The sequence below is a fragment of the Leeuwenhoekiella polynyae genome, assembly GCF_004104075.1.
Taxonomy (GTDB): domain Bacteria; phylum Bacteroidota; class Bacteroidia; order Flavobacteriales; family Flavobacteriaceae; genus Leeuwenhoekiella; species Leeuwenhoekiella polynyae.
Window position 1 is genome coordinate 1 of the sequence record NZ_QOVK01000007.1, and the last position, 115,343, is coordinate 115,343.

Below are 115,343 nucleotides of genomic sequence, written 5' to 3' on the forward strand. Positions count from 1 at the left end.
CTTCATCAGAGGTTCATTTGCATTCATCTCCAGTATTCATACCTGACCAGCTCACGGCATAGCCTTTTCCATAACGCTCAATACCTTGGCGCTGCCACCAAAGCACCTTATGGTGGTTTAACGCTCTCCCCTGTAGGACAACATTGGTGGGTCACTTCGACTGCGCTCAGCACAGGCGGCTCCACCATCTTATAAACAGTTGCGTAACGACTTTCAGCCGGTCGTTACTCTCGGCACACATATGGCTCGTAGCGTGCAAATTAGAAAATTATTTTCGGTTGAGCACAAGCCAGATTTTTAAATTTTACTATTTATCTTTTCTATTGGAAATCGTCAAATTTAAAAATTTGGCGACTTATCAAAAATGCCTTAATTTCGTTTAGTTAACTAATTAGCTATGATCTATATACGTTGTTAGCGGCTGTGATTTTCGTTCCAATCTATTAATGTTACTTCATTGTTTTTTATAATCATTACAGAAACTTCTCGGTCTAATGCAGTTCCATAGTGATCCATACTAATCAACGTGTATTTTCCGTAAGTTTTTGTTATTGGGTCGTGAGTGTATTTATCATTGTTGAATAACGGATTTACAATTTGTATTTCCTTGCCATCAATTTCTGCTAAAAATGTGCTCTCATTTAGATATGTTAGGAATAATGTTCGATTATTTATTTCAAAAGTTGAAAATAGTTGAATTCCAAAAAGGTCTAAGGTTTTGTTGAATTCTTCCGATATTCCTTTATAACCGAGATTTCCTCGTTCTATTTTCAGTTGACTACTATTCGCTTTATCTAATTTTCTTGGGTCAGCAATGACTTTGATTTCAGATGTTCCCATCATATGTCCTAAATGAGCCAAAATCTGGTATTGTCCATTTTTTTTGGTGACTGTGTTCGAGCAAGTTAATTCCGTATAATAAGTGTCTTTACTTTTCCTGTCATAGAAGTAAATTGTTCCGCCAAATTCGCCACTACATTTTCGGTAAACAATAAAATTATTGTCTGCAAAGAGTATTGGTATTTCCTTTAATGGTTTCTCGGCTCTTGTATTCTTCCATTTGCCAGTTGACCAAACGAACAGTCCACCGAAAATGAATGATTTGTTAGAAGCATATAATTGACCATCTATTAGCCAATGATATTTGAACTTCTTGGTGTTCAATTTTTTTTCGAGTGTTTTGTTTCTTTCGTATGTTTCTATACTATGGCAAACAAATTTCCCATTTCCAAACAAGGAAATAAGATTGCTTTCATAGATAACAGATTGAGATTTCGGATAGTTGATATAATTATCGTCCCAATCATCAAAGTCATCCGTGTAATAGGGATTTTCAAAAACGAGTGTATCTATTTTAATTTCGATAGGATTATCGCTTATAGAGACATTAAATTCTTTTGACTTGTACAATGAGCTTTCGGTTACGCTATCTTGAGGTTTCATTCCCAAACCAGAACTGTTATATCTAAAATTTTCAATCAGTTTTTCAAAATTTTGTGCCTGTGATTGCGAGCAAATTACAAGTGTTAATAATATGTACAGGTGTTTTTTCATCATTGCCGCTAACGTTTTTGTATATGGTTTGTTGCGTGGTTTAAGCAACTAATTTAGTAAACAATTACCGACCAAGAAAGTCCGCGAGGACTTTCGTAAGTAGGAAAGAACTAGCAATAAATTATATACGGCTTAGTTAATGTCCAGGAATTCCTCTATTTCTCCCGCCATTTTGACTTACTCCATATTCGTCTTTGTATTTTAAAAGTTCGTAAATAGGATTTATATCTTCCACAATAACTTCGTTCAAATCCATTAATAAAAATAGTATATCTCCGATTTCAGTTAATTTGAAATTATTTGGAACGATACCATTTCTTGTACTTGTCATTGTGTTATTATTGTCCAAGATTCCTAAATTCATTAGTTCAAAAATATCTTGTTTAAGAATTTCTGTGTCCAATGAATACGTTGCATTTTCATACCAAATATATGGTTCTTTGAGGATTAACGTTCTGTCAAAATTATCTATTCTTCCATAAAAGGCTACAATACAGATTTTTCTATATGTGAAACTTTCCGATATATTCAGTATTTGGTTTGCTGTTTCGTAAGATATATTTTGGTCAAAAATGGTTTTTTCATAGATTTTCGATAGAAAGTGAATTTTCTTTTCTTGATATTGGTCTTTACATTTCAGTATTATTCCTTCAAATAATTCTTCTGCGCTACTTCGTCCATTTTGATTATCGAAGAAATTATCTTGTCTTATTTGCTCTCCGTTTTCAAGTTTTTCTGTTACTCCACTTAATATATAAACTGTTGAAGCTGAAACACGAATTTCTTGTCGATTGGATAATTGGCGGTTTACAATTTCTTTTATTCCGTGTGTTAGTGCTACTCCAAGAGCTCCGCCTGCAATAGCTCCTAATGGACCTCCAATTAGTCCTAAAGCACCACCAATTCCACCGCCAACAATGTCGGTTCCTTTATCCAAATATTTCTTTAGTTCTTCGCGTTTCATTTAATTATGCCTAACTTGTTATATCAACACTAAATATATACATATCCCCTTAAATTTTACGGGATATCAACACTTTAACGTTGTATTTTTAAAAATAGACCTTTGTCTTGGAAGTTATTTACAGAATCCTGAATCCCCTGATTTAAACTAAAAAAAGAGGATAAATCCCCTTAAAAACATCCTTCTATTCGATTGTAATTCCAGTTTTCTTCGGGTGTTTTTCGAGAAACACCCCCTTTTACCGAAGCGCTCTCGAAGGAGACCCGAACGAGACTCGAAGCAATCTCTACTGGCTTAATGCTATTTTCCTTTTTAAATGAGACTTACACTAGTGAGCCACCAGTCACAGACTGGCGGGAGCGGGGCAAACGCGAAATTAGCTTTATTATAAAGAATTTTGAAAAATTCAAATATATTATTCTATTTAAACTTTTAAAGAAATTAACCTCTTCTGGGAAAGATTAACTGAATGAAAAGGAGAAATTGGGAATTGTGGCAAAACTTTTCGAGAAAGCTCTTTACCTGAAATGAAGCATTTTAAGGGAATGTGTTGGGTGAATATCGAAAGTTAAATTTTAATCGGTCTATGCTATGAGCAATGACGATTTATACGCATTTACTCTTCCGAATTTCTAAAGATAGCAAAAATCTAAAAACTTTCTATTTAGCACATTACCAAACCGGCTTACAGGGAGCGGATCTCTCCACATGATTAGCGTTAGCATTTTATGTTATTAAATTATGGATAATTTTCGATTACTTCTTTTATTTCAAAGAGTCCTGCATTTCTAAACTCTTCTACAAAACTACTTATTTTAGAGTTGTGGAATCAGCACCGGGAAAATAATTAATCCTCATTTATCTCATTATCAGGTTTCCAGTTATGTTTCTCAATAACCATCGGAGTAATTGGATATCCAAAAAACCTGGTTTTTGATCCTTCGACTTTACCGCCCATTTTTAAGATCATACCCACGGTAATATCTCTAGCATCAACTTTTATTCTATTTATATTCATTTGGAAAAGTTCCGTTAAAGAAGTGTTCACTAGTCTCTTACCCACCCCTAAGCCTCTTAATTCAGGATGGAGTGCCAAACGTCCCCAATGCCACTCTTCATTTTCTTTCCAAGCTGCTACCGTACCTACAACTTTGTTATTATCAATTATACACCACCATAGTTGCTCTTTGCCGTTTAAGGGAATTAGCTTTTTGGGAATGTTTTGTTCCTTATAAAAAATACTTTCCAGAAATTGTAATGCATTGAAAGATAGATCTGGAGGTAGATACTGAATTTTATAAGTTGACATCGTAAAAATAGTTAGTTGAAAACAGATTCATATATTCAAAGCTTAATATTCCTTATAAAAAGGTACCTATTAATTTCATTATGAAAAAACTTAAGTATATTACTTGCTTATGGCAAACTTATAACATCAACTTGATTATGGTAAGTAATATCGAGAGAAAGGAAAAAGAGATCAATGATAAAATTAGGGTTTAACCGTAATTATGTTTGTAGTATGGGCTTGCTCGAAAAGACGGTATTGAGCAGTAATTATTCCCTGACGGAACCGCATTTATTGTATATTATTAGCACACATACAAAAACGACTGCATTGTCGGGCAAATGAAGATGGGCAACTGTGTCCCAATTTCTGTTTTTGAATTTTACTTTTCGCATTTTCTTATTTTAAGTTTTAGAATGCAAAATTCGTGTTCCTTTAAAACTGAAATGTTTCCATATCAAGGTTGTTTGTAACCAAATCGGGGTTGGGAGGTCGGGTTAAGTGTCTGCTATAACCGTTAGCAACTATGCCTTTTAGTCAATTTGCAATATCAGTTAAAAGAATGGCGAAACTCTATAGGTGACATTTCGGTTTTCTTTTTAAAAAGTCGGTTGAATGATTGTGGTTGTTCAAAACCTAATTCATAGGCAATTTCACTAACGGACAAATTTGTCGTTAAAAGTTTTTCTTTTGCATTTTCAATGAGTTTTTCATGAATGTGTTGTTGGGCGCTTTGCCCTGTCAGGAAACGCAACATATCACTTAAATAATTTGCGGAATAATTGAGTTGATTGGCTAAGTATTCAACTGTTGGCACTCCCCTTTTAAGTGTTTCTGCGGTATCAAAATAATCTTTTAGCAATTGCTCCATCTTAGAAAGCAAATCATTGTTTAGGGTTTTTCGGGTAATGAATTGACGTTCGTAAAAACGATTGCAATAGTTCAAAAGCAAATCAATTTGCGAAAGAATAATATCTTGGGTGTGTTTGTCAATATGTTGATATTCCTTTTCTATTTTTTGATAAATCTCAATAATATTTTGCTCTTCCTGATGCGAAAGGTGCAAGGCTTCATTTAGGGAGTATGAAAAATAGCCATAATTTTTTATTGTGCTTTGTAATGGGTGTTTATTCAAAAAATCAGGATGAAAAATCAATACATATCCTGTCCCAATCGTTTCATTAAAAGCGTTCGATTCACCAACTTCGACCGATTGAACTTGTTTGGGTGCAATAAACGTCATTGTCCCTTTGTCAAAATCATAATATTGTTGCCCGTATTTTATTTTGGATTGGATATTATTTTTTAACGATATAGTATAAAAATCAGTAGTAAAATGTTGCCAGAAATCAGCGTCTACAGCATGTATCTCTGAAACCAAAACCACACTTACCAACGGATGTAAAGGCGGTGGAAGGGATAGTAAACGATGAAATTCAGATAAAGAGTTAATTGTTTGCATATCTATATAAAATTCCAAAAATGAGTAAGGCGACAATTTCTATAGTTAGCCAAAGTAATTGTTTTGAAAAGAAGCCGTGTAAAACAAATCCGAATAAACGGGCTATAACAATTCCCAAAATTAAAAAAAACAATACTGCACACGCCAATAGTTTCCAATTACTCCATTGATTGTAAAAAATTAACAATATCCCCAAACCAGTTAGAAAACCCCATTTAACCCGAATTTCAATCATCTGATAGGCATTTTCCGGCAAAGGAATTTTGCTGATTATGTTTGGTTTGTATGTTAGCACACAACCAGCCAAGATCATAACTACCCCAATTATTTTAATCGGCATATTCATTATGCCTGTAAAAGATTTTCCTGAAAGAAGGGTACTAATTTATCCAATGCTTCGGCTGTTGCTTCGGGTTTGTCGTATAAATCATAATGGCTCGCCCCTTTTACGATATGGATTTGCTTGCTTTTGGAAGCTGCTTTATTGTATAATTCAAAACCATCTCTGTAAGAGCCGAATGCACCCACTTTGTCGCCAACAATAACCAATAATGGTTGTTTCAATAAAACATCGGCAAGATGAAAAGCATCAAACTTTATTAAGTTCGCCATACTTGTAAAAAGCAATTTATTGTTCGCAGTCGGGTATTCGCCTCTTGGGGTTCTGTAATAATCAATGGCCTCCAACATATCCTTTTCCTTTATGCCTGCCTGTTTTGCTTCTTCAGCAGAATTAGGTGTCCAATTGGTAATCATTGGCTCTGCTCCTTTTGCTTCAGCAGTTCTTTGTGAAGAAACAGCTTTTAATGTTTCTATAAAGTTTATTTCTCTAAATGCTCTACCCGTATTGGTGCCTACAACTGTTCCAACTGCTTTTATTCGCTTTTCTGTCATTGCAGCATTTGCTGCGTAACCACCACCTGCACAAATGCCCAGCAAGCCGATATGCTCTTTATCTACAAAATTTAACGTGATAAGATAATCTACTGCATAGCGTATGTCCTCTACACGGGTTGCAGGGTCTTCCAAATATCTTGGTTCTCCGCCACTTTCGCCCTGGAAAGAGGCATCATAAGCCACTGCAATAAATCCTTTCGAGGCAAATTTTCCGGCATATAAACCAGCGGTTTGTTCTTTCACACTACTCCCAGGATGAACGCAGACAATAGCTGGATACTTTTGTGATTCATCAAAATTGTCGGGCAAATGAAGATGGGCAACTGTGTCCCAATTTCTGTTTTTGAATTTTACTTTTTGCATTTTCTTATTTTAAGTTTTAGAATGCAAAATTCGTGTTCCTTTAAAACGGAAATGTTTCCATATCAAGGTTGTTTGTAACCAAATCGGGGTTGGGATGTCGGGTTAAGTGTCTGCTATAACCGTTAACAACTATGCCTTTTAGTCAATTTGCAATATCAGTTAAAAGAATGGCGAAACTCTATAGGTGACCTTTCTGTTTTCCTTCTAAAAAACTTACTAAACGACTGTGAATGTTCAAAGCCCAATGTATAAGCAATTTCACTTACTGACAAATTGGTAGTTGATAACTTTTCTTTTGCTTTCTCAATCAATTTTTCGTGGATATGTTGTTGTGTGCTTTGCCCCGTTAAGGTTTTCAATAAACCACTTAAATAGTTAGGTGATACATTTAGTTCCTTAGCAATATTTTGAACTGTAGGCAATCCACTTTCTACCAAACTGTCCTGATCGAAATATTCTTTAAGTATTTCTTCCAGACGATTTAATATGGTATGGTTGTGTATTTTTCTGGTTATAAATTGACGATGATAAAATCTGTCTGAATAGTTGAGTAACACTTCTATTTGTGAAATGATGAGGGGTTGGCTAAACTTATCAATATTAGAAATATACTCCTGTTTTATACTTTGGAAAATACTGATAATTGTGGTCTCTTCTTTATCTGAAAGATGTAGCGCTTCATTGACCGAATAACTAAAGAATTCGTGTTGTTTTATAGTTTTTCTCAATGGACTTTGCCATAAAAAATCGGGATGAATGAGCAGCATCCACCCCGAAAGCTTATAATCTCCCTGTGTTTCGACTGAAAACACCTGTTTGGGAGCAATAAAAAATACAATGCCTTCATCAAAATCATAGGTTTGTTGACCATACTTGTATTTTACCGTAGAATCAATATTTCTTTTTAAAGCAATAGAATAAAAGTCAAATATCCAACTGCTTAGCCCATCAGCTGGAAGATTCCTTATTTCATCTAAATTTATAACACTCATCAATGGATGTTCTGGTTTAGGTAAACCTCGAAATTGATGGTACTCGCAAATTGTTTTGAAATGGTGAGGCATTGTGTTTTTCATAATCTATGGCTACAGTTGATTATACGCTTTAGCAAAATCTTTAGCAAAATCTTTCATCTTAACTTCGCCCATATTTTTGGGTTTATGTTGGTTATAATGTTCGTACAATAAACCACTGTTTATAGCTGCATACATTTCGGTCATAGCCGCGGCAATGGCTGGTTGCATTCCTGCAGCTTTCAGGCCCTCGGTCAGCTGATTATCTGCTAAGGTAACCCATTTTAAGTGTGGATTTCCTATAGATTCACCTAAGATTTTTGCCAATTCATAATAGGTAAGTTCATCACTTACCACATACCTTACTTTGTGGCCGGCAAGTGGCGAGGTAATCTCTTCGGCAATGACGCTAGCAATATCCGCCGGTGATACCCAAGCATTTATAACTTCACCTTCGATATTAGAAGCTATAATTCCGTTTTCCTTTGCGGAATGAACTTGCGGCAGCAAATTGTAATAAAATTCGGTAGGACGAATGTGAGTAATAGCAACATCCGAAGGCAAAACATTGAGTATGCTTTCAACATAAAAAGTACCTTGAAGTATCCCGTTACCCTCTTTCATATGAGCACCAATGCTACTTAGATTAACGGCCTTTTTCACTCCACTTTGTGCTATGGCTTGTGCGTAGTTATTCCCCAGATTTTTATAATAGGCAAGTAAATCAAGATGATGGTCAAAATAGTTTGCCGGTGGCACCATACAAAATACAGCATCAACACCTGTAAATGCTGAATTAATAAAATCAACATCTTCTAAAGAGCCAATTGCTGCTGTAGCTCCTATAGCTTCAATGTCTTTTTGCCTTTCGGCGTTACTGCTTATCACTGTTACTAAATGTCCTTTTTGAACTAACTCCTGCGTTAGCGGTCTACCTATGTGGCCTAATGAGCCTGAAAGTGTAATTTTCATCTGTTCTGTTTTTTTAAGTGCATTGCAAAATTGCTCAACAAAATTCAGCAGAAACAGAAGGATTTCTGTAGCCTAATATATGGTTCTTGTAGTCTAATGTAAGGTCTATTATTTTTATTTAATTGAAGAACTAAAAACGCTGTTTTTTAAATCCGTTGCAAGCAGTAGTAATTTTTCAATTAAATGCTGCTCTGAATTGCAAAGGCGTTTGTTGTGTGTTTTTTTTAAACATAGTACTGAACGATTGAGGGTATTCAAATCCCAAATCATAAGCAATTTCCTTTATGCTCAAATTAGTTGCGGAGAGCAGTTCTTTAGCACTTTCAACTATGGATTTTGGAATATGGGTTTGCACATTTCTTCCTGTAGTATTTTTCAATAAATCACTCAAATAATTAGGAGAGATATTGAGTTTCTCTGCAATATAGTTGACTGTTGGAACACCCGATAGTGTAGCGTCACTTTTTAAGTACGCATCCGTTAATTCTTCCATTTTTACTACCATATCATGCTTTACAGAACTTCTTGTCAAAAACTGCCTATTATGAAAACGCTTTGCATAATTGAGAAGCAGGTCAATATGCGATTCTATTAAATCCTGACTGTAATGGTCAATAACTAGCAGCATCGTCACTCAACCTAAAGTGCAGTTTTTTGTTGCAAGTCCACTATGAAGAGGTAAACCTTTGAAAACAATCTATTAAAAACTATACGATATTTTAAAACTGTATTTAATGTTAAATTTTAAGCGCTCTTATTTTTACTCACCTCCCAGGACTCAAAACCCCGGGTTTCGATCAGGTAGTTACAACTGTTTTGAACTGCATAATTCACTGCTCTTTCCATTCTTTACACTTGTCTTAATTTGTATAATTTGTTCAGCGATAAACTATACAACATAACAATTCCAAAAGTTATAAACGTCCTTACCCAATTCATATTTGCCCATTCTCTCCAAGCTGTCGTTAATGTTTGAATGTCGGCTGTACTATTTAGGTCAAACATTATGTCGTTTCGTGGAAGGAAATAAGCAAATGTGAGCAAATCTATAATGAGAATTAAAAAAAGAGCTGAAATATTATAAAGTCTTATTTGCTTATCGTTTTTCCAAAAACGTATGACGCTATTGATTCCAAGAATATGTATTACGATGCCGAATATTTTAAATAAGTTAGATGGGCTTTTTGTCGTGAAATAATTTCTTGCTGTTTCAATAGAAGATGGAATATGTGTTCCCCAATTTGGGTCGTAAACAATTGAATTGTAAATGTTTACAAATAAAACCCCAATGTTTACTATGATTGCTAAAAATAAAACGATTTTTTTTATTTGGCTTTTCATAGCGTTTATTGATTAAAATTGTTAAACATATCTACGATAAATTGCAACCCGTTTTGCTTATGAAATTTAACAGTATTCTGAATAGTAATTTCTGTAACTTCTTTTGCTCTTTTAAACATTTTGGTTTCGTAGTTTTCAAAAGCTGACCGTACATTTTCCATATGAAGTAATTCTTCGCTTAATTCCAAAGCATCAAGCATAGCCATATTTACGCCTTCGCCTGCATATGGTGGCATTCTGTGGGCTGCATCGCCAATGATGGTTAGGTTACTTTGAGTTGTCCAATGTTGGTCAGATGAAAAATGATACAGTGGTCTTGGCACAATGGTCATTTTGTTTGTTGCAAATAGTTCGTGATAAATTGTATTCCAATTTGAAAAGTTTGTTTCGAACCATTTTTTAACATCATTTAAATTATAAAAGTTGATTCCACTTTCTTTTACCCAATTTGAATCTACTTTTTCGCCTGTGTAAAATGCAATGCTTCCATCGCCTTTTGTGCTTAAAATAATTGATTGTTGATTTCCAAAGGCGAATATTTTTCCACCTTTGAGTAAACTGAAAATGTTTGGTGTGTTTTTCTCTGCATCATAAATATTCCCTTCAATAATAGTAACGCCAGAATAAATTGGCTTTATATCGCTTAAATAAGGTCTTATTTTAGAGTTTGCTCCATCCGCTCCAATTACAAAATCAGCATAAAATTGTTTTCCGTTTTTGAAAAGTAGTTTCCAACCATCATTTTCCTTTTCCATTGAATCGAATTGACTGTTCCAAATAACAGTATCGGGTTGTAACGATTCCAATAAAATTTGTCTTAAAGGTCCACGGTCAATTTCTGGTCGATGTTCTGCTATGTGTTCTTCGGTATGATCGTCCAAATAGATTTTCCCATTGTTGTCCATAAGTCGCAACTTACCTGCATCAGGCAAATAGTTGGCGTAAAAGGCATCTAATAGATTTGCTTTTTTGAGCGCCGCTAAACCCGATTCTTCGTGTAAGTCGAGGTTTGCACCCTGCACTCTTGAATCTTTATTGATGTCACGTTCATATACCGTAATGTTACAACCGTCTTGTTGTAAAAGTCTTGCCAATGTTAAGCCACCTGGACCACCACCAACTATTGCAATTTTCTTGTATTTTATATTCATTACCGTAAAATTTTAGATTACGGCACAAAATTACTTCTTGGGTAAAGTAGTAAATTGTATAAATCGGTCGTTTTGGTTTTTGGTTAATTGTTTAGGATTTACACCCGCCATTTTTTTTACTTCCTTTATAAAATGGGCTTGGTCAGAGAAGTTTTGTTCGGGAAAAAGTTTGCCCTCTTTGATATGTTGAAATGAAGCTCTGAATCGAAGAATATTGCAATAGGCTTTTAAGGGAATGCCATATTGTTGGTTGAAATAACGATTTATTTGTCGGCTACTCCAAAACACCTTTTCGGATAGTTCAGCAACAGTCATCGATCCGTTTGAATTATAGATTAATTCAAAAAGTTTTTGTTTTCTAGTGTCTATTACACTTGGTAAAAGTGACTTGATTTGTTGCGTTGCTTTTTTACAGAATAATTCAAAATCTAAAAGGTCTAAGGAGTTAAAACTCCAAAAGTTATCAGGCAAATTTTTTCCTTTGTTCAACAATTTTGAAATATTCTGTTGCAATATATACTCTGTTACAAGTGGTTTAAAACTTATTGCAAAGGTTGTTCTGTTCGCTTTGATAGTAGATTGTTCTGGATTTGTACCTATTCCTAAAAGTGTAATATGAAAAGGTTCAGTTGTTGATTGTGAAAAAAATACGTCAATTCTTCCGTCAGGTAAAATTACGACTTGCTTGTCGCTGTCATTTGGATTGTGTAACATCCAAAAACTCTCGACAAAGTCAGCTAGTAATTTGTCAGGTTTTGCGAATTTGTATTCTATGTCGTTACTGTCCAATTTTTGTCGCTATTTGTTGTCGGTTGGGTGGCGCTAAACTTGCCACTAACGTTTTAGTGTAACAGGCGTTGGGTGGTTCAGCAACTAAGATAGTTAAAAACATAACCATCACGGTTGCGGGTATTTTCCGAAAGGTAAAATAGAAACAATGTTTGTCACACGGTATGAGTAACTCGTTATATCCTGATAAATATACCCAATATCCCCCCTAATTTTTCTGCAGTAACCGGAAGTTTTGTTCCTTTTCATCAATTGATAGCACTACATTCTCTATACACAATATTACTAAATACCGTTGAATACAAAAATAAACCTATCTAACAGCAGGTTAAGTCAACCCGGCGTTCATGCCAGATTTCCCTTATGTACAGGTATAGGCTGTACTTACCAGACTAACGCTTAATTATGTACCTATTTTTCATACTTTCTCCATTTGGGAACTTATAAAAGGTATTCTGGGTGCCAGGAAATAGCCTGTTAAACTTGCAAAAAAGATCGGGATAATATGACCAAAACCAGTGAGGGTTGCTAGGAGTATTGTGGTACTCATGGGTGTGCGGGTAACGCAGGCATTTATAGCAGCCATACAACTCACTACCGCCAAAGTCAAATTTAATGCAGGAAAGAGTTGGTGCAGAATTAGTCCCAGGGTGGCTCCAACAAAAAACAGCGGAATAATAAACCCACCTCTCCAACCTGATGTTACCGTAATTGATATAGCTATAATTTTAAAAAACAATATTGCAAACAACAAAGTCAGTGGGAAATTGCCCAAGAGGAGTTCATTAATTTCGTGATGCCCAAAGTATCGGGTTATTGGAAAGTAGAATGCTATTATTCCGAGTAAAACTCCTCCAATTAGCGTTTTGAGATAAATGGGAATTTGCCTTTTCTCGAAAATTGATTTAAAAAACTTGGTACAAAAAATAAATACCCAACCAAAAGAAGCTCCAATAATTGCAAATAGAACTGCATAGCCAAAATCAAAAATTCCTGAATATTCATAAGCTGATAGATCCCAGACGGGTCCAAGTCCTAAATGAATAATTAATGCGAAAACTAAATAGCTGAAGCAACTTGCTACAAATGCAGGAATAATTGCTTTGTAATATTCAACTGCGTGTTTGTGATGCAAAATTTCTAATGAAAACAGACTACCACCTAGAGGAGCCCCAAATAGAGCTGTAAACCCTGAAGCCATTCCTGCAATACTTAGTGATCTTAACTCTTCTCCTTTTAATCGAAACAATTTACCTAGCCAAGTTCCCGTGGACCCTGTTACTTGAACCAATGGAGCTTCTGGTCCTAAACTACCTCCTGATGCAACACACAGCAAAGAAGAGAGAATCATTGAAGGATTGCTTTTAGGGTCTAGTTTACCTTTATTAAATCGGATATTGTTGACAATCAAGTGTATTTCTCCCGGATCTCCTATCCAATGAATTATCAAGCCTGCAAAAAGTCCGCAAATAGCCATTAATGGAATTACTTGCCAACCGCTAAAAAAAGACAATTGATGCGTCAAAAACTCAAGTCCAATCCAATACATTCCTGCAATTACTCCACCTATTAAGCCAAGTAGCCCCCATAATAAAAAGGGCCGACTGAAAACAAATGGGTTAAATCGGACAGGTTGATCTAAAATAGCTAAGTAGGTTACTAATTTTCTTCTTTGTTTTAATTTCATTGATTCATCTCTGTTTTAGGAGTCATAGCATGGCAATCAATTTCAAAATTATCAGTTTATTCTTTAAAAGTAGCAGAAGAATACGCTATATCTAACGAAACTCAACTATGAAGAGGTAAGCCTTTAAAAACTATACGATATTTTAAAACTGTATTTAATGTTAAATTTTAAGCGCTCTGATTTTTCCTTACATCCCACGCTTCAAAACCCCGGGTTTCGATCAGGTAGTTGCAAGAGTTTTGCAATTGGGTGATGCCCTGAGATTTCCAACTGTCAAACGTATGATTTCCCAAAAGCGCTACCTGAATTTCTTTTTCAAAGCGTTGTTGTTGATGCTTGTGCAGTATTTCCCAATATTCCAGTATATGACCGCGTTGGTGCTCTATAAGGTCTGGAGCTGGGATCTTATCGCGTTTCTGAGCATTGATCTTAGCTGTTGCAGGCAACAGGTTCCAAAGGTCGTTGTTTTTCCAGACGGAAAAAGGAATGACGTGATCTATAGCATAGTTGCTGATCTTTTTCCCGGTCCATACACAATGTACTTGACCCTGAGTGTCAAGTATATCCTGATACAACTTTTTAGACTCCGCGATATGACGCGCGGTTATGGGACTTTTTAAAACTTCGTTGAGCACCCGATTAACAGAAAGTTCTTGGCCGGAGGCATTGACCGAAAACTCAGCCCATTTAAAGAGAATGGCATCCTGCCCACCTATAAAACTGCCTAAAATTTTAAACGCCTCGTAATAGTCTAAGGGAATGGTGGATAACTCGGATCAAATTGTGCCACTGATTTCGGTCGGTTAGTGCCAGGCATTTCGGTTTGAATTGTGCCACTTTCGGGTTTTTAATTAAGCCTGTATCGGTTCGATTTGTGCCACTTTAAAAGATCAAGTAAATAATACCTTGTCGCTTAAAACTAAGCGATATGGCCAACACACTTGATCCAATGGACTTAAAACAGATAATATCCTTACACCTCGATGGGTTTAGTAACCGTAAAATTGGAGTTACCCTTGGGATCTCCCGCAATACGGTAAACACCTATATGCGTTTGTTTACGGTTAGTGACTATACTCTTAAAGAGTTGCTGACTCTTGATAATGCAACCTTAGATAAACTTTTTCCTTCTCACAGCACTATTGACAACTCCCGGTATCAAGAACTGATGCTCTATTTTAAGGAGCTTAATCAAGCCCGTAACCATCCCGGGTTTACCTTTTTATACCATTATCAGGAGTATGTCTCCCAGTCTAAAAACCCGTATGGCTATACGCAGTTTATGGAACATTACCGCCGTAAGTATGCTAAAATCAAAGGCTCGATGAAGCTTGAGCACGACCCCGGCAAAGAGCTCTTCATTGATTTTGCGGGTAAAAAGCTTCACATTATTGATAAACAAACCGGAGAATTAGTTCCTATCGAGGTGTTTGTGGCCATTTTGCCTAACAGTCATTACACCTATGTCGAAGCCTGTAAAAGTCAGAAACGCGATGAACTGATCAACTGTTGCCGTAACGCTTTAAATTTTTATGGTGGGGTACCTAAAGCTATTGTCTCTGACAACCTAAAATCTGCTGTTAACCGTGCCAGCAGGTATGAGCCCGAGATCAACCGTAGTTTTAAAGACTTTGCCCGGCATTACAACTGTGTGATCAACCCCACCCGAGGCTATGCTCCACAGGACAAGGCTTTAGTAGAGAATGCCGTAAACCTGGCCTACCAGCGTATCTATTACCCTATGCGCAAGATGAGCTTCTTCTCTATAGAAGAACTCAACAGGGAGATAAAAAAGCAGCTGGAGCATTACAATAACTTGTTGTTCTCTCGCAAGGAGTCCAGTCGCAGGGAACTGTTCCAATCGGTGGAGCAACAATACTTGAAGCCCCTTCCAGAGACAGCCTATGAGTTAAAAAGCTATCGAAGGGCAAAGGTCCAGAAAATAGGGTATGTGTACTTCTCCCCAGATAAAAGCTATTACAGCGTACCCTACCGCTACATCGGAAAGGAAACCACCTTGCATTATACCCGTTCTTTAGTTGAAGTGTATTACCACTATCAACGCATCGCCCTGCATCAGCGTACCCCCTCAAAAGGCAGTTATAACACCAACAAAGAACACCTGAGCAGCACCCACAAGTACTATAGCGACTGGAGTCCTGAATTCTTTAAAAAGAAGGCAGCCGTGCACGGGAAGCACGTGGTGGATTGTGTCGAAAAAATAATCACTGCGGTAGATTATCCTGAAATAGGGTATAAACGTGCTATGGGGCTTATTCAGCTTCATAAATCCTACGGCTCCCAGCGGCTGGACAATGCCTGTAAAAGAGCTTTACAAGCAGATGCAGCTACCTATCAGCGCATCAAGAACATTCTAAAAAACAATCTGGACAAGAGCTCGCTGTTCTATCAGGATCTGGAAGAAAATAAAACACATATCCCGGAGCATACTAACATACGCGGTGCTTCAGCTTATCAGTAATATAACCTTTAAACACAGTAACTATGAACAACAATCAGACTATTGAAAAATTAAAAGAAATGCGATTAGGGGCTATGGCTCAGCTGCACTTGCAACATCTTAAAGACAACCGCATAGCCGGGATCACTGCCGATGAATACCTGGCTTTATTGACCGATCACCAGTGGGAAGACCGGCACAACCGCAAGATAGATAGGCTTTTAAAACAGGCCGGCTTTAAACAACAGGCCAGCCTGGCTGACATAAACTACTCACAGAACCGGAATCTGGATAAAAATATGTTTGCTCGATTAGGTAGTCTGGATTTTATAACCAGAAAAGAAAACATCATTCTTACCGGTGCTTCAGGAGTAGGTAAGAGCTATTTAGCTCAGGCTTTAGGGCATCAGGGGTGTATGATGGAATACAAAACCATATACACAAACACAGCCCGGCTTTTTAAAAGATTAAAACTTAGTAAGGTCGATGGCACCTATCTTAAAGAACTGGGGAAACTCATCAAAGCAGACCTTCTAATCCTCGATGACTTTGGCCTGCAGAGTTTTGATAATCACGCAAGGGAAACCCTGATGGATATCATCGATGAGCGGTACAACAAAGCTTCCACTATTATATCCTCACAAATACCCGTATCCGCCTGGTATGATATTATTGGGGAAGGGACTATTGCAGATGCAATTCTGGACAGGATTGTAAACTCATCACACCGCATTGACCTAAAAGGAGAGTCTCTAAGAAAAGGAGCTTTAAAGAACGAGTAACATTAATTTTATATATAATTGCAGTATCTTTTAAAGTGGCACTGTTTGACCGAAACAGCTGGCACCATCACTCCGAAATAGCCAACAAAAGTACTTTTATATAAGCTTAACGCTTATCATTCCCCTTTTTGTAATCAATTCATTCATCACCCCAAAAATCACCTCTGTAGTAGAATATTTGTTAGAAGGTGTGATTGAGGAAAATCTTAATTCAAAAAAGAATACCATAGCCTTTGAATTTAACAGATATAAGCTGACAGCGTTACAAGATTATCTTACAAAATAATTTTAATTTAAGAGAAACATTACCCAGAAGTTAGGATAACAAAATTAAAAAGCCGTCCATTTTTAAACTAGACGGCTTAGGAAAAATTTATAATAAACTCTACTATAGAGCTATAAGTAAATAATCGCGAAGGTTATCTGGGTTTATAGTCGTAGAAGGTAAAGATCCTACAAAATCTCTTATACCATAAGTATCTAAAATATAATCATCATAGATAGAGTAACCCAATTTTGTATCGTTTTCATCACTTAACAGATAAGTCATCCCATTATACACAAATTTTTTAAAGTGTTCTCCAATATTATTAGTCATAATATCGGAACCTACACCGAATTGATTAGCAAACATAAATGTTGTAAGAACCCCTCTATACATTAATAAATCATACATTCGAGGCCCCATCCCTAAACTAGGCATTCCATGAACAAATTCCCCAACTATTTCCAATTTATATATATCAGAATATTTATCTATTAAGTTTTCTAGAAATATTCTTCTAGCATCTAAATTAGGTTCTCCATTTGCATAATAAAAATTATACTCACTATTAAGATCTCTTGACATTTCTAGTATTATATTATCGCCATTCCTCGTCCCTAGATGAACAACGCATGATCCTCTTGTAATATCATCCGCTACCCTTATGTATATTTTGGGTTCTTCTAAATTTTTTATTACAAAATCGCCATCATAAAAACGTTCGAATCGTTTACTAAGATTGCGTTCAAGCATAAAATCACTCAAAGGTACTAATCCATTTTCTGAAATACCTATTAGAGAATGTGTACTTTCATTAGAGAGAGAATTACTCCAGCCTGATAAATCTATGCTATAGTTATTAATATTTTGGGGTGCTGAAAAACTTGATATATTGCCTATACCCCCAATAGTTCTAACGGATAATTCTAAATTTGTTATTTTATTTGAAAATGATTGGCTATTTGCATAATCACGTCCAATTCCGAAGTCAGCACCAACTTCATCTTCTGAGTCATCTGAAAAACCAAAGGATGCATTTATAGTGGTATTCATAGCACTTTCCTTAGTTTCAGTTTCTTCCGTTTCTGTATAAATACCAGTATACATTGCTTGAGCCTTACCTCCCGTAACAAAATCAGTCAACACAACCCCCCCATAGACACTAAATATTTGACTTGGAGTTCTATTATATAGCAACTCCTTAAAAGAATCAGTGAGGTAGGTCGTAGATAATTTATTTACAAAATCTGAATCTGACAACATTTTATAACGTGCCTTTTTATATAAAATGTTCAACTCTCCAAAAACACGATTGTTTTCAGAAATTTTGGATTCGGAAAAAATCTCTTTCATTGTGCTTTTTGCTCCTATCTTAAAAAGTCCTAGGCTTAATGAAAAACCACCGTTTATTGTGTTTGTTTTTTTGGAATTGGATGTATAGCGATCAAAATTTGAGTATGCAAAAGCATCGATGTTAGTTAAGTTTAATCCGTAGCTTAATATAAAATCTGAGTAGTCAGAAGATAATTTGTTCATATCTACAACAGGAAAACCCAAATCAAGATTATTTGAATAATCGATACTTTGAAGTTTATAGCTCCTTCCCAAATAATCATCAAATGAAATTAAACCTTTAGTGGTTGAATTTGATCGTTCAATTAATGAACTATCATTATTTTCTAATTTACTTAGTACTAATGGTGAGTTTAAATCTCGTTCTTTAAGCACAATAACCCCATCACTTTCTATATTATTTTCCTGAACATCATTCAAACTATCCTCATCACTACAAGAAACAAGAAAAACAACAATTAATAGGCATAAAATCTTTATTTTATTATTCATATTTATAATGTATTTAGTTACGATTTTTTAGGAATATTTTATTTAATAATGCTATCATAACTTTCCCAATCAAATTTTCCAGTTCTTTCTAACATCTAAGAACCATATGCAAAACATTCTCCTTCATTATATTATAATCACTCAAAGTCCTACCTTCTTCTAGTTGCTTACCTGCATATATTAATCTTATACAATCAGGAGGTATACCTTCTTTATCTTGAATTTTTAATTTAATTCTCTCAATTGTATCGCTGGATTCAGCTTCAATGGTTATAGTTTTCCCTGTTAGTGTCTTTACAAAAATTTGCATTGAAAAAACATTAAGCGAAAAACCGATAAAAAAAACAAAAAATAACAGTTTAGTTTTCATAATAAATATTTATAATTTCAAACAATATATAATTTTAAATCTGGACTTGCAACAAAAAACTGGACATTAAGTTGAGTGACTATGCTGCTAGTTTTTGATTATACATTTTTATTTCAAATTCTTTAATGGTTCTGTTACCTAAATAAGAATGTCTTCTTCTGGTATTGTACCAGGTTTCTATCCACTGAAAGATAGATAACTCTGCCTGTGATCTAAGCTTGTATTTATGCCAATATACCCATTCTACTTTCAGGGATTTAAAAAAGGATTCCGCTACGGCATTGTCCCAACAGTTCCCTTTGCGACTCATAGATTGTTTTACCAGGCCATTATAGCTTTTAAGTAGATTGGTAAATTTTTGGCTGGCATATTGAATACCTTGATCTGAATGGAATATTAAAGGTTGGGTGAGTGTGGTATTTTTAATAGCCATTTGCCAAGCTTTTATAGCAGTACCCTCGGTATTTAGGGTATCACCTAAAGCCCATCCTATAACTTTTCTGTTAAATAGATCAATGATCACCGTTAGGTAACTCCAGCCTTCTTTAGTCTGAACATAGGTAATATCGCTTACCCATACTTGATTAGCCCTAGCTACATTAAAGCATTGGTTCAAAAGGTTTGGTGCTGTGGGATATTTATGGTCACTATCGGTGGTGGTTCTAAATTTACGCTTTCTCTTAGCGTATAAATAGTTTGCCTTCATTATACGGGCTACCCGTGGCTTTGACACCTTAAAACCTAGGGCTTTCAATTCAGCCTTTATTCTAGGAGCTCCATAGCTCTGGTAACTATCCTCAAATATATCTTTGATTAGTGAAGAGAGCTTCTGATTTTCTTTTCAGAGGGTGCTGGGACCAGATTTCAACCAGTGGTAATAACCGCTTTTACTCACAGCTAACATAGTGCACATCTTCTCAACAGGAAATTTCATACGATGCTGTTTTATGAACCTGTATTTTTCTTGTCGCTCGCGGAGAAGATGCCAATCGCCTTTTTTAATATATCACGTTCTAATTCGGCTTCTTTAAGCTGTTTCTTTAAACGAGCTATCTCTTTTTGTTCATCGGTCATTTTAGGATTACCACGACCCGGAAAACTATTCTTACCATAACTCTTTTGCTCTTTACGCCAGCGGTAAAGAACAGCAGGTAGGATATCTAGATCCTCACAAACCTGTGCTACACTGCCTTTGGCGTAACTTAATGCTACTGCTTTCTGCTTAAACTCTAAGGTGTAATGTTTGGCTTTACGTCTCATAATTGCTAAGTTAAAAACTTGCAATAATATTCATTCAACTCTATGTCCAGTATAATGTAGTAATTCCAAATCAAAGTCTATCTAAAAAGCATTAAGATTCTGCTCATTCTAGGTATTTATATGATATTTCGAATCTATTGTTTAGTTTCATTCAGAAGAGCCTAAACTTTTACCTAAAAGAAGAACAATTAATTGATTTATATATCCATGAGGTGACTCCCCTATTTGAGGTCTATCCAGATCTAAATATTCCGGATGAACTGCACATAGATGAAGCAGATCATAGCGTTGATGCAGGAGCCGCTTTTGGCTATGTTGAAGTGAGTATGGGACTTGTAGAACTGGAAGACCCACCCATCCAAATTTTCGTTCTTGCTCATGAGCTCTCCCATATTGCTACCCTTACCCAAGCAGCGGCATTCAATCTAGGAGGTGAAATCCCAGCCGGGTCTGAGACCAACGACTATAAAAAAGCAGAATATTTAGCCGATTTAATGGCATTTTACTTAATCTCAAAAAACGAACCCGAGACCTATGATCTGTTAAAAGAAAAATTGGATTATTTGGAAGAGTTGCTGGGGAATGGTGATTTTACCCATCCATCAGGAAGTTCCAGAATTGAATCCTTAATGAAATACCTAAAAGGAATGGATAACACTTCGAAAGAAACTGCCTTTTCTAATAGATTTAGAACGATATGGAGTATGAATTAATTTTATAAGCTTACCGAATCAGTCTAAGGTATCAATCTTTAAACTATATCATTTTTCTTCTATCCGAAATTGTTACAAGCTAATGTTAGCTGTTTGTAATAATACCTCGCTGATATACTTAGCCCAATTACTCAAGCCTCTCTAATTCTTTTTCAAGTGGTATTTCTTAATGCTATTACCTTTATAGAGATAGACGGTATCGGTACTGATTGGAGCTCCAGCTTTAAATAGTGCAAGGGTCAAAATAAAAACGAAGCTTTTCATCAGTTGATCACGTTAGAGCTAGCGGTAAGGTATTCAATTTATAGGTATTAACGGATCTTTTATAAACCCTAACTCTATCACTATTGCAGGACAAAACTTTTTTAGATCCCGCAGCAACTGAAGGTTAGAATTAATAGTTTGTAGAATAACGGTAGAGGATTTTTCACGAATTATTTAATTTAATATTGTATTTATAATTTAGCTTTTATTTCATTTTTTAATTGGTGCAAATCATCAAGATTGATCTTTTTTTGCTTTGAAAATAAGTTTTTAGCAGTCTGAGTAAAGTAGGTATGTCTTTCTAAAAAATTTATATTAAGTAGAATCCATTCCAAATCTGTTAGGTCTAAAGCGTTCAGTAATCTCCACTCTTGTCTAAGTTTTGCATTTTTTTCTTTAAAGGAAATCTGGCCTAAATGAGCCAGGTCAGCATCACATATGATCTTTTGAATTTTAGTTTGAGGCTCAAGCTTTAACGACGTAGCCAAGATCGTTAAGCACACATCGAGAATCACATCGGCGGCGATTCCCTGCAATTCTAGAAATTCTCTTGCATATTCAGCGCTAATTTCTTCGTGCATAGTAGCCCCCATCAGATGACCTACATCGTGAAAATAAGAGGCAATGCGGAGCACTGCAAATTCTCGCTCATTTAAATTTTCAGCATTTCCTATCAGATTTGAACTGGATACTACATCTAGTGTATGCTGCCAATTATGAAACGGTAAATCCTTACAAACACTTTGTTTTATAAGTGATTCACAATAACGTTTGGTAGCATTTATAATATCTGAAAAAATCATTACCCTCTAAAATTTATAACTAAATCCTATCATATGGTTACCTTCAAAACTCGAATAACTGAGTTGCATATGTTTTTGTTGATATTCTGTGGTAAAAAGCAAATTGCTTCCCAACCCAATAGCGGCTCCGGCTATAATATCTAGAATATCATGTTTTCTTGAATCGATTCTACTTGCTGCCGTAAAACCCGCTAATAGATAAGCCGGTATGCTGTACTTAAAGCCGTAGCGTCTGTGTATATATCCGGCACTATGAAAAACCGTCGAAGTATGGCCTGAAGGAAAAGAGTTATCGTTACTTTGGTCTGGCCGTGTTTTGTTTATGCTCATTTTTAATCCATAAGTAACAGCTTCAGTAACTACAAATCCTTTTGTAAATTGCCAAGCTCCTTTTTTATCTCCTTTTAGTAACGTTGTACCTAATGCGGCAACAGGTAGCGCAATAAGAATTACATCACCTATTTTTTGATTTGTTCCTATTATAGGCTGTGTTTCACTGGTGTCTTGAGCATTTAGTTTACAACACTGTAAACTGATCATAAGCACCAAAATGAAAAAAAGGACAGGTTTAAAATGGTTTAGCATATATATAGTTTATATTTTGAATGATATAACTCAGGCCCTAATCGTTGTAATACATGATCCATTTTGAACTCACTTTTTTATTCTTAAAGAGTTCTGCTAAATGAGAAATAGGTTTGCTTAAACCCCGCTTTTTTCGGGCTAATAAATACGTATTTTTCTTTTTTGCGAGTGCTGTAAGCTTTAATAGTGTTAATGAATCCTTCTCATCCCAAAGGTTTTCCTGCCACTGGCTATCGTTTTGAAATTGCACCTCACGGGCAGTAGTATTATGCTTGTTTTTTAAGGTTATAGGATATTCACCAGTGTAGAAAGGTATTGATGAGAGTAAATAATCATCTATTACAATTGTTTTATCGGCTCCATCTGATTTTAAATTGATAAAGCGAGTGAGCTCTTTAGTAGAATTTATTAAAGCACTATTGTTTTTTAATATCGAAGGAGAAATCACGAGTAACACCAAATTGAAAAGTGCTGCCAGAAATGCTGTTTTCAATACGTCGTGAATTTGTATTACATAAAAAAAAGCGCACACAATAAGAATTACACTAAAAGCAAGCAACGATGTGGTTATGGGTATTTTGATGAATACGGGTTTAAAATACCAACACCCCAGAATACTAACTAAGATTACTCCCAGCAAAATTAAATAGGTCCCATTTATATACTTTCTTGTTTTAGAAGTCGAAGTATAGAGTCGGGTGGCAATAATTAGTGCTAGCATCCAGAAAACCGGAAGGATGTATAAAATTAATTTGGTCTTAAAAAGCGAGAAGATTAATAAGAGAACTAGACTTGAGTAAAATAAAACCTGCTCTTCTTTACCCAATTTAGCTAATGCTTTTAACTTGAGTCTAAAATTGAATAAACTACCTATTAACCAAGGAAGCAAAAGGCCTATCAAAATAGGTATATAATACCAAAAAGGTTTACCCCTGTTGAAAGAATCAGAATTTATTCTGCTTAAAAGTTGTTTCTCTACAAAATAGGTCCAAAGTTTTGGGTTTTCTATCATTACCAAAATATACCAGCTGGCTCCTATTGCAATACAAATACAAATCCCGAGAACAGCATGCATGCTTAGTCTCGTTTTTGTTTTAAAAACCAACTTATAGGTCACGATATAAACCGTTATAAAAACAAGCGCAACAGGACCTTTTGTTAACAAGGCCAAGCCTATCGCAGAGTAGAAAAGATACAGAAAGGACAGTGTTCCTTTTTGTGTATAATACTGCCAGCAATAGATGCTTGCTAATATGAATGTGGTTAAGTAAGCATCTGTTGTTAGATTTCTGCTAGATATGAGTACTAAAGGCATCGAGAAGTAAATCAACCCCGATAACAAACTGATTCTCTTATTTTGAAAAAGGAGATTAGAAATTCCATAAACAAAAAGTAATTGAAGAAGAATAGCTACTTGCAAGAAGAAACGAGCTCCAAATTCGGTAATGCCAAAAAGCTTGTATCCCAAAGCCGTTAAATAATAGGTGATGGGCGGTTTGTGAAAATGGAAGATTTCTAACAATTTCGGATTTAAATAATCGCCAGATAAAAACATCTCCCTGCCTATTTCGGCATAACGGGCTTCGCTGGTTTCTGCAAGGCCATAGGAGCCTAAATCTAGAAGTAACAGGACTAATATAACTGCAAGAAAAAGTCCGTATATGTAATCTATTGAAGTCTTAAATTTCACCTTTATAATTTTTAAAGTACAAAGGTCAAACCCAATTCTTTTGAAAATCTAAAGTTGAATAGTAAGAGCTTGTAGAATAAAAAAAAGTAACTGAAACACATTGCATTTCAGTTACTTTAACTAACCAATAATCAAACAAAAACTAATCTTTTTCTTCAATAAGTTCTTCTTTAAGCTTTTTTCCGTCTAGATTAAAAGCGACTTCCAGTGTTTTTTCACCTTTTTCAAGTTCAAATTCATAAACACTTCCCGCAGCAGTTTCTGAAATTTCTGCTTCTTTAATTTTATAAGTATTGAATTCTGAATCCAGAGCAGATTTTATTTTCTGTGGAATTTCCTTTTTTGAAATCTCGTGTTCTGTTTCGAGCCATTTCCCGTCTGACGCAAAGTTTGCAGAATACTCGGTTTTATTCATTTTAAATTCTGCTTCCCACTCTGAGTCAGAACCTTTTTCCCAATCAACCTTTTTTACCGAAGGGAATTTTTTAGCAAATGCGGTTTTAACTGGTTTTGGAATTTCATTTGTTTGTGGCGTTGTAAAACTTACAATTCCTGCTGCAACAAATGCGATACTAATAGATGCAATTAATGTTTTCATAATTTTAATTTTTTAATTTAATATCAAAGCTACAAGCCAATTCTAAAGCGGGTTTTAAGGAAATCTAAAGTTTTTATTCTTTTAAAAGTTTGAGAATTGTAGGCAACACAATGAGTAAAAGTGGTAGAGCAAATATTAAACCGCCTATGACAGCAATGGCTAGAGGTTGGTGCAACTGTGCACCTGCGCCGATACCTAATGCGAGTGGGGTAAGTGCCATTATTGCCGCAAGTGCCGTCATTAATTTGGGCCGCAATCGCGCTGCAATCGCGTATTCTATTTTTTGTTTATGGGTGAAATTTGCATCAGAATCCTGATATTGACGGTATGTAAATATGGAGTTTTCACCTATTATCCCAACGATCATTATAATACCTGTATAACTCCCTACATTGAGCGCCGTACCGGTGATGTAAAGACTTAATAACGATCCTGCAACACCCAGAATGGCGATTGTAATAATAGCCAAAGCGATTTTTACTCGTTTAAATAGAAAGAGAATAACGATAAAAACTAAAATTATAGCGGTTATTAAAATAGTAAGTAACTCTTTAAAAGCTTGCTGTTGTTCTTTATACGCTCCGCCATACTCTAAAGTATAACCTGCGGGTAAACTCAACTTTTGAGTGAGTGTGGTTTTAATCTCGGCAAGGGTAGAACCCAGATCTCTATTGTCTAATCGTGCGGTAACAATCCCTAGCGATTTTTGATTTTCCCGGTTGATCTCTGCTATCCCTTTTTGAGGAGTGATCGTTGCAACTGTATTTATGGGAACAGAATTGCCATTGGGAAGTAAAATTTCGGTATTTTGAAGTGTAGAAATTTTGGTTTTATTGGCATCGGGATAGATAAGGCGAATATCGCTTAATTGTTCTTTTGTGTTGAGCGAACTCACAACCGTACCTTGTATCTGAGTTTGTAATTGTAATTGAAAGTCTGAAACGCTCAAGCCTAATTGTGTCAATTTTGCCGCATTGGGAACTATATTTAAAGAAGGACCGGGCAAAATAATTCCGTCATTTACATCGGCTGTTCCCTGTACCTGTTCTACCAGAGCTGCAATATTTTGTGATAATTCTTCAAGTTTTGCTGCATCTGTACCAAAAACTTTAATTTCTATAGGTTGTGCAGAACTCATTAAATCGCCCAGCATATCCCCTATAACTTGCCCGAAATCTACCGTAAGTTGTGGCAGCTTTGCTTCAATTTTTTGCCGAATCTCATTAGAAACTTCATCGGTGGTTTTTGTGCGGGAATCTTTCAGTTTTATTAAATAATCCCCACGGTTGGGTTCTGTAATAAAAAAGCCCATTTGAGTTCCTAACCTGGCTGAATATGCTTCTACTTCGGGCTGTTGATCTAAGATAGTGTTTACAATTTGCAGCATCCTGTCGGTTTCTTCAAGAGTAGTTCCTGGGTCGCTGTTGTAATCTAGAACAATACTTCCTTCGTCCATTTCCGGTAAAAAACCAGATGGTAATTTAGAAGGAACAAGTACTAAAATGATAGCACATAAAATAAAAAAAGTAAGTCCGATGATGGGTTTTTCAAGCACATTATGAATCCATTTTGTATTAGGCTCGTGTTTCTTTATCGTTCGTTTGGCACCTTTTTTAATGAAGAGTATGGCTAATACGGGCACAACGAGCCACGTGACCAGAAAAGAGGCGGCTAAGGCAATAATCATTGTAAAAGCCATTATTTTAAAATAAGCGCCTGCGACACCAGTCATTAAAACGAATGGAATAAAAATCACCAGTGTACTTAAGGAAGATCCTATCATAGCAGGAAACAGGTGTTTAATCGCTTCATGAGCAACCCAACCTATGGTTTCTTCAGGATGTTCTTCTTTTATTTTATGAATTTGTTCAATTATGATCACAACATCATCTATCATAAGTCCTATAGCCGCTGCAACGGCTCCCAGCGTCATAATGTTGAAGGTATAATTTACCGCATCTAGAATAATGAGCGTTAGCGATAAAGAAACCGGAATGGTAAACAGCACCACCAGACTTGCAGAAAATGATCGTAAAAAAATAATTACGACCACTAGGGCAAGTGCGAGGCCAATCCATAAAACATCTTTAATACTCGATATACTGGTATTTACAAAATCTGCCTGCTTATAATAAGGTTTTAAAACTATGCCTTTGGGCAAAATAGTGCCAAGCTCCTGTACCTTTTGCTCAATGGTATTGTTTACATCAATAAGATTTGCGGTGGGCTGTTTAATGATAGCAATCGTAGGAACGTTTTTTCCGTTAGCGCGTATTTTTACATATTCTTGCACTTCGGCGACTTCGATATTTGCAATGTCTTTTAAACGTACCTGTGAAGAAGGAGCGCTTAAAACGACAAGGTCTTCCAGATCAGATAGGTTGTTAATCGCATTATCTGTAAGCGTGAGATACATACGCTCATAATCAGTTATGTATCCATTGGCTTGTAGTAGGTTTGCATTTGCTATAGCCGTTTGTATGGTTGCAATAGAGATGCCTAAAGCCTTTAAGCGTTCAGGTTTTAAAACCACGCGGTATTCTTTGTCTTTTCCGCCAATGATCACTACATCTGCAACACCATTTGTAGCCGAGAGATAAGGTTTAACTACAGTACGCGCGATCTTCTTTAAATCTACCTGAGAATAACCATCACCTTCTATAGAATAGCCCATAACTGGCAAAATAGAAGGATTCATTTTTTCTACTGAAAATGTGGTATTGGGTAAAACACTCCCCTGCGCCTGATTGATAATAGATTCAATCTGAGATTTTGCCGTATTTATATCGGTATTCCAATCGAGAAAAACCGAAATTTCAGTACTTCCGCGCGAAGTTGTGCTGCGCAGGTATTGCAGCCCATTGGTACGTCTTAGACTATTTTCTAAAGGTTTGGTAACCGCAGTCATCATCTTATCTACCGGTTGTTGCCCGGCATCTGCAATGACTTTTATTTTAGGAAACGTGATATCTGGAAATAATCCGGTTTTTAAATTAGTATAAGAAAAGACTCCTCCTGCCAAAAGTAAAATTGCAATTGCCAGAATGGGATATTTGTAGCTGTAATGCAAATTTTTCTTTAGTTGGTGATTTTTATAAATGTTGAATCTTGCATTTGGTAAGCACCTTGGGTTATGACTTGATCGTTAGGTTTTAAACCTTCAGCAATGATCCCGGTAATGGTATCGTTTTTTAGTGTAGGTATAACTGCAGTTTTAACCGCGAGCGTATCGTGTTCTACCTTTAGAACCCAGTAATCGGTTAAAAGTTCATTGGTTTGTAAAGCCGATTTTGGGATGGTGAGCACATCTTTACTTTCCTTGTCTAGAAGTTTAACCTGTACAGAAAGCCCTTCAGGTAAGTCTGTATTAGGTAGTTCTATAAGGTAAGTCTGGGATTGTGAAAACGCATCAACAGTTGCTAATTTTTTTGTAATGGTTGCCGCTATATGCGATCCGTCAGGTATGAGTATCTCACACGGCAAACCTATTTCTATTTTATTCCTGTTTTCAAAAGGTACATTAAGTTGTATAGCTAGTGACTGGGGTTGTACTACACTTGCAAGAATATCCCCTTCGGCGATATAATCATTTTTAGTAACGGAAAGGGTTTTAATGATACCCGAAGCATTACTTTTTAATGCCATTGAACCTATAAATCGAGCTAGCGAACTGTCTATTTTTACAGCATCGCGTAGCGCATCTTGTTCTTTGGTGCGCACGGTAGCAAAAACCTGCCCGTTATAAATAGCATCACCAACTTTATAACGCATTTGTGTAACATAACCCGTCACATTTGACCGAATGTCCTCTTTACGTTGATAAATGGTCACACCATTAAAGGTTAAATATTCTTGCAAATCACCGCGTCTTACCAGTGCAGTTGTAACATCTATAGCTGCCTTTTTTGTATTAACCGTTGGTTCACTCTTTTTACAGCTTAAAAAGCATGTACAAAGAGCCAGATTAAGCAGAAGGATAGTTTTTAAGTTCATATTACCAGTTGATAAAATTGTATTGATTTTGAAGCAACCATATATTGGTTTGCATTTGTATTTGGGTATACTTATTTAGTTTGTAACTCTGTATAACATTGAGATAATCTACAATAGAGATTTGCCCTTGTACGAGTTTGCCTTTATAGATTTCCAGAATACTTTGTTGCTTTTTTAATTGGTTATCCAGCAGCAATTTGTTTTCGCTCAAAGCATCCAATTGATTGGTTATGCTTTGTAAATTATTAGTCAATTGTACTGCGGCATTGGTCTTATAAAACTCAAGATTCTGTTCTTTCAAGAGATTTTGTTGGTGCGTAAACTTGCGTTGTTTGCCGTCGTAGATAGGAATGCTTATTTGTAATCCCGCGCTCATCCCTATTTTATGAGTGATGTTGGGTATTTCGACAGCATTAAGACCGGTGTTGCCGTAAGCGGTGATTTGCGGCTTATAAGCATTGTCAAAAACCGCTTCATCTGCTTTGATCTGCAAACTGTCATTTTTAAATTTCCGTAGATAAAAATTCTCTTTTTTTGCAGAAGAAGCTGTATTAAAGTGGGGTTCAGAAATGATGATATTAGCTTGTGATGTAATTCCACTTAAAGTGAAAACCTGATTTAGGGCAACTCTCAAATTGCTTTGAATTTGCTTTAACTCCAGCTTTTTACTATCTATATCAAGTTGTAGAAATAAGTAATCACTTTCTTGTAGAATTGCGTGTTTTACGAGCACTTCAATAACCTGAAGTCGATTTTGAAGATCTTTTAAGATTTCTTGAGTAAACTGTTCTTGCAATTGCAATTGGTAAGCCGTTACATAAGCGTCTGAAATAGTCTTTTTAAGGTTATGCTCCACCTCTTGCGCCGATAAGGAGAGGGTATTATTTTTAATTTTATTTTGAAACAGTAAATTAGCTGTCGCTGCCTTATTAAACAGCTGTTTGGTAACATTTAGTTGTGCAGAATAAAGTCCGCCATTGGTAATCCCTACATCATAGCCATAAGCCGAAGAACTCGGTGCAATACTTGTGCTAATCACCCGGCCATTGTTATTAAAATAGGGGGCAAATAACACGTCTGATGTTGCATTGACTTGAAAAGAATTTTGCTGGGCTTTAATTATAGATTCTTGCAAAGCACCTATTTTTTGCAAATTTTCATTTTCTGATAATGCAGGAGCATTTGCCAGAGCTTGAGCGATAAAAAAATCAAGATTCGCTGTGCGTTGTGCATTTATAAATTGAAAAAGGAAGAATGCTAAAATGAGGATACGTGATCTCCAAAACATGGGTTGAGTTTAAAAATTTACTCAAATGTATCTTGTAATTCTAAAGGATTTTTAAAGAAGAATAGTCTAACTGAATGAGTTGACTTCTATTATAAAAAATAAATACCCCGAGCCATGCTCAGGGTATTGTTACTGAAATCAATAAATTTTTAAATTAAAGAAACCTTACGCTCAGGCCATTGATTAAAACTTATAATTAAAACCTAAACGCACGATCTGAGTTTCATAGTAATTTTCGTAAACTGCAGTAAAACCCTCACCGGTTAGCCGTTGTCTTAAGCCAAAACGGTTAAATATATCTGTTGCAGAAAGTGTGAGTTCCCCGCGCTTTTCCCAAATGGACTTTTTAAATCCAAAGTCTACTGAATACCGCGCCAGTTGCTCACCTTGCGGAATATTCTTTTTTGAATAATATAAACCGGTAAGTTGCGCTTCCATCTGTAACGGAAGCTGAACAGTATTGGTAATCTTAAAATCTCCAGCAATATCACGGGATTGTTCAACAAAAAAAGGGCGCTCGTATGGAAATAGCAAAGTTCCCTGAAAGGCATCAATTGCATTTTGATACACATTAAAACTGGAAGTTAGTTTCCAGTAATCTGCTAAATCCTGACTGAATAAAACTTCGATTCCTGTATTTGTGCTCTGCCCCGTGTTCTGATAAATACGATTTACAATATCATATTGTGGGTTACTATCATCTATACTAAAAATTCGCTGATACGCTCCATCAATATTGCGATGATAAATTGCAGAAAATAATGAGCCATTATCCCAGGAATACCGATGTGCCAATTCTACCGTATTGGTAAATTGTGGTCTTAAATACGGGTTACCCACCTTCAGCAATTCGGGGTCATCATATTTCGGAAATATTCGTAATTCGGGTTCTCCCGGACGATCGATTCTTCGGTTGTAAAAAACTGAAAGTTTATTTTCTGAATTCAACTTATACGTAAATCGAACGCTGGGAAACAACTCAAAATAATCATACGCATCGTTAGTGTTATAATAGGTATTTTGCGGATCTAAAGTGTACGCGACTTCGGTTTGCTCGGCACGCAGGCCGGCTTCGATATCATAATTTTCCTTTTCCATTAAGTAATTAACGTAAGCGCCGTAAAGGTTTTCGCTCCACTTCGAATAATCACCCAGATTGGGATAAATAATAGACTGGTTGCCGCGCATAATCGTATAATCTACGGGCAATCTTCTAAACCTACCTTTTGCTCCCAGCTCAATCTTACCACTGCTTAGAGCACGTGTATAATCTACTGAGCCACTTGTAGTATACTCTATAGCCCTAATATTCGTTTTATCACGACCAATTCGTACAGCAGAGCTGTCATTCAAGAAATAACTTTCATCTTCTAAACCACGAGTATATTGAAGGTTTGCAGATAAAGAATGGCCGGCCTGTTCAAAATTATGTCCATAATTAACTGCTGTGTTTATGAAACTGGTAATCTCTTCTTCCTGCCAGGTGTAGAGCCTTTTTCTGGTATTTTGATTGAGGTTGATAAATGCCACCTGCGAGGTGTCTATATGCTTTTCCCGGTCAAACATCCCTGAAAAGGTAAGCATATCGTTGTCGCTCAATTGATAATCTACTCCGCCAGAAATTATAGAACGAAACTGCTTTCGGTTTTCGGGAACCTGCGAAATAATATTACGACCGTCGTCGTAAAAGCGTGTTGTAAATTCATTATTAGGTAAAGCTTCCTGAATAATAAACTGACTTTGTAAAAAGTAATTCAATTTACCCGTCCTGTAATTTAGATTAAGACTCGGAATCAATTTAGGATTAACAGAATAGCTTCCAAAATCTGTAGGTGTGTCGGGTTTACGCTTGCCTAAAGCCCCCAGGCCAAAAGATAAACCTGCATCACCATTAAAGCCGGTCTGCTTTTCTTTTTTATAAATGATATTTACAATCCCGGCAAAACCGTTAGCATCATATTTAGCCGAAGGATTATTTATGATCTCTATACGCTCAATATTTGCTGCCGGGATATTTGAAAGGCCTTTTTGATTACCAAAACCCGTAAGACTTGATTGTTTTCCATCTATAAGAATAACCACTTTATCACTCCCTCGCAAAACCACTTTGCCATCCTGATCAAAAGCAACGCCGGGCATCGTTTTCATAGCATCCATAACCGAACCGCCGGCTTGCGCCAGATTCTCATCTAGGCTGAATGATTTCTTAGCTAGATCTGCACTTACCGCAGCTTGTTTTGCAAGGATTTGAACTTCAGTTAATGCTTCTGCCGAAGGCATCATCTGGATTTTTCCTAAGTCAAAAATGGGATTGAGACCGCCAGCAGTAATTTTTTTCTGAATGGTCTCATAGCCTATAAATGAAATTTCGAGAATATAATTTCCTTTTGGGATTCCGCTTAAGTTAAAAGCTCCAAGCTCGTCCGTTATGGTTCCGCTGATGATGCTTTCGCCTTGCGGCTTTTTTAAAACAACATTGACAAAGGGTAAAGGTTGTGCTGATTCTTCGGTCACACTTCCTTCTATCAATACGGTTTCTTGGGCTTCTGCAGTAAATGGAGCTAAGAGTATTAAGAAAAATAATTTGAGACGTGCTAGTACTTTCATAGTTAGAAATTTGTACCAAAATAGTATTGATTTCTAAAGAGAATTTAAAGTTGGCCTTAAATCAATGGGTAAATCGAATTTTAAATGTATGAAAGCCAGTAGTCGTTTCTGGCGATTTAGTAAAGCTATATGATGGGGTGAAACCATAATAATCGCAGATTTTCTTAACGATTGAAAGGCCCAGACCACTTGAATCTCTCTTGGTACTTTCTTTATAAAACCGGTCAAAAACCTGCTCAGGATGTGCGAGTTCGCTGTTTCCACTATTTACGATCTGCACGCTGTTTTTAAAGAAATTAACTTTGATAGGATGATTTTCTAAATTGTGTTTTACCGCATTTGAAATTAAATTATTGGCCAATACTTGCGCCAAAGAGCGGTCCATTTTTACAGTAAGTTCTTCGTTATGCTCAATTTTAAAATCAATAGAAGCCAGTTCTTTGAAATTAAGAAGCACCTCCTGAAACAACTCATTTATTGAAACGAATTGAGGGTCTGCAAACTGGTTGTTATCTATTTTTGCCAGAATAATCAGGCGTTTATTCAAGTTTTTTAACCTGCGTATATCGTTTTGTAAAGAGTCAAGTTGCTCATACTGAAAATCATTAATTTTGACCCCATTAAAAAGGGTCTCGATCTTAGCCTGCATAATGGCAAGCGGAGTTTGCATCTCGTGCGATACATCTTCAGTAAACTGCTTTAAGTTTTGATAATCTGCATGTACTTTGGTGGTTAATAATATTACCTCCCGGTTGAGATCGTCAAACTCTATAATGTCAGATTCAGTTAAGGTGAGAGGTGTTTCAGATTTTATAGAGAACGCCTTAATCTTAGCCAGGTTCTTGAAAAAGGGATTCCATAGTGCGGCATTACGGCTTTTATTGAGGTAAAAGAGGAACACAAAAGCAACGAGAATAATAGCAAGAAAGGTGAAAACAATGGCGAAAAGGATATTTTCAGATTCAATTACCATGGCTCTCACTGTAATTTTATATTCCTGACCATTTATTTCCTTGGTTCCGGATAATTCCCTGAATAATTCAATTTCATCTTGTAACGGATCATAAATTAAGGTATCGTTTAGAACTGCAGGTTGAGGGTCCTTTACTTTTTCAACAACCATTATAGGAGGAATTCCTTGTAAGTCGGGTTTTGAAATAAGTAGATGTTCCACTCGGTCTTTATTAGAAAATAGCTCTTCTTCAATCTCATTTTCAAGTAGGGATTTCAATGACAAGTAAAGGGCTACCCCAGAAAATATCATAATGATACTACTTGTTATTAAAAAGGTTTTAGATGCCTTTTGCAGTAAATGAATTTTTTTTTGATCAGCCATTTATTCAGCGGTAAATATGTAACCCGAACCATAAGCGGTTTGTAGGTATTTAGCTCCTTCGGTAGTTAGTTTTTTTCGGAGATTATTTATATGAACATAAATAAAATCAAAACTATCTAGCATGTCGCTGTCGTCGCCCCAAAGATGTTCTGCGATAATAGATTTGCTTAAAACCCGCCCCTGATTTGTAATAAAGAAAAGCAACAAATCATATTCTTTGCGGGTAAGAACAATGGGTTCTTCATTTACATAAGCAGCACGTGCAATCGTATCCAGACGGATCTCTTGAAAAACCAACTCAGCGTCACCTCCAAATTTTCCACGGCGTAAAACAGCTTTAATACGCGAATTGAGTTCTGCCAGATGAAATGGTTTTGTGATGTAATCATCTGCACCGATATCGAGCCCTTCTAATTTATTTTCTAAAGAATTGTTTGCAGATATAATAATTACTGCACACTTTTTATGCTGTTTTTTGAGCGCTTTAAGTAAATCAAGTCCACTGCCTGTTACGAGATTGATGTCTAAAATTATAAGATCATACTCGTACATCTCTAACTTTTCTGAAGCCTCCAAATAGTCTGACGCTACCTCACATAAATTGGATTCCTTACTGAGGTATTTTGCAATAGACTCCTGTAGTTCAATCTCGTCTTCAGCGATAAGAAATTTCATAAATCTAAACTTTAATATCAAAGTTAATGCTTCTTTCTAAAGAGATTCTTAAGTGTATTTTTTGTAAGAGATAACTAGTTTGACAAAATCCTCATATAAATGTAATTATCCTTAACATCTTGAAATTATTCAATCTGTAGATCCTCGTATATTATAAGCTGACTTTCTGGACTTACTTATTTTGAAGTTTAAAAGTATGATATTCAATAATAAGTATGAATATCGTTTTACACATACAAAAAGATACGATCAAACCCGATGTAAAAAAAGCAATCACAGTTCTAAAAGTTGAAAAAAGAAGACGGTAAAGCAGAACCCCATGCGTATACCTTGTTTGTAGATTTTACCAGTCAAAAAAACTTAGAGTTATCTCAATTCCACTTTCCTTCTCTTGTAGAGCATGGAAAAGTGAAGAAAGCAAGAGCTTGCTTTTCAGAATATTGGACTTGTTAAATAGCTTTCATATAAAGTAGACAAGGATTTTATTTTCAAGAAAAATACCGTTTCTTATCTCTGTACAGGAGACGTAGACATTGACGCTGGGTATCGTCTTATAGATACAACGACTCCATTTATGATATTAGTTACACTCACTTCTGGATGCAGGTCTTATTCTTATGGGCTGCAAGCTTGCGATGCAACAAGTAAAATTTTTATCGAATTTTGGCTCTCAACAGCTTTGGAAAATTTTAAAAACCCCATTAAAATTGATGAAGTGACAAAATTATGATGAAGCAAATATCTAAAAATGAATTCAAGAAGATACCTATCCACAAAACAAATCAAAAGATTTTAAAATTCGCTGTGAAATATTAAATTTTCGATTTGTGTGCGTAAACAATGTGTTTTTAGATATTTCGGAGTTTTAATAATAATTAAAAAAAGCCCTGTAAATGTTGACCTATTTCATTAAAGTTTAAAATTCATCTTCTCAAATTTAAAAAATTCTCACCTTAAAAAAACCGTTTTTTATTGTATATCTGTTCATCTAGATTTGATCTTCCTAATGATTATTACTAAATAGATGTTTAACTTCTAAATCAGGCCTGCCCAACAGTGAAAATCACATGCCTGTTCTAGCAATATAAAATGAGGAGTGATTTTAATTTGCAAGCTAGAACCGCAAATTGGAATCACTCCTCTTTAATACACACTAAATTTTGAATTGGATTTTTCTATATTTTCAACTTTTAGTAGTGGTTTGCTCTTTTAGCATTTTAATAAAATAACCTCCTACTACAGAGCGCGCTTTAAATCCGACTTTACGGGAGTTGGTTGTTTCGTGCCAATCACTTAACGGAACACGGTCTGGAGTATAATTTGCAAAATTCCACATAGGAGTCATAAGTTTATTAAAATCTTCTGGATTTTCTGCCAGAGTAGCCGTCCATAAAACCCAATCCGATTTAGTATACGTTTTACGACTATCTAGTGGCAAGCCATAGTCTTCCTGTTTCGTCAGGTAATAAGCAACTTCTGTTTGCTGTACCTCTTCAGGAAAAATATTTAAGTTTAAAATATCGTCCCAAACTAAATTATACTTTTGACTCCATGTATCATCACTTTCAAAAGCCAGCACATAATGGTCACCGTCTGCTGCAATAGCTTTCCACTTTAGAGCCATATCTTTAGCAGCACGTAAATACTTATCTCCTATATCAGATTTGCCCAACATACTGGCCAATTTACCATAAGAGGCAATAGCCATAATTGCTTTTACAGAAAGATTTGCGTTACGTGCTAAATGCCCAGCAAAGTCATCCGTAGAAAGTTGATTTGCCGGGTCAAATCCGCTTTTCATTAAATAATCTGCCCAAATCGTTAACGTGTTCCAATGCTTATTAGCGTAGTCTGCGTTGCCTTCTTCTTTAGCTATAGCAGCCGTTAGTATGAGCATATTTCCCGCTTCTTCAACTGGCATATCCTCACCATATGTTTGCCCGGTCGCAATGGGATATGTTCCCAAATCGTGAGCCGGAAAGGGTTTTTTCCATCTTCCGCTTTCACTATATTCAAAAATACCGTTAAGCATTCCTTTCAATAAATCTGGGTTGTACACTAAAAATAATGGTGCTGAAGGGTAGGTCACGTCTACTGTGTTAATAGATCCATTACTGTTATTTTCTTTTGAAAGAAAAAGAATTTCTCCCTTAGGAGATTCCACCAAAACATGTGCAGCAATGGCCTGTCTATATGCGATGACGCAAAGGTCTGCGTATTTTTTACCGCCAGCTTCAAGGGCATCGTTATATAATTTAGTATCAAATGTTTTAACGCGATCCATTACATCTCCATAATCTGCATAGGCATGTGACAAAAGTTGGTCAAAAGACGCAGTTTCTTTTTTATGCCAAGGTTTTAAAGATTGACCAAAATAATTAACAGACTCTCCTTCATCGTACCCTAACAGGAATATGCAATCTGCAGAACTTTCTATTTCACCAAGATCTGCGATGGTATTCATGATCAAACCTGTTTCAGGAATCACATCTGATTCAAAACTTGTATCTCCTACAAATCCAATTAAAGATTTTTTTGAATCACTTATGTATTGAATAACATTTTGTGACGGAGAAGCAACATAAAAATGCCCCCAATCTACACGAAGATCGTCGCCTTTTTTCTCCAGTACGGGTTGATCTGTTGTACCTACTTTTAAGGTAAGTAAACCGTCATGCACATATTTTCTAGCTGTGAGCTTTTGGCTAGGAGTATTTGCCGCTATGTTTCCTGAAGCGCCAAGATAAACTCTTACTTTATGCTTTTTACCATCATTAGAAACGGCATTGACTGTTAAATAAGTTACCGGTCTGGCATAAATTTTTAGATCTTCAATTAATAAAGGTGAAGTAAATGTAGCTGTGAGATCTGTGCCTCCACATATAAAACTATAACTAGTTTGATTTGCAGTAAGCGATACATTGGTTTGCTTTGTTGTCTTAACACCATCAAGACCGGGTATTTTAACTTCTTTTACAAGCCCAGCATCCAGCCATCTGCCTCCGGCAGTATTTTTAATATGAATGGCAAGAATATTTTCTTTTTTTCTTAAAGACCTTAGGGCTTCGTCATTAAGAGGAATGTATTTAAAACTGTGTTGCCATCCTTTAAAATCATAAATTTCAATTCCATTTATATAGACTTTTACGTCATCGTCGTGACGCAGTTTAACGTAAAGTTTTTCAACATCAATTTGCTCGAGATCAAAACTTCTACGATAAAAAAGTTCATCACTTTCCCAAATGGTTTTTGCTTCTGATCTATCGTCAGTAAAAGGAGCTTCTCCCGTTTTCCAGTTAGATGCATCATAATTTGCCTTGAACCAGTCACCCTTTTGTTTTTCTTCGGTATAGAGAACTTTGTAGGATTGCTCATCGCTTGCAGGTAAAAGCGTTTTGTAAACTTTAGACTCCATACCTAAAAAACGATAAAGTTCTCCATCAACTTCTGCAATACCTACCAATGACTGATCCTGCTCGGTCCAGTGCTTAGTACTTGAAGCATTTAATTTATCGCCCATAGACCAGATACTAAAATTAGGATTATGCGTAACTAAGGGATAAGCAGGAGCTCGCAATTGAGCGCTATTATCTGTTGAAGCTATTGCAGACTGCTCATTATCTTTTACTGAAACACAAGCCGTAAATACTTGTAATGAGATGAGTAGTTGTATTAAGTAACGAAAATAGGTTGTCATATTATTTAAATGTTTGCGTGATCTATTGTTTTTATATTGGTTATTCATCTTTAGTCTCCAGGGCTATTTTTCTAAATCGGTGATTAGATTTGTCACCTATATAGAAGGCCCCCTCCTCCTCGTCGTATGCAATACCTGTGGGCTGATCAAAACGAGCTTCTTCTCTAAGATCTCCATTGACATAACCCCAGGGATCGGGGTTTATACTTGAACTACCTCTACCTGCAAACGTAGTCACACTACCTTCTGGAGTTAATATTCTAATGTCGTGATTGTATTGCTCTGTAAAGTAAAAGTCATATTCATCTGTTTTACCTGCTTCTACATAATCTTCATTTTTCACAAATACACCTTGATATGGAGTATTTAACCGCACACCTGAGCCTACCCCATCTTGATAGCCCGCACTTCCTAATCTACCACAAACTAAATAGGGTTGGTTAAACTGTTTCTTTTCCCAATTGTAATCAACACGAAGAATATAATGCTTGTTAATGATCACGATGTAAGCATAGTTTCCAGAAGGATGAATAAAGGTCTTATATTCCCAGCCGGGATCTTGTACGACAAACAATTGCTCATAATCCTTATCACCTAATCCCTCTTCAAAATATTTATTGAGATCAAATCGAAAAAACTGTCCTTTTTCATAACTGTTGAAATAGAGCTCCCCATTAACCGGGTGGACAGAGGCGCCATTACATTGTCTATATCTCGTAATAATTTCTCGATCCTGCCAATCCTTATCACGAGATAACCGGTAGGTGGCCCGATCATTTTCACCGCCTCGATCTTCAGCGATAATCATGTATTTACCATCATTTGTGAAATCTATACTACGTGGTCGATTAAAATCGGATCTCTTTTTGGTAACTGTACTGTCTTCAAAATTAATCAGATAAAGACCGTTATTAAAATCGAATACAGCCCATAGGTGTTTTGGATTTAACGGATCAAACTTGATAAATGAGGGTTCCCAGAACCCACTTGCTCTGTCAGTATCATTTTCAGCTGTGAACCTACCATCTTTCCAAGGCTCATCACCTCTATCATTTTTATAGCCGATCAAGTTAGAAACAACCATCTTTCGCTGATAGTCAAAATTGGCATCTGCATATGCAACGACTTTATTTTCTTCTTGACCTATACGGACCTCTATATCACCTCCAAATGCTTGCTTAGGTATGAGGCAATAAATAGACTCACCATTTACACTAATTACAACAGCCTTTTTACCTCCTACAAGAACCGATACAAGATCTACATCTGTTCCAAAATTCTTTCCGTAGATAACCAAACGTTGTCCTGCTCCACCAGATTCTGGTGTGAACCCAGTAACTTCAACAGGTGCCGAAGCATCAAATGGCGGAAAAACCATTTCTTCCTCATCATCATTTTGACACCCGTTAAAAAGCATACTTACAAAAGCAAGTGCCAGGCAAAGAACCTGTAAACTACTAGTTTTATAAATTTTATTTAAATACATAATTATAGATTTTTAATTCATACACGTAATTGGGTTGTACCCCAATTTTAACTGTATTTTTTAGTGCTTTTTTACCATTCTATTTGCTGATCTTCATCTGGAATCTGCGTGTTCAACTGTCGTTCTAAGATCAATGATCCCGAAACTTTATAATTAATAGCGACATTATCAACCAGTGTATAATCGGTAAATTGATAATCAATGTTATTAATGGTCAAATATCTATGTAATAAATAGGGGCGTATTTCATCCATACGTTCTGTGATGGTATAACTGGCATCTTTATTTATTTGAAAATTCATTTCAGGATTTTCAGCATAAAATATAACCCCGCCGGTTTCATCAAAATTTGCATACACTTTATAATTGCGACGATCCTGACGATCTTCATCTATACTTCCGGCATAAAAGAAAACGGTATTTTCATCTACCACATAAGATCTAATTTCTGATTTTACAACAGGTGTCTCGTTTTCATAACCTTCCATAACCGTCTTTAAAGCAGTACCACTATACGTTCCTGAATAATCATTAAAAGGGTTAATACGCAAAAGTGCCTTCCGGTAATTTTTACGAGGGTTTGCGACGTAGTCATAAGATGGATCGTCTTTTATAGTTAAAGGAAGTACCCACTTGTCAACCATATCGATACCATTCAATGAAAAATCGATCCCCATAAGCGAAGTGTTCTCTCCCGCTTTGATCTCTACCTGAAAAGGAATCGTATAATACTTACTATCTAACTGTCTGTAATAAAAATCTTCCCGATTCTGAAAACGTTCATAATTAAGAACCTCTAGTGTATCTGCATCTACAGCAACTTCTACAGTAATGTCTTCGCTATTTGTTTTAGAGCCGCTCACGATTAATGGTTGCTGAAATGTTGTTTTTTCAGACTCCTTATAGCGTATGTATATATCGGTAACACCACCACTGGTTAATGGTGCTTTGAATGATACGTAATTCTCAAATTGTTCTTCGGTCCACTCATCGTTGCACGAGGTGCAGAGTATTAGCTGCACCAGGCAAAGAATTAGTATTAATGGTTTATTTTTCATGATATTTTTATTAATCGTTATAATTCCATCCCGGGTTTTGTGTAAGGCGGTTGTTTCTTTTAAGCTCTGTTAAACTTATAGGCCAAAACCACATTTTATCTGAGAAGGTGGTTTCTAATGCCCATACAGCAACGGGTTTATGAAAAAGATCGCGTTCTTCTTCACTCATAATAATATTGCAGCCATAAATAGGTAGAGCCTCTTCGACATCAGCATCCATCCATCGGCGTAAATCGTAATAGCGCTGACCTTCAGCTAAAAGTTCAATAAAACGTTCTTCTTTTAGTTGCTCTCTCAATGCATCTTTATCATTATAAACAGCCAGCGGATAATCTGGTACCCCACCGCGTATGCGTACTGGGTGTATTCCTCTTTGAAGTTCTGGAATTGTACGGGCTATAATGTGTGTGCCTCCATTCCAGGAAGGAATATTATATGACCCGTCTAACTCATTTAAAGCTTCGGCATACATAAGTAAAATATCTGCGTAGCGAATGGCAGGCTCAGGTTTGAAGACGATCTTATCAATGCTTCCACCTTCATATGTATCATTAGGATGAACATATTTTTTGATACCAAAACCCGTTCTTAACCAGTATGCATTAGATGAATTGAATCCGTTGCCCTTGGGGTTATTGCGGTAATAAAAAACCTGCTGATTGCGGTTACGTTCCTGAGATTCATTTAATAAAGACCAAAAACTCCCATTGTAAGCAACAGACGCATAAAAGCGAGGCTCCCGGTTTGCATATTGTAGTGAAACACCTGGCAATAACGGTTTAAACATACCGGCATCAACGTCCTCTTGTGTTACATAACCACTTGCACGCTCAGAGCCGTCCCCACGACCGATCTCGCTGTCCTTACCGGGTACATCTGTACCATCATTCATGGCATAAGCATCTACAACTTTTTGAGTTAATCCATGAGTATTCCACCCTGTTGCAGATCTTGGCAATTGGTGCGCAACCATATCTCTTATTGTTTCTGAGACCTGATTATTACCTCTGGTAAAAATCAATTCAGGATTTCCTGAGGGAGGTAAAGTCCCGTCAAAAACTTGTGCATAGGATTTTTCAGGATCTATATTATCCCAACCCTCAGGCCAAGATTTTTCTGAAAAATTACCATCATCCGGAGGAATAACCGTTGCATCATCACCTGTTTCCTGAACGGGCACAGTATACAGCTCATACACTCCTAGATCGATGACATCTTTTGCCGCGGCTGCTGCCTGAGCCCATTTTTCTTCTTGATAATCTGATGCAAGTAATTTTTTACCCTCGTCATCCATTAATAAAGAGGCAAAATTAGAGTTGTTTCCGTTTGCTAGTGGACTAGCTGCGTAAATCAGGACTTTTGCCCGGGTTGCCAGGGCCGCTCCAACAGATGGTCTTGCAGAGCCATCCTGACCCCGAACCAGACCTAATGTTTGCATTTCTTGCGCAGCAAGAAGCATTTCACTACTTATAAAGGTGGTACACTCTTCGTAAGTGCTGCGCGGTACAGCCAGATCATCGTAACTATCTGCATAATCTAACCCTTCATCAGGTAGCAGTGGAATTGGGCCATATTTACGCAATAACAACCAGTATAAATAAGCTCGTGCAAAACGTGCTTGCCCTCTATAGTCTTCTATCTCTTCGGCAGACATTTCTTTATTCATATAAATTTTATGAATAAAGGTCGATGCGTTACGAATACCACGGTAACATTGTGTCCAAGACTCTTGCTTGTCGTTTTCAGAATACTCTCCCATCTTAAACATGTTGTAGGAAAGCTCATTTTTAGACGGGTCGTAATCGCTATCGCGGTCTCCATAATACATATCGTCAGCAAAGTTGTGAGGAGTGATTCCCTTACTGGCCACATCTGCATTCATTCCTCTTAATTCTTCAAATACATTAGCCAGCCATTCTTCAGAATAAACCTTACTCTCAAATACCTTTTCTTCTGTTAATCGATCTTTAAAATAGGTGCTAGAATCCAGGTAATCATCATTACAAGAAGTTATAAGACTAGTGCCGCATACGAATATCAGAACAGTATATACTATTTTTTTAATCATCTTTTTAAGTTTACAGGTTAACACTAATTCCCATGGTTATAGATTTTATTGGAGGATAGTCTTCTCCTCGCGGCGTGGCCAATTCTGGATCCCAAAGTTTGAACTTAGACCACGTCACTAAATTGGTCCCCACCAGATATAAGCGGAGGTTTTGAACTCCAATTCTGGCAGTAATACTTTCAGGAAGTTGATAGCCAAAATCAATAGTTTTAAGACGTAGATATCTGCCGTCTCTTAACCAAAATGTAGATTCTCTAAAGTTGTTAGGATTTGGGCCAAAACTCAATCTAGGATAGGAAGCATTAGGATCTTCTGTTGAAGGATCACCAGAAATATCTGCAGATATCCAGCGGTTATCTCCCATAACCCCTTTCATCACCTGTCCCCACTCTCCTTCGCTAAATGCATGAACCGTTTTTCCGTAGGTAGAAAATGTAGATTTACCCGCTCCTTGAAAGTGTACACCTAAACCAAAACCTTTCCAGTTAGCAGAAGCTCCTAAACCGTAGATTAGATTGGGACGTCTAGTAGCACCTATAGCAACGCGGTCACCATCATTTACAACACCGTCACCATTTACATCTTTATACTTTATATCTCCGGGCTGGTACACTCCAAAAGTTTGGGTAGGACTGTTTCGTATATCGTCATAATCTTTAAACAGCCCCAAAGCAATTAAACCTCTGGACTGATCTACGCGGAAGCCTTCTTGGTTCTGATAGGCGTAGACATTATTTTCTTCATCGCGTTCTAAAATCTCATTCTTACTGTAGGTGATGTTACTACGGGCAGTAAGGGTAACTTCTCCCAGCTGTTTCCGGTACTGAAAACGACCGTCAAAACCTTGTGATTTTACAATACCTACGTTTGCTCTAGGCGTACTTTCTAACCCGACCATAGCCGGTAAAAAGTTTCTGGTCATATAAATACCTGAGCGCTCTTCTTTAAAGAAATCTAAGTTTGCTGTAACCCCTCGGGTTTCGATATCAAAACCAAGATTTTGTTTTGTAGCCACCTCCCAAGTAACATAAGATGAAGCTACCTGTGAGTAGATGATTCCGCCATAATACCTGTCTGAACCATAATCTGCCCATTGATAACCCCCGGTGGGCTCGAGAGGTTGAATGAGATTACCCTCATTATCCCGACGAAATAGTTCTGAAATGGTATATAAATAAGGGAAACGTTCTCCTCCCGCTAACTGGTCGTTACCTGCTTTACCATAAGAATACCTAATCTTAAAAAGGTTGATCCAACTCAAATGATCTTTTACAAATTTTTCTCCGGCAATATTCCAAGCAAATGAAATCGCTGGAAAAAAACCATACTGCTGTCCCGGTGCAAAATTCTCAGAACCGGTATAACCAAAATTAAAATTTACCATATATCGTTCATTCCAATTGTAAAGAAGTCGTCCCGCTAGAGCCTGATTTCTTCTGGAAATCCCGTTCTTAATATCCGTACCAAGATCTACGGTTTGTATAAAGGCATCACGAGTAAATCGCAATGCTCCACCCACATTATGATTACCAAAACTACGGTCATAATTAACCATCAGATCATAAAACTCAAGTCTGTTACCGGCTGAATTACCCGATTGAGTAAGTTCACTTGGAGGTGAAACTTGAGTAAATACCAGGTCTCCGTTTGCATCACGCGCCCTTGCAGCACGCCATTGCTCTGGCCACTTGCGACGTTGTATGTTATTTATATTCTCGATGTCATAGCCCACGATACCACGCATACGAAGTCCTCGCGTAATAAAATTAAAATCCTGTTCTATGGTAACGTTAGTTTGTACCTTATTAACCCAGTTCTCATTAAACCCCGTTTGAGTTGCCATAACCCAAGGGTTGGTCTGGTTTCCCGTTCCTATTGAAGGTACATAACCGTTTGAATACAATACCGGTGTACGTATGGGTGAATACCCAAACAGGGAGCCCCAGAAATCAACATCACCCAATCCCGGGCTGTTTCGTTTACTTATAGAACCTGCCACACCTACTTTTGCAATCGTTGTAGGAGTGATATTAAAATCTGCGTTAAGGCGATAGTTCCAGCGTTTGTAATTGGCATTGGTATCGTAATCATCTTTTAGTGATTCATCTATTTTATACATTCCACCTTCATTAATATAACTTCCTGAAACGTAAAATCTAGAAGTTGGCCCTCCACCACTCATATTTAAATTTGCACGATACGTCATCGAGCCATCGCGTAGCAGTTGATCTTTCCAATCTACATTAGGATATAGATCAGGGTCTAAACCCAATCGTAAAATTTCTAGTTCTTCAGGTTGATATATAGGACCTTCATTACGCGTAATACGTGCTTCGTTTAACAAATTTGCATAGGTTATACCATCTTCAAAATCTGGTGTAATCGTACGTGTATTGTAAATAAATTCATCTTTAAAATTGATCTGAATTTTACCATCGCTACCTCTCTTTGTTGTAATTAATATAACACCATTTGCCCCTCGTGAACCGTACATTGCAGTTTCAGCTGCATCCTTTAAGACGGTAATAGACTTTACATCTTCAATATTCAGCTCATTTAAATCACGTTCAATATTATCTATTAAAACCAACGGACTACTGCCTCCACCAAAAGTAGAAATCCCACGAATCCAGAATTCTGAAATATTTCTACCGGGTTGTCCAGATTGAATCATTCCCATTACACCAGGTACATTACCAGCTAGCGCATTTGATACACTAGAAGTTGGGTTTGTTTTCATATCTTCCATATCAACGGTTGAAACTGCACCGGTTAAGGAAACCTTCTTTTGCCTACCAAAACCTACAACAACAACCTCTTCCAGACTGTCTGCATCTTCTTTTAAAATTATATTCAGATTGGTTTTACCATTTACAGGAATTTCTTGCGTAGCAAAGCCAACATACGAAATGACTAAAATGGCATCTTGATTTTTAACTTTAAGGGAGAACTTTCCGTCAAAATCAGTTATAACACCATTGACCGTACCTTTTTCAAGAATACTTGCGCCAGGAAGTGGTACGTTGTCGAGAGCAGTGATTACCTGACCTTTTATCTCAATCTCTTGGATATTAGTTTTTGAAACTGGTTTTTCCTCTATAATTTCATTGATTTTCTTAATGGTAATAATGTGATCTGAACTAATATCGAAATCAAGATCACCTTTATTAATAAAACGTTTTAGTAAATTCTCAATATTAAACTCTCCTTTTCGTAATTGTATTTTGGGCGTATTTTTAAAAGAGTTTATAGAATATATAAACCTGTAATCAGTCTGCTCTCTAATCATATGAAATACTTCATTAATAGTCACCACCTGATCTTTGGAGATGGTGATTTTATCCTGAGAGTATGAAGATTTTGGCGATAAGCCAAACGCAGTAATGCACAGTAAAAAAATAAATGTTTTCATAAGTAACAGCAGCAATTTCTTTGGATAGGAGAATTGCGAACGGGGTAATTTAATTTTCATAAATTTGTTAGGTATTTGTTAGTGAATATCTAATATTAATACTTGAGAGAGACGAAGTTGAGTCCATCGCCAAATGTTTGACTTCGTTCTCTTTTTTATTCTATTGCAATTTCATTTTTTTCAATTTTGTAGTTATTAATTATTCCTAAGTTCTTTATCTGCAACAGTATTTGATCGATATCTTGATTCTTACTCAGAATTCCTACAAATTTTTCTTGCCGCACATTTTCATTTAAAAAATTGAATTTTACATCGTACCATCGAGAAAGTACTTTGGTTATTTCTAGGAGGGATTTATTGTCAAAACTAAAAATTCCTTCTTTCCACGAAGTTTCATTATAAATATCAATCGATTTCGTTATGATCCTATTGTTATTTACATCATATTTTGCTTGTTGACCCGGCTCAAGAATCTGTTCTATTTCTTCAACATTTAATTTTATTTTCCCTACTACCAAAGTGGTAAGAACATCTGCATCATCATTGTAGGCTTTAATATTAAATTCAGTTCCCAAAACTTCTACTTTCTGATCACTGTTATAAACTATAAAAGATGCTCCCTCGTGTTTTGTAGCTGATGATACATCAAAATAGGCCTCTCCATACTCCAGTTCTACCTCGCGAGAATTTCTTGCTTTAAATTGAGTAGGATATTTTAAACGACTATCAGAATTGAGCCAAACTTTTGTACCATCTGATAAAATGATTGAAAATTTTCCTCCTCTCGGCACCGTTAAATAGTGATAGGCAATTTCTTTACTCTCCTTACTATCTTTGGTATCTGTTAAATATTCAAGTAAGGTTCCATTAGTTAAATAGCCACTTTTTTGAAATATTTCTTTTGCTCCAAGCTGTATTTCAGATCCATCTTCCAAGGTTAATGTGGCTTTATCTGTTCCTACTTTTATCTCTTTTGAAGATGTAGATGCACTATTAACTATATAGTTACCATACTGAAAACCGACTATTAAAATTAAAACTACAAGAATAGCTGCCGCATATCTACTGAATAACCTACGTTTTTGAATATGCCGCAATCTTTTGCGTTTATCAATTGAGGTTAATAAGTTTTGTAAAGCCAGATCTGTATTGGGGTTATTAATACTGTATGTAATCGTGTAATAATCTTTTATAAAAGATTCTAATTCTTGTTTATTAGAAGGCTTTTCTATCCAATCAGACAATGATCTCAAATCTTCCTGAGAGGCTGTATTTGTTAAATATCTTATTAAAGTTTGTTCTATTTTACTCTCCATCTTTTTTGCTAATCTATACTAGTAATACAATTGAAATAATCTACACCCTTGCTTTGGTTAACATTTTTTTTAATTTTTATTATAATTTTTTTAATATTAAACAATTAAACGTGTGTTTTTTTAACTATATAGCACCTTATGTATAACGACAACCTGACTTTAATAAAACGTCTACAGAATGGAGAAGAAGCTGGTTATGCATTGCTTTTAAAACTTTATCATAAAAAATTGTTTGCTTATGTATATACATTTACGCATAACCATGCTCTCACAGAAGACATTATTCAAAATGTATTTTTAAAACTATGGGAGTACAGAAGTAGACTTAATCCTGAATATTCCATTAAGAACTTTCTGTATAAAAGCTGCTACAATGAGTTTATAAACTACTATAAAAAAAATAATCACTTAACTCCTTTTGACAAGGTGTACCTAAATACAGTTGAATCTGTAGTACATAACAATGATATAGATATCCTCGAGAGAAAAAAGGAGATCATTTTTGAGGGGGTTTCATTATTGCCCGAAAAATGTGCTGAGATCTTTATGCTTAGTAAAAAAGATGGTTTATCTAATACTGAAATTGCTGATTATCTTAAAATTTCAAAAAAGACGGTAGAAGGTCATTTAACTAAGGCATATTCTATATTGAGAGAACAATTGGGAGCTAAACTTATGAGCATCTTTTTCCTGCTGTTTAAAAAGCTTAAATAAATAGAAAATAGAATTACAACATTAAACTGGACAGAGAGTTGCGTGAATAGTATGGCATATGAAGTAACCATAACCATATTTAAGATTGAAAAATCAATCAAACAAAAACTAAATTGACCAGAAATGAGTATTGATTTGAGTATTCAGTCTATCCAAAGAGGAATTGAAGTCTTCGATTTTTTGTAATTCTACCTTAGTTAAATATTCTCTCCTGTTTTTTTGAAATGAAGTTTTAAACCGAATAAAAGGATCTTTTGAAACTTCATTGTGATACTCAAAAAGCTCTGTTAAGGTTTTGAATAATCTATCTTCCCCTAGAAATTTGGACCGTATAGCCTGTGCAGTAATAAACTTGTTTTCACTCAACATATCTTCATAAGCTTGGTAAACCTTACAGCGAATTTGCTCTAGGTATTTATTCACTAATCGGGCTTGCTCTCTTGTACCTTTAATGATTCCACGTTCAGAATAAATCCCATTCAGCAATTGCAATTCGCCTTTGTAGACTAAAATTTGCTCGTTTACCATCTACAGTGATGCGAGCATAGATTGGAACGTGCTCATTTTTAATCCGTGAGGTGTTAACCCAAAAAATCAGGCTAAATGTTGACCGGGTCTTCATCATTTTTCGTCTTTAATTACACAATTTTAAAGACGAAAGTCAAACTATAACATATTAAATATAAGCATTTTAAATGCTTATTCGGTCAACACTTTTTATTATTTAAAACTGTTGACCGAATTGTTGACATTTTATAGCAAATACGATCAAATTTTATGAATACCACAAAAACATAAAACCCTGTAAATTAGATGATTTACAGGGTTTTGATTTAGTTTATAAGCTAAATTTGTGATCGCAGCAGGATTCGAACCTGCGACCGTCTGCTTAGAAGGCAGATGCTCTATCCAACTGAGCTATGCGACCCTTTTTGCGGGTGCAAATATAATGCTTTAACTAAAAAGTGAAAGCATTACTTGACAAAAAAATTAAAAATATACAATTACAAAAGCCAGATCGTTAATAATCTGGCTCTTGTAATTAAAAAAATATAAGAAACTAAGCTGCCATAGGCATTGGGTAAATCTCTGCAAAAACTTCAGATTCTTCAACTGAAGCAGCTACAGGAATTAGAGACAACACATTATAATTAAACCAGATGATCATCAATCTCAATGGGATTTCAAGAGAATCCTTTAATCCTAATTTAGAATCGTCTACATGTACCCAGCGGTTTAAAGCTTGCTCGTGAATGACTTGCATAACCTGAGTTTTTCCGCCCATATATTTTTTAAGTCTGATGAATAGTTCTACATCAAACAACCATTTGCTTAAAAAACTTTTAGCATAAATCACCGGTATCAGTTCTTTCTTAAAAACCTTAGCGCCACACTGCGTGTCTTGTATAGGCAAACCTAAAATAAGGTAAACACACATTTTGATCACTTTAGAAAAAACAGCCCGCAACGGATCTTTTTTAATCCCACCGCCGTCGTTATCTTTTGCTCGTGAGCCAAAAACCATTTTTAGGGTCGCATTGCGCTTTAAAGTGTCATCCAGGGCTATAAAATCTTCAAAATCTGTAGAAAGATCTGCATCTATAAAGCCTATATGCTCAATATCTGATTTAGTATGTAGGTATCGTGCTCCGGCTCTTACAGCAGCTGCTTTGCCAGAGTTACGTTTCATATCTATAACTGAAACTTTTTGCTGATCTGTTTGTTGTATTCCTTTTAATACATCTAAAGTTTTGTCTTTACTCCCATCATTTACAAAACATAAATGGTAATTTTCTGAAGATTGGATGAAGTTTATAAAAGCCGATTTGTTGATTCGGGTTTCTTCATTGTAGCAAGGAATTATAATAGCAGTTTTCATAATTTGAGGTGTTTTATCGATTAATTACACTGCAAACATACCGGGGTATCGAACCCTAACCCCTTGATTTTCGATGGTTAAACCGCTACTTTAGTTGAAAACCGTTTATCGACAGATGAGTCATTCATCGAATGTTATATCTTAGCTGAGTAAGAAATACAAACAGTTGCATACGTATTATTAGATGAGAAACACTCCAAACAGGTATTTGATTATTGCCCTTCTTATAGGTGTGGTGTTTCATGGCTTTGGAATCTTTTTTACATTAGAAGGCACCTATGATGCACTCATTCATCTGTTCTTTGCAGACCATTATGCGACACACTGGTTTGAACCGTGGAACTACAGCTGGTACACCGGCTTTACCGTTATGGGCTATCCGCCGCTTGTACATCAGGCTATTGCCGTTCTCTCGCTGATTGGCGGACTCAAATTCGGGATGTTTTCTGTTGCTATTGTTGGAGTTATCCTTTTTATTACGGGAGTTTACCGCTTTGCACTGCTTATCACGGCTAATCCCAATTCTGCAGGGTATGCGGCAATTTTGGCTGTGTTTTCTTCTTCTTTTGTTGAAACCCTGCATATATTTGGTCAATTACCCAGTATTATTGGTGTTTCGATCCTGATGCATTGCTTACCCGAAATTTATCTGTGGCTTCTTACCGGCCGAAAAAAATACTTCCTTACTTCGCTTTCGTTACTGGCGGTAACTATTTGCTCTCACCACGTGACTCCTATTTTTGGGATGGTGTTCTTTATCTTTCCGTTGATAGGAATGGCGGTTATGGATCAGGCGCGGTCGCAGGTAGCTTCGATGAAGGCAATCACCTTTAGAGTATTTCTTACTGCTTTTTTTAAATTACTGAAGCGTATGATCGCTTTTGGTTTTACAGCGTTGTTTCTGATCATTACCTGCATTCTACCGTATTGGGTAAACACTAAAAACAATCCCATCACGCAAGTTCCTATTCCACATGGATCGCGCGATAATTTTCTGGAAATCACATCTAGCGGACTCGTTTTCTTTTTGATTCCCTGGGGAATTTTATTGCTGCTGATGCCGTATTTCTTTTACCGGTATTACAGTAAACGCTACTTATTTTTTGGGTTATCACTTACCATGTTGACCATTCTGGGAACCGGTGGCACTACTCCGATTCCGAAGATGATCCTGGGAGATAATGCCTTTAATATCCTCACCTTAGACCGTTTTACATTGTGGGGAAGTATTCTGGTTTTACCCCTGTTTGGGGAGTTTGCCTATCGCTTCGCAGAAGGGGATTATAAAACTTTTTTAAGCACCAAATTGGGCGGACTCTACCATCGTATTCTCGCTGGTTTTATGGCTGCTGTTTTTTTAGGAACAACTGTTTTTACACTAACCTTAAGCAATTTTAGACCTTCACAGCCAACACCTATAAAAATGCTGCCTATTGTTAATTTTCTCAATCAGGATATGCATTATAAGTGGCGCTTTTTGCCACTGGGTTTTGGCGATCAAATCGCCTGGCTTTCTGCACAAACTGATGCGATGACCGTTGACGGAAATTATCATTCTGCCCGTCGTCTTCCTGAATTGACAACCCGCGCTATTGAACGGCTGGAGAACTCCAAATTCCGTGGCGTTGAAGGTATTGGTTCGTTGCAACAATTTTTGACTGTTCCAGAGAAATACAATCTTAAATATGTCTTTTCTAACGATAAATTCTACGATCCTATACTTTATTTTGCAGGCTGGCAACGCCTGGGTTTATTAGAAAATGGTATAATGGTTTGGGAAAAACTGGGTGTCCCTCCTATGCCCGAATTGATGCCGAAAGATGACATCCCGTTATTTCTTATTTTAATGTGGGGCATCATTCCGTTATCAACAGTTTTAGTGGCTTTTGTGATTAATATTCAGTCGATCTGGTTACGCGCACTTCGGTCTAAAAAACCTAAAAAACCACCCTATATGCAGTGGAAAATTGATTTTTCCGCTTCCGCGAAAACCTCACAAAAACGATCACAATTTCTTTTTAATATTGCGCATTTTTATGGCTTGATCGTGGTCTGTTGCTTTGCTTTTGGCATTTATACATTCTATCTCAAAAATGCCGATCAGGTTTCGCCTAAAAATGTAGTAGAGGCTTATTTTGATGCGCTTGATTTTAAAGAACTGGAACGTGCCTATTCGTATTTTGATCCACAAAGTGATAAATCGCTCGACCAGTTTATGCTGGAATTTGCTGTCACAGACGGACTTTTAAACAGCTACGCCAAGCTTGATGCGATTAGAGTTGCAATCACCAAGGAAACCGACAGCAATGCACTGGCAACCGCAAAAGCATCGTGGATCACGCCACTCGAACTCATCAATACCACCGAAGATCTGGAACTCGTTAAACGCTCCGGCAAATGGTATGTAAAACCGAAGAAACCGGAATTAGACCTTCCGCCAGATCAGTTGATCACCATTACTGAAACCGATTTTTACAACCACGGAAGACGCAGAATAACTTCAGAGCAAACCTATCACGAGGATATTCTCAAGCAACCGGTTTTAGAGGTACTTTCTGCCCGTTTATTAAAGGTGAATAACGACTATGTAATTGTGGGTGAAATTCAGAATGTAGATAATGTTCCCGCAGATGTTTCGGTAAAAGGTACCTTATATGATGAGGAAGATCTCGAGTTGGCAACTTACAATGCTAAATACGAGATGAAACATAAGCTAATGCCTAAAGAAATAACTTCGTTTAAAATAGAATTTGAAGGCACGGCGTGGATCAATCCTGACGAGCATATTCCACTTACTTTTGACCCAGATCAGTTTACTCCTATTGAATTGGATGGCAAGCCTGTGAATTTTGATTTACATGTTTCCGGCAATGTAGCCAATACCGATTTGTACAAACGCGTGGCTATTAACAGTATCGAAGTGAAAGATGACCAGCTCACAACCACATTATTCAATCCCGGTACGCAGCAGGCGACGATTCCACAGTTGTTGTTATCCTATTATGATGACGAGCATCAATTGCAATGGGTCTCGCATCATTTTCTGCAAGAAGGTGTTAGACAGCAACGCAAGCAACAGGTTTCAATCGCTTTAAATAAACAGGAAACCCAACTCATATCAGACTCGATGCAGGCCATTTTTGTAAACGGATTGCCGAATACTGAAATCGCTCGTAAGGTTATCCCTCAGCGAGATATTTCGCAAGAAGATGCTGTGCAAATCAAATTGAACGGCGGAGGCTTTCTCAAAGTTGAAATCAATAGTTATCTTGGTAATCCCCGATGAAAATAAACAAAGCTTACATATTGATTTCTGGTGTGCTGCTACTTTTAGGCTTTACTGTAATTCCAAATCTTCAAAGCAAAGTACAAACCGCTGTGCTTCTAACCGAGCAATCAGAATATACGGTGGGAAAACCCATCTCACTTTCTTTTAATACTGAGGCTAAAACCACGCAGCTTATTGTTTCAAATGCTTTGGGAACATCCATAATACAAGCTGAAGAAAGAACTGGAACGGATGAAATTCAATTCTCAATTGCCGAACCTTTTTGCACAAGTTCAGGTGTTTTTAACTGGACATTAATAGCAAAAGAACAAGCCTTGTTAAACGGGAAACTTCAGCTCAACGCAGATACAACACAAATAGCAAAACTAGAATCGTATTTGGGTCCGCAACGTATTGCCGCTGGTGGCGAAGATTTTGCCCAATTCACAATTTTGCCTACAGACATTTATGACAACCCGCTGCCCGATGAGACAGAAATTTCTTTAAATACCGGTTATGCGAGCAACTCAAATGTTGAAACTTTAGAAATTCAAGGATTTATAAGTTGGAAAAATGTGTATTCTACCTTAAAATCAGGACGCATTTTTGTGGCTGCACATAGTGACACCACGACATCAAAACTACAAACCATTTATGTAGATGCTAATTTGGCGACCGATTTCAACATAGATTTTGAAAGACCCAATACGTATGCAGATGCAGACCAGATCACTACGCTAAGAACCGATGTAATCAAAGACCGGTATAACAATACAATCCCTGATGCTACGCTGGTTAATTTTGTAATTAAAACCAAAAGTGGCGCAATACTACAAACTTCTGGAAATACTATAAATGGTATTGCACAAGCACAAATACAACATCCTGCAACACCCCAAAATTGGATGGTAACAGCTTACATCACGGGCATTGCAAAGAGTAACCCTATTACCATACAGTACAAACCGGCGCTCAATGATATTCCATTAATTTGGGATGCAACAACCAGAAAACTCAAAATTGGTCCACTTAACGGTATACTCGGTCAGACCTTACCAGAAGGAACTGTTGTTAGCTTAAAAATCAAAAACAAAACCGGAGAAACAGAAACCTTAACCAAAAAGACCGAAGCCGGTCGCGTAGCTTTTGAATTGAAAAAAGCCTTTTACCCGTCTGGAGCGTATTCCTTAGAAATATGCGTTTTGGGCGTAAGCAAAAACTTAGAATCTGTACTATTTAAATCGTAATCTCGATTATCGAGTGAAAAATCAAAATAAAAACATATACCGTGCATTACTTATTCTTTCCTTCATTGGGTTGAATTTACTTATCGTTTTTGCGATAGGCCAGATTATGACGTACCTCAACACCGGTGCAGATAAGAGTAAAATGCTCAATCTTGCGCTGAAAAGTGAACGTGTTTACAAACCGCATCTCATCTGGAGCGATACCCTCAACCCTAGCAGACCGCTAGAAAAACCAACTCAAAAACGCGTAGCGCAAGATTATCTGAATGCCTGGTATGTGCGTGAAGTTGCTTTGGCAACTAACGAGTTTAAAGGAATTGATGATTATTATACAGCAAGTGCCAGACAAAAAGTTGAACACCTGTTGAAGCAAAATATAAACGCACTAACACGTATAGAAGGCACGAGTCTCAATCACAATCTGGAACTAGAATTTTACAGCGCAGACGGTCAGTTTATCAGTTTTAAAGATTTCGGTGTGCAGGAAGCACAGCGGATTTTTAGTGAAAATAATTTGCTGCTTCAGCATACTACTACGGCTTCCTATCGCGTAATTATGCTGCTTGAAGATGGGTTTTGGAGAATCCGACAGCTGGTTCGCATTCCGCAGCAGGATTCTATTGTACCGAAGAAACAAGTGGTTAAAAAAGAATTACCAGATCCAATTAAAGCCATCAATTACTATCCCCAGCAAAACCCGTGGGATACATTTGGAACTGATTTTCAACCTGCTGTAATCCAAACTGATTTTAAAAAAATCAAAGATCTGCAGTTTAATACGATTCGAATTTTTGTAGGATATGAAGATTTTGGTAAAGCCGAAGTAACTCCTGAAAAACTCAGTAAGCTCAAAAAACTAATGGATCTCGCTGACGCAGAAGATCTTCAGGTCATTGTTACCTTATTTGACTTCTACGGCGATTATTCGGTCATAGACTGGTCAAGTACTTTTAAACATTCCAGAGCTGTCGTAAACGCTTTAAAAGCCCATCCGGCGTTGCTCGCCTGGGACTTGAAAAACGAACCCAATCTGGATTTTGAATCTCGCGATAAAGATCTGGTGCTGTTCTGGCTTAAAAATCATTTAGCCTATTTAAAAAGTCTTGATCCTGCCACGCTGCTTACAATTGGCTGGTCTGATTCAGCTTCAGCTTCTTTGCTTTTAGATGATGTTGATCTCGTTTCTTTTCACTCGTATCAAGATTTTGCAAGTTTTACAACTTCTTATAAAGAATTAAAAGCTCAAACTAACAAGCCGTTGATGCTTCAGGAATTTGGACTTCCCACCTACTCCGGCATTTGGAATCCTTTAGGCGCTGATGCAGAAGAACAAGCCGAATATTACAATGAGTTTTTAACTTTCGCGAAAGCTGAACAACTGCATTATGCGCTATGGACGCTTTATGATTTTAAAGAAATTCCAACTGCTGTAGTCGGGCGATTACCCTGGCGGAAAGCCAAACAAAAGCATTTCGGTTTAATTGATGGCAATGGTGAAGCAAAACCAGCTTTATCAATTGTAAAAGACATTCAGGATTAAGCTGTTCAACTCTTAAATTTGCTGCAAAGTACTTTATGAAATTATTCGATATAGAACCAGATGCTTCAAAAAATCTGCTACCAAAAGACGGTGTAGTAAACTATTACGGGAAACTGTTTTCTCAGGAAGAAGCTGTCTTCTATTTTCAGTATTTAATGCATCATATTGATTGGCGTAACGATGAAGCAGTGATGTTTGGGAAAAAGATCATTACCAAACGTAAAGTAGCCTGGTATGGCGATTCCCCCTTTTCATACACCTATTCGAAGGTTACTAAAAAAGCGCTCTTATGGACTAAAGAGTTGAAAAATCTTAAACTAAAAATTGAACAGGAGACCGGTGAACAATTCAACTCATGTTTGTTGAATTTGTATCACGATGGTAGCGAAGGAATGGGCTGGCACAGTGACGGGGAAAAAGATCTCAAAAAAAATGGAGCAATTGCTTCAGTAAGTTTTGGAGCAGAACGAAAATTTGCTTTTAAGCATAAAGATACTCAAGAAAAAGTGGACTTAAATCTAGAAGACGGGAGTTTGCTAATTATGAAAGGTGCCACGCAAACACACTGGCTACACCGCTTACCACCTACTACCAAGGTACATTCAGCACGAGTAAATCTAACTTTTAGAACGATTATTGAGTCATTTTAAATCTAGAATTTCTACCAAATAAAGAACCCCAAACGCTTTTAGGGAAAGCGAGAGGGGTTACAACCAAATCGAAGTGGGGTGAAAGGTTCCTTAAATTGAAATCAGGTTTTTTGCTCTTTTTGACTCTTTCTGTTCTATAATTTGTTTGAATACATCTACATATCTATCTGCAATAGTACTCATAGGCAGTGCCGTAGCTGCTTTATAATTTGCCTTACCCATCTCAACACGATATTGAGGATTAGCTAATACTTTATATAAAGCAATAGCGAGATCTTCAATGTTATTCGGTTCAAAAAAATGAGCTTTATAGCCTTCCTCTCGCGATAAAATTCCCAGGTCGCCAAGGTCTGGCATGATTACAGCTTTACCGTAACTTCCTGCCTGGTGCAAAACGCCACTGCTTCCTGTTGTAGAGGTATATGGGAAAACCACAACAGCACTCTCTTCAAATAAAGCAGGAACGTCTTCTTCTGCTACATAGCCCGTAAATCGCAGTTGCTTAACGTGAGCATATTTTTCTTTCATACTATCTAAATATCCTTTCACATTAGGATTATCTGTACCTGCAATCACAATCTCAATATCTGCCTTAACATTTTTGCGAAGATGTTCTACCGCCTCAATAAGCATTTCTACTTTTTTATAAGTACCAAACTTTCCAAAAGTCATTACTTTCATAGGGCCATCCGGTAAATCATAGTTAGGCTCTGCAGGAAGCTCAAAAGTTCCGTGCGGAATAAGACCTACGTTATCTGCATTGTATTTTTCTTCAAGAATAGAAACGTATTTACTGATAGTTAACGCAACAAAATCAGCTTTTAGAAGGATACGCGTTAAATTTGTGCCTATAAAACCATAAGCTTTTTGCAATATCTTATTGCCTGTAAAACCAGCCTGATCAAGGTCTACCTGCTCCATTATATTGTGTAATAATACGACACTGGGTATACCCATTAACTTACAGATGCCCGGGAGTAAAAGTCCTAAAGCAGCAGGGATTTTTTTATCCCCAAATTTCATAAACTGAAGGTTGAATAAAACACCGTCAGGTACAGTTTGACGTATTGCTCTTAAAACACTTTGTACATTAAAATAGCTGTTAAAACTCCAGCAAGGCTTTACCGTAACTTTACAACCTTCAATATCCAGATGCATATTTACGTCTGCTTCTGGAGCATCCGTTAAAAGAATCAATTCTTCGATCTCGTTATGCTTTCTGAAGGCTTTTACTAAATAATAAGCATATTCATTTAAAGTAACTTTACTTGGTGGAAATGCAGTGACTAATGCTAATTTCATTGTGATTTGGTTTTTAATTCTGATTCAAAATTGCGACTAAGCAACAGATTATCAGGTGTAAAAACGATAACAGGTAAATCACTGTAGTCGAATGGTAGTTGTTGAACGTTGAATGGAAAATGGTAGAACGTTGAGAACTTGAATTGAATCTACTAAATGAAATCAAATAGTACCATTCACAAATACAGGAGAACTGACGAAATATATAAAAACGAAAAACCCGCGCTCTCGCGACGGGCCTTTCTCCCAACTTAAACTCGTGAATCAATTATGATTTGGGGCAATCAATAATCAAAAATGCTTAGTATCCGGTTATTATGATTTGGGTATTTTGAAGTTTGGGTCCAGTTACTAAATAGATTTAGGGCTTTGAGTTTAAATGGAATCAATCATGATTTGGGGAAATCAAAATATAATTTGGGGGAATTATACAGCTTTAATAGGGTTCTTTATATTAGCAAGTTCAAGTGGCTTGTGTGCATAAATCGTAACACCGGTAAAGTTCACTTTCTCGAGTTGGTATAATCTTAAAATTGCAGCAGGTAATTCTGATGCTACCTGTTCTGATTTTTTCAATTCAGTTTTAAAATTCATATCTGAATTTTCAAGAACAATCTTTACGCTTTCAGCGCTAATACTTGTTGTTTCAAGAAATGGTTTTGAATCTTTAGTATCATTAGCTAGAAGAGCAGTAGACACAAAAAAGAAAATAAGCAGCGTAGTAATTTTAAGCATTTTGTTGGGGGTTTTGTTTGTAATACATCCCAAATATACAACCATTCATCTATTAAAAGCAATTATTTTCGATGAAATACACATATTTTAGCATTTTATTGATATGAATTAATCTTGATACGATTTCTAGATGCTTTCTTACAAAAAAATCTTACAAGTATTTTAAATTAATGCTCTGTTTTGATAAAAAATAGGATTTGAGCAAGCAAAAGTAGAATCATACTTAATATTTGCATAAAAACAACTTGTATAAGATCGGTATGAAGAAAGACTATCAAACTTATTTGAAGGAATCCGCCTACGAAACTTATAAATACGGATTTGTATTTTCCTAAGGATAAAAAGTAATAGGTAAACAGATTAGCGATCGCAAACATTCCTGTAGCCAAAGCATAAGGTCCCAGTAATGAAGCTACTTCCAAATATGCTTCGCCAAACATTATTGTAACGATAAGTTGTGGAGCTATAAAGCACGTAGCTATAACTGAGGCTGCAAGAATACTTATATAACCAATATATTTATATAGGATCTTACGCGTGTCTTCGCCATTTTTCTTTTTCTCAACTACAACCGGCAACAAAATCATCACAAACATCCATGCAACAAAATAAACCACGCGACCTATAAGTGCCAGTGAGGCATACAATCCGGCTTCCCTGGCATCAAAATAATGCTTGACCATCAAGATGTCACTGTTGTTAATTAAGATCTGCGTCCCCTCATAAAAAGCTGTAATGAGAAAAAAGTTCAATACCTCTTTATTCAGTTTTGTATCGAGTTGACCTGTTGCTTTTTGGGTTTTATTTTTTGGGAATTGCGCCAGTATCAGAGAAAGTCCTACTCCTATCGCAACGCCTATAGCAGGTTGTTTGTGGAAAAGAACTATCAGCAAAATCGTAAGAACCAGCCTGCTCCACATTTCGATTTGATACGTCTTGGCAAGACTCAGCATATCTTGATTTCCCTGAAAAATACCACGGTTGATACTCATTACAAAGTATAACGGTACTGAAAGACCAAACACTACAAACATAGCCTGTGACTGCGTCTGAAAAACTTCCTGAAAGGATGAGGAGAAGATCACAAAACAAGCTCCCAGTAAAAATCCGATGTGGGTTCCCCATTTTTTAATTTTCTGTAAAAATAAAAGTTGCTCTTGTTCATTCATCAAAACAACAAAACGTGCCGTCCCTAACTGAAAGGTCATTGCGGCAAAAGATAAAACCAATAATAAGGTTATTAAGATTGCAGCATCGGCAAATGCTTCTGGTCCCAGAATACGGCCCAGAATCAAATTATAGACATAGTTACCTGCGTTAACAAGTAAAGCACTCAGCATAAAAAGCTGTTGATGCGAGATTTTATAATTGATAAATGGTATAGCAAGCATAACTGTTGTTTTTGGCGTTAGTTTGATGAGGATTATGCGGCAAGCATAGGAACAGTAAAATCTTTATTATCTAATAAATATTTCTTTCCGGCAAGGCCGAAACTACCTCGTACAGAAGCATTCTCAACTCCTCTGAATAAGATGAGCTTTCCGCTATTTCTATAATTATTTTGCAACTGAACCAGCTTCATTACCGTGGTTAGTGTAAGTTCATTTAAGACGCTTAGGTCAATTGTTATTTTCTTTTGGTTTCTGAAATCTTCATTAATAGTTGCAGCTAGTTCAGAAACAGATTGTGCTTTTAAGATGCCGCGTATTTGAATAGACTGTGGAGTTGTGATAAATGAATACATAGTGGTAGTTTTTAAAAGTTTATACTGCAAATGTGCGCTGCATATCCATTTTATTGATCTGAATTTCGTTAAGCAGAATTTTACTGTAGACGAATGGTATAAATAGCAGTGTTAAACCGTAAATAGCTAAAAAACTGTCGTTCTAATAGTATTAGCTAGTTTTTTAAGAACCGGATCAAGTTCGTTTTGAAAGATGCTATCCTATAAATGAGGCAGTCAGAATTGGTAAAAAGCCGTGAGATGCAGATAAGTGTCGGTAAGTGGTAAATCCCTATAGATTAAAAATGTAAGTATCGCTGCTAACTTGCTAACACCAAATCTTAGTTATGAAAACGCTATTTACATCAGTCTTATTAATTGTATTTCTTTTTAGTGCTCAGGCACAAGAAATGACCGCCGGTTTCAAGTATTTAGAAACAGGACAAAACCAAAAAGCAGCATTATTTTTTGCTGAAATCTTAAAGGAATATCCTGAAAACAAAACCGCTCAACTGTGTTATGCACGTGCTTTAGGTCTGGGCGGGAATCCTGCTGAAGCTTTAGAGCTTTTTAAAGAAATGCGTGTAGAGTATCCCGGAGATCTGGAAATTAACCTCAACTATGCAGAAGCTTTTTTATGGAATAACGACTTTAAAAAGGCCGTGCCAGTCTATAAAGAACTGGTAAAAAACAATCCAGAGAACTTTGGCGCATTGCTGGGTTATGCTAACACACTTTCTAATCTCAAAAAATATGATGCTGCACTCACTTATATAAAGAGAGCTTTATCAGCTGATCCCGGAAATGCAAATGCTTTGGTTTCCAGAAAATATATAAGATTAGGAAAAGCAGGCCAACTAGCGAAAGCTAACCAAATAGACCGTGCTCTTGCCCTACTCGATTCTAATCTAATAGATTTCCCTAATGATCGTGATACTGAACTTAATAAAATAGCGATCTATTTACCTAACGAGAATTTTGAGGAAGCAACTCGTATTTATTCAGGTTTCAATACTTCTACAAAAGATAGTGTTACCGGTAAAATAGGTTTGGCTTTGGTTTCTCATTTAGCCGAAAAAGATAAAAAAGCCTTGACTTTTGCTACGGAAGCTTTTAATATGGCTCAGCAATTCAAAAAAGATTCTTTGGTATTTCTTCCGGCAGCAGAGCGCTATACGCAAGCCTTAGTATGGAATGCTAAGTATGCTGAAGCAAAGCAAGAAATAACAACTTTATCTGAAGATTTTCCGCAGCACAAAACAGTATTAGCTTTACAAGCGATGTTAGGTATGTATACGGGAGATTTTAAGACTTCATTAGAAGCTTATCAAACCATCTTGAGCAACGATTCTACCTCTTTTGATGGAAATCTAGGTATTGCAAATGCTTATCGTGCTGCAGACAATCCGCTAGAAGCATACACTTACGCACAAAAAACCTTAACCTATTATGAAGGTCAGAAAGATGCATTAGGCTTGATCACTAAATTAGATCTTTCTTATGCTCCTGTTGTGGGCACAAGAGCTTCAGTGACTAAAGATAATGGTGAGAATACAGCATATAGCTATGGAATTAATATTGCGCTTCCTTTTTCAACTGCTTTTAAAACAGAAGCCTTATACGGTTATCGTACTACCCGCAATGGAATTAGCGGTCAAGAAGCCCACGCTCACGAATTAGGTATGAAACTGAATTACATGGTTGCACCTGGTTTTGAACTGGAAACACAAGCCGGATTCATTAAAGCATTCACTGCAGATAAAGATTATACAGATGTACAAGGCTCATTAAGTTTAAAAACGAAGCCGGCTAAACGTCAAAATCTTGAAGTTGGGTATAGAAGAGCATTACAGAATTTTAATGCGGAATTGATTGAAGAAAAAATCGCTCTAAACGATTACTTTTTAAACTATAACTGGGGGATTACAACGCGCTTAGGCTGGTATACTTCTATGATTTACACCGCGCAATCTGATGCGAACAATCGCAAACTTTTGTTTACTTCTTTGTATTATGGATTGACCAAAAAGCCAGCCTTAAAAATGGGTTTCAATTACCAGTATTTAGGGTATAAAAATCAGGTGAATATGTTGTATTTCAGTCCATCTAAATATCAAGCTACTGAAGTTTTTGCAGATTTAATGCTTAATGACTTAGGCTCTTTTCAAATTCACGCTGTTGCTGCCGGTGGTTATCAGTTTGTAGAAAGCCAAAAAGCAACCAGTATTTTTAGAGCAGAACTCAATGTGAATTATACCCTTTCTTCACAATTCAATCTTGGCTTTTATGCAAAGTATAGCAATATAGCTTCTGCAGTGGCAAGTGGTTTTGAATTTGGTGAAGCTGGTATTACACTAAGATGGTTACCGTTTAGTAAACCTATGTTTAAGAAGTAGGTTTAACAAGTAAGCAAATACAAATTACCTCTTAAAATGCGAGTTCATAATCTGAGTTATGAGCTCGCATTTTATTTTAATCTAGACACATAATTTAAACTTTACTTAAATAGTATTCTAAACGTCTTTATCAAAGTACATTTGTGTCGTGCTTAGATTTAATCATAAACTACTTTGGGGCAAGCTCACGAAGCATTAAACTTAATGAGACAAGTCTCAAAGCATTTAAATCTCAATTATCGAGCAAAAGATATACTATGAAAACTTCAACTACTCAAAACGTATTTCGGGTAATTCTAGGTGCTATGATGACACTGGCTGGTATAGGTCACCTCACTTTTCAACGGGATGAATTTCAGGCACAGGTGCCACGCTGGCTGCCAACTGATCCTGGCTTTATAGATTTTGTAGTTTTAGCTTCCGGTGTAACGGAAATTCTTCTGGGTCTCGCATTGATTTTCCTTATTAAATACAAGGTGAAGATTGGACTTTTTCTGGCGATTTTCTACATTCTCATTTTTCCCGGTAATATCTCACAGTACACTAATGGTATAGATGCTTTTGGTCTAGATACAGGTCTAAAGCGTTTAATTCGTTTATTTTTTCAGCCGGTTCTCATTCTTTGGGCGCTTTGGTCTACCGGTGCAATTACTTATTTGAAAAAGCCTAAAAATAAATAGCTATGAATTTTTATGATCTGGAAGCAAAAACACTACAAGGAAAAACTATACCTATGAGAGCTTATAAAGGTAAAACAGTTGTCGTTGTAAATACTGCGAGCAAATGCGGACTTACACCGCAATATGAAGGACTTGAAGCATTGTATGAGAAGTATAGAGACCAAGGTCTTGAAATTTTAGGTTTTCCGTGTAATCAATTCGGAAATCAAGAGCCCGGATCTGCAGATGATATTGAAGCCTTTTGTCAGGTAAATTATGGCGTTAGCTTTACGATGTTTGATAAAGTTGATGTTAATGGTTCTCAAACTCACCCGATTTTTAAATACTTAAAATCAGAATTAAGTGGATTGTTAGGAAGCAAAATAAAATGGAATTTCACTAAATTTCTCATAGACAAAAACGGAAAGCCCATAAAGCGCTATGCCCCTATTACTAAACCGCAAAAGATGGAAGCTTCAATCAAAAGATTACTATAAATCGAAGATGATTCGGTTTTACATTTAGAAAATCAGTTTTGTTTTCCGCTTTATGCGGTATCACGACTTACGACAAAATTATACGCTCCGTTACTAAAAGAACTAGACCTTACCTACCCTCAATACTTAGTGCTTTTAGTTCTTTGGGAAAATGATTTACAAACAGTAAACGAGATAGGGAACTGTTTAGTATTAGAATCAAACACCTTACCTCCGCTTCTGAAAAGATTAGAACAGAAAAAGCTCATCAAACGAACGCGTAAAAAGAAGATGAACGCATTGTAACAAGTGCTCTTACAGAACAAGGCAAAGCACTAAAAGAACGTGCAGTTTCAATTCCGCAGAAAATAGCTTCATTATTTAAAAACACAGACTTACCTGAAGAGGGTAATGGGGTTTTTCAGCAAACGCTACTCAAACTCTTAAGCACACTAAAAAAAGAAACTTCAAAAAATTAATCTTTTAAAGAATCTATTAACGCGGGTTGTAATTTTTTAAGAGCTAAAGAAGCAAAAGAACGAACCTCTTTATTCTTTGCTGTTATTTGTAATTCTGCCAATAATGGTAAAAAAGTAGTATCTCCTAAAAATTGTATCAGATAGATGACAGGTAATCTCAAATGACCATCCCCTACTTCAATAAGTTTAATTAAAGCCTTATTAAAGCTTATGTCAGAGTCTATGAGTATTTCCTCATAAACATCTGCATCTTCAATTATAGCAAGCTCTAAGAGCGGCAACAAAATGTGCTTTAATTTTGGAGAAAGAATATTATCTAAAAACTCAATAGCGTTCGCGCGTGTATCTCTATCTGTACTAATAAAGCCTTTATAGGCGACATCAAGATCTTTTCTGCTATAATACACAGCCAGCAACTTAAAAATGGTATCAATTCTTAACTCAAGCTGCTTATCAAGAATTTCTAGCAATCCTTTGCGCGCTACTTCCAATTCAACTTTATCATCAGATGAAAGTAAGCGCTCGTAGGCTTCAGCATTAAAATTACTTTTGATCACTTTACGACTGCTTACGATATCGCGATACTCAAACGTATATTCTAGTAATGATCTAAAAATTGCCTTCGGAAAGAAATTGAGTTTCGGATTTTTAGTCTTAAGTCTATATAAAGATTTTGCTGAAGCTCTGCGTATCAAATTATCTCTACTCTTTAACAAGCGCAACAGCACTCGCACTGAAGCTTGAGTTTCAAAAGTTTGAATTACCGCCGGAATGTATTTTTTAGTATTATTCTTCAACAGCTTTTCGGCTTCGCGGGCAAGTAAAACTTCACTGATGGATTCTCCGTAATTTTTTAAGGCTTCAATTGCAACACTACGATATTCTTTTACCGTTAAAAAGTCGATAAGCGCATCAATGAACATAGGCTCTCCAGAAATTCCGGCAGCTTCAATCGCATGACTTACAATATGTGGATTTCGGTTATTAAAGTTCGCCGAGATAAACGAATAAAATTGTGGAATCTGAGCGTAACCTATGGATTCTAATAAGAAGGATAATTCTTCCGGACGATGGTCACTGTTGGGCAACTCGAGTTCGGCAAGCCAAAGCTCAATACGCAGCTCCAGATTATATCTAGAAGCTATTTTTTTATTTTTTCTAGCCTCTTTTGCCAAACATAACAATGCAGCATGAGCGATATAATCGCTGCTATTATTAAGATAAGAATCAAATATTCGATTATCGTTTAGCGATGTATGCATGATCAGATAATTCATCGCTGCATAAACCACTTCGTCATCTTTTAAATACACCATTTTGCGCACAGCCTCTAACGCTGTACCTTCTGGATAATGATACAGTTGACCGATCGCAGCTATTTTAACAGCATCATCCTCGTGTTCTAAAAGAGGGATTATTTTATTCCGTAAAATTTTAGCGTTCCGTGGATTTATATGCTCTAAGTAACGCACAATTTGTTCAGTATCATTGGAGCTTAAAATACGCTTTCCTAATTCTAAAGGGGATTTACGCTTTCTTCTTGATGTTCCTTCTGAGAGCTCTACTGCCTCCCTAAGACTTTGTCTAAAACTTTTAAAATAAGAATCACGTACTTTGAAAACACCTACAATCCAAATGAGGATCAAGAACAGAATAATTACGGTAACATAGTTTGAAGGAAGCGAAAGTCCTTTGATTACAAAGATCAATAAACACCCCGCTATACCGGTCGCAACGCTATCTATCACAACATCAATAAATGACTTTGTACGATTTTTAATTTCTAATGAAATAGGAACCATAGCCAACTCAGTAGCCGCTTTATTAACCGATTGTTTTAAGCTGCCGTCTAAGCCTTTTATGATGATCAACACCCATAGCTCCGGAAATGTTAAAAATAACAAGGAACCTAAAGCTATACCTAATGGAAGGATCAATAGCGAACTGTTTACACCTAATTTTTCTACTACACGATTGGTTAGAAATAACTGAATACCTAAAGAAACCAGGTTGAAGGTAGAAAACCAAAACCCAAAAAATGATGCCAAGCGATCAGCATCTGGTATAGCTCGGCTGGCAAAGTCACTAAACTGGAAATCTACCAGTTTTGCAACAATAACCCCTAAACCTATTATTAAAGCTAAAAAAGTTAAATGCTTTGATTTTAAGAGCAGTTTAAAGGCGGTATCGCCCATATTATGATGAGCATTGGCAGATCTTGATGCTCTGCTTACATAGCCCTTCTTATAAATCATTGAAAGCAGTGGAATACAAGCTAAAATAAAAATAGAAGCTATAAGCAACATATTTCCATTACCGATATAGGGTACCAGAATAGTAGTTAAATATCCCCCAAAAATTCCTCCTGCAATTGCTCCAGATCCTATAAAACCAAACAACCGTTTTGCTTCTCTGGCATTAAAAACCATATTCGCCAGTAACCAAAACTGACTGGTAGTGAGAACAGCAAAAATTCCGCTTATAACATAATAGATGTATAGTGTTGCTGATCCAATTACCTGCATTTTATACAATACACTTAAGAGAATAAATGCAAAAGCAAAAAAAACAAGCGAAGAGACCATAATACGCCTCAGAGAATAACGCCTTACCGCCTGATTGTAAAAATAAGAAGTGATTATAGCCGTCGCAGCTATAAAAAGATATCCAAAAGCAAGATTATCTGCACCCAACCCTTCGAGAAAAAGGGCATTTACTATAGGCTTTACGATCAATAAAATGGTAATGATCAAAAAGACGTATAACTGCATGAAAAAAGAGATGGTGATTTCACCATCTCTTATATTAAACGTCTTTTTTAGAAATTTCCTAATCACCTATACTGCCAGCGCCTTTTGTAGCACTTGCGAGTAAAGTTCGAGATTTTTGGATAGCTTTCTCTACTGGAAATACTAAATTTCTTATAATTTGTTCTCCGTTAGGATCTTCAACTAAAGCTACAAGAATATATTTACGACCATTATCTCCCCAAACTAAAATAGAATCGGAGTGGTACTGTTTCCATGAACCCGATTTTCTAAACAAACGTGCATTAGGTGCAATGCGTTCTAGCGTATTTACAAATTTGTGGTGTAAAGAAGGGTTCTCCATAATATCAAGCATTGCTTTAGAACGCTCTGGACTTACCAATTTACCGGTAACTAATTTATAGTAAAATCTACAAACCTGTTCTGCGGTAGCTGCGTGACTCAATCCCTTAATAGGATCTGGTCTGCGTTCACCGGCAGCAGCATAACGCTTACCTACCCATAAACCACCACCGTGAGCTTTATCGTATAATTTGTATTTATCGCTTTGTAATACACTAGATATTTTATCATATCCTAGACGATCTATCATACGCGTACTGGCTTGGTTGTTAGATTTACTAATCATCAACCACATATCTTTTTTAATCTCTGCAGTTTCCTTCAATTCTCCTTTATCAATAGCATCCATTGCAGAAAGAAGAATAGCGATTTTAGGTAAACTCGCAGCGTACATCATTTCTTCACCGTTGAGACCGGCATATTGAATCGCATTAGGATCATCAAGACTCACAATACCTACAGCCATCTTCTTTTGATCAACAAGACGCTTCATAGTAGGGTCTTTAGAAATCTGAGAATATAATTGAGAAGTTAAGACAGAACTATTAAAATCTTCCAGAGGGGCATCAATACAATCTTTAAATGGAAGTTCTTGGGCAGTTACTTTTGAAGCTATTGCTACTACTAGCAATAGGATAAACACATTTATTTTTTTCATAAACAATTTTTGGGTGTGCTTGATTTTGGGGTTTAACGCAATATTTACATTAATAGTATGCAAAGGTTAAAGAAAAATCAAGTCAAAATCAATATTTAACATTCTTTACTTGAATAAGTTGCAAGTCTTATGCCAAATAAATGTTAAAGAGAAATTAGTTTTAAATCTCTTTAATGTAAAAAGCCGAAGTAAAAAAACTAACTCGCTGATTAGTAATCCCAACGTCTTGTTTGATTGAGCTCTTCTTCTTTCTGTAATTCTTCTTGCGGAATAACCTTTAAAAAGGAAGGATGTTGTTCTATAGCGTACTCGATCATTTCTACGATATCTTCTACAGAGTCGTTTTCATAATCAATATCCAAAGGTTTTTTAATTTCCATAGTTTGAAGGATACCCCGCTTTTTGATACGAATTCCCTTTTTATCAAAAGAGCGTCTAAACCCATCAATCACGATAGGTACAACAACCGGTTTGTATTGCTTGATGATGTGTGCAGTTCCTTTACGAATGGGTTTCCAGGGTTTTGTAGTTCCCTGTGGAAATGTAATTACCCAACCATCGTGCAGCGCAATACCTATATTTTCGGTATCACTAAGATTCACAGGTCGGTCTACTTCTTTTCCTTTTGAACGCCAGGTTCTACTCACCGAAACCGCACCGGCATAAGCCATTATACGCGGTAATAGTCCGCTGCGCATTGTCTCACTGGCTGCTACATAGTAGATATTGAGTTTAGGTTGCCACAAGTAACCCACGTTTTTTATACTATCAACCCTACCGCTTAGACTTGCATTAAACACATGAAACATCGCCACCACGTCTGCAAAATAAGTTTGATGATTCGATACAAAGAGCACATTTGTATTAGGCAATTCTTTTATGATTTCAGAACCTTCTATTTGCAATGCATTAAAACCTCGGTAACGTCTGTGTGACATCGCACCAGCAATACGGATAAGCCACTTCTTGATGAAGTCATAATGCCCAAACGGATTGGTTTTTAAAAGTCCCATAGTTTTTATTACGTAATGAAAGGATAATTGTGAAATATAAAATTAAAACTTCAAACTATATACCGAAACTCAATCTAATTGTTGAAGCGCCCACTTAACTTCGCTAAGCATCATTGCTGTTGCACCCCATACTACGCGCTCTGCAAGGTAAAAAGCAGGTACTTCTAACATAGTACCGTAAGAAGTATCTATACGCTGTTTGATCACCTTTTTATCATCTAAAAACTCTGTCAAAGGAACTTCAAGAATCGCTTCGACCTCTGCCTCTTCTTTTGTAAAAGTTAGCTTAGATCGCACAATTCCTATATAGGGTTGAACCCAAAAGTTACTGGGTGGTATGTAAATTTTTGTCAATTTTTTGATGACTTCGATGGTATCACGATCTACTCCTATCTCTTCTTCGGTTTCCCGTAAAGCAGTTTCTTCTAATGAAGCATCAAAATCTTCAGCCTTGCCTCCAGGGAAGCCTACCTGATTACTATGAACACCTTTATAGGTTTTTCGCAGAATTAAAACCAGCATTGTCTCTCCTGTTTCATTAGGATAAAATACAGCCATCACTCCTGCCCACCTGGGATTTTTTGACTCAATATCTACATCTTTTAACGCACGTATGCGCTCATCAGGGGCCATTAAGAATTGAGCTTCTTGTCCCAATAAGGTCAAATTGCTTAGTTTTGGCATTCGTTTTACAAACTCTTCAAACTGCATTTATGCGTATCTCATTTACTTTAATATTACTCGTTTTGGTTTTAACCGGAGTCAGCTGTGAAGATAAAAAATCAAAACAAAAAACAACCGAACCGCAAATCGTTGAGAAAGTTGTAGATAGCACTCCTGAGCAAAAAGCAAAAGCCGAAAATGAGAAATTAAAAAAGAAAGCGGGATCAATTATTGAATCTCAAGCAGAGCTTATTCCATTTCTGACGGAATACGGAAAAAAGAATCCCGAGACGCGTGTGCGCATCAAAACTAAGTTTGGGAATATTGAAATTCAACTCTACAGAGATACGCCGCTGCACCGGGCTAATTTTATATTACTGGTAAAACAAGGCTATTTTGATGATACGATGATTCACCGAAACGCACTCGATTTTGTTGTGCAAGGTGGTAACAGTGATGGCTACGAAACTCCAAAAAAACGTCAACGCATCGGTAATTATTTAATTCCGAATGAATCAAGTCCCAATCACCCACACGTAAGAGGTGCTTTTTCTGCGGCGAAATATCTGGAGCAAAACATAAGTGATGCTTCTTCTCCTTTTGAATGGTTTATCGTAGTGCCAGAACGCGGTGCACATCATCTGGATGGTGAACATACTGTTTTTGGCCATGTGACTAAAGGAATGGATGTCGTTGATGAAATAAACAAACTGAAAACGGACGACAACGAGTGGCCTATAGAAAATGTCTATCTGGAGGCCGAGTTGATTAAATAATCTTGTTTTTAAATAAAATAATTCAGTTGGGATCTTTATTCAAAAATCCCGGTTTCTAGTCCGTCGATACTGGTTTGATTTTTTTCTGTCCAGTATTCTTTTATACCACGCTCCCCTTTTTGCTCTGACCAGACTTTTAAGGTCTCGCGCTCACCGGTATATTCCATAAAAGGAACTCCAAAACCGCAAGACGTTTGTACCAGGTCGATATTTAATTTAAAAATTTGACGAGCTCCGGCAGTCTCTTCAAAATGAGTGATGTATTTACCAAATGCTTCATCACGTTCGTGAAACACTTCGCCTTTGCCATACAGCCTTAAAATCAACGGATTCTTATCAAATGAACAAAACATAATGGTCATTCTGGGATCTTTAAGCATATGAGCAGCAGTCTCATTACCGCTACCGGTCATATTGAGCCACAAAACCTCCTGCTCGTTGAGAATATAAAAAGTTGCCATCCCTTTAGGTGAGACATTCACGCGACCGGTTTCTGCCGCTGTCCCCACAAAGAATATTTTTTGATTGCTGATGAATTCCTTTAATTTGTCTGTAAGCTGCGGAAGTTGTTTTCCCATAATCATTGAATTAATTAATACCGAAAATGGCTAGTTTTGATCGCGTTCTGCTTTGCTGTAAATTGAAGGTAATTGCAACTCATAGATCACCGCAAGTGTTCTGATAAGTACAACCACAAAACCTGAAACTACCGCATTTATACCAGAAGATATGCCATAAGAATGTAAAATTACATATAAAGAACCACCAGCTATACAAGCACTCGCATAGATTTCTTTTCTAAAAATAACAGGAATCTCATTACACAGAATATCCCGAATCACACCTCCAAAACAGGCCGTTATCGTACCCAAAGCCACACAAATAACAGGGTCTAAATTTACCAAAAGGGCTATTTCTACTCCAGTAATGGTATACAAGGCAATACCTATGGTATCAAACAAAAATAAAGACCGGCGCACATAGCGTAGTTGCTTTCTAAAGATAATACCTACTACGGTAGTGATCACGATAATATAAACAAAGGTTGAATTGAGTAACCATGTAACCGGTGATTTACCAATGAGAAGATCTCTAAGTGTACCACCACCTACTGAAGTTACAGTCGCAATAATGAGAATCCCAAAAAGATCCATCCGCTTTTTTGTTGCGGTAATCACTCCGGAAATCGCAAAAGCAATCGTACCTAAAATATCGATGATGTCTGCAATACTTTCCATTTATTTCTGGGTGTAGTAGTTATAGTCCTTAAGAACACGATCTACAAATGCAAACGGTGTTTCTTCTGGTGTTACCTGCATCGTTTTGGCAAGTTTTTCGCTCAGCTTTAAAATAACTTTGTGTTTAGAATAGCGCTTAGCATCGCTGTAAACCGTTTTCACTTTCTGTATATCTGCATCGGTAAAAACGGTTACCTGTGGGTATTTTGGTATATAATCTTCAGCTATGTTTTCTAATATGGTGTGGCTTATACGCACTTTTTTACGTTCGGTCACAACAGTGGTTCCGGCAGCGATATCTCCTAAACGCTGACCTTTTCCATTTAAAAGAATGGTAAAAACAGCAACACCGCCCGTAGTTAAGGTCACATCGATTACGCGCATAATCCAACGCACAAAAAAGCTTCCAAAGCCCGGTTTAGATCCGTCTAATTTTACCACCCGTAAACCCAAAGCTGCTTTACCCGGTGTGCGACCGTCCCAGAATCCTTCAAAAAAGAGAAAGTATAAAAACGACGGAATCCCTATAATCATAAAATAAATATTGATGGAAGAACCTTCGTTAGAATCTAATCCAAAAGCCGTTACTAAAAAGATTGAAGCGATCCAGTATGCGCCTAATATCAATAAATCAATGAGGTAGCCCAGTATGCGATCCCCTATTCCCGCTACATGCTGCTGAATGCTCACATTTTGTGCGGTTTCAATTTGAAAGTTATCCATGAATTCTTTTTCTTTACCTATTAAGTAGGATTTTAGAATTTAGAGTTTATCTCTAAAATAATTAAACTACACATCGCTAAACAGGGAATCGAACCTGATTAATTAAACGAATAACCAGACCATGCGCGAGGCGGCTTTTGTGAAGCAAAATAAGGATAAATGGTTAAGATTTGAAAACGTTCTGGAAGGGAATCAATTTGATTTATCTCCAGACGAGTTATCTGCCTTGTATCTTGAGGTTACAGATCATCTGAGTTATGCTAAAACTTTTTACCCAAAAAGTAAAACTACGCAGTATCTCAATTATCTGGCGTCTCAATCCCATCAAAAGATCTATAAGACCAAGCGCGAGTCTAGCCGCAGGTTTATCACTTTTTTTACTGAAGAGTTCCCGGTTTTAATGTATAAATATCAAAAACAATTATTACTTTCTTTTGCTACCTTTTTGATCTTTTGCATCATTGGTGCTTATAGTGCTGCAACAGATGGGGCGTATGTGCGCAGTATTCTGGGTGATGGTTACGTCAATATGACTTTAGAGAATATTCAGAATAACGACCCGATGCGTGTTTACAAAGAAATGAACGAAGTAGAGATGTTTATGGGTATTACCGTAAACAACATCAGAGTTGCGCTTATGGCATTTATTCTGGGAATACTTTTTAGCATTGGTTCGCTTTATATGATGATGCAAAACGGCGTGATGCTGGGTTCTTTTCAATATTTCTTTTACGATAAAGGTTTATTATGGGAATCTGTACGCACGATTTGGATTCACGGTACTATTGAAATTTCAGTAATCATTATTGCGGGTGCTGCGGGATTGGTTTTAGGAAATGGAATTTTATTTCCGGGAACCTATACCCGACTCGAATCGTTTAAACGCAGTATGAAAGACGGACTCAAAATTGTGGTGAGTACCATTCCGTTTTTTATTATTGCGGGTTTTCTAGAAGGTTTTGTAACCCGCCATACCGAAATGCCAGACTGGCTTGCCATTTTAATTATTGGTATTTCTTTGTTACTAATTTTGTTTTACTACGTCGTATACCCTAGAATCGCTTATAAAAAACAACTACATCGATTAAATGAAAGAACTGATCACTTTTAAAAAGCAACGTGAATTAGGAGAGATAATTACAGACACCTTTAAATTTCTCCGTCTGGAATACAAACCCCTGTTTAAAGCTTTACTGCGCAATGCTGCAATACCTTTTTTAATCTTAATAGGTATATCTGCATACTACACAGGGATCTCAACAGATTTTGACATGTTTAGCAATGATATGTTTAACGCTGCTAATATTATACTGCCGTTAATAGGCTTATTTATTGCTGTGTTTTTTTATTATGGAGTGCTTTATGGAACGGTACTCAACTTTATTAAACTATATATCGAAAACCAAGGCGTTGTTGACCAAGATGAACTTAAAGGTTTAGTACGTCATGATTTGGGAAATTTGACCGGTCTTACATTTCTAATTGCAATAATGATCTTTTTTGGTTTTATGCTTTGCTTTTTTCCAGGAGTATATGTTGCTGTTCCGTTATCATTAACCTGGGCGATTTTGGTCTTCCAAAATCAATCTGTAGGTGATTCTATTTCAGATAGTTTTAAATTGGTTAAAAACGAATGGTGGATCACTTTTGCCACTATGTTTATTTTAGGCTTGCTGATGTATGTTGCGAACTTAGTATTCTCGTTACCCGCAATTATTTATACTGTAGGTAAAGGTTTTGCTTCCGCAGAACAGATATCTCAGGGAGATCTATCTAGTATGTTTGATTGGGTTTATGTTTTATTGAATGTACTCTCCTCTGCTGTTCAATACATCTTAGCAGGAATTTTCGCAATAGCGATCGCTTTTATTTATTTCAATTTGAATGAAAAAAAGAATCAAACCGGAACTTTTGAAACTATAGAAAGTATAGGTTCTGGCAATGATTAGAAACCTGATTTACATATTCGTTTTTCTATATTCTTTTGGTTGCATTTGCCAGACGGCAAGTATTGATTCTACTGAATTTATTCAGGAAGTTCAATATGATAAAAGTGCTATTACCCCATTGCAGTTTGATGATCAAGCTCTACAAGAATTAAAACAAGACGAAGCTTTTGATTATGTTGAGTTAGTTCCACCAGATAACATTTGGACACGTTTTAAAAACTGGATCAATGAAGTATGGAGTTCTTTTATAAACTGGATTCTTCAGGGAAATGAAGCTACGGGAATTCTGGGGTTTTTAGTCAAAGCTTTACCTTACCTACTCATTGCAGGAGTTCTCGTATTTTTAATATGGCTTTTCTTGAGAATTGATCTGGGAAGTTCTCCTCTTAAAAATACAGAACTTAATAAAGTGATTCTTTCTGATGAGCAGGATATCATAGAGACCCATGATATAGAAAGCTTGATCGCCCAGGCACTTCACGAAAACAACTACCGTCTTGCTGTTCGTTTTTACTATTTACTGGTACTTCAAAAATTATCAAAAAAGGATATTATAGACTGGCAGGTTCAAAAAACGAATGCCGATTATGTTTATGAAATTAAAAGTGAAGGTCTACGCAAGGATTTTACCAAACTCACCCGTATTTATGATTTTATCTGGTACGGCAATTTTGATGTGAATGAAACCGATTTTCTAAAAGCAGAAAAAGAGTTTAAACAAATAACCACCACGTTATGAGTAAACGTTACAAAATAATGGCGGTTCTTCTGGTGGTTTTTCTCTCGCTTCTAATTATTGGCGAAGCCACACAACCCGAACCTGTAAACTGGTTCCCCGGTTATGGGAAGCAAGATAAAATTCCATTTGGTACGTATGTTTTTTACGATCAGCTTCCTTCAATTATTGATAAAGATCGTTTAGAAGACGTCAATATTCCTCCTTTTGAATTTTTGCTAGATTCTACAGATCCGCCTGAAGGCACGTATCTTTTTCTCAATTCCAGCGTTTACAATGATGCTTCAGAAAGCACCAAGATTTTAGATTGGGTAGCTAAAGGAAATACGCTGTTTGTTGCATCAAAAGCAATTAGCGAAACAATTCTGGATAGTTTATGTCTCAATACAGAATATCTTTCGGAAACCAGCGAACTCAAAAAACGTCCGTTAGCAAACCTCAGTAATCCATCTTTAAAGGCCTCAAAACCTTATCGCTTGAATAAAGATGTGGGCACAGTTTATTTTGATCAGATAGACACCACCCAAACCACAATTCTAGGCGTTTACGATCTTATCAGAAACAATGATTCTACAAAGATTCTGGAGCCTAAAGTTAATTTCATCAAAACTCCTTACAGAAAAGGCACAGTCATTCTCAATACTTTTCCCGAAGGCTTTACCAATGTGTTTATGTTAGACAGTCTCAATGCGAGTTATACGGCTAAAGCTTTGTCTTACCTTCCTAAAGAAGGAAAGATCTATCTGGATCAACATTATAAAAATAGCAAAGCTAAGGCAGTATCTCCACTCTATTTAATACTTACAAACAAATATTTAAAATGGTCGTGGTACACGCTCTTAATTGGCGCTTTGATATGGATTTATTTTGAAGGAAAACGCAAGCAACGCAGCATTCCTGTCATAAAGCCTTTACCTAATCAAACACTCGATTATACGCGCACGATTGCCGGAATGTATCTCGATAAAAAAGACAACCACCAGATCGCAATGCATCAAATCAATCATTTGCTGGAATACATTAGAAGTAGTTATACACTGGCAACAGATCACAGAGATTCGGCTTTTATTGAGAAACTCGCTGCAAAAAGCGGAGTTGAGCAAGCAACAGTAAAAAACCTTATAGATTATACCATAACGATTAGACAGAAAGCAGTCGTCACCGAAGACGAATTGATTAAACTGAATTCGCTAATCGAAAATTTTAAAAACAGCCATTAAGATGGAAGAACATAAAAATCAAGAAAACTTAAATTTGAATCAGGAGCAACCGCAAACGTCGCCTGAACCTTCAGAAAATCTCGAGTTTCAAAATAGAATTCCGCTGGAAGATTTACGCAAAAGTGTAGATGCATTGAAAGCTGAACTCGCAAAGGTGATTGTGGGTCAGCACGAGTTTATAGAACTACTTATTGTAGCCTTACTAACAGACGGTCACGTTCTCATTGAAGGCGTACCGGGCATTGCAAAAACCGTTACGGCCAAGTTATTTGCAAAAACACTCAATACCGCTTTTAGTCGCATTCAGTTTACGCCAGACTTGATGCCAAGTGATGTTTTAGGAACTTCAGTACTGAACATGAAAACCAGTGATTTCGAGTTTAAATACGGTCCTATTTTCTCAAATATCGTGTTAATAGATGAGATCAACCGCGCTCCGGCAAAAACACAAGCTGCACTTTTTGAAGTGATGGAAGAACGTCAGATTACCATTGACGGTCATAAATATGAGTTAGAAAAACCATTTATAGTTTTGGCAACGCAAAACCCCATTGAACAAGAAGGAACCTATGCCCTGCCTGAAGCACAACTAGACCGTTTTCTATTTAAAATAAAGGTTGAATATCCTGATCTTGAAGATGAAATCTTAATTCTTAAAAGTCAGAATGATAGAAAGGGTTCACAGATGGAAGTTGTAAACGCTATTCTATCACCAGAAAAACTTCAGGAATATCGCGATCAAACCCGTCAGATTCTGGTAGAAGAAAAAATACTGAATTACATCGCTTCAATTACGGTTAAATCCAGAACACATCCACATTTGTATTTAGGAGGTTCGCCTCGTGCTTCCTTAGCCATTATGAATTCGGCTAAAGCATTTGCAGCCATAAATGGTCGGGACTTTGTGACCCCGGAAGATGTAAAGAGAGCCGTAACTCCTGTTTTAAGACACCGTGTCATTCTCTCTCCAGAACGTGAGATGGAAGGTATGACGCCAGAAACCGTTATTGAGATGCTTGTTCAATCTGTAGAGGTACCTCGCTAGTGCGCATTATAAACTTCATAAAAAGTCTGTATTTAGGCAAACGCGTATTCTACGTGCTTGCCGTACTTATTGTGCTTTTTTTATTTTCATATTGGGTTCATGTGCTATATCCTGTAGCTTTAGTTGGGTTGTTTCTTTTAGCTATTGCTGCGGTTTTTGACAGCATTTTATTATTTAAAAAGAAAGATGGAATTCTTGCAACTCGGGAGTTACCTGAGAAATTCTCAAACAGTGATCTCAATGAAGTACCCCTGAGTATTCAGAACAAATACGGTTTTAAAATCGCTTACAATATCATTGATGAAATCCCGGTACAATTTCAAAAACGAGATTTTCTCAAATCGGGAAGTATTCCGGCGCGAGCCAAAAAATTGATTATATATCAATTAAGACCTGTTGATCGCGGAGTTTACACATTTGGCAAACTCAATATTTATGTAAGCTCTCCGCTCAATTTTGTAAAACGAAGATTTTCCTTCGGAAAAGATCAGACTGTAAAAGTCTACCCTTCTTTTGTACAAATGAAGAAATATGCCTTTCTGGCTATTGACAATAAACTGACACAATTCGGTCTTAAGAAGATTCGTCGTATTGGTCATACGATGGAGTTTGAGCAAATCAAAGATTATGTGAGCGGTGATGATGTGCGCACGATCAACTGGAAAGCCACGGCAAAACGCGGCAATCTGATGGTTAATCAATTTCAGGACGAAAAATCACAACCGGTTTATTCGATTATAGATGCCAGCCGGGTGATGAAAATGCCTTTTGAAGGGTTAACCTTGCTCGATTATGCCATCAATAGCGCTTTAGCCTTTAGTAATATAGCATTGAAAAAGAATGATAAAACCGGTTTATTGACGTTCAGTAACACGATTCATAATCATCTTGCTGCAAGTAGCAAAAAAACACATCTCAATACAATTTTAGAGGTTTTATATTCAATTAAAACTAATTTTCTGGATAGTGATTTTGGCAGATTGTATGCTGAAGTAAAACGTAAAATCACACATAGAAGTCTTTTATTGCTGTATACTAACTTTGAACACTTGAGTGCTTTAGAGCGTCAACTCCCCTATTTAAAAGGTCTTGCCCAAAAACATGTCTTGGTTGTCATCTTTTTTGAAAATACAGAACTTGATAATCTGATTTCAAAAAAAGCAACCAGCACTCCTGAAATCTATCATAAAACCATTGCTCAAAAAATGGATTATGATAAAAAGCTCATGGTAAAAGAACTTGAGAAACATGGTATACAAGCTGTTTTAACCAAACCTGAAGATCTTTCTGTAAAAACAATCAATAAATATCTGGAGATAAAAGCACGGGGAATTATTTAAGTTTTAAATACCCCGAAATTTTAAATTTTCAATATTCAATTTCTCCCGAAAGCCCTTATATTTGCAGCCTAAATTTTTATTATGATCCAAGTTACTTTGCCAGACGGCAGCGTAAAAGAATTTGAAAGCGGAGCAACACCTTTTGATGTTGCAAACAGTATAAGTGCAGGACTTGCGCGTAATGTTATTTCTGCGAAATACAATAAGCAAACCATAGAAATAACGACCCCACTTACCGAGGACGGTTCTTTGGTATTGTACACTTGGAATGATGATGAAGGTAAAAAAGCATTCTGGCACTCTTCTGCTCACATTTTAGCGCAAGCTTTAGAAGAATTATATCCATGGGTTAAACTAACCATTGGACCGGCCATTGATAAAGGGTTTTACTATGATGTAGATCTTGGTGATCGCTCGTTAAGCGAGAATGACTTCAAAAAGATCGAAGATAAAATGCTTGAAATTGCCCGAGGAAAACATGAGTTTTCTATGCGTAGCGTTTCTAAAGCAGATGCTCTCGAACTTTACAAAAAACAAGAAAATCCATACAAGGTTGAATTGATAGAAAACCTTGAGGACGGCACAATCACCTTTTGCGACCACGATACGTTTACAGATTTATGTCGAGGTGGACACTTACCCAATACCGGTTTTGTAAAAGCAGTTAAGTTGATGAGTGTTGCAGGGGCTTACTGGCGCGGTGATGAAAACAAACCACAACTTACACGTGTTTACGGTATTTCATTCCCAAAACAAAAAGACTTAAAAGAATATTTAGAGCTTCTTGAAGAAGCTAAAAAGAGAGACCATAGAAAATTAGGAAAAGAACTTCAGTTGTTTACTTTTTCTCAAAAAGTAGGTCAAGGTCTGCCATTATGGCTGCCTAATGGTGCCGCTTTGCGCGAACGCTTAGAGAACTTTTTAAAAGCTGCTCAGAAAAAAGCAGGATATGAGATGGTGGTTTCGCCACATATTGGTCAAAAAGAGTTATACGTGACTTCTGGTCACTATGCCAAATATGGTGAAGACAGTTTTCAGCCTATAACTACTCCTGCGGAAGGCGAAGAGTTCTTATTAAAACCTATGAACTGTCCGCATCACTGTGAGATTTACAATGCAAATCAATGGAGTTATCGTGATTTACCAAAGCGTTTTGCAGAATTCGGAACGGTTTATCGTTATGAACAAAGCGGTGAACTTCACGGACTTACACGTGTGCGTGGGTTTACTCAAGATGATGCACACATCTTTTGCACTCCAGATCAGCTCGATGAAGAATTTATGAAAGTAATAGACCTGGTACTTTATGTATTTGGTTCTTTAGGTTTTGAAAACTTTACAGCTCAGGTTTCGTTAAGAGATCCTGAAAACAAAGAGAAATACATCGGTTCTGATGAAAACTGGGCAAAAGCCGAAAACGCAATTATAAATGCAGCAAAAGCTAAAAATCTTAACTATGTTGTAGAAACTGGGGAAGCCGCTTTTTACGGCCCTAAGCTAGACTTTATGGTAAAAGATGCATTAGGTCGCAGCTGGCAGTTAGGAACAATTCAGGTAGATTATAACCTTCCTGAGCGTTTTGAACTGACGTATAAAGGCAGTGATAATGAGGAGCATCGCCCGGTTATGATACACCGTGCACCCTTTGGAAGTATGGAGCGTTTTGTTGCTATTTTATTAGAACATACCGGCGGAAACTTCCCGTTGTGGCTTATGCCAGTACAAGCCAGTGTGTTAACACTCAGTGAAAACTATGAGAATTACGCACAAAATGTATTAACTTTGCTCGAAAATAACGAAGTTCGCGCCACGATAGATGATCGTGGAGAAACCATGGGAAGGAAGATCAGAGAAGCAGAAATGCAAAAAACTCCTTTCATGCTCATAATTGGTGAAAAAGAATCCAATGATGGTACGGTTTCTGTACGTAAACACGGTGGAGAGGATTTAGGAACGATGACAGTTGCAGAATTTGCAGAAATCATCAATACTGAAATCTCCAAGACATTAAAGAAATTTGAAGTTTAATTAAAATTATATAGCCATAGCAATACGTAGAAAAAGATCAAGAGGACCGGCAAGAGTCCAGAAGACAGACCAACACAATATCAACCAAAAAATTCGTGCTCGTGAAGTACGCCTTGTAGGTGATAATGTAGAAATGGGGATATACCCTACTAGCAAAGCACTTGACATCGCTCAAGAGCAAGAACTAGACTTAGTAGAGATCTCTCCTAATGCAGAACCACCTGTTTGTAAGGTGATGGATTATAAGAAATTTGTTTACGAACAAAAGAAGCGTGAAAAAGCAATAAAAGCTAAAGCGTCTAAAGTTGTCGTTAAAGAAATTAGATTTGGTCCTAACACAGATGATCACGACTACGAGTTTAAAAAGAAACATGCTCTAAAGTTTCTTGAAGAAGGAGCAAAGTTAAAAGCTTATGTTTTCTTTAAAGGGCGTTCAATTATTTACAAAGATCAAGGTCAGATTTTGCTACTTCGCTTAGCGCAAGATCTTGAAGAGTATGGTAAAGTTGAGCAGATGCCTAAATTAGAAGGGAAACGTATGATTATGTTTCTTGCACCTAAGAAAACAAAATAAAAGTCTAATAGACTTTTTAAAATATAAATCCCGACCTTTTTTAAAAGGCCGGGATTGTTTTGATAGTAAAAAATCAAGACAAACAGTAATAAGCGGAATAATTAAATAAACTAGGAATTATGCCTAAAATGAAAACAAAAGGCAGTGCTAAAAAGCGTTTTAAGCTTACAGGTACTGGTAAAATCAAAAGAAAGCACGCGTTTAAGAGTCACATCTTGACTAAAAAGTCTAAGAAACGTAAGCTAGCGTTAACTCACGATACTTTGGTACACAAAGCTGACGAGAATAACGTGAAAATTATGTTACGTCTTAAATAGGAACGTAACCGGTTCAATTATTTTATAAACCCTGGAGTTGGGCAAAACGAAAATATAAGAGTTTTAAAAGTGGTGCTTGTCACCCGCCTGCTACAAAAACAATTAAATTATGCCAAGATCAGTAAATTCAGTTGCTTCTAGAGCCCGTAGAAAAAAGGTGATGAAGCAAGCCAAAGGTTACTTTGGAAGACGTAAAAACGTCTACACAGTTGCAAAAAATGCGGTTGAAAAGGCTATGCTTTATGCATACCGTGACCGTCGTCAAAAGAAAAGAAACTTCCGTGCACTATGGATTACTCGTATTAATGCGGGTGCTCGCATGCATGGGATGTCTTATTCACAGTTTATGGGCAAAGTTAAAGCTGCAAACATCGAACTTAACCGTAAGGTATTAGCAGATTTAGCAATGAATCACCCAGAAGCTTTTGAAGCAATCGTAAGTAAAGTAAAATAAGGCTAACGCCTAATTAATTAACAATACTCCGCTTATAAACAAAAAGCCCGATCGTTTAATCGGGCTTTTTCATTTTATGCTACATAACTACTTCCAATTAAAGATTACCGCTTTTTCCATATCAGGATGCAGACTATTTAATACAGGACACGTTTTGGCTGTGTTTTCAAGAATCTTTCGGTCTTTATCGTTATGAACTCCTTGCAAGTTTAATTCAATTTCTATACGAGCGATTCTGCGGGGTTCTGCATTCATAATTTTAGTCACAGATGCTGTTGAACCTTTAAGTTCTACTCCGTCTAATTGGGCTGCTTTTATACCCATTACTGTAAGCATACAACTCGCTAATGCAGTAGCTACTGTATCTGTAGGAGAAAAAGCTTCTCCCTTACCATTGTTGTCAGTTGGAGCATCCGTAATAAATTTATCCCCAGATTTGAGATGCTCCCATTCCGTTCTTAGATCACCTAAATAAACAACTCTACTAGTCATATTTTAATCTTTTAAAAATAAAGACGATGAAGATTCAGCCGGAATCTCAACTACTATTTCTTCCAGATCCTGACCATATTTTAAAATATATGCAGCTGTATTAAAATACCCTGCTGATACCGGATCCTGAATATAATTAAATTTATTCTCAACATACTCAGTACTGTATCCTGCATCTGCTGCATCATATAAACTTTCTGATGCGGCTAATCGCAATAAAGTATCAAAAGTTATGTCATAACCTCTTACCGCATAACTGCTAGGAATATAACCGTATTTTCTTTCGTAAGCTTCAATAAACGACTTCTGACCAGCCCCATAAGCTCTGTCTACAGAAGGAAAGTGAAAGTTCAACTTCATCAGTGTAATATTAGAAACATCATCACTTTCATAAGCTGAACCCTTATTGGTAGTCATCAAGGTGATCTTTCTATTTTCTGATATTTGTGTTGATAAACTCGTCGTTACATTACTAATTAAAGCAATATCGTTAGTCTCAAGAATCACCCAATTATCTATAGTTTGAGATAATTTTGCCGTAAGATCACTAGCTCTCAAATACGAGCCATTATCTGATGATTTAGGAAATACAACCTTAGCATCAGGATACATGGCTAAAACCTCATTCTTAATACTCTGGTTTTTTGAATCAGCTATAACAACTATATTCTTGCCTTTACCCTGTAATTTTATGTACCGAAGCATTTCTTGTTTTAAAATCTCATCATCTGGTCTTGACTGAAACATATTAGAACTCATCGCTACATTAGGAACAATTGGAGATACAACTGGAATAGAACGACCTTTAAGAAGCTGACTTGCCTTTTCTACGTTTGAAGTTAGAAGCGGGCCCACAACAGCATTCATTTTTGAAAAGTCATTGCTGTTGATTAGATTTTCAATTTTACGATCATTCCCCGCTTTACCATCTCCTCGAGCATATTGTGTATCGTAGACATAAAGATTTGAAGAAATACCTAAAGCTTTAGCAGAATCTATCGCCATAAGAGCTCCGCTGTAAAAGTCTAAGGCGATATTCATTACACGATCTTTTTTAATCACAGATTTACGCACATCAGCCGTATCAATTTCTGTTTTACCTAGATTAAAAGGAAGCATCAACGCAATATTCTTGGTTGACCTGTTTGTCAAATTATCAGCAAGCTTTATTGCACCACCGTTTACAGTTACAGCTGTTTCGGAACCCAATTTAGATTTAGGTAATTTGAGAATCATTCCACTTTTAAGACCATCTTCAAGAGCGGGATTAAGCGTTATCAATTCTGCTTTTGTCATATCCCATCTTTGGGTTAGTCTAAACAAGTTTTCTTTTGGCTTTACCTCATAAAATCCAAATATACTGTCTTCTAAAACAGCATCTTTTGCATAAGATTTATCCGGCACATTGATAATATCACCTATCTGCAAACCATCTTCTATACCAGGATTCATCATCTCAAGTTCTGCTATGGTAATTCCATACATTGAAGCTAAACCATATTTAGTTTCTTTAGGCTTAACGATATGTTTTCTATTAGTAACAGCAGGTTTAGCCGTCTCATCAACCACTACTGTTTCGGTATTAGGAAGTTTTACGATCTCACCATTTCTCAATTCGGCACTATACAAATGCTTATTATAGCGTTTTATCTCAGATTCTGAAATATTATATTTTTTTGAAAGACTATACAAGGTCTCCCCTTTTGCAACTGTATGCAATATATATTTACCATCAGCACTTATTTCTGAACCACCAGGAACAGATTTACCTCCCGGAAGGATAAGCACCAATCCCGGATAAAGATTTCCCTTAGCTTCAGGATTTAAGCGATAAATCTCATAAACGGTGACATTATACTTATTAGCAATACTGGAAACAGTCTCGCCATCGCGCACCTGATGACTTGCATATTTTTGTTGACCTATACTTGAACAACTGAATACAACAAATATAAAAACGAATAAAATGGTGATGTTTTTCATTGTGGTTATTTTTTAAACCAATACCTCATAAAACTATGAGGTATTGGTTTGAAAATGATTTTGTAAAATTAAAAATTCAGTTTATTCCCACTCAATAGTTGCCGGTGGTTTTGAACTGATGTCATAGACTACTCTATTAACGCCTTTAACCTTATTTATTATATCATTTGAGGTCTTTTGCAGAAAATTATAAGGAAGGTTTACCCAATCTGCAGTCATACCATCTGTACTTTCTACAGCTCTAAGTGCAACACATTTCTCATAAGTACGCTCATCTCCCATCACACCGACTGAATCAACTGGTAATAACATAGCGCCAGCCTGCCAAACCTGATCATAAAGACCCCATTCACGCAAACCGTTAATAAAGATCGCATCAACTTCTTGAAGAATACGCACTTTTTCTGGTGTGATATCTCCCAAAATTCTAATCGCAAGCCCAGGTCCAGGGAATGGATGTCTACCCAATAAAGTTGGACTCATATCCATACTGGCACCTACACGCCTTACTTCATCTTTAAAAAGCATACGAAGCGGCTCTACCACTTTAAGCTTCATAAAATCTGGTAAACCACCTACATTATGATGTGATTTTATAGTTGCTGAAGGACCTCCTGTTGCAGAAACAGATTCTATAACATCAGGATAAATTGTTCCTTGCGCCAACCATTTAGCATCTTCTACCATATGCGCTTCATCATCAAAAACTTCGATAAAGACACGACCTATAGTTTTTCTTTTTTCTTCTGGATCACTTTTACCGGCAAGAGCGTCTAGAAAACGTGCCGAAGCATCAACCCCTTTCACGTTTAGGCCCATTCCCTCATATTGTTTCAACACATCGTGAAACTCGTTTTTACGAAGCAAACCGTTATTTACAAAAATACAGTGTAGATTTTTTCCTATGGCTTTATGCAGTAACATCGCAGCTACAGAGCTGTCAACACCTCCAGAAAGGCCAAGAATTACTTTGTCTGTACCTATTTTCTTTTTTAATTCTGCAACTGTAGTGTCTACAAAAGTATCTGGAGTCCAGCTTTGTTCAACTTTTGCGATATTGATTAAGAAATTCTCTAATATTTTTTTTCCATCTGTTGAATGATAGACCTCAGGGTGAAACTGAATTGCATACGTCTCTTCACCACCTATACGATATGCTGCATTTTCTACATCGTGCGTACTGGCTAATCTCACAGAGCCTTCCGGCAGAGCCTTTATCGTATCACTGTGACTCATCCACACCTGGCTACCTACTTCTACACCCTCAAAAAACGGTTCACTCTCCTTTATCATCGAAAGATTTGCCCGCCCATACTCACGGGTATTAGACTGACCAACTTCTCCTCCATGGAAATGAGCCAGATATTGTGCCCCATAGCAAACACCTAGTAAAGGCTTTACACCTCGTATCTTAGAAAGATCTGGATGCGGCGCATTTTCAGCACGAACTGATGATGGAGATCCGGAAAGAATTACAGCTTTATAACTGTTTAAATCTTCAGGTAAATTATTAAATGGTTTTATTTCGCAGAAAATATTGAGTTCCCGTATGCGTCTTGCAATTAACTGGGTATACTGCGAACCGAAATCTAGAATGAGTACGTTATTTTGCATAGGCAAAAATAGCATTTCTATCTATTTTCAGTAAGTCAAAAATCATTCTTATTTTCACATTTAATAAACAATTTTTAAGGGAGCAGAAAATTCACTTTACTACTTCAACTTCTTAAAATATATTAGAATTAATTTAAACTAAATTAGACATTTTACATCCTAAAATCGACTAAATGCTTCTATGTTGATATTTTAAAAAGTATCATCCTACACTAAATACAAACCACATACTATTAATCATTTACATTTTTAATAATATAGTTAAGGATTTGATACTTATACACTCTAAATTTCTTAATAAGCTAATAATCAACTAAAAATATAATTATCAGCAATATATCAGAGTTTAATTTTTATATTTGAACAAATTAGATGTTCCCTAAACCTAATCTATAAAATGTCTATATCAAAACAACTTAAAGCGCTCAGAGAAAAGACTTCTTTGTCTCAAAAGAAAGTTGCCGAAGAGCTCGGTATTACTCAAGGTGCCTATTCCTTAATTGAAAATGGGCAAAACTCTATCACTACAGAACATTTACTTACACTAAGCAGACTTTATAGTGTTCCTACAGATCGCATTTTAAAAGGCTCTCATAATTCTATAATGATGAGCTCTACAAATGGATTTGTACCACTTATCAACGTTGAAGCGAGAGCTGGTTTTATCGAAAATCGCGACAATGAACAGTGGATGTCTACTTTAGACATGTTTAAGCTTCCGGGTTATGAACCTGCTCAAGGTCAAAAACTTTTTGAAGTTGAAGGTGATAGCATGATGCCTACGCTAATGCACGGTGATATATTGATCACACAGCATACAGAAGACCTCTCTGAAATATTAGATGGTTCTGTGGCAGTTATAGTTACTACAAAATCTGTATTGACTAAACGTATTAAAAAAGACCTTCCTAACAATGCTATTATTTTAATTAGTGATAATAGCAAGTATGAGAGTATAAGCTATGATCTAGAAAATATTCTAGAAATCCTTATTGTAAGGGGTAAAATCACAAGTTCGCTCAATGTTGTAGACATGGATGCTAATAAGCGTGTACAGCATTTAGAGAACCAAGTTGATAAGTTACAAAGCGATATGAGTAAACTCATAGAGAAAATAAATAAACTGGTTTAAAACCTCAGTTTTCTTCAAAAAAATCCGGTCTGAAATAGACCGGATTTTTCATTTAATTTAAATCTTAATTAGCCTTTAGTAACGCGACCTACAGGAAATGATGCCGTATTTATCTGCATTTTATTTGTAACTTCAGAACCAGCTTCTTCTGTAATAGTACCAGTCAAAGGTCTTAAAACAAAAGGCTTTGTTTCATCATTATCAGGATTTGGCTCTATGGTAATAAATGCCTTTCTTCCTAAAAGATTTGGTGCAGTATTTATACCATACAATTGAGAAAGTAAGCTGACATTTATAAAATCTTCTCCCGGAAAATCTGGAGCTGGATTGATATTACGACTAAATACATCTGTTTCATCAGCATTATTTACATTAGTAAACTTCCCTGTTGAAACATTAACATCGCCGCTTGCTCCCTGTAATGTAACCCATCCTTCGTATTTCCAACCAGAAGGAAGTGTTGGTAATTTAAGACCAGGCTGCCCTGTTGAAGGTACATACCAGTAAAGTCCACTATTTTCATTTGTAGTTACATCGTCTGTGGGTGTTTGTAATACAAATTGTCCAGAAGCAGTTGTATAAGAACCAAAGGTATCAGTAACATCAACAGTTGCTGCATTACCAACAAAATCACCACTAAGTATAATAGACTGACTAATTTCTGAACTTGGATCATTGCCCGGCTCAATACTCAGTACAAAACCCACAGCGTCATCAACTTGCCCAGTTAACGCCTGAAAAGTCTTTGGGAAATCTACATCTGTAAATCTACCCAGAGACACAAGATTTGTACCTGTTACCAACCAAGCCTGATATTCTGCCCCAGAATCTAGTCGTTCTAATCCTGAAATATCAACAGTTACATCAGATCGATCTACCGAATCATCTCCTGAACAAGAAGCAAAAAAGATAGCAGCAAATAATATTGTTAATAGATTAAGTTTTTTCATAAAAAATTTTTTAAGTTGTTTCAAATTTATAAACGCAAATAGCGTGCAAAAATTTCAATAAAAAAACCAAACCGCCCTAAAGCGGTTTGGTTTTAATAAATATTTAGTAAAACGCTTAGGCGTTTTGCTTTTTGATCAAGTTTAAAGCAGAACCTTCTCTATACCATGCGATTTGCGCATCGTTATATGTATGATTTGCCATAATTGTATCTTTACTTCCATCTGCGTGAGTAACTTCAATAGTTAAAGGCTTATCCGGAGCAAATTCTTCGATATCAACAAAACTGAATGTATCATCCTCCTGAATCAAATCATAATCATTTTCGTTATCAAAAGTCAACCCTAACATTCCTTGCTTTTTAAGATTTGTTTCATGTATACGAGCAAAAGACTTAACTAAAACCGCTGCAACACCTAAGAAACGAGGTTCCATAGCTGCATGTTCACGAGAAGAACCTTCACCATAATTATGGTCTCCCACTACAATAGTTTTAATTCCCTTAGCCTTGTATTCACGCTGTGTATCTGGTACACCTCCAAATTCTCCTGTCAACTGATTTTTAACGAAATTCGTTTTCTTATTATAAGCATTTACAGCACCAATAAGACAGTTGTTCGAAATATTATCTAAGTGACCTCTATATCGTAACCAAGGCCCAGCCATTGAAATGTGATCTGTAGTACACTTACCAAAAGCTTTGATAAGCAACTTAACCTCTTTTAATTCTGAATCCTGAATGGGTGTAAAAGGCTCTAATAATTCTAAACGTTCACTATCTTCTGCAACTTTAACCTCTACGGAACTACCATCTTCAGTAGGTGCAAGATACCCATTCTCATCAACAGCAAAGCCTTTTGGCGGAAGTTCAAGACCTACAGGAACATCTAATTTCACCTGCTCTCCATCCTCGTTCAATAACGTGTCTGTCATAGGATCAAAATCTAAACGACCCGAAATAGCTATTGCTGCAACCATTTCTGGAGATCCTACGAAAGCATGCGTATTAGGATTACCATCAGCACGTTTTGAGAAGTTACGGTTGAAAGAATGAACAATTGTATTTTTCTCTTCACCCTTGCGGTCACTACGATCCCACTGACCAATACAAGGACCACAGGCATTTGTAAATATAGTAGCACCTAAATTTTCGAAAACTTCTAATAAACCATCTCGCTCAGCTGTAAATCTAATCTGCTCAGAACCCGGGTTGATACCAAAATCACTCTTAGGTTTTAATTTTTTATCTATAGCCTGTTGGGCAATTGAAGCAGCTCTAGACAAATCTTCGTAAGAAGAGTTTGTACAAGAACCTATAAGCCCCCAATCTACTTTGAGAGGCCAGTCATTTTCAGCAGCTTTCTTTCCTAATTCTCCTACTGGGGTAGCAAGATCTGGAGTAAAAGGACCATTAAGGTGTGGACGTAATTCTGAAAGGTTAATTTCAATAACTTCATCAAAGTATTGCTCAGGATTAGCATACACTTCATCATCTCCAGTTAAATACTCTTTAATTTCATTTGCAGCATCTGCAACATCAGCACGGTCTGTAGCACGTAAGAAACGCTCCATAGACTCGTCATAGCCAAATGTTGACGTGGTAGCACCTATCTCTGCCCCCATATTACAAATGGTACCTTTTCCTGTCGCAGAAAGATTTTTAGCTCCAGGGCCAAAATATTCTACAATAGCACCCGTTCCACCTTTTACAGTAAGAATACCAGCTACCTTAAGAATAACATCTTTAGAAGCAGTCCATCCATTCAACTCACCGGTTAACTTAACACCTATTAGCTTAGGGAATTTAAGTTCCCAAGGCATACCTGCCATCACATCTACTGCATCAGCGCCACCTACACCTATAGCAACCATACCAAGACCACCAGCATTTACCGTATGACTATCTGTACCTATCATCATTCCTCCCGGGAATGCATAGTTTTCTAAAACCACTTGATGAATAATACCCGCACCCGGTTTCCAGAAACCAATACCGTATTTATTAGAAACAGATTCTAAGAAATCAAAAACCTCATTACTGGTTTCATTTGCTCTTTTTAAATCTTTTTTAGCGCCCTGCTTTGCCTGAATCAAGTGATCACAATGTACTGTAGTAGGTACAGCAACATTTTTTTTACCCGCTTGCATAAATTGTAATAACGCCATCTGAGCTGTAGCATCCTGACAAGCAATACGATCTGGAGCAAAATCTACATAGTCCTTACCACGTACAAATGCTCTATCGGTTTTACCATCCCAAAGGTGAGAGTATAATATTTTTTCTGCCAGTGTTAAAGGCTTACCTGTAATTTCGCGAGCAGCGTCTACACGCTCTGCAACTTTACTGTAAACCGATTTGATCATATCAATATCAAATGCCATATCTAAGTTTTAGTTAAATGAATTTGTAATTTACATACGCTCGAAAGCGGCTTTAAAATTACGAAAAAGCGTAGAAAATATGAAGCCTAAACATAGATTAAGGCTATATCTCTATAAAAGCTAAATTTATTGCAAATACAACTAATAATATATCGATTTCGTTGCTTAATTATGATAATTAGTTAGTTACAAACCGGATGTTATTAAAAAACTCTTCTAAAACATTATTTAGAGTCCTTCTATATTAGTTTATAATAAGCTATTTATAATTTTATTAAGGGTTAAGCCTTCTGCCTCAGCTTTGTAGTTCTTGAGCAATCTATGCCCTAGTATTCCCTGCGCCACCGCTTGTACATCTTCAATATCTGGTGAATATTTACCGTTTATAGCTGCGTGAGTTTTAGCAGCAAGAATTAAATTTTGAGATGCTCGTGGGCCTGCTCCCCAATCAATATAATCTTTTACAAGTCGTGGAGCTTCTTGAGAATCTGGTCTGGTTTTTCCTACCAAAGCAACAGCATATTCAATTACATTATCAGCCACAGGAATCCTACGAATTAACTGTTGATAATTCACAATTTCTTCCGCAGAAAACAAAGAATTAGTAATCACATTATTGTTTGAAGTTGTAGCTTTTACAATAGCAACTTCTTCTTCATAAGAAGGGTATCCTAAATTAATAGCAAACATAAAGCGGTCTAATTGAGCTTCAGGTAATGGGTAAGTACCCTCCTGCTCTATAGGATTTTGAGTCGCTAATACAAAGTATGGCTTATCTAAAGGATATTGCTTACCAGCAACCGTAACTGCCTTCTCTTGCATTGCTTCAAGTAAAGCTGCCTGTGTTTTAGGAGGCGTACGGTTTATCTCATCTGCAAGAATAATATTTGCAAAAACAGGACCTTTTAAGAACTTAAAATTACGAGACTCATCTAAGATTTCTGCTCCTACAATATCACTGGGCATTAAGTCTGGCGTAAACTGTATACGCTTAAAATCTAGACCCAAAGCTTGAGCAATGGTATTTACCATCAAGGTTTTTGCGAGTCCCGGCACTCCTATTAAGAGTGCATGACCACCAGAGAATATTGAAATTATAATTTGATCAACAACTTCTTCCTGACCTATAATTACTCTGGATATTTCCTTTTTTAAATCCTGATAACGGGTGACCAGTGCATCAATCGCTTTTGCGTCTGACATAGATTATTTTTTTAACCAGTTGCTACTATACTCGCAATTTCTAAAATCTCCATTTAATTTGATATAGGTCTCAGCAATTTTTTCGTCTTGCCATTTTTCGATGGCTTTTATACGCTTAGCTTGTAGCGCAAAGTTTTTAATCTTCACATAATCAATTGCAAAATCTGCTTCGTGTTCTTCTATTCGATCTGAAACAGTATAGATCTCATAGCGCGTTTTACCAGTACGAGTTGGGTTATTAAAGGCAATAGAAATCTCGCCTTCTTTCAAGTTTTGAACTTTAGGATACAATTCTGGAGGTAAGTTTTTAAGCTCAAACATACGGTCTTGAGTTACCGGATTTATCATAATACCACCATCACTAGCGGTTTCTTTTTCGTCAGAAAATTCTTTTGCAGCTTCAGCAAACGTAATTTCACCAGCTTCAATACGTGCTTTTAATTTCTGAATTTTGTCTTTTGCAGCATTTTCTGCTTCAGGTGTTACTTTAGGTATTCTAAGTATGTGTCGTAAATCAATTTTCTGACCGCGAATTTTTTCTACCTTAATGATATGATAACCAAATTCAGTTTCAAATGGCTTACTCACTTCTCCTTCCTGAAGGCTAAAAGCTACATCTCTAAATTCTTTTACAAATTGAGATTTACGATCTACATCTCTTATCAAACCACCATCGCCACGAGTAGACTCATCTTCTGACCAAAGCACTGCCTTTGTAGCAAAACTGCTACCGTTTTCTACAATGTCATTGCGATAACCATTAAGTTGCTCAATCACTTTATCTTTTTCTTCTTGAGGAACTTCCGGAATAACTTGAATTTTTGAAATTTCTAATTCTACTCCAAATTGTGGCAAACCATCTTCTTCTAATTGCTTGTAGTATGATCTAATTTCTTCCGGGGTAACTTCAATCTCTTCAACAATTGTTTGCTGCATGGCTTTAGCCAACTCCTGATTTCTATTCAAATCAAAAAGCTCTTTTTTAAGGTCACTCATTTTTTCCTTACGGTAAAACTTAAGCACTTTCTCTTCAGAACCTAATTGATTAGTGAAATAATCTATTTGCTGTTGGGTATATGAACGTACCTGATCTTCGTTAATGGTCACACTATCTACAACCGCGTGATGTGCATACAGCTTATCTTCCATAAGCTTATCTATAACTTTACAGTTAGAAAGATCCTGACCTTCTACTTCCTGCTGCTTCAAAGACTCTATAGCTTGCTGTATGTCGCTCTCTAAAATCACATACTCTCCTACAACAGCTGCAACACCATCTACCTTAAACGTAGTACCAGTAGTTAAAGGCTTATCATCAGCCTGAGCTGTTTCTTCTTTAACACTAGTATCTATGATTTCTTGTGCATTTAATCCTGCACTTACACCACAAAAGACAAGCAGTGTAAACGCTTTAGTTATAAAGTTCAAATTGTTTGTTTTTAATTGCATCCTTAGTAATATCCTTTTCTAATTGTTTAATCAATTCTAATTTTCTTCGGTTAAGAAGAATTTGTTTTACCGTTGGCAAAACATAGCTTAATGGTGCGTCATCATTACGATCTAGACGATCTTTAATAGCGATCAAATATAATCCTAATGAATCACGCAGTTGTAAAAAATCAGTTTTATTTAATAAGCGGCTGCTGTTGTCAATTGTCACCGGAGGGATTTTAGCAATCACTTTATCAAGACTGACCCAAGTACTGTCGTTCAAGTATTGCGCCTTAAACTGTACAGAAATTGAATCTAAATATCTTTTATCCTCATTATCAAATCGTGTAAACCTCTTTTTTATTTCTTCTATATTATAATCTGTATCACTCATCTCAAGAAATCTAAACTTGAGTAAAGATTCATTCAGCTTAAAATTTTCTTTGTTCTCATCATAGAAGAGTGAAGCTTCAGTATCTGTAATTGTACTATCTAAACTACGTGCAACCAGAGCATCTTTATAAGCTTGAGCATACAAATCGAGTTCATATTGATCTACCAGTTTATTCAATCGATCTTGTTCATCCAGAGTGATATTCCGCTGTGCGTTATTCATCAATAAACGCTGTGTAGCCCATCGATTTATATAACTGTTTACAATAGTTGTACTATCATCTGCATTCATATCAGATGTTACCAGCTTTGCAATATCTTCTTTATACAAATAATGATCTCCCACGCGAGCTACAGGAACACCCGCAGGAGCCTTAGACCCAAGTAAATCACAAGACACCAGCAAGACTGACATCAGAGCAACTAGCAAATACTTTAAGGTGTTTGACATAAATGATTTTACTTTCAGCTTCAAGAACACGTTAAAGACGGCTCTCTTTACTTAATGTTGCATAAACTTTAAGGTTTGCAAAATTACATATAATATAGGAGAATTAAGACTCGCTGATAGTTCAGACTTATTCAAGTATTTTTAAATTTAAATTCTAAGCAAACTAATATGCAATAACTTTAAAAACCTGAATTTTAAGCTGTGCAATACACTAAAAAAATTATTATAGATCTACCTCTCGAGAAAACGGTAGCGCTTATGGACAACCTTCAGAATTTAAAAAAATGGCAAAAAGGTCTTAAAGAAGCTAAAGTTATTCAAGGAAAATTTGGAGAAAAAGGTGCTAAAACAGAATTAAAATATGACTTCGGGAAGCGCAAAATGACTTTAATCGAAACAATTCTGGAAACAGATATGCCACATTCTCTAGTAGCGGAGTACACTACAAAGAATGTTTATAATATTCAGCGGAACACTTTTGAAGTCACACAGGACGGAAAAACAATCTGGATCTCTGAAAGTGAATTTAAGTTTGAAGGTTTTGCAATGAAAACAATCGGTTTTCTAATGTCTGGAGCATTTAAAAAGCAGTCCCTAAAATATATGCGAGACTTTAAGAACTTTGTAGAAAACCAGTAAGAAATCATAAGTTAGTTTAAATTGGCATACTCATTGAATTAGAATATTATGGAAAAGAAAATAAAACTCATTTGGGATTTCAGAGGACATGATGCTCAAAAAATTGCAGAGCATCACGAGATTCATCTAACCGATTATAAAAAAGCCCATAATCTTAATAAAAGTGCAACTGGTGTAGAAACTAAGAGTCCTTTGTATACCATAGCTTATTTAACGGTGTTACAAAGTGAAATGCCTGCAGTAAGAGATGCTTTAAAACCACATCGGGGAGAATTTTGTGATTGAGAAGCCTTTATCAGACCTTATTTAAAGTTGATGTTAAAAAAATACTTTGATAGCTCAAGTGCTTTTTTATCTTTGTCCGTAATTTTTTAAAATATTTAAATAATTAAGTAGAATTAATTGCCTGTTCAAAAAGGCTAAACAAAAAACAAATGAAGAAATTATTTTTACCAGTAGTAGCTTTTTTAATAAGTTTTACAGGGCTTGCACAATCTAAAGTAGGAACAATAGACAGCGATCTTGTTATCTCTAGTCTTAACGAAGTAGCACAAGTGCAAAAAGATCTTGAAACTTACGGAGCAGATCTTGACAAACAATTTAAAGACCTAGTAGCTAAATACCAAACATCAGTTAAGGCATATCAAGATGTTGAAGCAACTGCTTCTGAAGAGGATAAAAAAGCTAAGCAAGAAGAAATTGTAGGCATGGAGCAAGATCTTCAACGTTTTAGACAAAATTCTCAAGGTCTTATTCAAATCAAACAAAACGAACTGATGCAGCCTTTATACCAGAAAGTTGGTCAAGCTTTAAATGAAGTTGCTCAAGAGCAAAACTATTCTCAAGTACTTACTTTAAATGCAGGAGTAGCTTATTTTGACCCTGCTTTAGATCTTACTCAGGCAGTAGCAGATAAATTAGGGGTAACCTTACAGCAACCTGAACAACAAACAGGAAACTAATATTGCACACACTATTACAAAAAAAAAGGGAGCCAAGCGGCTCCCTTTTTTTATATAATTCTAAGACTACCTACTGTAATTAGGAGATTCTTTTGTAATGGTTACATCGTGTGGATGACTTTCGTGGATACCACTCGAAGTGATTTTTACAAAACGTCCATTTTCTTTTAAGGCATTAATGTCTTTAGCACCACAATACCCCATACCTGCACGTAGACCACCTATAAACTGATGCACACTTTCATACAACTCTCCTTTATAAGGAACACGACCTACAATACCTTCTGGTACTAATTTTTTGATATCGTCTTCTACATCTTGAAAATAACGATCTTTAGATCCTGTTTTCATCGCTTCAACAGAACCCATACCACGGTAAGTCTTGTATTTTCTTCCTTCGTAAATAATAGTTTCTCCCGGAGATTCTTTAGTACCTGCTAAAAGTGAACCAAGCATTACACAGTCTGCTCCTGCTGCGATAGCTTTAGGAATATCTCCTGTATATCTAATACCGCCATCTGCTATAACAGGAACCCCTGTTCCTTTTAAAGCTGCTCCAACTTCAAGAACTGCACTAAATTGTGGAAATCCTACACCAGCAACAACTCGAGTTGTACAAATAGAACCGGGACCAATACCTACTTTTACAGCATCTGCACCAGCTTCAACTAAATATTTTGCAGCATCTGCCGTTGCGATGTTTCCTACAACAACATCTAATTCAGGGAATTTTTCCTTAACACTTTTTAAAACATGTACAACACCTTGTGTATGACCGTGAGCAGTATCTATAACAACTGCATCAACTCCTGCATTTACCAATGCTTCTACACGCTCTACCGCATCTCCAGTAACACCTACAGCGGCAGCAACACGCAAACGACCATAAGTATCCTTATTAGCAATTGGTTTCTGGGTTAATTTGGTTATATCTCTAAAAGTAATTAAGCCTATTAGCTTATTATCATCTGTAACTACAGGAAGTTTTTCAATTTTATTCTCTTGAAGAATTACTTCTGCTTGTCCCAAAGAGGTTCCTTCTGCAGTAGTAATTAAATTTTCTGAAGTCATCACTTCAATAATCGCACGCTCATTGTCTTTCTCAAAACGCAAATCTCTGTTGGTGACAATTCCTTCTAAGCGGCCTTCACTGTCTACAATTGGTATTCCGCCAATGCTGTGCTCAGCCATCAGGCGCTTAGCGTCTTTTACTTTAGCATCAGATTTTAGCGTAACAGGATCTATGATCATACCACTTTCTGCACGTTTTACACGACGAACCTTTACCGCTTGCTGAGCAATGGTCATATTCTTGTGTAATACACCAATTCCTCCCTCACGAGCTATGGCAATTGCCATACTTGATTCAGTAACGGTATCCATCGCTGCAGATACAATAGGAACGTTAAGTGTTATATTTCTTGAAAATTTAGACTGAATATTGACTTCACGAGGAAGTACTTCTGAATAAGCAGGAACTAAGAGTACGTCATCGTAGGTAAGACCTTCTCCAAGTATTTTTGTTTCGTGTGCTGTCATTGCAATTAGGATTTAATTGCGTGCAAATATACTGCTAAAATCTTAAAAACTTTCCTTTTAATTGTTTTAAAACAAACAGGGAAGCTATTTAACTTAATGGTAATATTCAAATATTCGGGTTGCTTCGTTGTGTGCAGATTCAAAACTCATAGGTCTAATTCCTGAATCTGCCTTTACAGAGTTAAAATACGAAAGCATTTTTTCGGTAGGCATATTGCCGGTAAGTTCGTCTTTAGCCATCGGGCAACCGCCAAAACCCTGAATGGCACCATCAAAACGTCTGCAACCTGCTTTATAAGCGGCATCTACTTTCTCAAACCATTTTTGAGGTGTCGTATGTAAATGTGCACCAAATTCGACATTAGGATATTTTGGAATGAGATTTTTAAAAAGATAGTCTATAGTTTCAGCATCAGAAGTTCCCACTGTATCAGAAAGCGACAGGATAGAAACGCCCATATTTGCTAGTTTTTCGGTCCACTCCCCTACTATTTCAACACTCCATGGGTCGCCATACGGATTACCAAAACCCATCGAAATATAGGTGACTACTTTTTTATTGTTTTTATCGGCTACTTCTAGAATGGCCTTCAGAAGTTCTACAGATTCTGCAATTGTTTTATGCGTATTCCGCATCTGAAAGTTTTCAGATATACTGAATGGATAACCTAAATAATCAATTTGCGGATGAATAACTGCATCCTGAGCTCCACGTAGATTAGCGACAATAGCTAAGAGTTTGGTCTGAGTTTTAGATAAATCTAATTGCTCTAAAACTTCAGCAGTATCTATCATTTGAGGTATCGCCTTTGGTGACACAAAACTTCCAAAATCTAATGTATCAAAACCGCACCTCAATAAAGATTGCAGATATTGCACCTTTGCTTTACTAGGTATAAATTTTTTTATACCCTGCATCGCATCACGTGGACATTCGATTATTTTAAGAGCCTGACTCATTAATATGTTTTAGCGAAAATAAAGATACAATTAAAGATGTGAGTTTATAATCGAAGTAATCTTAGTCTTTTAAAACAGGTAGTGCTAATGTAAAAGTTGAGCCTTTACCCAGTCTGCTTGTTGCGGTTATTTCCCCGCCAGCTTTTTTTGCTATTTCCTGACAAAGTATAAGACCTATACCATTACCAGATTCATTAGCTGTGCCTTCTACAGTATAACGTTCCTTATTAACCAAGACTTTTTCGATCTTATCTTGAGCCATACCCACACCCGTATCTGAAACATGAATATAGTAATAGTTGTCTTTTTCTTGAGTATTAAAGGTTATCACACCACCTCTCGGTGTAAATTTTATTGCGTTGTTCAGTAAATTTCTCATCACAACTTGCATTACCTGAGGATCTGCTTTAATCGTAGCATCATCAGTTATATTACAATTTATCCTGATGTTCTTAGCCTTAAGAAATACTAACTCGTTATTGTATAAATTCTGAATAGAGGTCTTTAAATTAATCTCTTTAGAAACAAACTTAAACCCATCCATTTGAGATTTTGCCCAGATCAATACGTGCTCTAAGAGATAATGGAGACTTAGAGATTGCCCTTTTAGTTCTTCAGCTAATTCCTTCAACTCTTCAGAAGTAAAACTATCCAGATTAGCTTGAAGCATATTGGTACTGCTTAAAATAGCAGCAACAGGGCTCTTAACATCATGAGCTACAATGGAAAAAAACTTATTTTTTTCACTATTTATTGTTGTCAGATTACGATTGAATTCATTAAGAACGCTTTGCTTTTCTTTTAAAATTGCATTGTTTTTAGCCTTAAGATTATACATCCCGTATAAAATTAAAACCATTACCAAAAGTAAAAATATAAATATGGCGATTCCCCAAATTCCATAGCGTTGATTTTTGATTTGCATCGCCTGGATTTCTGCATCTGTTTTGAGCAATTTATTTTCAAACTCACGCTCTTCTGTTTCAAACTTCACTTTAATATTTTGAAGTATTGCGGTTTGCTCGCGGTTATGAATCTCATTATTTAATTGAATATACTTTTTGGCATAAATAAGAGCCTCAGTAGTATTGTCTCTTGCTTCAAAAACTTTTTGCTTTGCCTTGTAGAACTCAAGTGTCACATACTGATCGTGTAAATTTTCGGTTTGAGATTGCAAATTCTGAAGCACATCTTCTGCTTCTTCTACTTTACCAAGTGCTAATAAAGCCTGAGATTTATAAGATTTAGATAAGATTTCAAATTGAATAGGAATTTCTGGTTGAGCAATAGCATAGTTGAGACTTGCAATAGCAGTCTCGTATTGATTTAGAAAATACTGAGCAGTTCCTAAATTGAAATAGGTTACTGCAACTATCCTATTTTCCTTATCATTTTTGAAATAATCTATTGCCTTTTTAGCATAGTAAAGTGAGCTATCATATTGCTTTTTTTCCCTATACACCCCACTCATATTGGTGATTAATTTAGTATATAAATTAACCTGTTTGAGACTGTCAATATGATTTAATGCCTCTTGAAAATTATCTAAGGAAGAGTCGTAATCCCGCAAATAAAAATCAAGCGCACCCAGATTAGAATAAGTTTCAGCAAGACCTAAACTATCTTTTAATTTTTTAAAAATAGGAAGTGCTTTTTGAAATTCTACAATCGCTTCGGGATATTTTGACTGAAACACATAATAGCTTCCTTTGCGATTATAACTGGTGGCTGTGGCAGATTCATTCTTAACAGCCTTAGCAATCGTTATAGATTTATCTATATAAAACAGTGCGGAATCCGGCTTAAAATATAAATATTCATATCCCAGACGTTGATACAAATAGCTCTTTAAAGAGTCATTTGTTGTTTGAGTAACTTGCTGTTTTAAGGAGTCTATTGTCGGAGTCTGCGCGTATATCCCTAAAGTAAGAAATAAAAAAAATACTCCACAAAAATGCAGAATAATTCGTCTGTGTAAAAAGGTAAATGATATCACAAGAATTATACTACTTTGGTCTTACAATTAATAGTTTAAAGCTAATGAAAGTTCTTTGAACTAATTAACTCGTTTTAAAATTTCCTTGTTAATTTTTTTTATTAGAGATGGACCTTCGTATATAAAACCAGTGTATAGCTGAATTAAGCTTGCTCCGGCTTCTAATTTTTCAATCGCATCTTCCGGACTATGAATTCCTCCCACACCAATTATCGGAAAAGATTTGTTGCTCTTTTTAGACAAAAACCGAATTACCTCTGTAGCTCGCTTTCTTAAGGGTTTTCCGCTTAAACCACCTACTTCCTCTTTATTTTCAGAAGACAACCCTGTTCGGCCTATAGTTGTATTAGTAGCTATAACACCGGCTATTTTAGTAGTATTTACAATATCTATAATATCCAGAAGTTGATCATCTGTAAGGTCTGGAGCAATTTTGAGTAGAATTGGTTTTTCTTTTGCTGCTCGAGCTCTGTTTAATTTCTGTAAACCACTTAATAGATTAGTCAAAGGCTCTTTATCCTGAAGTTCTCGTAAGTTAGGTGTATTTGGCGAACTTACATTGACCACAAAATAATCTACGTGATCATATAAAGCCTCAAAACAAATCTTATAATCATTGAATGCTTCGTTATTAGGAGTTACCTTATTTTTACCAATATTTCCACCTATCAGAACGTTTTTATTCTTTTTTAGACGTTCAACAGCTGCTTCAACTCCACCATTGTTAAACCCCATTCGATTAATAATAGCCTGATCTTCTCTTAACCTAAATAAGCGCTTTTTAGGATTGCCGGATTGCGGCTTTGGTGTTAAGGTCCCTATCTCAACGAAGCCAAATCCTAACTGAGAAAGTTCGTTATACAGTTTTGCATCTTTATCAAAGCCTGCCGCAAGACCTACCGGATTTTTAAATTTCAGCCCAAAAACTTCACGCTCAAGTCTTTTATGTTTGACTTCAAATGCAGGTTTTAATACATTTAAAAGTCCGGTTTTACTTAACAACCGAATGCTTTTAAAACTAAAATGATGCACCCCTTCAGGGTCAAACTTAAAAAGTAAAGGACGTAAAATTGATTTATACATAAGGCTGATTAATGTGCTGCAAAAGTAAGTTTATGTCTTGCAACTCAAAAGAAAAGGTATAATTAAAAATATTATAAAATTTAGTATCAGCCTTTGAATCTTTAGGCATAACAGTACCTTTGACCTCAACATTTACAATGATTATTCAATACCCTTGCATATGATAGAAAAAGACTCAATAATAAGCCGTTTTGTTAGTTATGTAACGATTGACACACAAAGTGACGAGAACAGCTCTTCTACGCCCAGCACTCAAAAACAATGGAATCTTGCCAGAAAATTACATCAAGAATTGATAGAATTTGGGCTTAAAGATGCTACTATGGACGATAACGGTTATATCATGGCAACCTTACCGGCAACGGCAAATACTGTTGTGCCGACTATAGGATTTATTGCACATTATGATACAACTCCAGACTTTACCGGAACTGATGTTAAACCTCAAATTATTGAAAAATATGAGGGTGGAGATATTGTTCTGAATGAAGATCTAGATATTATTCTTTCTCCAGATGACTTTGAAGACCTATTGGCTTATAAGAGTCAAACCTTAATCACCACAGACGGAACAACGCTTCTTGGAGCTGATGATAAAGCGGGAATTACAGAAATTATGGAAGCCGCAAAGTATCTGATTAATCATCCTGAAATCAAACATGGCCCCATCAGAATAGGTTTTACTCCAGATGAAGAAATAGGTCGTGGCGCACACAAATTCGATGTGGAAAAATTTGGTGCTGAATGGGCATATACAATGGACGGAAGCCAAATAGGCGAACTAGAATTTGAGAATTTTAATGCAGCCAGTGTAAAAGTTTTTGTTAAAGGAAAAAGCGTACATCCTGGTTATGCTAAAGGTAAAATGATAAACAGCATCCATATTGCGCAAGATTTTATCAGCTCATTACCACGTCTGGAAACTCCGGAGCATACTTCTGGGAGAGAGGGTTTTTTTCATTTAAATGGAATTCACGGCGATGTTGAAGAAACCGTTTTGGAATATATTCTAAGAGACCACAACAAAGAGCATTTTGAAGCGAGAAAAGAAGTACTCAACAATCTTGCTCTGGAAATCAATAGTCAATACGGGTTAGAGCTTGTAACACTTGAAATTAAAGATCAATACTTTAATATGCGTGAAAAAATAGAGCCTGTAATGCATATTGTAGAACTTGCTGAAAAAGCGATGCGCGCTGTATACGTAAAACCTATTATAAAGCCCATACGGGGCGGTACAGATGGTTCACAGCTTTCATTTATGGGACTTCCCTGTCCTAATATCTTTGCCGGTGGTCATAATTTCCACGGAAGGTTTGAATATGTTCCTGTTGAAAGTATGATCAAGGCTACTGAAGTTATTATCAAAATAACCGAACTGGCAGCTAAAAAATAAATCCCTTTTATCAAGCAACCTATTTATTAGAAAAGCATCTTAGTTAAAATCATAAATTCTATTTCACTTTTAATCTTAAAATTTTGAACAACAAATTCTATTATTTAAAATCGTTTTTACTCCTATTTATTTTAACACTTTTCATTTCTTGCAGTGACGACGAGAATAACGAATCTGAAGCCGAAGCTTATACTCGAAATCAACAAGAGTTAGAAGCATATATAGAAGCTAATGATCTGAATGTTGAAAAATCTAATTCAGGTTTATACTATATAATTACAACCGAAGGTGAAGGTGCTACACCCACCACTAGTTCTGATGTAACCGTAAAATATAAAGGTTATTTTCTGGACGGCACTGTATTTGACCAAGCTACTACAGAAGTTGAATTTAATTTAGGTCAAGTAATACCGGGGTTTAGAGAAGGTATTTCTTATATGCAAGAAGGTGGATCTGCCACCTTACTAATGCCTGCAAGATTAGCTTACGGTTCAAGAGGAAGCGGACCTATACCTCCAAACACGGCTATAGCATTTGACATAGAGCTTATCGCAACTGAATAAGTAATACTATTTTAAAAGAAAAAAAGGAGCGACTAATTAGTCGCTCCTTTTTTCTTTTAATTCATTTTTCTAATGAAAAACTACTTCTCGAAGGCTTTAAGCGTTTTAGTTATAATTGCAACACACTCAAGCAACTGCTCTTCATTCATTACCAGTGGAGGAGCAAAACGAATGATATTTCCATGAGTAGGTTTTGCTAGTAGTCCGTTTTCTTTAAGTGCTACACAAATATCCCATGCTGTACTGCTATCTTCAGAATCATTAATCACAATAGCATTAAGTAATCCACGTCCTCTTACTAACTTCACAATATTGCTTCCATCAATAAATTCATTGAGTTTAGCTCTGAAAAGCGATCCTAAAACACGTGCATTCTGAGCAAGTTTTTCATCTTTCACAACATCTAAAGCAGCCATAGCAACAGCTCCCGCAACAGGATTTCCTCCAAAAGTAGAACCGTGCTGACCCGGTTTAATTACATTCATAACAGCATCATCAGCAAGCACAGCAGAAACAGGATAAGCACCTCCAGATAAAGCCTTTCCTAAAATTAAAATATCTGGTCTCGTATAAGTCTCCTGACGCTCGCAATGAGCTTCACAAGTACAATTTCCGCAGACTGCTAGTAAAGCCCCAGTACGCGCAATACCAGTTTGAATTTCATCAGCGATAAACAGCACATTGTGTTCTTCACATAAAGCCTTCGATTTTTTGATAAAATCATCAGCCGGAGTATAAACCCCCGCTTCACCTTGTATAGGCTCTACTAAAAATCCTGCAACATTGTTATTTTCGATCAATGCTCGTTCTAAAGCTTTAGGATCATCATAAGGTATTTTAATAAATCCCGGTGTGTATGGGCCAAAGTTCTTACGAGCATCCTCATCGTTAGAAAATGAAATAATCGTTGTGGTTCTTCCGTGAAAATTATTTTCACAAACAATGATTTGTGCATCGTGCTCTGCAACGCCTTTTTCCTCATAAGCCCATTTACGTGCAATTTTTATAGCTGTTTCTACAGCTTCTGCACCGGTATTCATCGGTAATAGCTTGTCAAACTTAAAATAGTCTGTCGCATACTCTTCATAGCGCCCCAATATATCATTGTGAAATGCTCGAGAAGTAAGCGTTAATACTTCGGCTTGTTTAGTCATTGCTCCCACAATTGCAGGATGACAGTGACCTTGGTTTACTGCAGAATATGCAGATAAAAAGTCATAATACTTCTTATCTTCAACATCCCATACGTATACACCTTCACCACGTTTTAAAACCACAGGAAGTGGGTGATAATTGTGTGCACCGTGCTTGTCCTCAAGAGCGATTGCTTCTTGCGAAGTGAGTTGTTTTACAGTAGTCATTTTGTAATTTTTTAAGGTAATCTTTATACGATTCCTACTTAAGATGCTTTTATAACTCAGCTCTTTACGATTCTATTATTATCTATTAAACAAAAGAAATGTATAAGTCTGAAATTTAAATCTTATGAAGCAGATTTAGAACATCCTCAACAGGAGAGAAATCATCCCGGTTAAGCGCTTGCAAAATACTAAAATTAGAGGACAACTCCATTAAATTCAAGAGCATCAGCTTTATTCAAATTGACTTTAAATAAAGAAGCTTCCCCTCAAAATTGAACTCAATAATACTTCTAGCTAGTCCGTTGAAATAATCGTCTTATTTATTCTATTTTTGCGGCGTGTCAAGAAGAAAGAAAACAAGAAAAGTTTTTACTGATGTGCAGGTAATTGATGCCGGCGCAAAAGGAAAAGCTATAGCTAAAGCGCCTGATGGACGTGTTATTTTTATCAATAATGCGGTACCGGGTGACATCGTAGATGTACAAACTCAAAAACAACGCAAGGCGTATTATGAAGGTACAGCGATAAAAATCAATAAATATTCTCCTAAACGTACCCAACCCGAATGCCAGCATTTTGGCACTTGTGGTGGTTGTAAATGGCAGAATATGCATTACGATTACCAGTTGGAATACAAACAACGCGAAGTTGTAAACAACCTGAAACGTCTGGGCAAAATTGAACTTCCTGAAATCACTCCCATTAGCGGCAGTAAAAAGATTTACTTTTATCGTAATAAGATGGAATTTTCATTTAGCGACAGCAAATGGCTTACACTAAAGCAAATTCAAAGTGATGAGATCATTGAAGATCGAAATGCTTTAGGTTTTCATATCCCGGGGATGTGGGATAAGATTCTAGATATTGACAAATGTTGGTTGCAGCGCGATCCCAGTAACGCGATACGCAATGGTGTTAAAGATTTCGCTACAAAAAACAACATTCCTTTTTTCAATACACGCAATCAGGAAGGTTTTCTGCGCACTTTAATGATACGTACGAGCAGCATTGGTGAATTGATGGTGTTGATTCAGTTTTTCAAAGAAGAAAAACAACAGCGCGAGTTGGTGCTAGACTATCTAAAAGAAACCTTCCCTGAGATAACTTCGCTCCTTTATGTTATTAATGAAAAAGGAAATGATACCATTTATGATCAGGATGTAATTTGCTACGCTGGTAGGGATCATATTTTTGAAGAAATGGAGGGTCTTAAGTTTAAGATTAATGCCAAATCATTCTACCAAACCAATTCTGAGCAAGCTTACGAATTATATAAAATCACGCGGGATTTTGCAGGATTAACGGGTAAAGAAACCGTTTTTGATTTGTACACCGGCACCGGGACTATTGCACAATTTGTTGCTAAACAGGCTAAAAAGGTAGTTGGTGTTGAAGCGGTTCCTGACGCGATTACCGCAGCTAAAGCCAATGCGCAATTAAACGGCATAGAAAACGTTGAGTTTTACGTAGGTGATATGAAAAATGTATTTAATGATGCATTTATCTCTCAACACGGGCAACCAGATGTCATCATTACAGACCCTCCACGCGATGGAATGCATAAAGACGTCGTTGCACAGTTGATAAAGATAAAAGCTGATCGTATTGTTTATGTAAGCTGTAACAGCGCAACACAAGCAAGAGATCTTGCACTGTTAGATGAATTGTATAAAGTAGAACGCATACAACCCGTTGATATGTTTCCACAGACACATCACGTTGAAAATGTAGTTTTATTAAAACTGAAATAAGCCCCATGTTTAAAAACTGGATTTTGTTAATGCTTGCTGTTTTGTTACTCTCCCTTTCTTGCGAGCGTGATGATATTTGTGCAACCAGCACCCCCACTACTCCATTATTAACAATTGGCTTTCTGGATGGAGATAATATCAATGAAACAAAATCTTTAAATATTAATATATACAAGCCAGACCTTTCAGACAGCATCGTATATACCAATGCATCTACTATAGAAATACCTTTGCGTACAGACACTACAGCTACGGTTTTAGTTTTTGTAAAAAATCCGAATAATTTAGTAGCAGCAGAAGATCCTAATAATGCAGATACAGTCACATTTAACTATACACCGCAGGAAGAATTTATAAGTTCTGCTTGTGGCTATAGAGTGATATACACCAATCTTAGTATTCAGAATAATTCAGGCTCAGACGGGCGCTGGATAGATGATATAACGCTTACTACCAGAACTATTTCAGATGAAGACACTACACAGGTTTTTATTAGTCACTAGTTTTGCGCTGTTGAGTATTCTCAACATTCAGGCACAAGAAGAAGACCGTGGCATCGAGGTTGAAGAACCTGTAGAAGAGGTAGCCGCTGATACCGTCGCGCCTAAACCTAAAATCAATAAATACGGTTTACGGGTAGGTATAGATTTTAGCAAACCACTACGCAGTTTTCTCGATGATACCTACCTAGGTTTTGCTATTGTAGGAGATTTTAGGATCAAAGATCGGTATTACTTAGCAGCAGAAATAGGTACAGAGTCAAAGGAATTTGATGATGCTAACTATTTTGCCAAAACTCAGGGAAGTTATATTAAAGCAGGTTTTAATTATAATGCCTATAACAACTGGGTGGGAATGTCTAATATGATCTATGTAGGGTTACATGCGGGTTTCTCGACCTTTAGTCAAGATCTGGATAGTTACACCATTTACACCACGAATTCATTTTTTGATCCCGATTTACGCACCGTTTCCCGCAACTATTCAAATTTAAATTTGACGTGGGTTGAATTGCAAATGGGATTACAGGTTGAGCTTTTTAACAATCTATATATGGGACTCAATGTGCAGCTGAAACGTATGATTACTCAAAAAGAACCCGACGGTTTCACAAATTTATATGCGCCAGGTTATAACAAAGTAACCTTTAACAATGTTTACGGCGCGGGTTATGCTTATACAATATCCTATTTGATCCCTCTCTTTAAGAAGTAAATATGGGATTTCGCGCTCGCGTAAGTAGCATTAATAACTTCATAAAAAAGCCAAACGATATACCATTCCCTATATCTACCTGGGAAAAGTTTAAATACCTTATTTCTGGTGTTATATATGACTTTATAGTCGCATTCATTTTTGTGATTTTGATCTCTATTTTAGAGCCCTTAATGACGCCATATGAAAATGTGCTCAATAGCGAGTTGCATTCGTTCTGGATTTCTATTTTACTAATCACTATTCTTCCTCCACTTCTTGAAGAATTGATCTTTAGATTTCCTTTAAAGTATAAACGCAATTACGTTTTTCGGTTCATAGCATATCTATTTAAAACTGATTTTTCTGGTTTTTGGAAAAAGCATCTACGCATTATCGTCTATCTATTTTCAGCAATTTTTGGTTTTATCCATTTGAGCAATTACAATAATGTTGATTTGGTATTCTTTATGCTGGCGCCAATCATCGTGGGAGCCCAGCTTTTCGCAGGAATTATTTTTAGTTTTTTCAGATTAAAACTGGGGTTCGTTTGGGCACTTTTGGGACATTTTAGTCATAACTTTATTTTAATAATGATGTCCTTTATGTTTTTTCACAATGTGGAAAGAAGCCTCGTGGATGATGATGAAGTTAAGATTGAAGCAACCGGGATTGCTTTTAAACTGGATAACCCAGAACGCTTAACTATAGACTCTCTTCAAAACGGAAACATACTCTGTCTGGATGCTCAGAATTACAGTCTGCAAAAATTGCTTGACGAACTTTATCACACAGACACTTTAAGTATTAGAGATAATGATCAACTTGACTTAAAGCTTTATAGTAAAAAAGAAGAAGGATACACTAAAGATCAGCTGCTCGATGTTTTAAAAGAACATTACACCTTTAAAAAGGTATCTGATTCTATTTCAAAAAATGAATAAGGCTGACTCACTTTAGTATCTTTAGCCAATATTATAAATAAAATCTACATAAGGTTATTTACCGCAATGATTAAAGAAATTAGCAGCACGCAAAACCCCACTATAAAAAGCCTGGCAGCCTTGCAAGACAAAGCGCGCAAGCGTCGTAAAAATGGTGAATTTCTTATTGAAGGTGTACGCGAAATCAATCTTGCCCTACAAGCAGGTTTTGAGTTGACACGTATTCTATTTTGTGATGCTATTGCAAATGCTGAAGAATTGCAATTGCTTCAATCTAAGCTGGATAAAAATGTAGCGCAAATTGCAGTTACAGAAGAAGTCTATAAAAAAATAGCGTATCGCTCAGGCACAGAAGGAATTGTCGCTTCCGCGATAGCGAAACAAAATCAACTAACTGATTTACAATTACCCAAAAATCCATTAATTCTCATCGCTGAAGCACCTGAGAAACCAGGGAATATAGGAGCACTGTTGCGAACTGCAGATGCTGCCGGAGTTGATGCCTTTATTCTTGCCAACCCGCGTACAGATCTTTATAATCCAAATATTATACGGTCTAGTGTTGGTGGTGTTTTTACTACGCAAATTGCCACCGGTAAAACCGAAGAAGTCTTGACCTTTTTAAAAGAAAAAAAAATCAGTATTTATGCGGCTATCTTACAAGAAGCTATTTCTTATGAGAAGCAAGATTTCACCGGCTCCACAGCAATAGTCGTAGGAACAGAAGCAGACGGACTTTCTGAAGAATGGCGTAAACAATCAACGCAAAATATCATCATCCCGATGCAAGGTAAAATTGATTCTATGAATGTTTCTGTTGCTGCATCTATCTTGATTTTTGAAGCCCGCAGACAACGCGGTTTTAAGAAATAATATAACTCACTATGACCCCAACACTCGTTTTTTATATCATCATCGGTTTTATCGTAATTAGTTTTGTGATCGATCAAATTCTAGACGCTTTAAACGTGAAGCATTTTGATGATCCCATTCCTCAGGAATTGGCTGATGTTTATGATGAAGAAAGCTATCGCAAATCGCAAGACTATAAAAAAGTTAATGCAAAATTCTCAACACGGACTTCGAGTTTCATGCTCGTAGTGACACTAGCTTTTTTCTTTGCAGATGGTTTTGCGTTTGTTGATAATTTAGCTCGGTCAGTAAGTTCAAATGAGATCATTGTTGGTCTTATTTTTTTCGGAATTATCATGATTGGCTCAGATATTCTCACAACACCCTTTAGTTATTACAAAACCTTTGTTATAGAAGAACGCTTCGGTTTTAACAAGTCAACTCCTGCCCTATTTTTTATGGATAAGCTCAAAGGTTGGTTGATGACTATTATTGTCGGCGGTGGTTTACTCGCTTTGGTAATCTGGTTTTATCAACTAAGCGGAAGTTCTTTTTGGCTTTACGCCTGGATCGTTTTTGCGGTTTTTGCGGTGGTGATGAATATGTTTTACGCCAAACTCATTGTACCGCTTTTCAATAAACAACAACCGCTGGAGGAAGGTTCGCTTCGTGTAAAAATTGAGCAATACGCTGCAACTGTAGGTTTTAAACTGAATAATATTTTTGTAATTGACGGCTCTAAACGCAGCACAAAAGCCAATGCGTATTTCTCAGGATTTGGTTCAGAAAAAAGAATCACACTATACGACACATTAATTAATGATCTGGAAGAAGAAGAGATTGTTGCCGTTCTGGCACACGAAGTTGGTCATTACCAGAAGAACCACATTATTATCAACTTAGTTACTTCAATTTTACTTACCGGTTTTACGCTTTGGTTATTAGGCAGTTTTATAAGTATGCCTATTTTTTCTGAAGCGCTAGGTGTAACTCAGCCTAGTTTTCACATCGGTTTGATCGCTTTTGGAGTTTTATACACGCCTATTTCTGGAATTACCGGATTTTTAATGAGCTTGCTATCGCGAAAGTTTGAATATCAAGCTGATAATTACGCAAAAGACACCTACGCAGGTGAACCGCTCATACGTTCGCTTAAAAAACTTTCTCGCAATAGCCTCAGCAATTTAACTCCGCATCCGCTATATGTAAAATTACATTACTCACACCCTACCTTATTGCAACGCTATCGCAATTTAAAAGGTCTTAAATAAGAGTTTGAGCTGATTTAAAGCATACTATTTTTTTAAAATCTATTTCTGAATAGAAGCGGTATTTACATTTGCTTTTTTAGGATATAGTTGTACTTTTAAATTATGACTACGGTTGATATAGAAAAAGAAAATAAAGAGCTTACCAGGCGTTATAAAGAATTATTGCGCATAAGTTACCGCACGCTTTCTGATGATGATAAAAAAATGATCAGAAAAGCTTTTGAGATAGCTGTAGATGCGCATAAAGATCAGCGTCGGAAATCTGGGGAAGCCTATGTTTTTCACCCACTAGCTGTAGCACGTATTGTTGCCAGTGAGATTGGTATGGATGCGACTTCTATTGCCGCCGCCCTCTTGCACGATGTTGTGGAAGACACCTCGTATACGCTTGAAGATCTGGAAGAATTATTTGGCCCCACTGTAGCGCGCATTGTTGACGGTCTTACTAAAATCTCTAATTTAAAGAAGCATCGGGATGTTTCTTTACAGGCAGAAAATTTTAGGAAAATGCTGCTTACCATAAACGATGACGTTAGGGTAATCATCATTAAGATTGCAGACCGTTTGCATAATATGCAAACGATGGACTCTATGCGGCCAGATAAGCAAGTAAAGATCGCTAGTGAAACACTTTATATCTATGCACCCCTTGCGCACCGTATAGGTCTTTACAACATTAAAACAGAGCTTGAAGATCTTGGTCTAAAGTACACCGAACCTGAAGTGTTTAAAAACATTTCGCGTAAGATGAAAGAGACTAAAGAGCAGCAAGACCAATATATTGAAGAGTTTACCAAAGCTGTTGAACAATCGCTGGACAAGGAGATTTTGGATTATGAAATAAAAGGCAGACCTAAATCTATTTACAGCATACGCCGAAAAATGCTCAAACAGAATATTCCGTTTGACGAAGTGTATGACAAATTTGCAATTAGAATTATTTACAAGGCTGCTCCTGAAAGCGAGAAATTTTTAGCCTGGAAAATATACTCCATAGTCACAGACCATTTTAGACCCAATCCTACGAGACTTCGTGACTGGATTTCCTCTCCTAAATCTACAGGATACGAAGCCTTGCACATCACGGTTATGGGACTCAGAGGACGTTGGGTTGAAGTTCAAATTCGTTCTGACCGAATGAATGAGATTGCCGAGAAAGGTTATGCGGCGCATTATAAATATAAACAAGGTTCATCTAACGAGACAGACGAAGATCAAACTTTAGATCAATGGTTGAACCGTTTACAAGAAGCTTTAGAAAATAATGAGACTAATGCGGTAGATTTTGTTGAGCAGTTTAAGCTGAATCTTTACAATAAAGAGATTTTTGTCTTTACACCTCAAGGAGAATTAAAATCACTTCCTAAAGCTGCAACACCTTTAGATTTTGCGTTCAGTATTCATACCGAAGTGGGTATGCATACTCGCGGAGCACGTGTTAATGGCAAATTAGTTCCGTTGAGTCACGAACTTAAAAGTGGTGATCAGGTAGAGATCATTACCTCAGAACACGCTAAACCTAATAATAACTGGTTAGATTACGCCACAACAGCGCGTGCACGTTCTAAAATTAAGTCTTCTTTAAAAGACGAGAAAAAAACCATTGCAGAAGACGGGAAAGTTATCCTTACACGCAAATTACGCTCTCAAAAGATCAATCTTGATGAGAATGTGATCAACGAAATGGTTATTTATTTTAAACTAAAAACCAGTCTGGATTTGTTTTACCGCGTTGGGATAGGTACAATAGACAACAAGATGATAAAAGAATATGCTACTTCCCGTAGCAATGCTTTTGTCACCTTCTTTAAAAATAAAATACGTAAAGCTCCCGTAGCGGAGCATGTAAATAAAGATGAGATTACCGAAAAGTATGATCTTTTAGTTTTTGGCAAAGACGAGCAAAAATTAGATTATACTTTGGCACAATGCTGCAACCCTATTCCAGGGGACAAGGTTTTTGGGTTCACAACGGTTTCAGAAGGCATAAAAGTACATAAACAGAACTGTCCCAATTCAATCTCGTTACAAAGCAATTACGCTTATAGAATTATTCCTGCTAAATGGATAGATTCATCTGCTCAGGAATTTAAAGCAGACTTAGAGTTAACCGGCATCGATACCCTTGGGCTTGTTAATCACGTTACCCGTGAGATTTCAGAACATATGCATGTAAATATGCGTAATCTGAATTTCACAACAAACGACGGTGTTTTTAAAGGAAATATTACCGTCATTGTTCAAAACAAAGAGCATTTACGCAGGCTTATAGAAAACTTAAAAAAAATAAACGGTATCGACAAAGTCATACGCCTGTAAATACGTAACTTTGCACCCTCTATTATGGTACCTAAAGCAACAATAAATAAAGATCAAGAAGTCGTAAAGAACGTCTTCACTAAGTTTCTAGAAGAGAACGGTCATCGTAAAACTCCTGAGCGCTATGCGATTTTACAGGAGATTTACAATTACAAAGACCACTTTGATATAGAAACGTTGTACATCAGTATGAAGAACAAAAAATATCGGGTTAGTAGGGCTACGCTTTACAACACGATAGAACTTCTACTGGCCTGTGGCCTTGTACGCAAACATCAGTTTGGGCAAAATCAATCTCAATATGAGAAATCTTATTTTGACAAACAGCACGATCACGTTATTTTAACTGATACCGGTGAGGTTATAGAATTTTGCGACCCACGTATTCAATCTATTAAGAAAACCATTGAAGAGGTTTTTAATATAGAGATTAACAAACACTCCCTTTATTTTTACGGTACCCGCAAAGAGAATTCAACAGAAAACACAACCGAAGACAATAACTCATAAATGGCAGTAGATTTACTTCTAGGTCTCCAATGGGGAGACGAGGGTAAGGGCAAAATTGTAGATGTCCTTACAAAAGATTATGATATTATAGCCCGTTTTCAAGGCGGACCAAATGCGGGTCACACGCTTGAATTTGATGGTATCAAACACGTTTTACACACAATCCCTTCTGGTATTTTTCACGAGAATGCGATCAACTTAGTTGGTAACGGCGTTGTGATTGATCCGGTTATCTTTAAAAAAGAATTAGACAATCTTGCTCAGTTTAAACTGAACATCAAAGAGAAATTACTTATTTCTCGCAAAGCGCATTTAATTCTACCTACACACCGTCTTCTTGATGCAGCTTCTGAAGCTTCAAAAGGTAAGGCAAAAATAGGGTCTACCCTAAAAGGAATTGGTCCTACTTATATGGACAAAACTGGTCGTAACGGGATTCGTGTAGGAGATCTTGAACTTGCAGATTGGAAAGATCGTTATGCTTCTCTTAGAGATAAGCATATTGATATGATTGATTTCTACGATGCAAAAATTGAGTTTGATCTTAAAGAATTAGAATCTGAATTTTTTAAAGCTGTTGAAGTTTTAAAATCATTGACTTTTATTGATTCTGAAGAGTATCTATACCAAGCACAACAAGCCGGAAAATCAATCTTGGCAGAAGGCGCACAAGGTTCTTTGCTTGATATTGATTTTGGTACTTATCCATTTGTAACTTCTTCAAATACTACTGCTGCCGGTGCATGTACCGGTCTGGGAGTTGCTCCTAATCAAATAGGAGATGTATTTGGTATTTTTAAAGCATATACCACACGTGTGGGTTCTGGCCCATTCCCTACCGAACTTTTTGACGAAGTTGGTGAAACTATGGGACGCGTAGGTAATGAGTTTGGTGCTACTACTGGTAGACCACGTCGCTGCGGTTGGTTAGATCTTGTAGCACTCAAATATGCAGTACACGTAAACGGTGTTACTCAATTGATGATGATGAAAGGTGATGTATTGAGCG

At 36.5% G+C, this 115,343-nt stretch carries 98 protein-coding genes, 1 tRNA gene and 1 pseudogene (1 of these 100 running past the window's edge); 39 read left to right on the forward strand and 61 right to left on the reverse strand.

The window, feature by feature from the left end; translation table 11 throughout:
* Positions 1 to 414 precede the first annotated feature (414 nt).
* The 14 genes from DSM02_RS09580 to DSM02_RS09645 all read right to left on the reverse strand — a co-directional run bounded on the left by DSM02_RS09580 (position 415) and on the right by DSM02_RS09645 (position 14,116).
* Entirely contained in the window at positions 415 to 1,557 is a 1,143-nt protein-coding gene (locus DSM02_RS09580) for a hypothetical protein (RefSeq protein ID WP_128765424.1), read from the reverse strand.
* A 133-nt stretch (positions 1,558 to 1,690) separates the two neighbouring features.
* Positions 1,691 to 2,518, reverse strand: a complete 828-nt coding sequence (locus tag DSM02_RS09585; RefSeq protein ID WP_128765425.1) for a hypothetical protein — start codon at positions 2,516 to 2,518, stop codon at positions 1,691 to 1,693.
* A gap of 847 nt (positions 2,519 to 3,365) precedes the next feature.
* Positions 3,366 to 3,827 carry a GNAT family N-acetyltransferase gene (locus DSM02_RS09590; RefSeq protein ID WP_128765426.1) on the reverse strand — a complete coding sequence of 154 codons (462 nt, stop codon included), beginning with the start codon at positions 3,825 to 3,827 and terminating at the stop codon, positions 3,366 to 3,368.
* Positions 3,828 to 4,356: 529 nt separating this feature from the next.
* Positions 4,357 to 5,268: a helix-turn-helix domain-containing protein gene (locus DSM02_RS09595; protein WP_128765427.1), complete on the reverse strand. Its 912-nt coding sequence runs from the start codon at positions 5,266 to 5,268 to the stop codon at positions 4,357 to 4,359.
* Positions 5,255 to 5,608: a DUF4345 family protein gene (locus tag DSM02_RS09600; protein ID WP_164918280.1), complete on the reverse strand. Its 354-nt coding sequence runs from the start codon at positions 5,606 to 5,608 to the stop codon at positions 5,255 to 5,257. The genes DSM02_RS09595 and DSM02_RS09600 overlap by 14 nt, the downstream gene beginning before the upstream one ends.
* Positions 5,609 to 5,613: 5 nt before the next feature.
* Positions 5,614 to 6,528: an alpha/beta hydrolase gene (locus DSM02_RS09605; RefSeq protein ID WP_128765429.1), complete on the reverse strand. Its 915-nt coding sequence runs from the start codon at positions 6,526 to 6,528 to the stop codon at positions 5,614 to 5,616.
* Positions 6,529 to 6,683: 155 nt separating this feature from the next.
* Positions 6,684 to 7,604: a helix-turn-helix domain-containing protein gene (locus DSM02_RS09610; protein ID WP_128765430.1), complete on the reverse strand. Its 921-nt coding sequence runs from the start codon at positions 7,602 to 7,604 to the stop codon at positions 6,684 to 6,686.
* Positions 7,605 to 7,613: 9 nt separating this feature from the next.
* Positions 7,614 to 8,513, reverse strand: coding sequence for an NAD(P)H-binding protein (locus DSM02_RS09615; RefSeq protein ID WP_128765431.1), 900 nt, complete (start codon positions 8,511 to 8,513; stop codon positions 7,614 to 7,616).
* Positions 8,514 to 8,688: 175 nt separating this feature from the next.
* Positions 8,689 to 9,141: a helix-turn-helix domain-containing protein gene (locus DSM02_RS09620; RefSeq protein WP_205875126.1), complete on the reverse strand. Its 453-nt coding sequence runs from the start codon at positions 9,139 to 9,141 to the stop codon at positions 8,689 to 8,691.
* Positions 9,142 to 9,362: 221 nt separating this feature from the next.
* Positions 9,363 to 9,854, reverse strand: a complete 492-nt coding sequence (locus DSM02_RS09625; RefSeq protein WP_128765432.1) for an anthrone oxygenase family protein — start codon at positions 9,852 to 9,854, stop codon at positions 9,363 to 9,365.
* A gap of 5 nt (positions 9,855 to 9,859) precedes the next feature.
* Positions 9,860 to 11,005, reverse strand: a complete 1,146-nt coding sequence (locus DSM02_RS09630) for an FAD-dependent oxidoreductase (protein ID WP_128765433.1) — start codon at positions 11,003 to 11,005, stop codon at positions 9,860 to 9,862.
* A gap of 30 nt (positions 11,006 to 11,035) precedes the next feature.
* Positions 11,036 to 11,794 carry a helix-turn-helix domain-containing protein gene (locus tag DSM02_RS09635; RefSeq protein WP_128765434.1) on the reverse strand — a complete coding sequence of 253 codons (759 nt, stop codon included), beginning with the start codon at positions 11,792 to 11,794 and terminating at the stop codon, positions 11,036 to 11,038.
* 418 nt (positions 11,795 to 12,212) lie between these two features.
* Positions 12,213 to 13,481: a chloride channel protein gene (locus DSM02_RS09640; protein WP_128765435.1), complete on the reverse strand. Its 1,269-nt coding sequence runs from the start codon at positions 13,479 to 13,481 to the stop codon at positions 12,213 to 12,215.
* Positions 13,482 to 13,648: 167 nt separating this feature from the next.
* A complete protein-coding gene (locus tag DSM02_RS09645; RefSeq protein WP_164918281.1) occupies positions 13,649 to 14,116 on the reverse strand; it encodes an HNH endonuclease domain-containing protein in 468 nt (155 codons plus the stop codon).
* A gap of 293 nt (positions 14,117 to 14,409) precedes the next feature.
* Here DSM02_RS09645 and istA point away from each other — a divergent pair, with 293 nt between their 5' ends.
* A complete protein-coding gene (istA, locus tag DSM02_RS09650) occupies positions 14,410 to 15,963 on the forward strand; it encodes an IS21 family transposase (protein ID WP_128765437.1) in 1,554 nt (517 codons plus the stop codon).
* 23 nt (positions 15,964 to 15,986) lie between these two features.
* The gene (istB, locus tag DSM02_RS09655) at positions 15,987 to 16,724 is read left to right on the forward strand and encodes an IS21-like element helper ATPase IstB (RefSeq protein WP_128765438.1); all 738 of its coding nucleotides are present in this window, start codon (positions 15,987 to 15,989) and stop codon (positions 16,722 to 16,724) included.
* A 388-nt stretch (positions 16,725 to 17,112) separates the two neighbouring features.
* On the opposite strand, the gene DSM02_RS09660 is transcribed toward istB, so the two are convergent.
* From DSM02_RS09660 to DSM02_RS09670, 3 genes and pseudogenes are all read right to left on the reverse strand, one after another.
* A complete protein-coding gene (locus tag DSM02_RS09660) occupies positions 17,113 to 18,834 on the reverse strand; it encodes an MAC/perforin domain-containing protein (RefSeq protein WP_128765439.1) in 1,722 nt (573 codons plus the stop codon).
* An 88-nt stretch (positions 18,835 to 18,922) separates the two neighbouring features.
* Complete coding sequence (locus DSM02_RS09665; RefSeq protein ID WP_240674025.1) at positions 18,923 to 19,204, reverse strand: ubiquitin-like protein; 282 nt, start codon at positions 19,202 to 19,204, stop codon at positions 18,923 to 18,925.
* A 79-nt stretch (positions 19,205 to 19,283) separates the two neighbouring features.
* Positions 19,284 to 20,488, reverse strand: a pseudogene (locus DSM02_RS09670) (IS3 family transposase).
* Positions 20,489 to 20,601: 113 nt separating this feature from the next.
* Here DSM02_RS09670 and DSM02_RS09675 point away from each other — a divergent pair.
* Entirely contained in the window at positions 20,602 to 21,177 is a 576-nt protein-coding gene (locus DSM02_RS09675) for a M48 family metalloprotease (protein ID WP_164918282.1), read from the forward strand.
* 455 nt (positions 21,178 to 21,632) lie between these two features.
* On the opposite strand, the gene DSM02_RS09680 is transcribed toward DSM02_RS09675, so the two are convergent.
* From DSM02_RS09680 to DSM02_RS09725, 10 genes are all read right to left on the reverse strand, one after another.
* Positions 21,633 to 22,244, reverse strand: a complete 612-nt coding sequence (locus DSM02_RS09680; RefSeq protein WP_128765441.1) for an HD domain-containing protein — start codon at positions 22,242 to 22,244, stop codon at positions 21,633 to 21,635.
* 6 nt (positions 22,245 to 22,250) lie between these two features.
* Positions 22,251 to 22,829 (reverse strand): phosphatase PAP2 family protein, encoded by a 579-nt coding sequence (locus tag DSM02_RS09685; RefSeq protein WP_128765442.1) that lies wholly within the window; start codon positions 22,827 to 22,829, stop codon positions 22,251 to 22,253.
* 37 nt (positions 22,830 to 22,866) lie between these two features.
* Positions 22,867 to 24,519 (reverse strand): glycosyltransferase family 39 protein, encoded by a 1,653-nt coding sequence (locus tag DSM02_RS09690; RefSeq protein WP_128765443.1) that lies wholly within the window; start codon positions 24,517 to 24,519, stop codon positions 22,867 to 22,869.
* 142 nt (positions 24,520 to 24,661) lie between these two features.
* On the reverse strand, positions 24,662 to 25,117 hold the full coding sequence (locus DSM02_RS09695) for a PepSY-like domain-containing protein (protein WP_128765444.1): 456 nt from the start codon (positions 25,115 to 25,117) through the stop codon (positions 24,662 to 24,664).
* 73 nt (positions 25,118 to 25,190) lie between these two features.
* Positions 25,191 to 28,187 (reverse strand): efflux RND transporter permease subunit, encoded by a 2,997-nt coding sequence (locus DSM02_RS09700; RefSeq protein WP_240674026.1) that lies wholly within the window; start codon positions 28,185 to 28,187, stop codon positions 25,191 to 25,193.
* An 8-nt stretch (positions 28,188 to 28,195) separates the two neighbouring features.
* Positions 28,196 to 29,110, reverse strand: coding sequence for an efflux RND transporter periplasmic adaptor subunit (locus DSM02_RS09705; RefSeq protein WP_128765446.1), 915 nt, complete (start codon positions 29,108 to 29,110; stop codon positions 28,196 to 28,198).
* Between the two features lies 1 nt (position 29,111).
* The gene (locus DSM02_RS09710) at positions 29,112 to 30,398 is read right to left on the reverse strand and encodes a TolC family protein (RefSeq protein ID WP_128765447.1); all 1,287 of its coding nucleotides are present in this window, start codon (positions 30,396 to 30,398) and stop codon (positions 29,112 to 29,114) included.
* 183 nt (positions 30,399 to 30,581) lie between these two features.
* Positions 30,582 to 33,005, reverse strand: a complete 2,424-nt coding sequence (locus tag DSM02_RS09715; RefSeq protein WP_128765448.1) for an outer membrane beta-barrel family protein — start codon at positions 33,003 to 33,005, stop codon at positions 30,582 to 30,584.
* A gap of 61 nt (positions 33,006 to 33,066) precedes the next feature.
* The gene (locus DSM02_RS09720; protein WP_240674027.1) at positions 33,067 to 34,341 is read right to left on the reverse strand and encodes a sensor histidine kinase; all 1,275 of its coding nucleotides are present in this window, start codon (positions 34,339 to 34,341) and stop codon (positions 33,067 to 33,069) included.
* Positions 34,342 to 35,016, reverse strand: a complete 675-nt coding sequence (locus tag DSM02_RS09725) for a response regulator transcription factor (protein WP_128765449.1) — start codon at positions 35,014 to 35,016, stop codon at positions 34,342 to 34,344.
* 288 nt (positions 35,017 to 35,304) lie between these two features.
* Here DSM02_RS09725 and DSM02_RS20365 point away from each other — a divergent pair, with 288 nt between their 5' ends.
* Positions 35,305 to 35,469 (forward strand): hypothetical protein, encoded by a 165-nt coding sequence (locus DSM02_RS20365; RefSeq protein ID WP_164918283.1) that lies wholly within the window; start codon positions 35,305 to 35,307, stop codon positions 35,467 to 35,469.
* A 730-nt stretch (positions 35,470 to 36,199) separates the two neighbouring features.
* Here the strand turns inward: DSM02_RS20365 and DSM02_RS09730 are convergent.
* The 6 genes from DSM02_RS09730 to DSM02_RS09755 all read right to left on the reverse strand — a co-directional run bounded on the left by DSM02_RS09730 (position 36,200) and on the right by DSM02_RS09755 (position 48,053).
* Positions 36,200 to 38,713 (reverse strand): glutaminase family protein, encoded by a 2,514-nt coding sequence (locus DSM02_RS09730; protein ID WP_128765450.1) that lies wholly within the window; start codon positions 38,711 to 38,713, stop codon positions 36,200 to 36,202.
* Positions 38,714 to 38,753: 40 nt separating this feature from the next.
* Complete coding sequence (locus DSM02_RS09735) at positions 38,754 to 40,199, reverse strand: IPT/TIG domain-containing protein (protein WP_164918284.1); 1,446 nt, start codon at positions 40,197 to 40,199, stop codon at positions 38,754 to 38,756.
* Between the two features lie 71 nt (positions 40,200 to 40,270).
* Positions 40,271 to 41,257, reverse strand: coding sequence for a DUF4973 domain-containing protein (locus DSM02_RS09740; protein ID WP_128765451.1), 987 nt, complete (start codon positions 41,255 to 41,257; stop codon positions 40,271 to 40,273).
* Between the two features lie 10 nt (positions 41,258 to 41,267).
* On the reverse strand, positions 41,268 to 43,325 hold the full coding sequence (locus DSM02_RS09745; protein WP_128765452.1) for a RagB/SusD family nutrient uptake outer membrane protein: 2,058 nt from the start codon (positions 43,323 to 43,325) through the stop codon (positions 41,268 to 41,270).
* Between the two features lie 10 nt (positions 43,326 to 43,335).
* A complete protein-coding gene (locus DSM02_RS09750; RefSeq protein WP_128765453.1) occupies positions 43,336 to 46,737 on the reverse strand; it encodes a SusC/RagA family TonB-linked outer membrane protein in 3,402 nt (1,133 codons plus the stop codon).
* Between the two features lie 155 nt (positions 46,738 to 46,892).
* Entirely contained in the window at positions 46,893 to 48,053 is a 1,161-nt protein-coding gene (locus DSM02_RS09755) for a FecR family protein (protein ID WP_128765454.1), read from the reverse strand.
* 138 nt (positions 48,054 to 48,191) lie between these two features.
* On the opposite strand from DSM02_RS09755, the gene DSM02_RS09760 reads away from it, so the two are divergent.
* Positions 48,192 to 48,767: an RNA polymerase sigma factor gene (locus DSM02_RS09760; RefSeq protein WP_128765455.1), complete on the forward strand. Its 576-nt coding sequence runs from the start codon at positions 48,192 to 48,194 to the stop codon at positions 48,765 to 48,767.
* Between the two features lie 108 nt (positions 48,768 to 48,875).
* On the opposite strand, the gene DSM02_RS20370 is transcribed toward DSM02_RS09760, so the two are convergent.
* The 4 genes from DSM02_RS20370 to DSM02_RS09775 form a co-directional block, all read right to left on the reverse strand.
* A complete protein-coding gene (locus DSM02_RS20370; RefSeq protein WP_164918279.1) occupies positions 48,876 to 49,295 on the reverse strand; it encodes a hypothetical protein in 420 nt (139 codons plus the stop codon).
* A complete protein-coding gene (locus DSM02_RS20790; protein WP_128765456.1) occupies positions 49,231 to 49,392 on the reverse strand; it encodes an Arm DNA-binding domain-containing protein in 162 nt (53 codons plus the stop codon). The genes DSM02_RS20370 and DSM02_RS20790 overlap by 65 nt, the downstream gene beginning before the upstream one ends.
* A gap of 229 nt (positions 49,393 to 49,621) precedes the next feature.
* A tRNA-Arg gene (locus DSM02_RS09770) sits at positions 49,622 to 49,695 on the reverse strand.
* Positions 49,696 to 49,827: 132 nt separating this feature from the next.
* The gene (locus tag DSM02_RS09775) at positions 49,828 to 50,646 is read right to left on the reverse strand and encodes a dolichyl-phosphate beta-glucosyltransferase (RefSeq protein ID WP_128765457.1); all 819 of its coding nucleotides are present in this window, start codon (positions 50,644 to 50,646) and stop codon (positions 49,828 to 49,830) included.
* 184 nt (positions 50,647 to 50,830) lie between these two features.
* Between DSM02_RS09775 and DSM02_RS09780 the strand changes: the two genes are divergently transcribed.
* From DSM02_RS09780 to DSM02_RS09795, 4 genes are read left to right on the forward strand one after another with little or no spacing between them, the layout of a single operon-like run.
* Positions 50,831 to 53,932, forward strand: coding sequence for a hypothetical protein (locus DSM02_RS09780; RefSeq protein ID WP_128765458.1), 3,102 nt, complete (start codon positions 50,831 to 50,833; stop codon positions 53,930 to 53,932).
* Entirely contained in the window at positions 53,929 to 55,161 is a 1,233-nt protein-coding gene (locus DSM02_RS09785) for a hypothetical protein (protein WP_128765459.1), read from the forward strand. Before DSM02_RS09780 ends, DSM02_RS09785 begins: the two co-directional genes overlap by 4 nt.
* Before the next feature lie 13 nt (positions 55,162 to 55,174).
* Positions 55,175 to 56,701 (forward strand): cellulase family glycosylhydrolase, encoded by a 1,527-nt coding sequence (locus DSM02_RS09790; protein WP_128765460.1) that lies wholly within the window; start codon positions 55,175 to 55,177, stop codon positions 56,699 to 56,701.
* A 35-nt stretch (positions 56,702 to 56,736) separates the two neighbouring features.
* Positions 56,737 to 57,351, forward strand: coding sequence for an alpha-ketoglutarate-dependent dioxygenase AlkB family protein (locus DSM02_RS09795; protein ID WP_128765461.1), 615 nt, complete (start codon positions 56,737 to 56,739; stop codon positions 57,349 to 57,351).
* 90 nt (positions 57,352 to 57,441) lie between these two features.
* Here DSM02_RS09795 and DSM02_RS09800 read toward each other — a convergent pair whose 3' ends face one another.
* The 4 genes from DSM02_RS09800 to DSM02_RS09815 form a co-directional block, all read right to left on the reverse strand.
* Positions 57,442 to 58,653 carry a glycosyltransferase gene (locus DSM02_RS09800; protein WP_128765462.1) on the reverse strand — a complete coding sequence of 404 codons (1,212 nt, stop codon included), beginning with the start codon at positions 58,651 to 58,653 and terminating at the stop codon, positions 57,442 to 57,444.
* Positions 58,654 to 59,079: 426 nt separating this feature from the next.
* Positions 59,080 to 59,388, reverse strand: coding sequence for a hypothetical protein (locus DSM02_RS09805; RefSeq protein WP_128765463.1), 309 nt, complete (start codon positions 59,386 to 59,388; stop codon positions 59,080 to 59,082).
* Between the two features lie 167 nt (positions 59,389 to 59,555).
* On the reverse strand, positions 59,556 to 60,779 hold the full coding sequence (locus tag DSM02_RS09810; protein ID WP_128765464.1) for an oligosaccharide flippase family protein: 1,224 nt from the start codon (positions 60,777 to 60,779) through the stop codon (positions 59,556 to 59,558).
* A gap of 32 nt (positions 60,780 to 60,811) precedes the next feature.
* Complete coding sequence (locus DSM02_RS09815; RefSeq protein ID WP_128765465.1) at positions 60,812 to 61,132, reverse strand: hypothetical protein; 321 nt, start codon at positions 61,130 to 61,132, stop codon at positions 60,812 to 60,814.
* A 326-nt stretch (positions 61,133 to 61,458) separates the two neighbouring features.
* Here DSM02_RS09815 and DSM02_RS09820 point away from each other — a divergent pair, with 326 nt between their 5' ends.
* The 4 genes from DSM02_RS09820 (at position 61,459) to DSM02_RS20680 (ending at position 64,948) form a co-directional block, all read left to right on the forward strand.
* Positions 61,459 to 63,507: a tetratricopeptide repeat protein gene (locus DSM02_RS09820; RefSeq protein WP_128765466.1), complete on the forward strand. Its 2,049-nt coding sequence runs from the start codon at positions 61,459 to 61,461 to the stop codon at positions 63,505 to 63,507.
* Between the two features lie 257 nt (positions 63,508 to 63,764).
* Positions 63,765 to 64,187 (forward strand): DoxX family protein, encoded by a 423-nt coding sequence (locus tag DSM02_RS09825; protein ID WP_128765467.1) that lies wholly within the window; start codon positions 63,765 to 63,767, stop codon positions 64,185 to 64,187.
* A gap of 2 nt (positions 64,188 to 64,189) precedes the next feature.
* Complete coding sequence (locus DSM02_RS09830; RefSeq protein WP_128765468.1) at positions 64,190 to 64,663, forward strand: glutathione peroxidase; 474 nt, start codon at positions 64,190 to 64,192, stop codon at positions 64,661 to 64,663.
* Between the two features lie 129 nt (positions 64,664 to 64,792).
* Entirely contained in the window at positions 64,793 to 64,948 is a 156-nt protein-coding gene (locus tag DSM02_RS20680) for a MarR family transcriptional regulator (protein ID WP_262707847.1), read from the forward strand.
* Between the two features lie 169 nt (positions 64,949 to 65,117).
* On the opposite strand, the gene DSM02_RS09840 is transcribed toward DSM02_RS20680, so the two are convergent.
* The 4 genes from DSM02_RS09840 to DSM02_RS09855 form a co-directional block, all read right to left on the reverse strand.
* A complete protein-coding gene (locus tag DSM02_RS09840; protein WP_128765469.1) occupies positions 65,118 to 67,892 on the reverse strand; it encodes an Npt1/Npt2 family nucleotide transporter in 2,775 nt (924 codons plus the stop codon).
* Positions 67,893 to 67,950: 58 nt separating this feature from the next.
* Positions 67,951 to 68,889 carry a serine hydrolase gene (locus DSM02_RS09845; RefSeq protein WP_128765470.1) on the reverse strand — a complete coding sequence of 313 codons (939 nt, stop codon included), beginning with the start codon at positions 68,887 to 68,889 and terminating at the stop codon, positions 67,951 to 67,953.
* Positions 68,890 to 69,098: 209 nt separating this feature from the next.
* Positions 69,099 to 69,902 (reverse strand): lysophospholipid acyltransferase family protein, encoded by an 804-nt coding sequence (locus tag DSM02_RS09850; RefSeq protein WP_128765471.1) that lies wholly within the window; start codon positions 69,900 to 69,902, stop codon positions 69,099 to 69,101.
* A 69-nt stretch (positions 69,903 to 69,971) separates the two neighbouring features.
* Positions 69,972 to 70,613 (reverse strand): NUDIX hydrolase, encoded by a 642-nt coding sequence (locus DSM02_RS09855; RefSeq protein ID WP_128765472.1) that lies wholly within the window; start codon positions 70,611 to 70,613, stop codon positions 69,972 to 69,974.
* Positions 70,614 to 70,615: 2 nt separating this feature from the next.
* Here DSM02_RS09855 and DSM02_RS09860 point away from each other — a divergent pair, with 2 nt between their 5' ends.
* Positions 70,616 to 71,341 carry a peptidylprolyl isomerase gene (locus DSM02_RS09860; protein WP_128765473.1) on the forward strand — a complete coding sequence of 242 codons (726 nt, stop codon included), beginning with the start codon at positions 70,616 to 70,618 and terminating at the stop codon, positions 71,339 to 71,341.
* Positions 71,342 to 71,376: 35 nt separating this feature from the next.
* On the opposite strand, the gene DSM02_RS09865 is transcribed toward DSM02_RS09860, so the two are convergent.
* Genes DSM02_RS09865 through DSM02_RS09875 form a run of 3 tightly spaced genes read right to left on the reverse strand, consistent with a single transcriptional unit; the run spans position 71,377 to position 73,302 of the window.
* The gene (locus DSM02_RS09865; protein WP_128765474.1) at positions 71,377 to 71,919 is read right to left on the reverse strand and encodes a pyridoxamine 5'-phosphate oxidase family protein; all 543 of its coding nucleotides are present in this window, start codon (positions 71,917 to 71,919) and stop codon (positions 71,377 to 71,379) included.
* A gap of 30 nt (positions 71,920 to 71,949) precedes the next feature.
* Positions 71,950 to 72,579 (reverse strand): trimeric intracellular cation channel family protein, encoded by a 630-nt coding sequence (locus tag DSM02_RS09870; RefSeq protein ID WP_128765475.1) that lies wholly within the window; start codon positions 72,577 to 72,579, stop codon positions 71,950 to 71,952.
* Complete coding sequence (locus tag DSM02_RS09875) at positions 72,580 to 73,302, reverse strand: RDD family protein (protein ID WP_128765476.1); 723 nt, start codon at positions 73,300 to 73,302, stop codon at positions 72,580 to 72,582.
* A gap of 121 nt (positions 73,303 to 73,423) precedes the next feature.
* On the opposite strand from DSM02_RS09875, the gene DSM02_RS09880 reads away from it, so the two are divergent.
* From DSM02_RS09880 to rplT, 10 genes are all read left to right on the forward strand, one after another.
* Positions 73,424 to 74,413, forward strand: a complete 990-nt coding sequence (locus DSM02_RS09880; protein ID WP_128765477.1) for a stage II sporulation protein M — start codon at positions 73,424 to 73,426, stop codon at positions 74,411 to 74,413.
* Positions 74,391 to 75,251 (forward strand): YciC family protein, encoded by an 861-nt coding sequence (locus DSM02_RS09885; protein WP_128765478.1) that lies wholly within the window; start codon positions 74,391 to 74,393, stop codon positions 75,249 to 75,251. Before DSM02_RS09880 ends, DSM02_RS09885 begins: the two co-directional genes overlap by 23 nt.
* The gene (locus DSM02_RS09890; protein ID WP_128765479.1) at positions 75,244 to 75,990 is read left to right on the forward strand and encodes a DUF4129 domain-containing protein; all 747 of its coding nucleotides are present in this window, start codon (positions 75,244 to 75,246) and stop codon (positions 75,988 to 75,990) included. The genes DSM02_RS09885 and DSM02_RS09890 overlap by 8 nt, the downstream gene beginning before the upstream one ends.
* On the forward strand, positions 75,987 to 77,207 hold the full coding sequence (locus DSM02_RS09895; protein WP_128765480.1) for a DUF4350 domain-containing protein: 1,221 nt from the start codon (positions 75,987 to 75,989) through the stop codon (positions 77,205 to 77,207). The genes DSM02_RS09890 and DSM02_RS09895 overlap by 4 nt, the downstream gene beginning before the upstream one ends.
* A 1-nt stretch (position 77,208) precedes the next feature.
* Positions 77,209 to 78,252: an AAA family ATPase gene (locus DSM02_RS09900; protein ID WP_128765481.1), complete on the forward strand. Its 1,044-nt coding sequence runs from the start codon at positions 77,209 to 77,211 to the stop codon at positions 78,250 to 78,252.
* A gap of 5 nt (positions 78,253 to 78,257) precedes the next feature.
* Positions 78,258 to 79,592, forward strand: a complete 1,335-nt coding sequence (locus tag DSM02_RS09905) for a DUF58 domain-containing protein (protein ID WP_382402990.1) — start codon at positions 78,258 to 78,260, stop codon at positions 79,590 to 79,592.
* Between the two features lie 81 nt (positions 79,593 to 79,673).
* Complete coding sequence (gene thrS, locus DSM02_RS09910) at positions 79,674 to 81,620, forward strand: threonine--tRNA ligase (RefSeq protein WP_128765482.1); 1,947 nt, start codon at positions 79,674 to 79,676, stop codon at positions 81,618 to 81,620.
* A gap of 22 nt (positions 81,621 to 81,642) precedes the next feature.
* Positions 81,643 to 82,194, forward strand: a complete 552-nt coding sequence (gene infC, locus DSM02_RS09915; RefSeq protein ID WP_128760668.1) for a translation initiation factor IF-3 — start codon at positions 81,643 to 81,645, stop codon at positions 82,192 to 82,194.
* A gap of 119 nt (positions 82,195 to 82,313) precedes the next feature.
* The gene (rpmI, locus tag DSM02_RS09920) at positions 82,314 to 82,511 is read left to right on the forward strand and encodes a 50S ribosomal protein L35 (protein ID WP_009780460.1); all 198 of its coding nucleotides are present in this window, start codon (positions 82,314 to 82,316) and stop codon (positions 82,509 to 82,511) included.
* 109 nt (positions 82,512 to 82,620) lie between these two features.
* Positions 82,621 to 82,965: a 50S ribosomal protein L20 gene (rplT, locus tag DSM02_RS09925; RefSeq protein ID WP_128760667.1), complete on the forward strand. Its 345-nt coding sequence runs from the start codon at positions 82,621 to 82,623 to the stop codon at positions 82,963 to 82,965.
* Positions 82,966 to 83,052: 87 nt separating this feature from the next.
* Here the strand turns inward: rplT and DSM02_RS09930 are convergent, their stop codons facing one another.
* The 3 genes from DSM02_RS09930 to guaA all read right to left on the reverse strand — a co-directional run bounded on the left by DSM02_RS09930 (position 83,053) and on the right by guaA (position 87,054).
* Positions 83,053 to 83,457 (reverse strand): OsmC family protein, encoded by a 405-nt coding sequence (locus tag DSM02_RS09930; protein ID WP_128765483.1) that lies wholly within the window; start codon positions 83,455 to 83,457, stop codon positions 83,053 to 83,055.
* Between the two features lie 3 nt (positions 83,458 to 83,460).
* Positions 83,461 to 85,440, reverse strand: a complete 1,980-nt coding sequence (locus DSM02_RS09935; RefSeq protein ID WP_128765484.1) for a LysM peptidoglycan-binding domain-containing protein — start codon at positions 85,438 to 85,440, stop codon at positions 83,461 to 83,463.
* A gap of 81 nt (positions 85,441 to 85,521) precedes the next feature.
* Positions 85,522 to 87,054: a glutamine-hydrolyzing GMP synthase gene (guaA, locus tag DSM02_RS09940; protein ID WP_128765485.1), complete on the reverse strand. Its 1,533-nt coding sequence runs from the start codon at positions 87,052 to 87,054 to the stop codon at positions 85,522 to 85,524.
* A gap of 397 nt (positions 87,055 to 87,451) precedes the next feature.
* Here guaA and DSM02_RS09945 point away from each other — a divergent pair, with 397 nt between their 5' ends.
* Positions 87,452 to 88,186, forward strand: coding sequence for an XRE family transcriptional regulator (locus DSM02_RS09945; protein ID WP_128765486.1), 735 nt, complete (start codon positions 87,452 to 87,454; stop codon positions 88,184 to 88,186).
* A 68-nt stretch (positions 88,187 to 88,254) separates the two neighbouring features.
* Here the strand turns inward: DSM02_RS09945 and DSM02_RS09950 are convergent, their stop codons facing one another.
* The 5 genes from DSM02_RS09950 to DSM02_RS09970 form a co-directional block, all read right to left on the reverse strand.
* Positions 88,255 to 89,136 (reverse strand): anti-sigma factor, encoded by an 882-nt coding sequence (locus DSM02_RS09950; protein WP_128765487.1) that lies wholly within the window; start codon positions 89,134 to 89,136, stop codon positions 88,255 to 88,257.
* 115 nt (positions 89,137 to 89,251) lie between these two features.
* Positions 89,252 to 91,516: an aconitate hydratase gene (locus DSM02_RS09955; protein ID WP_128765488.1), complete on the reverse strand. Its 2,265-nt coding sequence runs from the start codon at positions 91,514 to 91,516 to the stop codon at positions 89,252 to 89,254.
* Between the two features lie 249 nt (positions 91,517 to 91,765).
* Positions 91,766 to 92,719 carry an AAA family ATPase gene (locus DSM02_RS09960; protein ID WP_128765489.1) on the reverse strand — a complete coding sequence of 318 codons (954 nt, stop codon included), beginning with the start codon at positions 92,717 to 92,719 and terminating at the stop codon, positions 91,766 to 91,768.
* Positions 92,720 to 92,722: 3 nt separating this feature from the next.
* Complete coding sequence (locus DSM02_RS09965) at positions 92,723 to 94,147, reverse strand: peptidylprolyl isomerase (RefSeq protein ID WP_317128240.1); 1,425 nt, start codon at positions 94,145 to 94,147, stop codon at positions 92,723 to 92,725.
* Positions 94,131 to 94,994 carry a peptidyl-prolyl cis-trans isomerase gene (locus DSM02_RS09970; RefSeq protein ID WP_128765491.1) on the reverse strand — a complete coding sequence of 288 codons (864 nt, stop codon included), beginning with the start codon at positions 94,992 to 94,994 and terminating at the stop codon, positions 94,131 to 94,133. The genes DSM02_RS09965 and DSM02_RS09970 overlap by 17 nt, the downstream gene beginning before the upstream one ends.
* 201 nt (positions 94,995 to 95,195) lie before the next feature.
* Between DSM02_RS09970 and DSM02_RS09975 the strand changes: the two genes are divergently transcribed.
* The 3 genes from DSM02_RS09975 to DSM02_RS09985 all read left to right on the forward strand — a co-directional run bounded on the left by DSM02_RS09975 (position 95,196) and on the right by DSM02_RS09985 (position 96,595).
* Complete coding sequence (locus DSM02_RS09975) at positions 95,196 to 95,633, forward strand: SRPBCC family protein (protein WP_128765492.1); 438 nt, start codon at positions 95,196 to 95,198, stop codon at positions 95,631 to 95,633.
* A gap of 48 nt (positions 95,634 to 95,681) precedes the next feature.
* A complete protein-coding gene (locus DSM02_RS09980; protein ID WP_128765493.1) occupies positions 95,682 to 95,918 on the forward strand; it encodes a hypothetical protein in 237 nt (78 codons plus the stop codon).
* Positions 95,919 to 96,067: 149 nt separating this feature from the next.
* The gene (locus DSM02_RS09985; RefSeq protein WP_128765494.1) at positions 96,068 to 96,595 is read left to right on the forward strand and encodes an OmpH family outer membrane protein; all 528 of its coding nucleotides are present in this window, start codon (positions 96,068 to 96,070) and stop codon (positions 96,593 to 96,595) included.
* 66 nt (positions 96,596 to 96,661) lie between these two features.
* Here DSM02_RS09985 and guaB read toward each other — a convergent pair whose 3' ends face one another.
* The 4 genes from guaB to DSM02_RS10005 form a co-directional block, all read right to left on the reverse strand.
* Positions 96,662 to 98,134, reverse strand: coding sequence for an IMP dehydrogenase (gene guaB / locus DSM02_RS09990; RefSeq protein ID WP_128765495.1), 1,473 nt, complete (start codon positions 98,132 to 98,134; stop codon positions 96,662 to 96,664).
* A 93-nt stretch (positions 98,135 to 98,227) separates the two neighbouring features.
* Positions 98,228 to 99,094, reverse strand: coding sequence for a hydroxymethylglutaryl-CoA lyase (locus tag DSM02_RS09995; RefSeq protein WP_128765496.1), 867 nt, complete (start codon positions 99,092 to 99,094; stop codon positions 98,228 to 98,230).
* 61 nt (positions 99,095 to 99,155) lie between these two features.
* Positions 99,156 to 101,090, reverse strand: coding sequence for a tetratricopeptide repeat-containing sensor histidine kinase (locus DSM02_RS10000; RefSeq protein ID WP_128765497.1), 1,935 nt, complete (start codon positions 101,088 to 101,090; stop codon positions 99,156 to 99,158).
* Positions 101,091 to 101,150: 60 nt separating this feature from the next.
* Entirely contained in the window at positions 101,151 to 102,173 is a 1,023-nt protein-coding gene (locus DSM02_RS10005; RefSeq protein ID WP_128765498.1) for a quinone-dependent dihydroorotate dehydrogenase, read from the reverse strand.
* A gap of 160 nt (positions 102,174 to 102,333) precedes the next feature.
* On the opposite strand from DSM02_RS10005, the gene pepT reads away from it, so the two are divergent.
* Both pepT and DSM02_RS10015 read left to right on the forward strand, forming a co-directional pair.
* A complete protein-coding gene (pepT, locus tag DSM02_RS10010) occupies positions 102,334 to 103,569 on the forward strand; it encodes a peptidase T (RefSeq protein ID WP_128765499.1) in 1,236 nt (411 codons plus the stop codon).
* A gap of 83 nt (positions 103,570 to 103,652) precedes the next feature.
* Entirely contained in the window at positions 103,653 to 104,132 is a 480-nt protein-coding gene (locus DSM02_RS10015; protein ID WP_128765500.1) for an FKBP-type peptidyl-prolyl cis-trans isomerase, read from the forward strand.
* Positions 104,133 to 104,212: 80 nt separating this feature from the next.
* On the opposite strand, the gene rocD is transcribed toward DSM02_RS10015, so the two are convergent.
* Positions 104,213 to 105,493: an ornithine--oxo-acid transaminase gene (gene rocD, locus DSM02_RS10020; RefSeq protein WP_128765501.1), complete on the reverse strand. Its 1,281-nt coding sequence runs from the start codon at positions 105,491 to 105,493 to the stop codon at positions 104,213 to 104,215.
* A 338-nt stretch (positions 105,494 to 105,831) separates the two neighbouring features.
* On the opposite strand from rocD, the gene rlmD reads away from it, so the two are divergent.
* The 9 genes from rlmD to DSM02_RS10065 all read left to right on the forward strand — a co-directional run.
* Positions 105,832 to 107,244, forward strand: coding sequence for a 23S rRNA (uracil(1939)-C(5))-methyltransferase RlmD (gene rlmD, locus DSM02_RS10025; protein WP_128765502.1), 1,413 nt, complete (start codon positions 105,832 to 105,834; stop codon positions 107,242 to 107,244).
* A gap of 5 nt (positions 107,245 to 107,249) precedes the next feature.
* Positions 107,250 to 107,747, forward strand: a complete 498-nt coding sequence (locus tag DSM02_RS10030) for a DUF6452 family protein (RefSeq protein ID WP_128765503.1) — start codon at positions 107,250 to 107,252, stop codon at positions 107,745 to 107,747.
* The gene (locus tag DSM02_RS10035; protein ID WP_128765504.1) at positions 107,713 to 108,459 is read left to right on the forward strand and encodes a DUF6048 family protein; all 747 of its coding nucleotides are present in this window, start codon (positions 107,713 to 107,715) and stop codon (positions 108,457 to 108,459) included. The genes DSM02_RS10030 and DSM02_RS10035 overlap by 35 nt, the downstream gene beginning before the upstream one ends.
* A gap of 2 nt (positions 108,460 to 108,461) precedes the next feature.
* Positions 108,462 to 109,382 (forward strand): CPBP family glutamic-type intramembrane protease, encoded by a 921-nt coding sequence (locus tag DSM02_RS10040; protein ID WP_128765505.1) that lies wholly within the window; start codon positions 108,462 to 108,464, stop codon positions 109,380 to 109,382.
* 66 nt (positions 109,383 to 109,448) lie between these two features.
* The gene (locus DSM02_RS10045; RefSeq protein WP_128765506.1) at positions 109,449 to 110,255 is read left to right on the forward strand and encodes a TrmH family RNA methyltransferase; all 807 of its coding nucleotides are present in this window, start codon (positions 109,449 to 109,451) and stop codon (positions 110,253 to 110,255) included.
* 11 nt (positions 110,256 to 110,266) lie between these two features.
* Entirely contained in the window at positions 110,267 to 111,505 is a 1,239-nt protein-coding gene (locus DSM02_RS10050) for a M48 family metallopeptidase (RefSeq protein ID WP_128765507.1), read from the forward strand.
* 102 nt (positions 111,506 to 111,607) lie between these two features.
* Positions 111,608 to 113,824, forward strand: coding sequence for a RelA/SpoT family protein (locus DSM02_RS10055; RefSeq protein ID WP_128765508.1), 2,217 nt, complete (start codon positions 111,608 to 111,610; stop codon positions 113,822 to 113,824).
* A 24-nt stretch (positions 113,825 to 113,848) separates the two neighbouring features.
* Positions 113,849 to 114,334, forward strand: a complete 486-nt coding sequence (locus DSM02_RS10060; protein WP_128765509.1) for a Fur family transcriptional regulator — start codon at positions 113,849 to 113,851, stop codon at positions 114,332 to 114,334.
* On the forward strand, positions 114,335 to 115,343 hold the 5' portion of the coding sequence (locus DSM02_RS10065) for an adenylosuccinate synthase (RefSeq protein WP_128765510.1). Its footprint extends 263 nt past the window's final position; only the first 1,009 of its 1,272 coding nucleotides appear in the window; its start codon is at positions 114,335 to 114,337; its stop codon lies off the right edge, out of view.

Excerpts from the sequence above, each read along its gene's own strand:
- DSM02_RS09580 (WP_128765424.1), bottom strand. The coding sequence starts at position 1,557 with ATGATGAAAAAACACCTGTACATATTATTAACACTTGTAATTTGCTCG.
- DSM02_RS09585 (WP_128765425.1), bottom strand. The coding sequence starts at position 2,518 with ATGAAACGCGAAGAACTAAAGAAATATTTGGATAAAGGAACCGACATT.
- DSM02_RS09590 (WP_128765426.1), bottom strand. The coding sequence starts at position 3,827 with ATGTCAACTTATAAAATTCAGTATCTACCTCCAGATCTATCTTTCAAT.
- DSM02_RS09595 (WP_128765427.1), bottom strand. The coding sequence starts at position 5,268 with ATGCAAACAATTAACTCTTTATCTGAATTTCATCGTTTACTATCCCTT.
- DSM02_RS09600 (WP_164918280.1), bottom strand. The coding sequence starts at position 5,608 with ATGCCGATTAAAATAATTGGGGTAGTTATGATCTTGGCTGGTTGTGTG.
- DSM02_RS09605 (WP_128765429.1), bottom strand. The coding sequence starts at position 6,528 with ATGCAAAAAGTAAAATTCAAAAACAGAAATTGGGACACAGTTGCCCAT.
- DSM02_RS09610 (WP_128765430.1), bottom strand. The coding sequence starts at position 7,604 with ATGAAAAACACAATGCCTCACCATTTCAAAACAATTTGCGAGTACCAT.
- DSM02_RS09615 (WP_128765431.1), bottom strand. The coding sequence starts at position 8,513 with ATGAAAATTACACTTTCAGGCTCATTAGGCCACATAGGTAGACCGCTA.
- DSM02_RS09620 (WP_205875126.1), bottom strand. The coding sequence starts at position 9,141 with ATGCTGCTAGTTATTGACCATTACAGTCAGGATTTAATAGAATCGCAT.
- DSM02_RS09625 (WP_128765432.1), bottom strand. The coding sequence starts at position 9,854 with ATGAAAAGCCAAATAAAAAAAATCGTTTTATTTTTAGCAATCATAGTA.
- DSM02_RS09630 (WP_128765433.1), bottom strand. The coding sequence starts at position 11,005 with ATGAATATAAAATACAAGAAAATTGCAATAGTTGGTGGTGGTCCAGGT.
- DSM02_RS09640 (WP_128765435.1), bottom strand. The coding sequence starts at position 13,481 with ATGAAATTAAAACAAAGAAGAAAATTAGTAACCTACTTAGCTATTTTA.
- istA (WP_128765437.1), top strand. The coding sequence starts at position 14,410 with ATGGCCAACACACTTGATCCAATGGACTTAAAACAGATAATATCCTTA.
- istB (WP_128765438.1), top strand. The coding sequence starts at position 15,987 with ATGAACAACAATCAGACTATTGAAAAATTAAAAGAAATGCGATTAGGG.
- DSM02_RS09660 (WP_128765439.1), bottom strand. The coding sequence starts at position 18,834 with ATGAATAATAAAATAAAGATTTTATGCCTATTAATTGTTGTTTTTCTT.
- DSM02_RS09665 (WP_240674025.1), bottom strand. The coding sequence starts at position 19,204 with ATGAAAACTAAACTGTTATTTTTTGTTTTTTTTATCGGTTTTTCGCTT.
- DSM02_RS09680 (WP_128765441.1), bottom strand. The coding sequence starts at position 22,244 with ATGATTTTTTCAGATATTATAAATGCTACCAAACGTTATTGTGAATCA.
- DSM02_RS09685 (WP_128765442.1), bottom strand. The coding sequence starts at position 22,829 with ATGCTAAACCATTTTAAACCTGTCCTTTTTTTCATTTTGGTGCTTATG.
- DSM02_RS09695 (WP_128765444.1), bottom strand. The coding sequence starts at position 25,117 with ATGAAAACATTAATTGCATCTATTAGTATCGCATTTGTTGCAGCAGGA.
- DSM02_RS09705 (WP_128765446.1), bottom strand. The coding sequence starts at position 29,110 with ATGAACTTAAAAACTATCCTTCTGCTTAATCTGGCTCTTTGTACATGC.
- DSM02_RS09710 (WP_128765447.1), bottom strand. The coding sequence starts at position 30,398 with ATGTTTTGGAGATCACGTATCCTCATTTTAGCATTCTTCCTTTTTCAA.
- DSM02_RS09715 (WP_128765448.1), bottom strand. The coding sequence starts at position 33,005 with ATGAAAGTACTAGCACGTCTCAAATTATTTTTCTTAATACTCTTAGCT.
- DSM02_RS09720 (WP_240674027.1), bottom strand. The coding sequence starts at position 34,341 with ATGGCTGATCAAAAAAAAATTCATTTACTGCAAAAGGCATCTAAAACC.
- DSM02_RS09725 (WP_128765449.1), bottom strand. The coding sequence starts at position 35,016 with ATGAAATTTCTTATCGCTGAAGACGAGATTGAACTACAGGAGTCTATT.
- DSM02_RS09730 (WP_128765450.1), bottom strand. The coding sequence starts at position 38,713 with ATGACAACCTATTTTCGTTACTTAATACAACTACTCATCTCATTACAA.
- DSM02_RS09735 (WP_164918284.1), bottom strand. The coding sequence starts at position 40,199 with ATGTATTTAAATAAAATTTATAAAACTAGTAGTTTACAGGTTCTTTGC.
- DSM02_RS09740 (WP_128765451.1), bottom strand. The coding sequence starts at position 41,257 with ATGAAAAATAAACCATTAATACTAATTCTTTGCCTGGTGCAGCTAATA.
- DSM02_RS09745 (WP_128765452.1), bottom strand. The coding sequence starts at position 43,325 with ATGATTAAAAAAATAGTATATACTGTTCTGATATTCGTATGCGGCACT.
- DSM02_RS09750 (WP_128765453.1), bottom strand. The coding sequence starts at position 46,737 with ATGAAAACATTTATTTTTTTACTGTGCATTACTGCGTTTGGCTTATCG.
- DSM02_RS09755 (WP_128765454.1), bottom strand. The coding sequence starts at position 48,053 with ATGGAGAGTAAAATAGAACAAACTTTAATAAGATATTTAACAAATACA.
- DSM02_RS09760 (WP_128765455.1), top strand. The coding sequence starts at position 48,192 with ATGTATAACGACAACCTGACTTTAATAAAACGTCTACAGAATGGAGAA.
- DSM02_RS20370 (WP_164918279.1), bottom strand. The coding sequence starts at position 49,295 with ATGGTAAACGAGCAAATTTTAGTCTACAAAGGCGAATTGCAATTGCTG.
- DSM02_RS20790 (WP_128765456.1), bottom strand. The coding sequence starts at position 49,392 with ATGATGAAGACCCGGTCAACATTTAGCCTGATTTTTTGGGTTAACACC.
- DSM02_RS09775 (WP_128765457.1), bottom strand. The coding sequence starts at position 50,646 with ATGAAAACTGCTATTATAATTCCTTGCTACAATGAAGAAACCCGAATC.
- DSM02_RS09780 (WP_128765458.1), top strand. The coding sequence starts at position 50,831 with ATGAGAAACACTCCAAACAGGTATTTGATTATTGCCCTTCTTATAGGT.
- DSM02_RS09785 (WP_128765459.1), top strand. The coding sequence starts at position 53,929 with ATGAAAATAAACAAAGCTTACATATTGATTTCTGGTGTGCTGCTACTT.
- DSM02_RS09795 (WP_128765461.1), top strand. The coding sequence starts at position 56,737 with ATGAAATTATTCGATATAGAACCAGATGCTTCAAAAAATCTGCTACCA.
- DSM02_RS09800 (WP_128765462.1), bottom strand. The coding sequence starts at position 58,653 with ATGAAATTAGCATTAGTCACTGCATTTCCACCAAGTAAAGTTACTTTA.
- DSM02_RS09805 (WP_128765463.1), bottom strand. The coding sequence starts at position 59,388 with ATGCTTAAAATTACTACGCTGCTTATTTTCTTTTTTGTGTCTACTGCT.
- DSM02_RS09810 (WP_128765464.1), bottom strand. The coding sequence starts at position 60,779 with ATGCTTGCTATACCATTTATCAATTATAAAATCTCGCATCAACAGCTT.
- DSM02_RS09815 (WP_128765465.1), bottom strand. The coding sequence starts at position 61,132 with ATGTATTCATTTATCACAACTCCACAGTCTATTCAAATACGCGGCATC.
- DSM02_RS09820 (WP_128765466.1), top strand. The coding sequence starts at position 61,459 with ATGAAAACGCTATTTACATCAGTCTTATTAATTGTATTTCTTTTTAGT.
- DSM02_RS09825 (WP_128765467.1), top strand. The coding sequence starts at position 63,765 with ATGAAAACTTCAACTACTCAAAACGTATTTCGGGTAATTCTAGGTGCT.
- DSM02_RS09830 (WP_128765468.1), top strand. The coding sequence starts at position 64,190 with ATGAATTTTTATGATCTGGAAGCAAAAACACTACAAGGAAAAACTATA.
- DSM02_RS09840 (WP_128765469.1), bottom strand. The coding sequence starts at position 67,892 with ATGCAGTTATACGTCTTTTTGATCATTACCATTTTATTGATCGTAAAG.
- DSM02_RS09845 (WP_128765470.1), bottom strand. The coding sequence starts at position 68,889 with ATGAAAAAAATAAATGTGTTTATCCTATTGCTAGTAGTAGCAATAGCT.
- DSM02_RS09850 (WP_128765471.1), bottom strand. The coding sequence starts at position 69,902 with ATGGGACTTTTAAAAACCAATCCGTTTGGGCATTATGACTTCATCAAG.
- DSM02_RS09855 (WP_128765472.1), bottom strand. The coding sequence starts at position 70,613 with ATGCAGTTTGAAGAGTTTGTAAAACGAATGCCAAAACTAAGCAATTTG.
- DSM02_RS09860 (WP_128765473.1), top strand. The coding sequence starts at position 70,616 with ATGCGTATCTCATTTACTTTAATATTACTCGTTTTGGTTTTAACCGGA.
- DSM02_RS09865 (WP_128765474.1), bottom strand. The coding sequence starts at position 71,919 with ATGGGAAAACAACTTCCGCAGCTTACAGACAAATTAAAGGAATTCATC.
- DSM02_RS09870 (WP_128765475.1), bottom strand. The coding sequence starts at position 72,579 with ATGGAAAGTATTGCAGACATCATCGATATTTTAGGTACGATTGCTTTT.
- DSM02_RS09875 (WP_128765476.1), bottom strand. The coding sequence starts at position 73,302 with ATGGATAACTTTCAAATTGAAACCGCACAAAATGTGAGCATTCAGCAG.
- DSM02_RS09880 (WP_128765477.1), top strand. The coding sequence starts at position 73,424 with ATGCGCGAGGCGGCTTTTGTGAAGCAAAATAAGGATAAATGGTTAAGA.
- DSM02_RS09885 (WP_128765478.1), top strand. The coding sequence starts at position 74,391 with ATGAAAGAACTGATCACTTTTAAAAAGCAACGTGAATTAGGAGAGATA.
- DSM02_RS09890 (WP_128765479.1), top strand. The coding sequence starts at position 75,244 with ATGATTAGAAACCTGATTTACATATTCGTTTTTCTATATTCTTTTGGT.
- DSM02_RS09895 (WP_128765480.1), top strand. The coding sequence starts at position 75,987 with ATGAGTAAACGTTACAAAATAATGGCGGTTCTTCTGGTGGTTTTTCTC.
- DSM02_RS09900 (WP_128765481.1), top strand. The coding sequence starts at position 77,209 with ATGGAAGAACATAAAAATCAAGAAAACTTAAATTTGAATCAGGAGCAA.
- thrS (WP_128765482.1), top strand. The coding sequence starts at position 79,674 with ATGATCCAAGTTACTTTGCCAGACGGCAGCGTAAAAGAATTTGAAAGC.
- rpmI (WP_009780460.1), top strand. The coding sequence starts at position 82,314 with ATGCCTAAAATGAAAACAAAAGGCAGTGCTAAAAAGCGTTTTAAGCTT.
- rplT (WP_128760667.1), top strand. The coding sequence starts at position 82,621 with ATGCCAAGATCAGTAAATTCAGTTGCTTCTAGAGCCCGTAGAAAAAAG.
- DSM02_RS09930 (WP_128765483.1), bottom strand. The coding sequence starts at position 83,457 with ATGACTAGTAGAGTTGTTTATTTAGGTGATCTAAGAACGGAATGGGAG.
- DSM02_RS09935 (WP_128765484.1), bottom strand. The coding sequence starts at position 85,440 with ATGAAAAACATCACCATTTTATTCGTTTTTATATTTGTTGTATTCAGT.
- guaA (WP_128765485.1), bottom strand. The coding sequence starts at position 87,054 with ATGCAAAATAACGTACTCATTCTAGATTTCGGTTCGCAGTATACCCAG.
- DSM02_RS09945 (WP_128765486.1), top strand. The coding sequence starts at position 87,452 with ATGTCTATATCAAAACAACTTAAAGCGCTCAGAGAAAAGACTTCTTTG.
- DSM02_RS09950 (WP_128765487.1), bottom strand. The coding sequence starts at position 89,136 with ATGAAAAAACTTAATCTATTAACAATATTATTTGCTGCTATCTTTTTT.
- DSM02_RS09955 (WP_128765488.1), bottom strand. The coding sequence starts at position 91,516 with ATGGCATTTGATATTGATATGATCAAATCGGTTTACAGTAAAGTTGCA.
- DSM02_RS09960 (WP_128765489.1), bottom strand. The coding sequence starts at position 92,719 with ATGTCAGACGCAAAAGCGATTGATGCACTGGTCACCCGTTATCAGGAT.
- DSM02_RS09970 (WP_128765491.1), bottom strand. The coding sequence starts at position 94,994 with ATGTCAAACACCTTAAAGTATTTGCTAGTTGCTCTGATGTCAGTCTTG.
- DSM02_RS09980 (WP_128765493.1), top strand. The coding sequence starts at position 95,682 with ATGGAAAAGAAAATAAAACTCATTTGGGATTTCAGAGGACATGATGCT.
- DSM02_RS09985 (WP_128765494.1), top strand. The coding sequence starts at position 96,068 with ATGAAGAAATTATTTTTACCAGTAGTAGCTTTTTTAATAAGTTTTACA.
- guaB (WP_128765495.1), bottom strand. The coding sequence starts at position 98,134 with ATGACAGCACACGAAACAAAAATACTTGGAGAAGGTCTTACCTACGAT.
- DSM02_RS09995 (WP_128765496.1), bottom strand. The coding sequence starts at position 99,094 with ATGAGTCAGGCTCTTAAAATAATCGAATGTCCACGTGATGCGATGCAG.
- DSM02_RS10005 (WP_128765498.1), bottom strand. The coding sequence starts at position 102,173 with ATGTATAAATCAATTTTACGTCCTTTACTTTTTAAGTTTGACCCTGAA.
- pepT (WP_128765499.1), top strand. The coding sequence starts at position 102,334 with ATGATAGAAAAAGACTCAATAATAAGCCGTTTTGTTAGTTATGTAACG.
- rocD (WP_128765501.1), bottom strand. The coding sequence starts at position 105,493 with ATGACTACTGTAAAACAACTCACTTCGCAAGAAGCAATCGCTCTTGAG.
- DSM02_RS10030 (WP_128765503.1), top strand. The coding sequence starts at position 107,250 with ATGTTTAAAAACTGGATTTTGTTAATGCTTGCTGTTTTGTTACTCTCC.
- DSM02_RS10035 (WP_128765504.1), top strand. The coding sequence starts at position 107,713 with ATGAAGACACTACACAGGTTTTTATTAGTCACTAGTTTTGCGCTGTTG.
- DSM02_RS10040 (WP_128765505.1), top strand. The coding sequence starts at position 108,462 with ATGGGATTTCGCGCTCGCGTAAGTAGCATTAATAACTTCATAAAAAAG.
- DSM02_RS10045 (WP_128765506.1), top strand. The coding sequence starts at position 109,449 with ATGATTAAAGAAATTAGCAGCACGCAAAACCCCACTATAAAAAGCCTG.
- DSM02_RS10050 (WP_128765507.1), top strand. The coding sequence starts at position 110,267 with ATGACCCCAACACTCGTTTTTTATATCATCATCGGTTTTATCGTAATT.
- DSM02_RS10055 (WP_128765508.1), top strand. The coding sequence starts at position 111,608 with ATGACTACGGTTGATATAGAAAAAGAAAATAAAGAGCTTACCAGGCGT.
- DSM02_RS10060 (WP_128765509.1), top strand. The coding sequence starts at position 113,849 with ATGGTACCTAAAGCAACAATAAATAAAGATCAAGAAGTCGTAAAGAAC.